Origin of the sequence: Variovorax sp. OK605 (genome assembly GCF_900115445.1) — a bacterium.
Lineage (GTDB): Bacteria > Pseudomonadota > Gammaproteobacteria > Burkholderiales > Burkholderiaceae_C > Variovorax.
Genome location: NZ_FOWL01000001.1, coordinates 221,887 through 336,073, shown reverse-complemented (window position 1 = coordinate 336,073; position 114,187 = coordinate 221,887). Strand labels below are relative to the sequence as shown.

Annotated in this window: 94 protein-coding genes (1 of these 94 cut by a window edge); 38 read left to right on the top strand and 56 right to left on the bottom strand. The window is 69.7% G+C overall.

From position 1 onward, the window contains the following. From BM013_RS01480 to BM013_RS01455, 6 genes are all read right to left on the bottom strand, one after another. A protein-coding gene (locus BM013_RS01480; protein ID WP_093121916.1) for a polysaccharide biosynthesis/export family protein crosses the window boundary here: on the bottom strand, positions 1-772 show its 5' portion. Its footprint begins 449 nt before the window's first position; the window shows 772 of its 1,221 coding nt (coding positions 1-772); the start codon lies at positions 770-772; its stop codon lies off the left edge, out of view. 89 nt (positions 773-861) lie between these two features. Beyond that, positions 862-1,788 carry an alpha/beta hydrolase family protein gene (locus BM013_RS01475; protein ID WP_093121913.1) on the bottom strand — a complete coding sequence of 309 codons (927 nt, stop codon included), beginning with the start codon at positions 1,786-1,788 and terminating at the stop codon, positions 862-864. Next, positions 1,781-2,599, bottom strand: coding sequence for a serine aminopeptidase domain-containing protein (locus BM013_RS01470; RefSeq protein ID WP_093121911.1), 819 nt, complete (start codon positions 2,597-2,599; stop codon positions 1,781-1,783). The genes BM013_RS01475 and BM013_RS01470 overlap by 8 nt, the downstream gene beginning before the upstream one ends. Then, a complete protein-coding gene (locus tag BM013_RS01465; protein ID WP_093121909.1) occupies positions 2,596-3,309 on the bottom strand; it encodes a 4'-phosphopantetheinyl transferase family protein in 714 nt (237 codons plus the stop codon). Before BM013_RS01465 ends, BM013_RS01470 begins: the two co-directional genes overlap by 4 nt. Positions 3,310-3,311: 2 nt before the next feature. Next, positions 3,312-8,306, bottom strand: coding sequence for a non-ribosomal peptide synthetase (locus BM013_RS01460; RefSeq protein ID WP_093121906.1), 4,995 nt, complete (start codon positions 8,304-8,306; stop codon positions 3,312-3,314). Continuing rightward, positions 8,303-15,700 (bottom strand): type I polyketide synthase, encoded by a 7,398-nt coding sequence (locus tag BM013_RS01455; protein WP_093121904.1) that lies wholly within the window; start codon positions 15,698-15,700, stop codon positions 8,303-8,305. Before BM013_RS01455 ends, BM013_RS01460 begins: the two co-directional genes overlap by 4 nt. A 557-nt stretch (positions 15,701-16,257) precedes the next feature. Here BM013_RS01455 and BM013_RS01450 point away from each other — a divergent pair. The 3 genes from BM013_RS01450 (at position 16,258) to BM013_RS01440 (ending at position 18,323) form a co-directional block, all read left to right on the top strand. Next, positions 16,258-17,145: a class I SAM-dependent methyltransferase gene (locus BM013_RS01450; RefSeq protein WP_093121901.1), complete on the top strand. Its 888-nt coding sequence runs from the start codon at positions 16,258-16,260 to the stop codon at positions 17,143-17,145. 188 nt (positions 17,146-17,333) lie between these two features. Beyond that, entirely contained in the window at positions 17,334-18,029 is a 696-nt protein-coding gene (locus BM013_RS01445) for a peptidoglycan DD-metalloendopeptidase family protein (protein WP_256221351.1), read from the top strand. 111 nt (positions 18,030-18,140) lie between these two features. Then, entirely contained in the window at positions 18,141-18,323 is a 183-nt protein-coding gene (locus BM013_RS01440) for a hypothetical protein (protein WP_093121899.1), read from the top strand. A gap of 4 nt (positions 18,324-18,327) precedes the next feature. On the opposite strand, the gene BM013_RS01435 is transcribed toward BM013_RS01440, so the two are convergent. The 4 genes from BM013_RS01435 to BM013_RS01420 form a co-directional block, all read right to left on the bottom strand. Continuing rightward, positions 18,328-19,164, bottom strand: a complete 837-nt coding sequence (locus tag BM013_RS01435; RefSeq protein WP_093121896.1) for an enoyl-CoA hydratase/isomerase family protein — start codon at positions 19,162-19,164, stop codon at positions 18,328-18,330. Continuing rightward, complete coding sequence (locus tag BM013_RS01430; protein ID WP_093121894.1) at positions 19,161-20,384, bottom strand: CaiB/BaiF CoA transferase family protein; 1,224 nt, start codon at positions 20,382-20,384, stop codon at positions 19,161-19,163. The genes BM013_RS01435 and BM013_RS01430 overlap by 4 nt, the downstream gene beginning before the upstream one ends. Positions 20,385-20,424: 40 nt before the next feature. Continuing rightward, the gene (locus tag BM013_RS01425; protein ID WP_093121891.1) at positions 20,425-21,423 is read right to left on the bottom strand and encodes a tripartite tricarboxylate transporter substrate binding protein; all 999 of its coding nucleotides are present in this window, start codon (positions 21,421-21,423) and stop codon (positions 20,425-20,427) included. A gap of 64 nt (positions 21,424-21,487) precedes the next feature. Beyond that, on the bottom strand, positions 21,488-22,411 hold the full coding sequence (locus BM013_RS01420) for a LysR family transcriptional regulator (RefSeq protein ID WP_093121889.1): 924 nt from the start codon (positions 22,409-22,411) through the stop codon (positions 21,488-21,490). 115 nt (positions 22,412-22,526) lie between these two features. Between BM013_RS01420 and BM013_RS01415 the strand changes: the two genes are divergently transcribed. Continuing rightward, positions 22,527-23,651, top strand: a complete 1,125-nt coding sequence (locus BM013_RS01415; protein WP_093121886.1) for a metallophosphoesterase family protein — start codon at positions 22,527-22,529, stop codon at positions 23,649-23,651. After that, complete coding sequence (locus tag BM013_RS01410; RefSeq protein ID WP_093121883.1) at positions 23,648-26,278, top strand: AAA family ATPase; 2,631 nt, start codon at positions 23,648-23,650, stop codon at positions 26,276-26,278. Before BM013_RS01415 ends, BM013_RS01410 begins: the two co-directional genes overlap by 4 nt. A gap of 119 nt (positions 26,279-26,397) precedes the next feature. Here BM013_RS01410 and BM013_RS01405 read toward each other — a convergent pair whose 3' ends face one another. From BM013_RS01405 to mltG, 6 genes are all read right to left on the bottom strand, one after another. Next, the gene (locus tag BM013_RS01405; protein WP_093121881.1) at positions 26,398-27,078 is read right to left on the bottom strand and encodes an ankyrin repeat domain-containing protein; all 681 of its coding nucleotides are present in this window, start codon (positions 27,076-27,078) and stop codon (positions 26,398-26,400) included. Then, on the bottom strand, positions 27,075-27,881 hold the full coding sequence (locus BM013_RS01400) for a TatD family hydrolase (RefSeq protein ID WP_093121877.1): 807 nt from the start codon (positions 27,879-27,881) through the stop codon (positions 27,075-27,077). Before BM013_RS01400 ends, BM013_RS01405 begins: the two co-directional genes overlap by 4 nt. A gap of 82 nt (positions 27,882-27,963) precedes the next feature. Next, complete coding sequence (locus BM013_RS01395; protein ID WP_093121875.1) at positions 27,964-28,344, bottom strand: PilZ domain-containing protein; 381 nt, start codon at positions 28,342-28,344, stop codon at positions 27,964-27,966. Next, entirely contained in the window at positions 28,341-29,354 is a 1,014-nt protein-coding gene (locus BM013_RS01390; protein ID WP_093121872.1) for a DNA polymerase III subunit delta', read from the bottom strand. The genes BM013_RS01395 and BM013_RS01390 overlap by 4 nt, the downstream gene beginning before the upstream one ends. Next, complete coding sequence (gene tmk / locus BM013_RS01385; RefSeq protein WP_093121870.1) at positions 29,351-30,022, bottom strand: dTMP kinase; 672 nt, start codon at positions 30,020-30,022, stop codon at positions 29,351-29,353. The genes BM013_RS01390 and tmk overlap by 4 nt, the downstream gene beginning before the upstream one ends. Continuing rightward, on the bottom strand, positions 30,019-31,041 hold the full coding sequence (gene mltG / locus BM013_RS01380) for an endolytic transglycosylase MltG (RefSeq protein WP_093121868.1): 1,023 nt from the start codon (positions 31,039-31,041) through the stop codon (positions 30,019-30,021). Before mltG ends, tmk begins: the two co-directional genes overlap by 4 nt. Before the next feature lie 147 nt (positions 31,042-31,188). On the opposite strand from mltG, the gene BM013_RS01375 reads away from it, so the two are divergent. Beyond that, positions 31,189-32,133, top strand: a complete 945-nt coding sequence (locus BM013_RS01375) for a CAF17-like 4Fe-4S cluster assembly/insertion protein YgfZ (RefSeq protein ID WP_093121865.1) — start codon at positions 31,189-31,191, stop codon at positions 32,131-32,133. Between the two features lie 148 nt (positions 32,134-32,281). Beyond that, positions 32,282-33,193: a hypothetical protein gene (locus tag BM013_RS01370; protein ID WP_093121863.1), complete on the top strand. Its 912-nt coding sequence runs from the start codon at positions 32,282-32,284 to the stop codon at positions 33,191-33,193. A gap of 10 nt (positions 33,194-33,203) precedes the next feature. On the opposite strand, the gene BM013_RS01365 is transcribed toward BM013_RS01370, so the two are convergent. Genes BM013_RS01365 through BM013_RS01350 form a run of 4 tightly spaced genes read right to left on the bottom strand, consistent with a single transcriptional unit; the run spans position 33,204 to position 39,221 of the window. Continuing rightward, complete coding sequence (locus BM013_RS01365; protein WP_093121860.1) at positions 33,204-34,067, bottom strand: YbgC/FadM family acyl-CoA thioesterase; 864 nt, start codon at positions 34,065-34,067, stop codon at positions 33,204-33,206. Positions 34,068-34,111: 44 nt separating this feature from the next. Further along, the gene (locus BM013_RS01360) at positions 34,112-36,916 is read right to left on the bottom strand and encodes a DUF6493 family protein (protein ID WP_093121857.1); all 2,805 of its coding nucleotides are present in this window, start codon (positions 36,914-36,916) and stop codon (positions 34,112-34,114) included. Then, positions 36,913-38,310: an SWIM zinc finger family protein gene (locus tag BM013_RS01355; protein ID WP_093121854.1), complete on the bottom strand. Its 1,398-nt coding sequence runs from the start codon at positions 38,308-38,310 to the stop codon at positions 36,913-36,915. The genes BM013_RS01360 and BM013_RS01355 overlap by 4 nt, the downstream gene beginning before the upstream one ends. After that, a complete protein-coding gene (locus BM013_RS01350; protein WP_256221379.1) occupies positions 38,307-39,221 on the bottom strand; it encodes an alpha/beta hydrolase in 915 nt (304 codons plus the stop codon). Before BM013_RS01350 ends, BM013_RS01355 begins: the two co-directional genes overlap by 4 nt. Positions 39,222-39,354: 133 nt before the next feature. On the opposite strand from BM013_RS01350, the gene BM013_RS01345 reads away from it, so the two are divergent. The 7 genes from BM013_RS01345 to BM013_RS01315 all read left to right on the top strand — a co-directional run bounded on the left by BM013_RS01345 (position 39,355) and on the right by BM013_RS01315 (position 48,412). Next, positions 39,355-40,491: an iron-containing alcohol dehydrogenase gene (locus BM013_RS01345; RefSeq protein WP_093121849.1), complete on the top strand. Its 1,137-nt coding sequence runs from the start codon at positions 39,355-39,357 to the stop codon at positions 40,489-40,491. A 139-nt stretch (positions 40,492-40,630) separates the two neighbouring features. Continuing rightward, positions 40,631-42,976 carry a type VI secretion system Vgr family protein gene (locus BM013_RS01340; RefSeq protein ID WP_093121847.1) on the top strand — a complete coding sequence of 782 codons (2,346 nt, stop codon included), beginning with the start codon at positions 40,631-40,633 and terminating at the stop codon, positions 42,974-42,976. 16 nt (positions 42,977-42,992) lie between these two features. Next, positions 42,993-43,424: a hypothetical protein gene (locus BM013_RS01335; protein WP_093121844.1), complete on the top strand. Its 432-nt coding sequence runs from the start codon at positions 42,993-42,995 to the stop codon at positions 43,422-43,424. Positions 43,425-43,437: 13 nt separating this feature from the next. Then, complete coding sequence (locus BM013_RS01330; protein ID WP_093121841.1) at positions 43,438-46,122, top strand: DUF2169 family type VI secretion system accessory protein; 2,685 nt, start codon at positions 43,438-43,440, stop codon at positions 46,120-46,122. Further along, positions 46,119-47,261 carry a pentapeptide repeat-containing protein gene (locus tag BM013_RS01325; RefSeq protein WP_093121839.1) on the top strand — a complete coding sequence of 381 codons (1,143 nt, stop codon included), beginning with the start codon at positions 46,119-46,121 and terminating at the stop codon, positions 47,259-47,261. Before BM013_RS01330 ends, BM013_RS01325 begins: the two co-directional genes overlap by 4 nt. Then, the gene (locus BM013_RS01320; RefSeq protein ID WP_093121836.1) at positions 47,258-47,989 is read left to right on the top strand and encodes a DUF3540 domain-containing protein; all 732 of its coding nucleotides are present in this window, start codon (positions 47,258-47,260) and stop codon (positions 47,987-47,989) included. The genes BM013_RS01325 and BM013_RS01320 overlap by 4 nt, the downstream gene beginning before the upstream one ends. Before the next feature lie 36 nt (positions 47,990-48,025). Next, entirely contained in the window at positions 48,026-48,412 is a 387-nt protein-coding gene (locus BM013_RS01315) for a DUF4150 domain-containing protein (protein ID WP_093121834.1), read from the top strand. Between the two features lie 37 nt (positions 48,413-48,449). Here the strand turns inward: BM013_RS01315 and BM013_RS01310 are convergent, their stop codons facing one another. The 5 genes from BM013_RS01310 to BM013_RS01290 all read right to left on the bottom strand — a co-directional run bounded on the left by BM013_RS01310 (position 48,450) and on the right by BM013_RS01290 (position 53,781). Continuing rightward, complete coding sequence (locus tag BM013_RS01310) at positions 48,450-49,919, bottom strand: methyl-accepting chemotaxis protein (protein WP_371279626.1); 1,470 nt, start codon at positions 49,917-49,919, stop codon at positions 48,450-48,452. 137 nt (positions 49,920-50,056) lie between these two features. Then, positions 50,057-50,356, bottom strand: coding sequence for a YciI family protein (locus BM013_RS01305; protein ID WP_093121829.1), 300 nt, complete (start codon positions 50,354-50,356; stop codon positions 50,057-50,059). A gap of 57 nt (positions 50,357-50,413) precedes the next feature. Then, the gene (locus BM013_RS01300; RefSeq protein ID WP_093121826.1) at positions 50,414-51,394 is read right to left on the bottom strand and encodes a tripartite tricarboxylate transporter substrate binding protein; all 981 of its coding nucleotides are present in this window, start codon (positions 51,392-51,394) and stop codon (positions 50,414-50,416) included. Between the two features lie 289 nt (positions 51,395-51,683). Then, positions 51,684-53,093 carry a sensor histidine kinase gene (locus BM013_RS01295; RefSeq protein ID WP_093121824.1) on the bottom strand — a complete coding sequence of 470 codons (1,410 nt, stop codon included), beginning with the start codon at positions 53,091-53,093 and terminating at the stop codon, positions 51,684-51,686. Next, entirely contained in the window at positions 53,086-53,781 is a 696-nt protein-coding gene (locus tag BM013_RS01290) for a response regulator transcription factor (protein WP_093121821.1), read from the bottom strand. Before BM013_RS01290 ends, BM013_RS01295 begins: the two co-directional genes overlap by 8 nt. A gap of 198 nt (positions 53,782-53,979) precedes the next feature. Between BM013_RS01290 and BM013_RS01285 the strand changes: the two genes are divergently transcribed. From BM013_RS01285 to BM013_RS01265, 5 genes are read left to right on the top strand one after another with little or no spacing between them, the layout of a single operon-like run. After that, complete coding sequence (locus BM013_RS01285; protein WP_093121819.1) at positions 53,980-55,137, top strand: efflux RND transporter periplasmic adaptor subunit; 1,158 nt, start codon at positions 53,980-53,982, stop codon at positions 55,135-55,137. After that, a complete protein-coding gene (locus BM013_RS01280) occupies positions 55,130-58,225 on the top strand; it encodes an efflux RND transporter permease subunit (RefSeq protein ID WP_093121817.1) in 3,096 nt (1,031 codons plus the stop codon). Before BM013_RS01285 ends, BM013_RS01280 begins: the two co-directional genes overlap by 8 nt. A 20-nt stretch (positions 58,226-58,245) precedes the next feature. Next, positions 58,246-59,772 (top strand): efflux transporter outer membrane subunit, encoded by a 1,527-nt coding sequence (locus tag BM013_RS01275; RefSeq protein WP_093121816.1) that lies wholly within the window; start codon positions 58,246-58,248, stop codon positions 59,770-59,772. Continuing rightward, a complete protein-coding gene (locus BM013_RS01270) occupies positions 59,769-60,140 on the top strand; it encodes a RidA family protein (RefSeq protein ID WP_093121813.1) in 372 nt (123 codons plus the stop codon). Before BM013_RS01275 ends, BM013_RS01270 begins: the two co-directional genes overlap by 4 nt. Beyond that, complete coding sequence (locus BM013_RS01265) at positions 60,137-60,487, top strand: hypothetical protein (protein ID WP_093121811.1); 351 nt, start codon at positions 60,137-60,139, stop codon at positions 60,485-60,487. The genes BM013_RS01270 and BM013_RS01265 overlap by 4 nt, the downstream gene beginning before the upstream one ends. 84 nt (positions 60,488-60,571) lie before the next feature. Here BM013_RS01265 and BM013_RS01260 read toward each other — a convergent pair whose 3' ends face one another. From BM013_RS01260 to BM013_RS01235, 6 genes are all read right to left on the bottom strand, one after another. Then, complete coding sequence (locus tag BM013_RS01260) at positions 60,572-61,645, bottom strand: patatin-like phospholipase domain-containing protein (protein WP_093121808.1); 1,074 nt, start codon at positions 61,643-61,645, stop codon at positions 60,572-60,574. Then, on the bottom strand, positions 61,642-62,055 hold the full coding sequence (locus BM013_RS01255; RefSeq protein ID WP_093121806.1) for a type II toxin-antitoxin system VapC family toxin: 414 nt from the start codon (positions 62,053-62,055) through the stop codon (positions 61,642-61,644). Before BM013_RS01255 ends, BM013_RS01260 begins: the two co-directional genes overlap by 4 nt. 13 nt (positions 62,056-62,068) lie before the next feature. Next, a complete protein-coding gene (locus BM013_RS01250; RefSeq protein WP_093123286.1) occupies positions 62,069-62,326 on the bottom strand; it encodes a type II toxin-antitoxin system Phd/YefM family antitoxin in 258 nt (85 codons plus the stop codon). A gap of 69 nt (positions 62,327-62,395) precedes the next feature. Beyond that, the gene (locus tag BM013_RS01245) at positions 62,396-64,771 is read right to left on the bottom strand and encodes a Tex family protein (RefSeq protein ID WP_093121804.1); all 2,376 of its coding nucleotides are present in this window, start codon (positions 64,769-64,771) and stop codon (positions 62,396-62,398) included. A gap of 79 nt (positions 64,772-64,850) precedes the next feature. Next, a complete protein-coding gene (locus BM013_RS01240) occupies positions 64,851-65,846 on the bottom strand; it encodes a sensor histidine kinase (RefSeq protein ID WP_093121801.1) in 996 nt (331 codons plus the stop codon). A gap of 8 nt (positions 65,847-65,854) precedes the next feature. Continuing rightward, entirely contained in the window at positions 65,855-66,649 is a 795-nt protein-coding gene (locus tag BM013_RS01235; RefSeq protein WP_093121798.1) for a LuxR C-terminal-related transcriptional regulator, read from the bottom strand. 381 nt (positions 66,650-67,030) lie between these two features. Between BM013_RS01235 and BM013_RS01230 the strand changes: the two genes are divergently transcribed. The 8 genes from BM013_RS01230 (at position 67,031) to BM013_RS01195 (ending at position 72,808) form a co-directional block, all read left to right on the top strand. Continuing rightward, positions 67,031-67,720: a hypothetical protein gene (locus BM013_RS01230; protein ID WP_093121796.1), complete on the top strand. Its 690-nt coding sequence runs from the start codon at positions 67,031-67,033 to the stop codon at positions 67,718-67,720. Between the two features lie 74 nt (positions 67,721-67,794). Next, complete coding sequence (locus BM013_RS41685; RefSeq protein WP_256221349.1) at positions 67,795-68,823, top strand: hypothetical protein; 1,029 nt, start codon at positions 67,795-67,797, stop codon at positions 68,821-68,823. Positions 68,824-68,839: 16 nt separating this feature from the next. Continuing rightward, positions 68,840-69,175: a hypothetical protein gene (locus tag BM013_RS01220; protein ID WP_093121793.1), complete on the top strand. Its 336-nt coding sequence runs from the start codon at positions 68,840-68,842 to the stop codon at positions 69,173-69,175. Between the two features lie 88 nt (positions 69,176-69,263). After that, the gene (locus BM013_RS01215) at positions 69,264-69,770 is read left to right on the top strand and encodes a hypothetical protein (protein WP_093123284.1); all 507 of its coding nucleotides are present in this window, start codon (positions 69,264-69,266) and stop codon (positions 69,768-69,770) included. 61 nt (positions 69,771-69,831) lie between these two features. Next, entirely contained in the window at positions 69,832-70,197 is a 366-nt protein-coding gene (locus BM013_RS01210) for a GIY-YIG nuclease family protein (RefSeq protein ID WP_093121790.1), read from the top strand. Beyond that, positions 70,194-70,652, top strand: coding sequence for a MarR family winged helix-turn-helix transcriptional regulator (locus tag BM013_RS01205; RefSeq protein ID WP_256221348.1), 459 nt, complete (start codon positions 70,194-70,196; stop codon positions 70,650-70,652). The genes BM013_RS01210 and BM013_RS01205 overlap by 4 nt, the downstream gene beginning before the upstream one ends. A gap of 84 nt (positions 70,653-70,736) precedes the next feature. Beyond that, a complete protein-coding gene (locus BM013_RS01200; RefSeq protein WP_093121787.1) occupies positions 70,737-71,366 on the top strand; it encodes a DUF2239 family protein in 630 nt (209 codons plus the stop codon). Then, positions 71,363-72,808 carry an MATE family efflux transporter gene (locus tag BM013_RS01195; protein WP_093121784.1) on the top strand — a complete coding sequence of 482 codons (1,446 nt, stop codon included), beginning with the start codon at positions 71,363-71,365 and terminating at the stop codon, positions 72,806-72,808. Before BM013_RS01200 ends, BM013_RS01195 begins: the two co-directional genes overlap by 4 nt. Positions 72,809-72,845: 37 nt before the next feature. On the opposite strand, the gene BM013_RS01190 is transcribed toward BM013_RS01195, so the two are convergent. From BM013_RS01190 to BM013_RS01180, 3 genes are all read right to left on the bottom strand, one after another. Next, positions 72,846-73,322: a VOC family protein gene (locus BM013_RS01190; RefSeq protein WP_093121782.1), complete on the bottom strand. Its 477-nt coding sequence runs from the start codon at positions 73,320-73,322 to the stop codon at positions 72,846-72,848. 112 nt (positions 73,323-73,434) lie between these two features. Continuing rightward, positions 73,435-74,826, bottom strand: a complete 1,392-nt coding sequence (locus tag BM013_RS01185; protein WP_093121779.1) for a sensor histidine kinase — start codon at positions 74,824-74,826, stop codon at positions 73,435-73,437. Between the two features lie 7 nt (positions 74,827-74,833). Then, the gene (locus BM013_RS01180) at positions 74,834-75,490 is read right to left on the bottom strand and encodes a response regulator (RefSeq protein ID WP_093121777.1); all 657 of its coding nucleotides are present in this window, start codon (positions 75,488-75,490) and stop codon (positions 74,834-74,836) included. Between the two features lie 87 nt (positions 75,491-75,577). Here BM013_RS01180 and BM013_RS01175 point away from each other — a divergent pair, with 87 nt between their 5' ends. Continuing rightward, the gene (locus BM013_RS01175; protein ID WP_093121775.1) at positions 75,578-77,650 is read left to right on the top strand and encodes an alpha/beta hydrolase family protein; all 2,073 of its coding nucleotides are present in this window, start codon (positions 75,578-75,580) and stop codon (positions 77,648-77,650) included. A 40-nt stretch (positions 77,651-77,690) separates the two neighbouring features. Here the strand turns inward: BM013_RS01175 and BM013_RS01170 are convergent, their stop codons facing one another. Continuing rightward, entirely contained in the window at positions 77,691-80,111 is a 2,421-nt protein-coding gene (locus BM013_RS01170) for a TonB-dependent siderophore receptor (protein ID WP_143098220.1), read from the bottom strand. Between the two features lie 277 nt (positions 80,112-80,388). Here BM013_RS01170 and BM013_RS01165 point away from each other — a divergent pair, with 277 nt between their 5' ends. Next, complete coding sequence (locus tag BM013_RS01165) at positions 80,389-83,145, top strand: UvrD-helicase domain-containing protein (RefSeq protein ID WP_093121772.1); 2,757 nt, start codon at positions 80,389-80,391, stop codon at positions 83,143-83,145. 58 nt (positions 83,146-83,203) lie between these two features. Here BM013_RS01165 and BM013_RS01160 read toward each other — a convergent pair whose 3' ends face one another. The 3 genes from BM013_RS01160 to BM013_RS01150 form a co-directional block, all read right to left on the bottom strand. Further along, positions 83,204-84,226 (bottom strand): FecR family protein, encoded by a 1,023-nt coding sequence (locus BM013_RS01160; protein ID WP_093121770.1) that lies wholly within the window; start codon positions 84,224-84,226, stop codon positions 83,204-83,206. 87 nt (positions 84,227-84,313) lie between these two features. After that, positions 84,314-84,835 (bottom strand): sigma-70 family RNA polymerase sigma factor, encoded by a 522-nt coding sequence (locus tag BM013_RS01155; protein WP_093121767.1) that lies wholly within the window; start codon positions 84,833-84,835, stop codon positions 84,314-84,316. Positions 84,836-85,004: 169 nt separating this feature from the next. Then, complete coding sequence (locus tag BM013_RS01150) at positions 85,005-85,349, bottom strand: antibiotic biosynthesis monooxygenase (RefSeq protein ID WP_093121765.1); 345 nt, start codon at positions 85,347-85,349, stop codon at positions 85,005-85,007. A 102-nt stretch (positions 85,350-85,451) separates the two neighbouring features. Here BM013_RS01150 and soxR point away from each other — a divergent pair, with 102 nt between their 5' ends. Continuing rightward, entirely contained in the window at positions 85,452-85,934 is a 483-nt protein-coding gene (gene soxR, locus BM013_RS01145; RefSeq protein WP_093121762.1) for a redox-sensitive transcriptional activator SoxR, read from the top strand. Here the strand turns inward: soxR and BM013_RS01140 are convergent. From BM013_RS01140 to BM013_RS01120, 5 genes are all read right to left on the bottom strand, one after another. Then, positions 85,931-86,752 carry an amidohydrolase family protein gene (locus tag BM013_RS01140; RefSeq protein WP_093121760.1) on the bottom strand — a complete coding sequence of 274 codons (822 nt, stop codon included), beginning with the start codon at positions 86,750-86,752 and terminating at the stop codon, positions 85,931-85,933. The two genes, soxR and BM013_RS01140, sit on opposite strands and share 4 nt — an antisense overlap. Positions 86,753-86,796: 44 nt before the next feature. Beyond that, on the bottom strand, positions 86,797-87,807 hold the full coding sequence (locus BM013_RS01135; RefSeq protein ID WP_093121758.1) for an NAD(P)-dependent oxidoreductase: 1,011 nt from the start codon (positions 87,805-87,807) through the stop codon (positions 86,797-86,799). A gap of 45 nt (positions 87,808-87,852) precedes the next feature. Continuing rightward, the gene (locus tag BM013_RS01130; protein ID WP_093121755.1) at positions 87,853-88,893 is read right to left on the bottom strand and encodes a LacI family DNA-binding transcriptional regulator; all 1,041 of its coding nucleotides are present in this window, start codon (positions 88,891-88,893) and stop codon (positions 87,853-87,855) included. Between the two features lie 42 nt (positions 88,894-88,935). Next, entirely contained in the window at positions 88,936-90,735 is a 1,800-nt protein-coding gene (locus BM013_RS01125) for a TRAP transporter large permease (protein ID WP_093123278.1), read from the bottom strand. A gap of 150 nt (positions 90,736-90,885) precedes the next feature. Further along, positions 90,886-91,956: a TRAP transporter substrate-binding protein gene (locus BM013_RS01120; protein ID WP_093121752.1), complete on the bottom strand. Its 1,071-nt coding sequence runs from the start codon at positions 91,954-91,956 to the stop codon at positions 90,886-90,888. 193 nt (positions 91,957-92,149) lie between these two features. Between BM013_RS01120 and BM013_RS01115 the strand changes: the two genes are divergently transcribed. After that, positions 92,150-92,665 (top strand): HD domain-containing protein, encoded by a 516-nt coding sequence (locus tag BM013_RS01115; RefSeq protein WP_093121749.1) that lies wholly within the window; start codon positions 92,150-92,152, stop codon positions 92,663-92,665. Positions 92,666-92,680: 15 nt separating this feature from the next. Here BM013_RS01115 and BM013_RS01110 read toward each other — a convergent pair whose 3' ends face one another. The 9 genes from BM013_RS01110 to BM013_RS01070 form a co-directional block, all read right to left on the bottom strand. Next, complete coding sequence (locus tag BM013_RS01110; RefSeq protein ID WP_093121747.1) at positions 92,681-94,168, bottom strand: flavin-containing monooxygenase; 1,488 nt, start codon at positions 94,166-94,168, stop codon at positions 92,681-92,683. Between the two features lie 9 nt (positions 94,169-94,177). After that, positions 94,178-95,797, bottom strand: a complete 1,620-nt coding sequence (locus BM013_RS01105) for an MFS transporter (protein ID WP_093121744.1) — start codon at positions 95,795-95,797, stop codon at positions 94,178-94,180. Between the two features lie 157 nt (positions 95,798-95,954). Next, a complete protein-coding gene (locus BM013_RS01100) occupies positions 95,955-96,602 on the bottom strand; it encodes a PqiC family protein (protein WP_093121741.1) in 648 nt (215 codons plus the stop codon). Further along, positions 96,599-98,266 (bottom strand): PqiB family protein, encoded by a 1,668-nt coding sequence (locus BM013_RS01095; RefSeq protein WP_093121739.1) that lies wholly within the window; start codon positions 98,264-98,266, stop codon positions 96,599-96,601. Before BM013_RS01095 ends, BM013_RS01100 begins: the two co-directional genes overlap by 4 nt. Next, the gene (locus BM013_RS01090; protein ID WP_093121736.1) at positions 98,263-99,018 is read right to left on the bottom strand and encodes a paraquat-inducible protein A; all 756 of its coding nucleotides are present in this window, start codon (positions 99,016-99,018) and stop codon (positions 98,263-98,265) included. The genes BM013_RS01095 and BM013_RS01090 overlap by 4 nt, the downstream gene beginning before the upstream one ends. Next, on the bottom strand, positions 99,015-99,674 hold the full coding sequence (locus BM013_RS01085; RefSeq protein WP_093121734.1) for a paraquat-inducible protein A: 660 nt from the start codon (positions 99,672-99,674) through the stop codon (positions 99,015-99,017). The genes BM013_RS01090 and BM013_RS01085 overlap by 4 nt, the downstream gene beginning before the upstream one ends. 20 nt (positions 99,675-99,694) lie before the next feature. Continuing rightward, complete coding sequence (locus BM013_RS01080; RefSeq protein ID WP_177225400.1) at positions 99,695-101,167, bottom strand: MFS transporter; 1,473 nt, start codon at positions 101,165-101,167, stop codon at positions 99,695-99,697. Further along, positions 101,167-102,390, bottom strand: coding sequence for a multidrug effflux MFS transporter (locus BM013_RS01075; protein WP_177225399.1), 1,224 nt, complete (start codon positions 102,388-102,390; stop codon positions 101,167-101,169). Before BM013_RS01075 ends, BM013_RS01080 begins: the two co-directional genes overlap by 1 nt. 179 nt (positions 102,391-102,569) lie before the next feature. Continuing rightward, positions 102,570-103,427 (bottom strand): CmcJ/NvfI family oxidoreductase, encoded by an 858-nt coding sequence (locus tag BM013_RS01070; RefSeq protein ID WP_093121731.1) that lies wholly within the window; start codon positions 103,425-103,427, stop codon positions 102,570-102,572. Positions 103,428-103,698: 271 nt separating this feature from the next. Here BM013_RS01070 and BM013_RS01065 point away from each other — a divergent pair, with 271 nt between their 5' ends. The 3 genes from BM013_RS01065 (at position 103,699) to BM013_RS41130 (ending at position 106,503) form a co-directional block, all read left to right on the top strand. Beyond that, positions 103,699-105,582, top strand: a complete 1,884-nt coding sequence (locus BM013_RS01065; protein WP_093121729.1) for a M48 family metallopeptidase — start codon at positions 103,699-103,701, stop codon at positions 105,580-105,582. 42 nt (positions 105,583-105,624) lie between these two features. Next, on the top strand, positions 105,625-105,987 hold the full coding sequence (locus BM013_RS01060; protein ID WP_093121726.1) for a VOC family protein: 363 nt from the start codon (positions 105,625-105,627) through the stop codon (positions 105,985-105,987). A gap of 357 nt (positions 105,988-106,344) precedes the next feature. Further along, entirely contained in the window at positions 106,345-106,503 is a 159-nt protein-coding gene (locus tag BM013_RS41130) for an HHHH-motif protein (RefSeq protein ID WP_177206496.1), read from the top strand. A 45-nt stretch (positions 106,504-106,548) separates the two neighbouring features. On the opposite strand, the gene BM013_RS01055 is transcribed toward BM013_RS41130, so the two are convergent. Next, positions 106,549-107,169: a pyridoxamine 5'-phosphate oxidase family protein gene (locus tag BM013_RS01055; protein WP_093121724.1), complete on the bottom strand. Its 621-nt coding sequence runs from the start codon at positions 107,167-107,169 to the stop codon at positions 106,549-106,551. A gap of 68 nt (positions 107,170-107,237) precedes the next feature. Then, positions 107,238-108,428 carry an MFS transporter gene (locus tag BM013_RS01050; RefSeq protein ID WP_256221347.1) on the bottom strand — a complete coding sequence of 397 codons (1,191 nt, stop codon included), beginning with the start codon at positions 108,426-108,428 and terminating at the stop codon, positions 107,238-107,240. A gap of 78 nt (positions 108,429-108,506) precedes the next feature. Here BM013_RS01050 and BM013_RS01045 point away from each other — a divergent pair, with 78 nt between their 5' ends. Beyond that, positions 108,507-109,403 carry a LysR substrate-binding domain-containing protein gene (locus BM013_RS01045; RefSeq protein WP_093121719.1) on the top strand — a complete coding sequence of 299 codons (897 nt, stop codon included), beginning with the start codon at positions 108,507-108,509 and terminating at the stop codon, positions 109,401-109,403. Positions 109,404-109,418: 15 nt separating this feature from the next. Here the strand turns inward: BM013_RS01045 and BM013_RS01040 are convergent, their stop codons facing one another. Continuing rightward, entirely contained in the window at positions 109,419-109,625 is a 207-nt protein-coding gene (locus tag BM013_RS01040; protein ID WP_371279623.1) for a hypothetical protein, read from the bottom strand. A gap of 33 nt (positions 109,626-109,658) precedes the next feature. Between BM013_RS01040 and BM013_RS01035 the strand changes: the two genes are divergently transcribed. Both BM013_RS01035 and BM013_RS01030 read left to right on the top strand, forming a co-directional pair. After that, on the top strand, positions 109,659-110,591 hold the full coding sequence (locus tag BM013_RS01035; RefSeq protein WP_256221346.1) for a LysR family transcriptional regulator: 933 nt from the start codon (positions 109,659-109,661) through the stop codon (positions 110,589-110,591). A gap of 125 nt (positions 110,592-110,716) precedes the next feature. Further along, positions 110,717-111,937, top strand: coding sequence for an MFS transporter (locus tag BM013_RS01030; RefSeq protein ID WP_093121714.1), 1,221 nt, complete (start codon positions 110,717-110,719; stop codon positions 111,935-111,937). Positions 111,938-111,949: 12 nt separating this feature from the next. On the opposite strand, the gene BM013_RS01025 is transcribed toward BM013_RS01030, so the two are convergent. After that, complete coding sequence (locus BM013_RS01025) at positions 111,950-113,263, bottom strand: YadA family autotransporter adhesin (RefSeq protein ID WP_256221344.1); 1,314 nt, start codon at positions 113,261-113,263, stop codon at positions 111,950-111,952. On the opposite strand from BM013_RS01025, the gene BM013_RS41680 reads away from it, so the two are divergent. Further along, the coding region (locus BM013_RS41680; RefSeq protein WP_256221343.1) for a hypothetical protein at positions 113,199-114,187 on the top strand (989 nt) is incomplete at its 3' end. The two genes, BM013_RS01025 and BM013_RS41680, sit on opposite strands and share 65 nt — an antisense overlap.

Below are 114,187 nucleotides of genomic sequence, written 5' to 3'. Positions count from 1 at the left end.
CCACCGTCGAGACGCCGCCGCGGGTGAGCGTGATGCGGGCGCGGTCGCCGGCCGTGGTGAAGCTGCCGGCGCGGCTGATGGCCTCCGACAGCGTCATCGGCACGTCGGTGAAGATCTGCAGCCCCGGCGTGCGCACTTCGCCCTGCACGTAGGCGCGCTGGCTGCGGAACGACTGGATGCGCACCGTGACCTGCGGGTCCTTGATGAACTTCTGGATGCGCCCGGCCACCAGCTCGGACGCGCCGCTTTCGGTCAGGCCCTGCAACTTGACGCGCCCGATGTACGGAAAGCTGATCTCGCCGTTGGCGCCGACGATGAAGCCCGGCGCCACGCTCACGCCGGTCGGGTCGGACTGCTGCGCGATCACCGCGCCGGCGTTGGGCAGCAGCTCGGGGTGGTCGTACACGATGATGCCGACCACGTCTCCCGGCCCGATGGTGTAGACCGGCGCGGTGGCGAACAGGCGCTTCACGCCGTCGGACACGGTCTTGGGTTTCTGCGCGGCCTGCGCGCGGATCAGGTCGGGCGTGATCGGAATGATCTTGTTGTTCTCGGCCGAGGCCGTGCTGTCACCCGTGGCGCTGGTGAAGCCCAGCGGCCCCACGCCGCCGAAGCCGGGCGCGCAGCCCGACAGCGCGACCAGGCCGAGCGACAGCAGCAGCGCCAGGCCCGCCCATCGCAACCGGCGCTCCATCTGGGCCTCTGCTGCCGCTGCCCTGGCGGGGAAGGGGCGCGAGCCGCGTGACTGCGGCGCTGGATCGTGGCGTTCCATGGTGATCTCCTTGATGGCCGTTTTGACGGTGGGTGACGTGGGTGAGGTGAGTGAGAGGACCGGTTGAGGATGGGCAACAGGGCTGCGCTTCAGGGCGCGGCCCAGGTGGTGGGCATGGCGTGTTCGGCGCTCGCGAGCGGGCGGGCCTGGCTGCGGCGTTCGGTGCTGGCGCCGAAGCAGCGGTCGGTCACCCAGTCGCCGACCGATTGCAGGAAGAGCTGCTGGCCCCTTTCCGTGCACACGGTGTGGTCGACCTCGGCCATGAACTCGTACTGCAGGTCCTGCGTGAAAGGCTGGCGGCCGAAGGCGCCGAGCTGGTCGCGGCCGCGGTCGCACACGTGCAGCGAGCCCGAATACAGCAGCTGCACCGCGACCTTGCGTTCGACCAGCTGCCGCAGCGTGGCGCCGAACCAGACCGCGTTGTCCTCGGGCGCGCGCTTCTCGGCGAAGAAGCCCGGCATCGGCGTGGTCGAGTGGCTGCGCAGGAAGTGGCGCTGCAGCCAGCGCTTGGCCTTGCCCGGGAACGACGGGTGCGCGGGCGCGGCGAGCGCGCGGCGCACGTTGCGCTCCCAGCGTGCGCGCCGCTCGGGGAAGGCGAAGCCGTCGAACAGCGAGACGGCCACCACGCGCGGATCGGCCGCGGCCGCGGCCATGGTGTGCTCCACGCCCGAGCACATGCCCACCACGGTGAACTGCCGCGCGCCCAGCATGCGTTCGCCCAGGTCCATGGCGGCCTGCAGGCTGTGCACGGCGCGGGTCTGCAGGTCGGGCGAGGTGTCGAGCGCGTCGCTGTCGCCGACGCCGCCCAGGTCGAAGCGCAGGCTGCTCACGCCGCGCGCGGCCAGCATGTGCGCCAGCTTCACGTTGATGCGGCGCGGCCCCACGCGGTGGTTGGCGCCCATGTTGAACATGAGGCAGGCCACGCCGGCCGGCGCCTGCTGCGCGGGGGCCGTGAGCATGCCCATCAGTGCGTCGCCGGGGCCGAAACGCACGGGCGTCTGTGTCGTGTCATTCATGGATCGCACCTTGGAGGCGGTTGAGCGCATCGGCCGGGACCATCGCGCTGTTGGGGTAGGGGTCGGAGGTCCAGTCGAGCTGGTGCTTGAAGTAGCCCAGGCGAACCGGCATGTGGCGCGACTGCTGGTCGGAGGCCCACTGCGCGGTGCGCTCGTCGTCGGGGCTGGCCAGCACCAGGGTGTCGTGCAGCGCGGTGAGCGGCAGCGACTCGGGCACCAGCGCCGCCAGCTGCGCGCGCAGCGCCGGCGAGAGCACGGTGCCCAGCGCTTCCTCGGGCAGGGCGTCGGGCTGCTGCACCAGGCTGCGGCGCCAGGCCACGTCGGGAATGCAGAAGGTGGTGTCGATGGCGCTCACGTGGTCCTCGCGCAGCACGCGGGCATAGCGCCTGCCGTCGATCACCGGCTCCCACAGCACCAGCCGCACCGGGTCGCAGCGCCCGCTGCGCGCGGCCAGCACGGCCAGCGTGGCCCCCAGGCGCGCACCGATCCACACGATGGAAGCACCCGGCGCGCGCCGGCGCAGCTCTTCGTGCGCGCAGCACAGGTCGCGGCGCCAGCCGTCGAACTCGCCTTCGCTCTCGTCGCCCGGCGAGTCGCCCGAGCCGTAGAAGTCGAAGCGCAGCGTGGCGATGCCGGTGCGCGACAGGCGCTCGGCCAGCACCTTGAAGAAGCGGTGCGTGCGCAGGCCCTCCTGCCCGAAGGGCGGGCAGATGAGCACGGCCGTGTCGTCGGCGCGGTCCTGGTCGGCGGCATGGAACACGCCGAAGACCTGGCGCGACGCCGGGCCGAACATGAGGGGCGTGGAGCTCATGCGTGCGCCTCCGCCAGGCGGCTCGCGTGACCGGCGCGGGCCTCGGTCTGGCGCCATTCGGCCAGCGAGCCCACGCAGTCCATGCGCGCGGGCGCCGGCCCGAGCACCAGCCACAGGATGCGCCCGGCCACCGACAGCTCGACACTGCGGCAGTCCGGCACCAAACCCACCTCGAAGCTCTGCGGCGACAGCAGCAGGCCCACGCCGATGGCTTTCAGGCAGGCCTCCTTGCGTGTCCAGCAGGTCAGGAAGGCCTTGTCGCGTTCCTGCGCGGGCAGGGCGGCCAGCGCCTCCTGTTCGCGCCGCGTGAAGTGCTCGGCCGCGAGCACGGCCGCGTCGGGCACCGCGCGCAGCAGCTCGACGTCCGCGCCCAGCGGGCCGCGCCCGCCGATGGCGATGAGCGCCAGGCCGTGGCTGTGGCTCAGCGAGAACTGCGTGCGCGTGTGGCCCGACAGCGACGGCTTGCCGAAGGAACCCGTGGCCAGCTGCAGCGCGGCGTGGTGCAGGCCGGTGTACTCGGCCAGCGCCTGGCGCAGCGCGATGTGCGAGGCCACGTAGCGCTGCCGGTCGGCGGGGAACCGGAAGTTCGCGGCGCGCGCGCACTCTTCGTCCGACAGGACCTGCGCGGGCAGGAGGTCGGTGAAGCTGTCCAGGTCGACGTACCGGCACACCGGCGCGTCGATGGACAGGGCGTAGGCAGAGCTGTTCATGTTCACCCCTTGCGCAGCCAGCCGCCGAAGGCGCGGCTGAGCAGGCCGCCGCGCTGCGCGTTGGCGGCGGTGCCGGCGGCCAGCTCGACCAGGTCCGAGGGCACGCCCTCGGGCACGGTGCGCGGCGACGATGCGATCTGCCCGAGGTTCTCGAACAGGTAGCGCCGCGGCTCCACGCGATGGCCCAGCATCTGCGCGGCCTGCTGCACGGCGCGCAGCACCAGCAGCGAGTCGCCGCCCAGGTCGAAGAAGTTGTCGCTGGCGCGGATGTCCTCCACATCGATGCCGATCACGCCGGCCCAGATCTGCGCGAGCTGCGCATGCTCCGGGTTGAGCAGGGCCTGCCGCGCCTTGCGCTCCTCGCCGGCGGCGGCCGCCGGGGCGCCCTTGCCGGGCTCCTCGGCCGCGAGCTTGCGCAGGTAGGCGGCGCTGGTGGAGTCCTCGGTGCTCGCGATGTCGGCCAGCGTGGCGTTCGGGTCTTCGGCGACGCGGCGCAGCACCTCGAGGTAGCGCTCGCGCAGCTGCGCACCGGTCTCGCGCAGGTACACGTCGGCGTTGTAGATCAGCGCGCCTTCCAGGCCGTGCGGCTTGTCCATCAGCCACACGCCGATGTCGTCGGTGGCGCCGTGCTGCATCACGTGCATCTGGCGGGTTTGCAGGCTGCCCACCGAGCGCGCGCGTTCGCGGGCGTCCTGGAAGGAGAACATCGACTGGTACGGGCCCGAGGTCTTGATCTGGCTCGCGTAGCCCGGCTCGGCCATCAGGCGCTCGAACGGCACCTGCTGGTTGTTCATCATCGACAGCAGTTCCTGCTTCACGTAGTGCATGAACTCGGGCAGCGTCTGCTTCAGGTCGACCGCCAGCGACACCGGCAGCACGTTGTTGAAGAAGCCCATGATGTCTTCGGTCTCGGCCTGCTGGCGCCCGCGCACCGGGTTGGCGAGCACGATGAAGTCGCTGCCGATCACGCGGGCCATGGTCAGCGCGTAGACGCCGAAGGTCAGCATGCTGAGCGTCACGTCCATGTCGCGTGCGATCTCGCGCAGGCGCTGCGTGCTCTGCAGGTCGATGTTGATCCAGTGCGCGCCGCCCTGGCCGCTCTTGCCCGCGCGGCGCGGCATGTCGGTGCGCGGCGGGCGGGCCGCCCTGGCGCCTTCGAGCCGGCGGCGCCAGAATTCCAGCTGCTCCTCGCAGGCGGGCTCGGTCATCCACTTCTGCAGCCACTCGGCGTAGTCGCCGTGGGTGGTGGCGAGGGCGGGCAGGTTGTGCGGGCGGCCGCGCTCGGCCGCGTCGTAGAGCGCGCCCAGTTCGTTCTGCAGCAGGTCGAAAGACCAGCCGTCCCAGATCAGGTGGTGCGGCACGAACAGGAAGACGTGCTCGTTGTCGTCGATCTGGAACAGCGTGGCGTTGGCCATCGGCGCCTTGTGGATGTCGATGGGCCGGTCCGCGAGCTCCTGCATGCGCTCGGCCAGTTCGGCGTCGCGCTGGTCGGCCGGCAGGCCGCGCAGGTCGACCTGCGGCAGCGCGAATTCCACAGACTCCGCGATCAGTTGCAGTGGCTCGCCGGTCTGCGGATCGCTGCCGATGCGGGTGCGCAGCGAGGGCTGGCGGCGGATCATTTCGCGCAGCACGCCTTCGAAGCGCGCCGCGTCGAGCTTGCCCAGCAGGCGCTGCGCCGACGGCGCGTTGTAGACCGAGCGGCCCGGGTGCAGCTCTTCCATGAAGCGGATGCGCTCCTGCGCCAGGGTGAGCGGCGCGGCGCGGCGCTCGGCGCGCAGCGCAATGGGCGCCTGCAGGCCGACGCCCGCGCCCTGCAGCGCCTGGATGGCCCCGGCCAGCTTCTCGGCCGTGGGCGCCTCGAACAGGGTGCGCAGCGGCAGCGTCACCTGGAACTCGCGGCTCAGCAGCGTGGTCAGGCGCGCGGCCAGCAGCGAATGGCCGCCCATGGTGAAGAAGTCGTCGTGCATGTCCAGGCCCGGCAGGCTCAACACCTTCTCCATGGCCGCGTGCACCTTGCGCTCGTGGTCGTTGCGCGGGCCGGCGCCGCGGCGCACCTCGTCGCGTGCCGCGGCTTGCGGCGGCGGCAGCGAGATGCGGTCGACCTTGCCGTTCTGCATGGTGGGCAGCGCGTCGAGCGTCACCACGTGCTGCGGCAGCATGAAGGCCGGCAGGTGCTTGCGCAGGTGCACCATGAGCGCGTCGAGGTCGAAGGTGGCGCCCGGGGTCAGGCCCAGGTAGGCGACCAGGCGCACGTCGCCGGGGTTGTCCTCGCGGGCCACGACCACGCTGCGCGAGACGCCGGGCACCTCGCAGCAGCGCACCTCGATCTCGCCGGGCTCGATGCGGTAGCCGCGCACCTTCACCTGGAAGTCGAGCCGGCCGAGGTGGTCGAGCAGGCCGTCGTTGCGCCAGCGGCCACGGTCGCCCGAGCGGTATACGGTCTTGGGCACGCCGAAGATGCGCACGGTGACGAAGCGCTCGGCCGTCAGCTCGGCGCGGTCGAGGTAGCCGAGCGACACGCCTTCGCCGGCGATGCAGATTTCACCGGGCACGCCGACGGGGCAGGGCTGCAGGTCGGCGTCGAGGATCCAGATCTCGGTGTTGTCCACGGGCTTGCCGATGGACACGCCGCGCGAGGCGATTTCCTCGGGGCGCACGTGCCAGGCGGTGGAGTACACGGTGGTCTCGGTCGGGCCGTAGCCGTTCCACAGGCCTTCCATGCGCTCGCACAGCGCGAGCGCCAGGCTGGGGCGCAGCGCCTCGCCGCCGGTCCAGCCGCGAAAGCCAGGGGCGCCTTGCCATTGCGCGTCGAGCAGCACCTGCCACATGCCGGGCGTGGCCTGCAGCAGGGTGATCTGCTCTTCGTCGAGCATCCGCGACAGGCGGTTGCCGTCCATGGCCACGTCGCGCTGCACCATCACCAGTTCGGCGCCGGCGGCCAGCGGCAGCAGCAGGTCGGGCACGGCCATGTCGAACGACAGCGTGGTGACCGCCGCGATGCGGTCGGCCGGGCTGATGCCCGACTCGCGCTGCATCCACTGCAGCAGGTGGGCCACGCCGCGGTGGTGCGCGATGACGCCCTTGGGCAGGCCGGTGGAGCCCGAGGTGTAGATGACGTAGGAGGCGTCGTCGGGGCCGGCGTCGTCGGCGCTCGGCGGCAGGGCTTCTGCGGAGAGTTGGCGCCAGGCGGTGTCGCGGTCGATCTCGAAGACGCGCTGGCCGGCGTCGGCGCGCCAGTCGCGCGGGGTGGCCGCGATGTCCGACGTGGTCAGCATCAGGCTGAGCTTGGCGTCGCTGGCGTAGTGGTCCAGGCGCGCTTGCGGGAAGGCCGGGTCCAGCGGCACGTACGAGGCACCCGCTTTCAGGATGCCCAGCATCGAGACCACCATTTCCAGGCTGCGGTTCAGGCACAGGCCCACGCGCTGGCCGCGCGCGACGCCGCGTGCGCGCAGGGCATGCGCCATGCGGTTGGAGAGCGCGTCGAGCTCGCTGTAGCTGCAACTGCGCGCGCCGTCGCGCACGGCCGGGTGGTGGGGCTGCTGCGGCACGCGCGCCAGGAAGCCGGCATGCGCCAGCGGCGCGCCGACCAGCGGCACGCGCGCCGGCTGCAGCGCGAGCAGCGCACGCGCGCCGTCGCCCGAGAGCACCTCGAGGCGGCCGACGGTTTCGTCCGGCTTGTGCGTGGCCGACTGCAGCACGCACTCGAACATGTCGAGCCAGCGCTGCACGCTGACGTCGTCGAACAGGTCGGTGTTGTATTGCGCCTCGATCACCAGGCCGCCGTCGAGCGGGCGCAGGTTGAGGAAGAGCTCGAAGTTCTCGTACTGGCGCGCGATGGTGTCCTGCACCACGTCGATGCCGGTGAAGGCCTGCGCGCTGCTGGCCACGTCGGGGTCGACGTTGAAGGCCACGCTCACCAGCGGCAGCCGGCTCGGGTCACGCTCGAGCGAAAGTTGCCCCAGCAGCGCGCCGTAGGTCAGCGCCTGGTGGTCGAAGGCGTCGAGCACGGCGGTATTGCATTCGTCCATCAGCGCGTCGAAGCGCATGCCGGTGTTGGCGGCCAGGCGCAGCGGCAGCAGGTTCACGCAGTGGCCGACCAGGCCGGGCATGTCGTGCGCGAGCTGTCCCGACGCCGGAATGCCGACCACGATGTCTTCCTGCCCCGTGAGGCGGTGCAGCGTGGCCACGAAGCCGCTGAGCAGGCCGGTGAACAGGCTCACGCCGGCCTTGGTGCTGGTGGTGCGCACGGCGCTCACCAGGCGCTTGTCGAGCAGCCGCTCGGCGCGCAGCGAGTTGAAGGTGCGCGTGGCCGGGCGCGGGCGGTCCAGCGGCAGGTCGAGCACCGGCAGCGTGCTGCCCGAGAAGCGGCCCAGCCAGTAGTCGACGTGCGCCTGCATGTCGGGGTGCGCGGCGTCGTCGGCTTCCTGCGCGGCAAAGTCGGCGAAGAGCGGCGCGGGCTTGAGCTTCAGGCCCACGCCGGTCTGCTCGGCATACAGGTGGCCCAGCTGCTCGGTGATGACGGCCCACGACCAGCCGTCGCAGACCACGTGGTGCGCCGACATCACGAGCTCGTGCTCGGCCTCGCCCAGGCGGTACAGCACGGCGCGGAACAGCGGGCCGTGCTCGAGCGAAAAGGGCGTGCACACGGCCTCGTTGTGGGCGGCGCGCAGGGCCCGCGTGCGGGCTTCGGGTTCGAGGCCGCTCAGGTCTTGCTGCAGCAGGTGGTTGTCGCCGGGCTGGCTCACCAGCATGCAGGTGCCGTCGGGCGAGATGGTGGCGCGCAGGGCCTGGTGGCGTTCGAGCAGCAGCGCCATCGACTGCGCCAGGGCTTCGCTGTCCAGCGTGCCGCGCATGCGCAGCAGCACCGATTCGTTGTAGGCCAGGGAGGCCTCGGTGCTCAGCGTTGCGCCGAGCCAGACTTCACGTTGCGATTGCGTCGTCGCAACGATGCATTCGATGGCGCCACCGCTGGCGGTGGGCTTGAGAACGGCGTTCATGCTGCGGCCTTTCCATTGATGAGGTGATGACTGGGGCTGGCCGTGTCGGGCACGTACCAGAAGGGCTGGCCGTCGACGTCGCGCGCCAGCACCGAGCCTTCTTCGGCGGGCTTGCGCAGGTCGAAGCCGGTGACGACCGCGGCGCGGCGCGGCAGGAAGCCGGATTCCTGCATCTCGGCGACCGACTCCTTGAAGGCGCGCTGGATGAAGGCGATGTCCTCGGCGCTGTGCGCGCTCGTGAGGAAGCAGGGGAAGTTGTCCAGGATGTGGATGCCGCGGCTGCGCATCATGGCGAACAGCAGGTCCTGCAGCGGGTGGTCCTCGAGCCAGCTCACGCGCCACAGCGAGGCGAAGTGGCGGATCTCGATGGGCGCGCCCACCTCCTTGCACCAGCCCGAGAGTTCCGCGGCCATGGCCGAGGTGTTGCCCGTGAGGCCGGCCTGCAGCGCGGGCCCGGCTTCCTTCAGGTGGGTGAGCGAGGCCTTGGCCGCGGCCAGCGCGAGCGGGTGGCGCACGAAGGTGCCGGCGAAGTAGGTCACGCCCACGCCCGGGATCGAGTCGTCGCCGTACTGCCAGGGGCCGCCGTCGAGCGCGTCCATGAACTCGCGCTTGCCGGCGATCACGCCCACCGGAAAGCCGCCGCCGATCACCTTGCCGTAGGTGGCCAGGTCGGCGCGCACGCCGAACAGCTCCTGCGCGCCGCCCAGCGCGGTACGAAAGCCCGTGATGACCTCGTCGAAGATCAGGCAGCAGCCGCTCTTGGCGGTGATGTCGCGCACTTCGTGCAGGAACTCGCGCGGCTGGAAGTCGGGCCGGCGGCTTTGCACCGGCTCGGCCAGCACGGCGGCCAGGTCGTCGGCGTTCTCGCGGATGAAGGCCAGTGCCTCGGGCGTGCCGTAGTCGAGCACGCGGATGTCGCCGAACATGCCGCTCATGACGCCCGGCGCGGCCGACAGGCCCTTGCCCGCCTTGCCGGCGCGCACCAGCACTTCGTCGAAGGTGCCGTGGTAGGAGCCGGTGAACACCACCACCGTGCTGCGGCCGGTGACGGTGCGCGCGATGCGCAGCGCCGCCATCACGGCCTCGGAGCCGGTGTTGCACAGGCCGGCGCGGTCGCTGCCGGTGAGCTCGCAGATCAGCGCCGTGACCTCGGCGGCCAGCGGGTGCTGCGGGCCGATCTCGTAGCCTTCGTCGAGCTGCTTGCGCACGGCGTCCTGCACGAAGTCGGGCTGCCAGCCGAACATGTTCATGCCGAAACCGTTGAGCACGTCGACGTACTCGTTGCCATCGAGGTCCCACATCTTCGAGCCCTTGGAGCGCTCGATGACGATCTGGTAGGTGATCTCCTTGGTGATCGGGCGAAAGCCGTTGACCACGCGCGGGTCGGCCATGTGGGGGCGGTTGGACTCGGTGAACTGCTTGCTCTTCTGCGTGCGTTCCACGTAGCGCCGCATGAAGGCCGCGAGCCGCGCCTTCTGCCGGCCGCTGGGCTCGGCGGTGCGCTGCGTGTGGATGCGGGCGATGGCGCCGAAGGCCTTGGCCACGTCGTAGCGCACGGGCTGGTGGGTGGCGGGTTCGTCGGCAGCGGGCGTGGCGGAGACCGCGGTTGCGGCTGGTGCGGTGGGTTCAGCCACCGGTTGCGCGGCCTGCGTGACCTGTGCGACCTGTGCGACAGGCATGGCCTGCAGCGTCATGAGCGGCGCGGCCTGCGCGGCGCCCGACAGCAGGGCCAGTTGCTGGCGCATCAATTCCATCTGCTGCGAAATGAGCTGCGGTAGCGGGTCGCCGCCGCCGATGCCGCCTTGCATCGGCGCATACACCGGCATGGGCATGGCCACGGGCTGGTAGGCGGCGACGGCCTGCACGGGTGCGGGCATGGCCGCCGCGGTCACCGGCGCCGCGGCAGGTGCTGCAACCGGCGCGGCTTCAGGCGGCAGGCTTTCCCGCAGGAAGCCCGACAGCGCGTCGAAGCTGCGGTAGTTCTCCATCAGCTGGCGGAAGCTGAGGTTGACCTTGAAGTGCTTCTTGATCTGCGTGGCGGCCTGCGTGAGCGTGAGCGAGTCGAGTCCCAGCTCGCCGAAGGCGGCGTGTCCTTCCGCCTGCGCCATGTCGAGGCCGGAGATGTCCTCGAACAGGGTGCGCAGGCGCGCATCCACGTTGGAGGCGGGGGGAGGAAGAGGCGAGGGCGTTGCAGCGGTCACGGTCGGCTCCAGGGCGGTAGGTGAAACAAGGAAGACAGGTGAAGGGGCCGGGGCTGCGACGGGCGCGGTCTCGGTGGCGATGGGGGGGACGGCGGCGATGTCGACCCAGAAGCGCTTGCGCTCGAACGGCGTGGTGGGCAGCTGCACGCGTTGCGCGCCGGTGCGCGACACGAGCCGCGAGAGCTCGACGTCGGCGCCGCAGGTCCAGAGGCGGCCCAGCGCCAGGTGCAGGGTGCGGGCCTCGTCGGCGGGGTCGCCCTGCAGCAGCGGCACCACACCGGTTGCGCCGTGCTGGCGCACCAGCGTCGAGAGCATGTTGCGGGGGCCGGCCTCGACGAACAGCGGGTTGGCCACCTGCGCCATCGCGCAGCGCACGGCCGGCGAGAAGTGCACGGTGCCGCGCAGGTGCTGGGCCCAGTAGGTGGCGCTGGTGGCCTCGGCGCCTTCGAGCAGGCGGCCGGTCATGGTCGAGAAGATGGGCGTGTACGGTGCGTGCAGTTCGACCTGCCGCACCAGCGCCTCGAAGGGCGCGACGGCGCCGTCCATCATGGCGGAGTGGAAGGCGTGCGAGGTCTGCAGCGCGCGCGCCGGAATGCCGTCGGCCTCGAGCGCGGCCTGCAGCGCGGCAATGGCGTCGAAGGGGCCGGCGGCCACGCAGGCGGTGGGGCCGTTCTCGGCGGCCAGCGACAGCTGCGGGCCGACGCGGTCGAGCCTGTCCAGCAGTTCGGCCGCGCCCAGGCGCACCGACAGCATGGCGCCGGCCGGCTGGGCCTGCATGAGCGCGCCGCGCCGGGCGACGAGCCTGGCGGCGTCCTCCAGGCGCATCACGCCGGCCAGCACGGCCGCCACGAACTCGCCCACGCTGTGGCCGATCAGTGCCTGCGGGCGCGCACCGAGCGACAGCACGCGGCGGGCCAGCGCGTACTCGAGCGCGAAGATGGCCAGCTGCGTGGCGGCGGTGGGCGCCAGCGATTGCGGGTCGTCCGAGAACATGCGCGCGCGCAGGTCGAAGTCGACCGCGCCTTCGAACGCGTTCATGCAGTCGTCGAAGGCGGCGGCGAACACCGGGTCGGCGGCGTGCAGGTGCTTGCCCATGCCCGCGTACTGCGCGCCCTGGCCCGGGAACATCAGCACCATCTGCGGTGCGCGTGCGGCGATGCGGCCGCTGGCGCGCCAGGGCGAGTCGGCATTGCGCAGCGCGGCCGAGGCATCGGCCGCGCTGCCGGCGACCACCACGCGGCGGAAGGCGTGCGCCTTGCGCCCCACGGCCAGCGTGTGGGCCACGTCGGCCAGCGGCAGGCCGGCTTGCGCGTCGAGGTGCGCGGCGAGCTGCTCGCAGGCCACGGCCAGCGCAGCCTCCGAGCGGCCCGACAGCGACAGCACCTGTTCGCCGGCCGCGAGGGGCGAGGCCGGCCGAGGCGGTGCCTCCTCGACGATGACATGCGCGTTGGTGCCGCCCACGCCGAACGAGCTCACGCCCGCGCGGCGCGGCAGGTCGGCGCGCGGCCAGGGTTGCAGTTCGCTGTTGACGTGGAACGGCGTGCGCGCGAAGTCGATCGACGGGTTCGGCGAGCTGAAGTGCACCGTCGGCGGAATCACTTCGTGGTGCAGCGCCAGTGCCGTCTTGATGAGCCCGGCCGCGCCCGCGGCGGTGACCATGTGGCCCACGTTGCTCTTGAGCGAGCCGAGCGTGCAGTAGTCGAGCGCGTCGGTGTGCTCGGCATAGGCCACGGCCAGCGCCTCGACCTCGATGGGGTCGCCCATGGGCGTGGCCGTGCCGTGCGCTTCCACGTAGGAGATGCTGCGCGCGTCGACGCCGGCCGCCGCCAGCGCGGCGCGGATCACCGCGGCCTGGCCGTCGACGCTGGGCGCGGTGAAGCTGGCCTTGGCGCCGCCGTCGTTGTTCACCGCGGCGCTGCGCAGCACGGCGTAGATGGTGTCGCCGTCGGCCTGCGCGTCGGCCAGGCGCTTGAGCAGCACCACGGCCGCGCCGTCGCTGAACACGGTGCCCTGCGCATTCGCGTCGAAGCTGCGCGTGTGGCCGTCGGGCGAGAGCATCGAGCCCTCGTTGTAGAGATAGCCGCTGCGCGGCGGGCAGGTGACCGAGGCGCCGCCGGCCAGCGCCATGTAGCACTGGCCCGTGCGCAGCGCATGGAAGGCGTGGGCCACGGCCACCAGCGAGGTCGAGCAGGCGGTGTGCACGCTGACGGCGGGGCCGGTCAGGTTGAGCCGGTTGGCCACGCGCGTGGTGATGTAGTCCTTCTCGTTGGCCAGCATCACCTGGAACTCGCCCACGGGCTCCACCAGGTCGGGCCGGGTGCTCACGTGGCGCTGGAAGTAGGTGGCGTTGTACATGCCGGCGTACACGCCGACCGGGCCCGGCGCGGCGTCGGGCACGTAGCCCGCGCGTTCGAGGCACTCCCAGCAGATCTCCAGGAACACGCGCTGCTGAGGGTCCATGAGCTGCGCCTCTTTCGGGCCGATGCCGAAGAAGGCGGCGTCGAAGTCTTCGATGCCGTCGATCACGCCGCGTGCGCGCACGTACGACGGGTCGCTGCGCAGCGCCTGGCTGACGCCCGCGTCGAGCGTGGCGTCGTCGAAGAAGGTGATGGTGTCGCGCCCGGCGACGAGGTTGCGCCAGAACTGCTCGACATCGGCGGCGCCCGGAAAGCGGCCGGCGGTGCCGACCAGGGCCACGGCATCGTCATCGATGCCGGACCTTGGCGAAGAGGGGGCCGCCGCGACCGGTCGTGCTTGCGTACCGGTCGCAGCGGCCGTGGCGGGCAGATCGCCCGCCGGCTGCATCCGCGCACCCATTGCTTTTGGCGTGGGATTGCGGAAAAAAAGATTGGTCGACAGCTGCAGCCCGGTGCCGCGCTGCAGCTCGGCGAGCACCTGCAGCACCAGCAGCGAGTCGCCGCCGAGGTCGAAGAAGTTGTCGTTGCGCCCGACCTTGTCGATGCGCAGCGCATGCGCGAAGGCGTCGCACACCTGCTGCTCGAGGGCGTCGTGCGCTTCCTCGAAAGGCTGGGCCAGTTCGGGGCGTTCGCCGGCCGGTTCGGGCAGCGCCTTGCGGTCGAGCTTGCCGTTGGGCGTGACCGGCAGCTGGGCGAGCCACACCTGCGCGGTCGGCACCAGGGCTGCGGGCAGGCGCGTGGCAAGGTGCGCGCGCAGGGCGTCCCACGCGACCTGCTGCGTGCGTGCGACGAGGTACGCCACCAGGCGCAGCTGGCCGCTGGCGTCGGGCCGCGCGAGCACGGCGCACGACTGCACCGCGGGGTGCGCCAGGATGGCGGCCTCGACCTCGCCGGTCTCGATGCGATGGCCGTGGATCTTGACCTGGCCGTCGCGCCGTCCGATGAACTCGAGCGTGCCGTCGGGCAGCCAGCGCGCGAGGTCGCCGGTGCGGTAGAGCCGGTCGTCCGGACCGCCGAAGGGGTCGGGCACGAAGCGTTCGGCGCTCAGCGCGGGTTGGCGCAGGTAGCCGCGCGCCAGGCCGTGGCCGCCGATGCAGAGCTCGCCGACGAAACCGGCCGGCAGCAGCGCCATCGACGGGCTCAGCACGCGCAGCACGGTGTCCTTGATGGGGCGGCCCAGCGGCACCGAACGCAGGTCGTCGGGCAGGGGAGAAGGAATGCGGTGCGTGGCCGCGAAGGTGGTGCACTCGGTCGGGCCGTAGCCGTTGCTGAGCGTGAGCTTCGGCAGTGCCGCCTGCGCGCGCCGCACATGCGGCACCGACAGCGCCTCGCCGCCGGTGAACAGGTGGCGCAGGCCGGCCAGGTGGGCCGGGTCGTCGTCGACCACGGCGTTGAAGAGCGCGGCCGTGAGCCATGCGGTGTGCACGTCGTGGCGCGCGATGGTGCGGGCCAGGCCGGCGCCGGTGGGCACGCGCTCGTCGTGGATCACGCAGCAGCCGCCGTTGAGCAGCGGGCCCCAGACCTCGAGCGTGGCCGCGTCGAAGGCGAGCGGCGCCGCATGCAGCACCGCGCGGCCCGCGGCGAGTTCGACATAGTCCACGCCGGCCACGAGCCGAAGGATCGACCGGTGGCAGATCTCGATGCCCTTGGGCGTGCCCGTGGAGCCCGAGGTGTACATCACATAGGCGACCGATTCGCCGTCGACGGACGGCGGATTCCAAGAACTGCGATCTGCCTTGTCGGCATATTCGTCGAGCAGCAATACCGCGTGTTTCGGCGGCACGAGATGGTGGTGCGCCTGCTCGGTCAGCACGTGGTGCGCATGCGTTTCGCCGAGCATGTAGGCGATGCGCTCGGACGGGAAATCGGTCGGCACCGGCACGTAGGCGGCGCCCGCTTTCAGGATGCCGAGCATCGCGACGACGGCGGCCATCGAGCGGTCGAGCAGCAGGCCGACACTGTCGCCGCCGCGAACGCCCAGGCGCTGCAGGCGGTGTGCGAGTTCGTCGGAGCGCTGGTCGAGCTCCGCGTAGCTCATGCACAGTTCGCCTTCGGCGACGGCGGTGGCTTCCGGCGCGGACTGCGCCTGCTGGCGGAACAGGCCGGTGACGGTGAGCGAACGGTCCAGCGGCGACACGGCGGTGTTCCATGCGGTGAGCTGGGTGTCGCTGTCGGCGCGGGGCAGGGTGCGGATGTCGCCGAGCGCGGCATCGGGGCGCGCGAGCAGGTCGGCGGCGGTGTCGGCGATGGCGGCGAGCAGGGCACCGAGCGCGGCGGCGTCCAGCAGGCTGACCGCACTGTCTATATGCAGGCATGCGCTGGGGGCGTCGAAGCGCAGGCGCAGGGCGGCGTCGGTGCCGTAGGCGGTGTCGATGTCCTGGCGCAGCCAGAGCACGTCGGGGCGCTGCGCGGACAGAGGCGCTTCCGCCGACACGCGGCGGGCCTGGTCCAGTTCCGCGAGCCAGTCACCGGCGGCCCGGGTCGCGTCGTAGGCGGCGGTGGTCGACAGGCGCTGCGTGCGGCCATGAGATGCGTTCGGGCTGAGCGAGGCTTCTTCCAACGTCGGCCAGAGGGTTCCGAGCCAGCGCGACTGCAGCAGCAGCCACGCGCCGGCGAAGGGGGTGTCGGGCAGCAGGTGGGCGGCGGCAAGCGCCGTGGGCAGGTTGCTCGTGTGCCGGGCGTTCGGCGAATCCGGGTTGGCGCGCGGCACGAACAGGTCTCCCAGGAGCAGGTCGGGGGCTGAAACGCGCGACGGCAAAACAGTTTGAATTTCCATGTAAATACCCGGATACGCAATACGATGGAATTAATTGAATGCGCGAAGATATCGCCCAATCAATTGGCGTTCTGAAACGGTCTTCTTTCTTTTTCTTGACTCGATCCTAGGAGGTTTGAGACGGCCAAAGTGTGGTCTTAAGGCCTAGGTTACATTCAGACAAGGTTATTTCGAAAACGTACTACCCGAACTGTCCAGTTCGAGGTAACTGATGCGTGGTTTGGAGGTTCCGAGGGGCTGCGCCAACTGTCCAGAGGCGCCGGAATGCGCTCCCGAACCGGGGTACTCATGGGGAGATGCACAGGGGAGACCGCGGGAAAACCAGCGCACCAGATGGTTCGCGCGGATAACCGGATCGGTGCATACATTTCACTGGGGAGCGATGCGTAAAACGCACCGCTGCGGCGCTCGCATCAGGAAACATTGACCGGATTTGGTGCTGTTATCAATTCGCCGGTTCTGTAACTGAATAAAAAATCGCTGTACAAAATCGGAAAATAGCCAAAACTCCGAATTCATTCAAAGCAATCGAGAATCAATCTTCATGAGGGCTAAAAATGTTAAGCGACATCCTATTACCAGGTGTAGTTCTCAGGCCCCGTGATCTCTACTTCGAGGCGGAAATACCGAATATCTCGAAAGGGCTGGAGGCCAATGCCACGTATTTCGGCAATGCCGGGTGGGCCCAGGAGTACCTGGACTTCTGCCACCGCGACGCGCACTTCCGAAGCCGGTGGCTCGCCGCGGGCGGCGACTGGACCGGCAAGGTCGTCATCGACCTGGGCTGTGGCCCCGGCAATGTGTTCGCCACGCTGGGCGGCAAGCCCGAGCTGCTGGTGGGTGTCGACGTGGCCGCGGGGTCGCTGGAGCTGGCTTCGCGGCTCGGCTACACGGCGGTGCTGGCCGACGCGGCGCACACGCCGTTCAACTCGGGCGTGGCCGACATCGTGGTGATCAATGCCTCGCTGCACCACTGCGACGACATGGACGCGGTGCTGCGGGAGGGCGCGCGGCTGGTGAAGCCCTACGGCGTGCTCATCACCGACCACGACCCGCAGCTCACGGCCTGGGACTACAAGGGCCTGGCCAAATTCCTCTGGGATGCGCGGCTGTGGGTCTACCGCATGACGCGGCACGGCTTCCACAAGTCGGGCAGCCAGCAGTCGTGGGGCCTGCGCACCGAGATTCACCACCGGCCCGGCGACGGCGTGACGAAGGAGTTCTTCCAGCACACGCTGGAACCGCTGGGCTTCGAGGTCAGCGTGCATCCGCACAACCACCAGATCGGCGCCGATGCGCTGCGAGGCCACGTCGGCCCGGCGCAATGGAAGTACCGCATGGGCAACGCGCTGTCGGGCCGCGACCCGGCGGCGCCCGCCAGCGCGCTGTCGCTGATGTGCATCGCCCGGCGCGGGCCGCAAGAAAGAGCCGCCGCGATGATGTGAGGTTTCGGCGGGCCGGCGACTGCTGGTAGCCTCTGCGGATTATTCGAACGCGCCCCGGCGACTGGGACGCGCCATCAGGTAATCCAGGAAGGACTCCCGCAGTGGTTGTGACAGTCAGGACAGGCCGAGCAGGCCCAGAAGGCAGGGCAGGCAGGGCAGGCAGAGGTTGGCGCGCGTGCATCGCGCTCGTGGCGGCAGTGATGATGGCGGCGTGCTCGACCTCGCCGAAGATGCCCGTGGCGGGCCCCGGCGAGTACGTGGTGCAGCCCGGCGACACGCTCTACCGCATCGCATCGAAGACCGGCCGCTCGACCGGCGACATCGCCCGCTGGAGCAACCTGCAGGACCCCGACAAGCTCGAGGCGGGGCAGGTGCTTCGCATTGCGCCGCCGGGCGGCGCCACGGCCTCGGCGCCACCCGATGTTTCGCCGCCGCCCCGGAGCGCAAGCGCCGAGCGCGCAAGGCCGCCGAGGAACCGCGAGGCCCGCGACCCCGAGCCGGCCACGCCGCCCGCATCGCGCCGCAGCGACTGGGGCTGGCCCGCGCCGGGCCAGGTGATCGCGGGCTTCAACGGCGGCAGCAACAAGGGCGTCGACATCGCGGCCAATCCGGGCGACCCGGTGGTGTCGATGGGCGCGGGCAAGGTGGCCGTGACCGAGATGCTGCGCGGCTACGGCAGCGTGGTCATGATCGACCACGGCGGCTCGTACATGTCGGTCTACACCAATCTGCACACGGTGCAGGTCAAGCAGGGGCAGCGCGTGGAGCGCGGCCAGAAGATCGCCGACCTTGGCGGCGGCGACAGCGGGCGCAGCAAGCTGCACTTCGAGATCCGCTACCGCGGCAACGCGGTCGACCCGCGCCAGTACCTGACCGCGCGCTGACTTTCTCGGCCGATCGGCGCTCTATCTGGCGAAAGGCATCCCCCGAATTGGTGATATCGCCGCGCCCTCGAAATGCGCAGACTCGCCCCCTGTTCTCAGGAAGGGGCGTTCATGGAACTCATGGATTGGATGTTGGTTGCGGTCGGCATCGCCTTGGCGCTGGCGACGCAATGGTTTCTGCTGGCGCAGTTCAGCCGCGACTGGAAGCCGATGCGCGACCAGATCGCCGAACAGGTGACGCAATCGGCCGCCCTGGTCGAAGAGTGCGCGTCGGGCTTCGTTCCGAAAGCCTAGTCGCTCAGCGCCCCTGCCACGCAGGCGGGCGCCCGGCCTCGAAGGCGTCGACGCCTTCCCTGAAATCGCTGCTGCCGTAGCACCGCCGCACCAGGTCGTCGGTGTCGGGCGCGCCCTGGGCCGTGCCGCGGCGCAGCGCCTCCTTGGCAGCGGCCTGCGTCACCGGTGCCAGCGCACCCAGCCGCGCGCACAGCGCGCTCACCGCCGCATCGAGTTCTTCTGCCGCGCAGACCTGTTCGAGGAAGCCGCAGGCGAGCGCTTCGTCCGCGCCGATGATCTGCGCGAGCAGCAGCATGCGCCGCACCGGCTGCAGCCCCCACGCGGCGCGCAGCCGCGCGAAGTTCAGCGACGACAGCGTGTTGCCCAGCGTGCGCGCAATCGGCACGCCGAAACGCGCACCCGGCGTGGCGATGCGAAAGTCGCAGGCCGTCGCAATGGCCAGCCCGCCGCCCACGGCCCAGCCGTCGACGACCGCCAGCGTGGGCATCGGCAGTTGCTCGACGAGGCCGATGCCTGCGTCGATGCGCCGCTCGTAGGCCACGCCGTCATCGCCGCCTTCGAAGTGCTTGAACTGCGCGATGTCCGTGCCCGCGACGAAGGCCTGGCCGCCCGCGCCGCGCATCACCACCACGCGCACCTCGGCGGCGCGCGAGGCGAGCGCCTCGCAGTGCGCCGCCAGCTGCTCGTACATCGCCCAGGTCATCGCGTTGCGCGCGGCGGGGCGATCGAAGGTCAGCGTGGCGATGGGGCCCGCGACGGCGAGTGAAACGGTTCCTTCGGCACTCGCCGGCGAAGTGCGTCCTTCGCCGCGTGCCGGTGAATTGCGTGCTTCGCCGCTCATGCGCCGAACGCTCCCGCCGCAGCCAGCTCGCGCTGTTCCTGCGCCGCAATGCCGAACTCCGCCAGCACCTCGGCCGTGTGCTCGCCGAGCAGCGGCGGCGGGCGGCGCACCTGCTGCGGCGTGCCGCCCATCTTCACTGCGAAGCCGATGTTCGGCACCTTGCCCTCGACGGGGTGGTCGATCTCGATGCGCATCTGGCGGTGCTTGCCGTGCGCGCTCTCGAAGGCCTGCGGGTAGGTGAGGATCGGGCCGGCCGGAATGCCGACGGCCAGCAGCCGCTCGATCCAGTTCTCGCTGGTGTCCTGCGCGAAGCTGCGCTCCAGCGACTCGACCAGCGCGAGGCGGTTGGCCAGGCGCAGCGACACGGTGGAAAAACGCTCTTCGTCGAGCAGGTCGGGCCGCTCGATGACCTTGCACAGCGTCTGCCACAGCTTCTGGTTGGTTGCGCCCATCACGAAGTGCCCGTCGGCCGCCTTCATGGCCTGGTAGGGCGCGCTCATGCGGTTGGCCGTGCCCAGCGGCTCGGGCTCGCGGCCGGTGCCCCAGTACTCGGAGATGTCCCAGACGGAGAACGCCAGCGCCGAGTCGAACAGCGAGGCGTCGACGTACTGGCCGCGCCCCGTGGCCTTGGCACCGATGTACGCGGCGAGCATGCCGTAGGTGGCGAACAGCGCGCAGCCGATGTCGGCCACCGGCACCCCGGCCTTCACCGGCGGGCCGTCGGGGTAGCCGGTGACGCTCATGATCCCGGACATGGCCTGCGCCATCAGGTCGAAGCCAGGGCGCGCCGCCCATGGCCCGGTCTGGCCGAAGCCCGAGATGCTCACGTACACCAGCTTCGGGTTGATGGCGCTCAGCGTCTCGTAGTCGGTGCCCAGCCGTTTCATGACGCCGGGGCGGTAGTTCTCCACCAGGATGTCGGCCTCCTTCACCATGCGGTAGAGCACCTGGCGGCCGCTCTCCGATTTCAGGTCGAGCGTGATGCTGCGCTTGTTGCGGTTCATGTTGAGGAAGCCCATGCTGTCCGAGCCCTTGAGCTTGAAGCCCATGGCGCCGCGCGTCTGGTCGCCGCCTTGCGGCGGCTCGACCTTGACGACGTCCGCGCCCAGGTCGGCCAGCAGCATGCAGGCATAGGGGCCGGCCATGACCTGGCTCACGTCGAGTACGCGAACGCCGGCCAGCGGCAGGGGGCGGGAGGAGGGGGTGTCGCTGTCGCTCATCTGTTCGATCTTTCGGGAGGGGAATTCAAAAAAAATGGCTTCAGGCGTCCGCGCGCACACCCGCGTCCTTGACCACCTTGGCCCACTTCGCGTGTTCGGAGACGATGAAGGCCGCGAACTTCTGCGGACTGCCGCCGGCGTCTTCGGCGCCGAACTCGTCGAGCCGCTGCGCGATGTCGGGCATGGCCAGCACGCGGTTGATGTCCTCGCTCATGCGTTGCACCAGCGGCGCCGGCATGCCGCGCGGACCCACCAGGCCGTACCACGAGGCCGCGTCCAGCCCCGGAAAGCCCGACTCCGCCAGCGTGGGCACGGTGGGGTGGCTGCGCGCGCGCTGCAGCCGCGTCTGCGCGATGGCGATGACCTTGCCCTGCTTCACGAAAGGCGTGGCGGCCGTCATGGTGTCGAAGGCGAAGTCGATCTGGCCGCCGAGCAGGTCGACGATCAGCGCGCTCGAACCCTTGTAGGGCACGTGCACCGCGTCGACCTTGGCCTGCAGCTTGAACATCTCGAAGGCCAGGTGCTGCGCCGAGCCGATGCCCGACGAACCGAAGGACACGCGACCCGGCCGCTGGCGGCACAGCGCCACGATGTCGGGCAGCGTGCGCACCTTCTGCTCGGGGCTGCAGGTGAGCATGTTCGGCGTGACGCCCACCAGCGTGAGCGGCGTGAAGTCCTTGCGCGGGTCGTACCTCACGCCCTGCAGCAGCGCGGGCGCGATGGCATGGCTGTTGACGTGCGCCATCAGCAGCGTGGTGCCGTCGGGCGGTTGCTTGGTCACGTAGTCGGCCGCAATCACGCCGGTGGCGCCGGGCTTGTTCTCGACGATGACGGTGGTGTTCCACAGCACGCCCAGCTTCTGGCCGATGACACGCGCCAGCACGTCGGTGCCGCCGCCGGGCGCGAAGCCCACCACGATCTTCACGGGGCCGGTGGGTGCGCTGGATGCGCCGGATTCGTTGGCGGCGCGCACGAGGGCTGGCGTGGCCAGGGCGGCAAGGGCGCTCGTCGCCGCCAGGGTGAAGCTTCTGCGTTGCATCGGTTGTCTCCGTCGTTGTTTGAGTCCGACGGATGGTGCGCAATGCCCGCACCGGGCGCCATCGCTATTTGGGCGAAGCAGGATTCGCGGTTTGCGTATCCGCGAGCACCCGGGCCACGCCGGCGGCCGCGCGCGAGAGCGTTTCCGGCGCGCGATGGCACAGCACGAACTGCCGGCGCGCCCAGTCGCCGCGAATCGGCAGCCGCGCGAACCGGGCACCGCCGGCCACGTGGCGCGCAATGGCCGCGGGCATCACGCCGATGCCCAGGTTCTGCGCCACCAGCGCGGCAATGCTGTCGAAGCCGCCCACGCGCATGCGCATGCGCAGCAGTTGCCCGGCCTCGTCGGCCAGGCGCTCCAGCATGATCGAGATGGCAGAGCCTTCGCCGAGCGCAATGAGGTCGCAGGCCAGCACGTCGTCCAGCGTCACGTGCCTGCTGCCGGCCAGCGCATGGGCGCGCGCGGTGACCGCCACCAGCTCGTCGCTGCGGTAGGGCAGCGTGGGCAGGTCGATGGCGCCGAGGCTGGCCTCGTAGATGCCGATGTCCACCACGCCGCGGCGCAACGCCTGCTGCACCACCTGGCTGTTCATTTCCTGCAGGTCGATGCGCACGCCGGGGCAGGCCGCGGCGCAGCGCTCGATGTCCGAAGGCATGAACTGGATCACCGCCGACTTCGGTGCCGCCACCCGCACCACGCCCTGCTCGCCGCCGAGGTAGGAGGCCGCGTCGTCCTGCATGCGCAGCACGGTGTGCGTGATGCTGCGGGCATGCGCCAGCATGGCCCGGCCGGCGTCGGTGAGCACCATGCCGTGCGGGCGGCGCTCGAACAGGGCCACGCCGAATTGCGATTCCAGTTCGAGAATGCGGCGCGAGGCCGCGGCCGGCGCCATGTGCAGGCGCTCGGCGCCGCGCGTGACCCCGCCGAGCTCGGCGGTCGCGATGAACAGCTGGACGGTGGTGAGGTCGAAGTGGAGGCGGGAGGTCATGGGCGCCGCCGAGGATATCGGGAGATCCGCGCTTCCCGATACTGCGAGCCCTCTAAGATGCTCGCTGTTTTGAGATGACGTGCAGAAGACGCGAGAGGCAAAGGGAGGGCCACGCATGATTTCTTTGCTCCACACCGCGGACTGGCAGATCGGCCGCGTGTTCTCGCAGTTCGAGCCCGACGACGCCGCGGCGCTGTTCGAGGCGCGCTTCAAGGTGGTCGAGCGGCTGGCCGGCATTGCGGCCGAACGCAAGGTCGATGCCGTGCTGGTCGCGGGCGATGTGTTCGACCTGCAGACCGTGTCCGACAAGACCATCCGGCGCATGTTCAACGCGATGCAGGGCTTTGCCGGCCCGTGGCTGCTGATTCCGGGCAACCACGATTCGGCCTTGAGCGAATCGGTATGGAGCCGGGCCGAACGCCTGGGCGCGATCGCGCCGAACGTGGTCTGCTGCCTCGCGCCGAAGCCGCACACCGTCGCGGGCAAGTTCGTGCTGCTGCCGGCGCCGCTGACGCAGCGCCACACCTACGGCGACCTCACCGACTGGTTTGCCGCGGCCCCCGACGACGCCGGCTTGCCGCGCATCGGCCTGGCGCACGGGTGCGTGCAGGGCATCCTGTCGGAAGACATCGACTCGGCCAATCCCATTGCGGCGGGGCGGGCAGGGGAGGCGAGGCTGGATTACCTGGCGCTGGGCGACTGGCACGGCACGCGGCAGATCGACGAGCGCACCTGGTACGCGGGCACGCCCGAGACCGATCGCTTCCGGGCCAACGATTCGGGGCAGGCGTTGCTGGTGTCCATTGCGGGCGCCGGCGCGCTGCCTGAAGTCGAGACTGTCCGCACGGGGCAGTTCGCGTGGCAGCAACTGGAGCCACGGCTTTCCGTGCTGTCCGACGTCGATGAGCTGGTGGAACGGCTCGATCGAATCGACGGCAACGACGTGCTGCAACTGCGCGCGCATGGCAGCTGCGACCTGGGCGCACATCGCAAGCTGGGCACGGCACTCGAAGCCGCGCGGGCCCGCGCCCGCGCGCTGGTGTGGGACGGCGAGGCACTGCGGCTGGAGCCGACCGAAGAAGACATCCAGGCCCTGCATGCCGACGGCTTCGTCGGCGAGGCCTTGCAGGAACTGCGCGCGCAGCAAGCCGATGCCGATGCGGAACTGGCCCGCGACGCGCTTCTGACGCTGGCCCGCATCCTCGACGCGCAAGGTTCGCGCACGGGAGTCGGCGCATGAAGCTGCAGCGTCTTCGCATCGAGAACTTCAAGCTGTTCCGCGCACCGCTCGAAATTGGCGGCTTCACGGACGGGCTGAACCTGTTCGCGGCGCCCAACGAGTCGGGCAAGTCGACCATCGCGGAGGCGATTCGCGCCGCGTTCTTCGAGCGGCATCGCTCGAGCGCGGTCGAGCATCTGAGGCCGTGGGGCGAAAGCGCGGTCACGCCCACGGTCGAGCTCGATTTCGAACTCGACGGCAAGCCCGTCAAGCTCACCAAGGCCTTCCTCGGCAAGAAGCGCTGCGAGCTCGTCATCGACGGCAAGGCGATGGACGGCGCCGTGGCCGAAGACCACCTGGCGGCGCTGCTGGGTTTTCGCTTTCCGGGCAAGGGCGCGAGCACGCCGGAGCACATGGGCATTCCGGGGCTGCTGTGGATCAAGCAGGGCACTTCGCACGACATTTCGAACGCCGTCGGCTTTGCCAGCGACCATCTGCGCAATGCGCTCGGTGAATCGCTGGGCGAGTTGGCTTCGAGCCAGGGCGATGCGGTGCTGAAGGCGGTCGAGAGCGAACGCAATGAGTTGCTCACGCCGGCGAGCGGCGCGCCGCGCGGCGCCTTTGCGGATGCGCTCAAGCTGCGGACCGAACTCGAGGCCGAGCTGGCGCGGCTGCATGCCGACATCGAGGCGTATCGGTCGGGCGTCGACCGGCTTTCGGGGCTGCGGCGCGAGCATCAGCGTGACGACGCGGCGCGGCCTTGGGTGGCGCTGCGCGAGCAGCTTGTCGTCGCGCAGCAGCGGCTGAGCGACGGCAAGGGGCTGGCCGAGCGGAAGACCGCGCAGGACGCGGCACTCAAGCAGGTCGTGGCGCAGGTCGGCTCCTGGCGCACGCAGCTCCAGGCGATGGAGCGCGAAGAGGCCACGGTCGTGCAGCGCGAGAAGAACCTGCTGACGGTGAAGGACGGGCTGGAGAAGGCGCTGGGCGAGCTGCAAGCCTGGGAGCCGCGCCATGCGGCCGCGGCGCAAGCGGATGCGCGAGCGCGCGACACCTTGCGGCTGGCGCGTCAGGCCGCGTCGCGGATCGCGCAGGAAAAGACCGTCGAAAGCCTGGCCGAGCAGCTTTCTGCATTGGCGCAGAACCTGGCGAAAGCCAAGGGCGAACAGGAGAAAGTCACACGCCTGCAGGCCGACGCGCAATCGCTGGCCGTGCCCGACGGCGAGCTCAAGCGGCTGCAGCGCGGTGCCGACATGCTGCGCACGGCGCAGGCGCGGCTCGATGCGGTGTCGACCGCACTGGCCTTCGAACTGCAACCCGGGGCGCGGGTTCGGGTGGGCGGCGCCGACGTCACCGGCTCGGCGCGGCAGACCGTCATTGCGCGGACCGAGATCGAGATCGAAGGCGTCGGCCGCATCACGGTGCTGCCGGGCGGCGCCGACCTCGAGAGCCTCGGCGTCGAACGCGACCGCGCCCGTGACGAACTGGCTGCGCTGCTGCAAGCGCTGCGCGCGGACAACGTGGCCGCCGTCGAGGAACGTGTGCGGCTGCATGCGCTGCGCAAAGGCGAAGCCAGTGCGGCGGAGGCCGTGCTGTCGGCGCTGGCGCCCAAGGGTCTTGGCGCGCTGGCCGCGGACGTGGCGTTGCGCGAAGCCCGCCTGGCCGAGGCGAAGGAAGTCCTGCAGGCGATGGCTCCGGCGAGCGGCGCGGCCGTGCCATCGGCCGCGCAGGCCGAATCGGAGGAGGGCGCTGCCCGCGGGGCGCTGGAAGCGGCCTCCTCGGCGCTCAACGACGCGAAGGTGCAGGTCGGCCACGCACGCGAACAGGTCAAGGCCGCCGAGGACGAACTCGCCGCGGTGCAGGCGACGCTGGCCGACCCGATGCGCGCCGGCCGCAAGCGCGAAGCCAGCGAAGCACTCACCGATGCACTGGCGCAGCAGTCGGCCATCGAGCAAAAGGTCGGCGAACTCGCGCAGCAGCTGCAGACGGTCAACCTGCCGGTGCTTGCGCAGGACGTCGAGCGGCTCGAACGCAGCGCGCGGCAGGCCGAATCTGCGCACGGCCAGCGGGCCAACGAGATCACGCGGCTCGAAGTCGAACTCGAGACCAAGGGCGCGCTGGGCCAGGAAGAAACCGCGTCGGAGAAGCAACGCGAACTCGAACACGCCGCGCGGCGATGCACGGAGCTCGATCGGCGTGCCAAGGCGCTGGACCACTTGCTGAAGCTGCTGCGCGAAAAGCGCTCGGCACTGGCGCGCCGGCTGCGAGCGCCCTTGCAGAAGCATCTGGACCACTACCTGCAGATTCTTTTCCCGGGCGCGCAGGTCGAGGTCGGCGATGACCTGTCACCGGGGCGCATCACGCGGCAAGGCGTGCGCGGCGTTCAAAGCGGCGCGTTCGAGGAGCTGAGCGTGGGCGCGCGGGAACAAATGGGCGTCGTGGCGCGGCTGGCCTATGCCGACTTGCTGAAGGAAGCCAACAAGCCGACGCTGCTGATCCTGGACGATGCGCTTGTGCACACCGACGAAGAACGACTGGGCCAGATGAAGCGCGTGCTGTACGACGCAGCGACTCGCCACCAGATTCTGATCTTCAGCTGCCACCCGGAAGCCTGGCGCGACCTGGGCGTGGTGGCGCGAAGCATCGCCTGAAACAACACGGCCTTCCATGGGGAAGGCCGGTTTCGGTCATTGCCTTCGGCTCGGCAATCCTTTATTTAACATAATCACCATTGTGTGATTTATCCAGAGTTCCAGCAGGAGCCCCGGACTCACCACTTGCCATCCTTCGGCACAGCCTTTGGCGCATTCGCCCTCGAAGCCGCGGCCGCCGTGATCAACGATGCCGCTTCCGGCCGGTTCGCCTTGTTCGCGAAGTCCACGGCCGTCATGCCCAGCTGGTTCTTCATCGTCGTGTCCGCACCTTCGGCCAGCAGCAGCTTCACGGCTTCGCCCGATCCGTACATCGCGGCCATCATCAGCGGCGTCGAGCCGTTGGGCGATTGCGCGTCGATGAAGGCGTAGTTGTCGAGCAGCACCTTCATGATGGTCAGTTGCCCGCTGGTCGCCGCGTAATGCAGCGGCGTCCAGCCGGTCTTGTTGACGGCCGCATCGCGCTTCAGCAACTGGTTGACCAGCTCCTGCTGGCCCTTGATCGCGGCCAGCATCAGCGGCGTTTCGTCCTTGGCGTTGGCGATGTCGACGTTGGTCTGCGGCGACTCCATCAACACCTGGATGACCTTCGGCGACGGCTCGCGCAGTGCGATCAGCAGGCCGGTCTGGCCGTGTTCGTCGCGCGTGTTCGGATCGAAACCACGCTGCAGCAAGGTGCGCACGCCACTCGCGTTGTCGCCGCGCACGGCACGGAAAAAGTCTTCGAACGAACCCGCATGCGCTGCAAAAGATGCAGCCATGACAACAAGATATATCGATTTCTTAAAGTAGTTTTTCATGATTTGACTTCCCTGAACAGCGTTTCGAAGTTGTCGCTCGTGGCCTTCGCAATGGCTTCCACCGGCATCTTTCTGAGTTCGGCGATCTGCTGTGCCACGAACGGCACATAGGACGGGTTGTTGGTCTTGCCGCGGTACGGCACGGGCGCCAGGTACGGGCTGTCGGTCTCGATCAGCATGCGGTCCAGCGGCACGAAAGCGGCCACGTCGCGCAGGTCCTGGGCCTTCTTGAAGGTCAGGATGCCCGAAAACGAGATGTAGAAACCCAGGTCGAGCGCCGCGCGCGCCACCTCGGCGGTCTCGGTGAAGCAATGGAAAACGCCGCCGGCCGCGCCAGGGGAGCCGTCCTCGCCCTCCTCCTTCAGGATCGCCAGCGTGTCCGCCGACGCCTCGCGCGTATGGATGATCAGCGGCTTGCCCGTCTGCTGCGCCGCGCGAATGTGCACCCGGAAGCGGTCGCGCTGCCACTCCATGTCGGAGATGCTGCGCCCGCCCTTGCGTTCTTCCATCTGGTAGTAGTCGAGGCCGGTTTCACCGATGGCCACCACGCGGGGCCGAGCGGCAAGCCGTACGAGTTCTTCAACGCTCGGTTCGGCGATGTCCTCGTTGTCGGGGTGCACGCCCACGCTGGCCCAGAAGTTGTCGTAGCTGGCGGCCAGCGCCTGGACGTCGTCGAACTCCTCGAGCTTGGTGCAGATGCAAAGGGCCCGGTCGACCTGCGCGGCGGCCATGGCGGCGCGGATCTGCGGCATCTGGTCTGCGAATTCGGGAAACGTGAGGTGGCAGTGGGAGTCTGTGAACATCGGAAATGGCGAGCTGCGACGCTCGCTCCTGTGGGAGATGGCGCCGTCCGCAGAGTTCCGCGTCACCAGGACGGCGGAAAACTCAGATGGTCTGCGTGGGCCGGTCGGAAGCCATCGAGCCGCCCAATGCGGCCTCGATGCGCGCCTTCAACTGGCGCGATTTTTCATCCGACGGAAAGCGGATGCCGACGCCCGGCGCCCGGTTGCCCGCCGCGCGCGCCGGGGTGATCCAGGCGACCTTGCCGGCCACCGGGTAGCGCTGCGGGTCTTCGGGCAGCGTGAGCAGCACGTAGACGTCGTCGCCGAGCCGGTACTCGCGCGAGGTCGGAATGAAGATGCCGCCTTCGGCGAACAGCGGGATGTACGCCGCGTACAGCGCGCCCTTTTCCTTGATGGCGAGCTGGATGACGCTGGGCCGGGCCGGTGTGGCGGCGGCAGGTGAAGGGGCGGCGGGTTGGTTCATGGGCGACGAGCGGCAGAGTTTAGGGTGGTTCGCGCTTCGCTCACAAGCGCTTCCAGCATCAGGCCCGCGTTGAACGGGTGTTCGGCGGTTCTCGCGGCACTCGCGAGCGACTTCGACCAGCGCGCCAGCGCCAGCCGCGACGGGGCCGCCGGCAGGTCGTTGGCCTCGAAAAACCGGGGTTCGGCACCGTTGCCGACCGCCATCAGGTCATGGCAGAGCTTCTGCAGCGCGCTGACGGCCTGGGCCGGCGCGTGGTCCGACAGGGCGCCCACCTCGCCGCGCGTCATGGCCTTGGGCAGCAAGGCCCATGCCTTGGGCGACTGGCCCGAGCGCGCGAGCCGCAAGGCATCGCTCGGCCGGCCGCCCGCGGCGCGCAGCAAGGCCGCGGCATCGGCGGCGGGCACGTCCTGCGCGGCCAGCCAGGCCTCGGCCTCGGCGGTTTCGGGCCACGGCAGCGTGAAACCCAGGCAGCGGCTGCGGATGGTCGGCAGCAGTTGCCACGCGGCCTCGCTGGCCAGCACGAAACGCACGTCGCCGACCGGCTCCTCGAGCGTCTTCAGCAGCGCGTTCGCGGTGATCGTGTTCATGCGCTCGGCGGGGTACACCAGCACCACCTTGCCGCGGCCGCGCGCGCTGGTGCGCTGGGCGAAGCCGACCGCGTCGCGCATCGCCTCGACGCGGATCTCGCGGCTGGCCTTGCGCTTCTTGTCGTCGATGTCGGACTGGGCCTTTTCGTCGAGCGGCCAGCCGAGTTCCTGCATGGCGACCTCCGGCATCAGCACGCACAGGTCGGCATGGGTGCGAACCTCGATGGCGTGGCAGCTCGCGCAATGGCCGCAGGCCGTGCCTTCGGCCGTCGGCTGCTCGCACAGCCAGGCGGAGGCCAGCGCCAGTGCCAGTTCGTACTGGCCGATGCCCGACGGCCCCTGCAGCAGCCACGCATGGCCGCGCTGGCGCAGCAGTTCGGCGAGCGGCTGATGCAGCCAGGGCGACAAGGTCGAAGCGCTCATCGGGCGGCTCCTGCGAAGACGCCGCGCGCCACCAGTGCCGCCTCGACCTGTTGCCAGACCTGGTCGCGTGCCTGGCTCGCATCGATGCGCACGAAGCGCCGTGCATCGGCCGATGCGCGGTCCGCGTAGCCCTGGGCAACGCGCCGGAAGAACTCGACCGGCTGCGCCTCGAACTTGTCGGGCACGCGCGCGCCTGCCAGCCGTTGCGCCGCGATCTCGGGCGCCAGGTCGAACCACAGCGTGACGTCAGGCTGCAGCAGTTGCGAAGCAGGGCGCCCCGCCCTGCCCGCCCTCCCCGCCTGAACCCATTGCTCCAGGGTCGACAGCACGGCGTCGTCGAAACCGCGCCCCGCGCCCTGGTAGGCGAAGGTCGCGTCGGTGAAACGGTCGCACAGCACCACGTCGCCGCGCGCCAGTGCCGGCTCGATGACCTGCACCACATGGTCGCGCCGCGCCGCGAACACCAGCAGCGATTCGGTCAGCGGGTCCATCGGTTGCTCGAGGATCAGCCCGCGCAGCGTCTCGGCCAACGCCGTGCCGCCGGGTTCGCGCGTGCGAACCACCGTGCGGCCCTGGGCCTGGAACAGCGCCTCCAGCGCGTCGAGGTGGCTCGACTTGCCGGCGCCGTCGATGCCTTCCAGCGTCAGGAACAAACCGTTGTCACTCATTGGGTCGCCTTGGGTTTGGTATCTCCACCGCCGCGCTGGAAACGGTTGACCGCGCGGTTGTGGTCGTCGAGCGAGCTGCTGAACTGGCTGGTGCCGTCGCCGCGCGACACAAAGTACAGCGATTTGCTTTGCGCCGGCTGCACCGCCGCCAGCAGCGCGGCCTTGCCGGGCATGGAAATGGGCGTGGGCGGCAGGCCGCCGCGCGTGTAGGTGTTCCAGGGCGTGTCGGCCTGCAGGTCTTTCTTGCGCAGGTTGCCGTCGAAGGCCGTGCCCATGCCGTAGATCACCGTCGGGTCGGTCTGCAGCGGCATGCCGATGCGCAGGCGATTGGTGAACACGGACGCGATTTCCGCGCGGTCGTTGGCCTTGCCTGTCTCCTTTTCGACAATGCTGGCCAAGATAAGCGCCTCATCGGCTGATTTCAGCGGCAAGTCGGAGGCGCGGGCGGCCCAGGCGGCCTCCAGCTTCTTGTCCATGGCCCGCATTGCGCGCTGCAGCAGCGCCACGTCGGTCGAGCCCTTCGAATAGGTGTAGGTGTCCGGGAAGAAGCGCCCTTCCGGGTGCAGCCCGGGCTTGCCGAGCTTGGCCATCAGCGCGTCGTCGGTCATGCCCACGCTGTCGGGCTTGAGCTGGTCGGCCTTGGCGAGCGCGGCGCGCACCTGGCGGATGTTCCAGCCCTCGACCAGCACCAGGCTGCGCGTGGCTTCCTCGCCACGCACCAGCACGTTGAGCAGCATCTTGGGCGTGACGCCGCGTTCCAGCTCGTAGCTGCCGGCGCGCATCTGGCGGTCTTGCCCCGACACGCGGAACCACAGGTAGAGCAGCTGCGGCTGCACGTCGACACCGGTGTCGGCCACGGCCTGGGCGATGCCGCGCGGCGTGGTGCCGGGCTCGACCGACAGGTCGACGCTGGGCGCGGGCAGCTTGAGCGGCTGGTGCACCCACCAGAGACCGCCGGCGCCGAGCGCGAGCGCAACCAGGGCGGCGAGCAGGAAGAGCGTGAGGAAGAAGCTGCGCACGGGGCCGATGTGGGGAAACGAGGGAAGACGAGGGAAGAACGGAAAGGGAAAACGCCGCGGACGGTGAAAAAAACGGTGGCCCCGGGGGCTGCAAGGACGGAGTCCCTGCCGCCCCGAAGGAACAGGCCCGGCCATGATAATTCAGCGATGACCACTGTCGTTCTCAATGGCGTCACCGCGCCCTCCCTGTCCGCCCCGTCCGGCCACCTCGGCGTGATTCGTGCCGAGGGCCCCGACGCCGCGAGCTTCCTGCACGGGCAGCTCACGCAGGACTTCTCGCTGATGGGCGACACCGACGCCCGGCTTGCCGCGCTGTGCACCGCCAAGGGCCGTGTGATCGCAAGTTTCATCGGCATCAAGCCGCAACCCGAGCTGATTTTGCTGGTCTGCAGCCGCGACATCCTGGCCTCGACGCTCAAGCGGCTGCAGATGTATGTGCTGCGCGCCAAGGTCAAGCTGACCGACGCCACCGAGCAGTTCGCGCTGTACGGCCTGGCCGGCACCGCCCTCACCGCCAACGGCCTCGACGCCGCCACCCCGCCCGGCAAGCGCACGGCCGCAGGCAGCGACGTGAGCGTGGTGTCGCTCTACCCGGCCGACGGCGTGCCCCGCGCGCTGTGGATCGCCCCCGCCGACCAGCCCGCCCCCGTGGGCACTGCGCTCGACGCGGGCCTGTGGCAATGGAGCGAGGTGCGCAGCGGCATCGTCACGCTGACCACGCCCGTCATCGACGCCTTCGTGCCGCAGATGATCAACTTCGAGTCGGTCGGCGGCGTGAACTTCAAGAAGGGCTGCTACCCCGGCCAGGAAGTGGTGGCGCGCAGCCAGTTCCGCGGCACGCTCAAGCGTCGCACCTACCTCGTGCAGGCCGACGCACCCGTCTCCGCCGGCCAGGAAGTCTTTGCCGCCAGCGACGCCGAGCAACCCGTGGGCACCGTGGCGCAGGCCGCCTCCGCGCCCGGTGGCGGCTGGGCCGCCCTCATCTCGATGCAGATTTCCGCGCTCGAAGCCGGCGGGCTGCATGCCGGCGCGGCCGACGGGCCGGCGCTCACCGTCGAGCCGCTGCCCTACGCGCTGCTCGAAGACATCTGAGCTGAAACCGTTGCCCCCAAGACGCCCGTTCATCGGGCGTTTGGCGCTATCGAACAGATAGCGCCATTTTTTCGCGTGTCGTTTAACCCTGCTGCCGCTGCTGCGCCGTAGAAGCCTGCACCGATCAACTCCCGGCAAGGAAGACACCATGAAGCGCAGATTCTTTTCAACCGCCCTGGCCCTGGGCGCCATGGCCTCTTCGTTGGCCGTGCCGGCCTGGGCGCAAAGCCAGCCGTCCGGGCGCGTCGGCTCGCTGATGCAGATCAGCGTGGTCGACCGCAGCACCGGCGCCGAACTGCCGGTCTACCGCCACCGCGGCGAATACTGGGTGGCGGGCCGCCCCGGCACGCGCTATTCCATTCGCGCACGCAACGCGATGGGCGAACGCATCATGGCCGTGATGTCGGTGGACGGCGTGAACGTCGTCACCGGCGAAACCGCCGGCGTCGGCCAGAACGGCTATGTGTTCGGCGCGCGCGAGCGCAGCGACATCACGGGTTGGCGCAAGAGCGATTCGCAGATCGCGGCCTTCGAGTTCGCCGCCGCCGGCAACTCCTACGCGAGCCGCACCGGCCGCCCCGACGACGTGGGCGTGATCGGCGTCGCCATGTTCCGCGAGCGCATGCCCGAGCCGCCACCGCCGCCCATCACGCCGTACCCGCGCCGCGACGAATACGGCGATCGCGAACGCCGCAGCGAGTCGTCGCCGATGGGCGATGCGCGCGCCAAGGCGGCCCCGGCCAGCCCGGCCGACAACGGCATGGCGGCCGAATCCGCCGCGTCCCCTTCGGGCAGCATGGCCCGCCAGTCCGCACCGAGCCCGAGCCTGGGCACCGCGCATGGCCGCCGCGAGACCTCGTACATCGGCAAGACCACCTTCGACCGCGCGCAGTCTTCGCCCGACGAGGTCGTGCGCATCCGCTACGACAGCCGCGAGAACCTCGTGGCCGCGGGCGTGATCCCGGTTTCGCCGCCGCCGCGCTGGCCGCGTCCGGCCGGCCCGTCGCCGTTCCCGGGCTCGGAGCCGGGCTACGTGCCCGACCCGCCGCCGCGCTACTGAGCTCTTCGCGCTACGGCTGCAGCGGCCGGCGCATCTCGATGTGCGGGATGCCGGCTTCCTCGAAGCCCTCGCCGTGCACCGCGTAGCCGAGCCGCGCATAGAAGCGCTCGGCGCTGCGCTGCGCGTTCAGCGCCACCTCGCGGTCGCCGCGCGCCTTCGCGGCCTCCTCGAGCACGCGCACCACCGCCGCGCCGTGCCCGCCGCTGCGCAGGTTGCGGTGCACCGCCATGCGGCCGATGTGCGACACGCCGTCTTCGGCGTGCAGCAGGCGTCCGGTCGCGATGACCTGGCCCAGCCGGTTGCGCGCCACGGCGTGCAGCACCATCGCGTCGTTCTCGTCCCACTCCAGCGACTCGGGAATGTTCTGCTCCTCGATGAACACCGCGCGCCGCAGGGCGCCGGCGCCCTCGCCCAGCGCGGCCCAGTCGCCCGTTTCCACGGTGCGCATCGGCTCGCCGGCTTCGTAGCCGGTCAGCACGTCGCGCAGCACCTGGGGCACCGCCTTCGACGTCTGCGTGGCCGGATCGGCGAACACATAGACCAGCTCGCAGCCGACCAGGAACTGGTCCTGCCGGAACAGCCCGCCCTCGAACACCATCGACGAATTGCCGATGCGCGCGCAGCGCATGCCCACGTCGAGCATGTCGTCCATGCGCGCCGAGGCGCGGAAATCGATCGTTGCCTTGCGCACGTACAGGTCGCCGCCCAGCGCATGCATCGCCTCTTCGTACGGCAGCGCCAGCGCGCGCCAGTAGTCCGAGATGGCGGTGTCGAAGTACATCAGGTAGTGCGCGTTGAACACGATCTTCTGCATGTCGACTTCGGCCCAGCGCACGCGCAGCCGATGGAAAAAACGGAAATCGCTACGTTGCATTCTTGTCTCCGGAAAATTGAGAAATCGCAGGAATCGAAACAGGTTCAGCCCAGGGCCAGCAGGTTCTTTTGCGCCGCACGGCCCTTGCCGCCGAGCTTGAGCGCCGACAGCAGCTCCCGCGCCGGCGCGGGCAGCGCACGCTGGGAACTCAAGGCGATCTCGAGCAGCAGCTCCATCAGCGCGGCCAGATCCTTCGGCGGATTGTCGACATCGGCGGCCAGCATGTCGCAGAGCAGGTCGAACACCGGCGCGGCCAGCCGTGCGTCGGCGCGCACCGCCGCCTGCAGGCTCCTGGCATAACGCTTGGCCATCACGATCGGCGAGGCCAGCAGCGCGCGCAGTTGCGCGCCCAGCGCCGGCACGTCGAGCCGCCCTTCGGTGAAGGACTGCACCAGGGCGTCCACGGCCATCGCGGTCTGGCCGGGCTCCTTGCCGGCCAGTGCCAACGCCAGCAGCAGCACGGCCATGGGCTGCGCGGCGGTCACGGGAACGGTCGGGTCGAGCAGCAGCGCGAGGTAGGCGCGGTCTTGCCATTCGACTTCCCACCAGTCGAGGTTGTTGCCGACCTGGCGGCTGCCGTCCGCAAAAAAGGCTTCGAGCGACGACGGCAGCACCGTGGCCATGTGGCGCAGCAGCGCCTCGTCGAAAGCGCTCTTCACGCCGGCACGCCGCACGGCCGCCAAGGTCTTGGGCGTGCTCGGGGGCACCTGCGCGGCGGCCAGCACCAGGTCGTGGTGCACGCAGGTCTTGCCGTCGTAGGTCGAGCTGCGGGCCGTCACCGACCAGCTGTAGCGCGCGGCGCTCGCACCGTCAGGCCCCAGCTCGCCCAGTACGGCCAGCACATGCGCATCGTCCCCGCCGGGGTGGCGGATGCGGGCGGCCGCGGCGAACAGCGCCTGCTCGTCACCGTTCTTGGCGGCGATGGCGATGCCGTCTTCCCCTAGCGCATGGCGTAGCGCACGCACCAGCGGCGCGTCGGCCAGTCGCCGTGCCTTGTCGAGCAACGCCGCCGAGCGTTCACCCGGCGGTGCCAGCCGCAGCAGGCCACGCACCTGTTCGCCCAAAGGCGGCAGCACGCCACGCGCCTGGTACGCCGCGATGCGCTCGATGAAGACCGCCGGGTCGATGAAGCCGCGCCCGTGCGTGGCCGACGCCAGCGGCGCCAGGCCCCAGCCCTGTGCGGCCTGGTCGATCAGGTCCTTCACCCGAAGCTCGAGGAATTCGCCGGCCTCCGGCTTCTTTTCTTCTCTTTTTTCTTTTTGTTCTTTTTCTTCTTCCGCCTCGCCGGTGCGCTCACCGGCGACGACGAAGGCCAGCAGGTGGGCGAGCCGGCCTTGCACCTCGGCTTGCGCCAGCTTGCGCGCACGCTTCATCACCGGTGCGAACTGCTTGAGCAAGGGCTGCGGCAGCGGCGCCATGCGCACCAGCGCCTCGAGCACGCGCTCCAGCTCGTCGATGTCCTTGGGGTTCTCCAGCACGAAGGCGATGCGGTCGACCAGGTCGGCCGCATCGCTGATCGGCAACAGCGCCCGGCGCGCATCGAGCGGATCGAGCGGCCCGGCGCCCACAGACGCCGGGTCGACCACCGCGGCATCCGCCGCATTCGCGACATCCGCGGGCGCGTCCACTGCCGCCTCGCCCACCAAGGCCAGCAGCGCCGGCCGGTTGACGGTCGCCACGCCCTGCGCGTGCGCCGCCAGTTCCGTGCGCGCCGCGTCGTCCATGCCCCAGGCCTTGAGCCGCTCGATGATCTTCTTCTGCAGGTCGGCCGCCTCGTGCACCAGCCCGTGCAAGGCCACGGCCGAGGCCTCGTGCGCCAGTGCGGGCTCGCGCTTGACGGCCGCTTCGGCCAGCTTCAGTGCCGCATCGACCTGCGACTTGGCGCTCGCATAGAACGCGGGCTGCAATGCGCCCAGCAGCGATGCGCCGTCGACATTCCCCGCCGCGTGAAGCGCTTTCAGCGCGCCGAGCGCCAGCGCCACCGTGGGCGGAATGCGGCTCTGGCACAGGCCGAGGTAGCGCGGCGCAAAGGGCGCCATCTCGTCCGCCGTGAGCGCCAGCGTTTCATGGAAACGCGAGAACCAGCCCGCGCGGAACTGCGGCCAGTCGCGCTCCAGCGTCCCGAGGGTCTTGTCGAGCAACTGCGCCCGCGTGAATTCGCCGCGCGCAATACCGGCAATGAAGATGTGCGACCACGCGTTCTGCGGCGAATGGTTGTACTTGTCGACCGCCGACAGGTTGTGCTCGCCGGTGCCCTCCAAGTCGAACAGCCGCAGCGCCGCCTGATACAGGCCGGGGTCGCTGTCGAACTTCTCGCCGATGGTGTCCGTGCGGCGCAAGGCGCGCGGCAGGGCCATCAGGCCGATGAGGTAGTCGTCTCCTTGCGGCCGGTCGATCAGTCCCGCGGCCACCAGGTCCTGCAGCGGGAGGATGTGCCCCGGAAAAGCCTTGACCGCCGCTTCGGCCGCGTGCTGCAGCGCGCTGCGCCAGGCTGCGGAGTCGACGCCGAACTGCTTGCACAGCGCCGCCACCGTGTCACGGTCGAGTGCCAACTTCGGATGGGCATGGTCGAGAAAGTCGCTCGGCGCCATGCACACGGCGGCGGCCTGCAAGGCGCGGTACTGCGCCGTGTGCGCCTCGCCGCCCCACTGCCGCGCATACGGGCTGCCTTGCCAATGGCTGGACCGCATCATCCGGCCCATCCGCTCCAGCGACTCACCGCACGCCTTGCGCTGCGCGGCCGGCATGGCCTTCAGCAGGGCCAGCGTCGCATCAAGATCCCCCTGGTGCACCGCGCGCTCCAGCGCATCGGCCGGCACGAACGCCGGCAGTTCCTCTTCATTGCTCATCGATCGCCTTCTGTCGCGTTGGTGGATGCGGCCGTGGCTTCCACCGCCAGCACGTGTTTGCAGGGCCCGCGCTCGCCCTGGTATTTGGCGAACCAGGGGCAGGTGCAGCGCAGCTCGCCGTCGGTCTCGCGCACGCTGTGCACGGTGCCGCCGCTGGTCACCTGCGCATCGATCGGACTGGCCTTGGCGATGTGCACGGCGCCGCGCGCCATGAGCTCGCGCGCATCGGCCAGCCGCGGGTGCATGTCCTCGACCGACGACAGGTCGAACGGCAGCACGCGGTGAAAGTAGCGTCCCTCTGCTCCTTCGCTCCTTGCGGCCAGATCGAATCCCACCAGGCCCGACGCACCGAGGATGCGCAGGCTGTCCTCCACGCTCGACGCGGCCACGCCCAGCTTGGCCGCCAGTTCGGCGGTGTCGATCACGGCCTGCCAGTTCAGCTGCGCGCGCACCTGGGCCACGGCGCGCTCGTCGTCCATGCGCATCAGCGCGCGCAGCGCCTGCCCTTCGCCCGAAAAGCCGCGCCACGGTTCGGCGCTCAGCGCCAGCGTGAGCCGTGCGCCCGGAAAGCTCAGCACCCAGGCGCTGGCCTGCTGTGCCTCGTCGGCATGCACCGCGAGGCTCTGCGCCTTGGGCAGCAGCGCCTCGAGCACGCGCAGCCGGCTGGTGTCGGTCACGCGCACGCCTTGCGGGTGCGGGCGCGTGGTGGTGAAGGGCCCCTTGGGCGACGGCACCACCCACAGCGGCGTGCGGCTGGTCGAGGCCTTGGGCAGCGTGCGGAAAAAGCGCAACGCCTCCAGCCCCTTGAGCTCGAAGCGGTGCCGCATGCCGGCCAGGTACGACTGCACCTCGACCATGCCGCGCAGCCAGCGCAGCGGCAGCGCCACCTTGCGCTCGACCACCTCGTGGCCGCCCGATTGCAGCGCGAGCGCGTCGCGCCCGACCGACAGCGAGAGCCCGTCGGCGTCGCGCAGCCGTGCCAGCGCGGCGCGCATCGGTGCATTGAAGTCGACGTTGGTCGTGCCCTTGCCGACCACCTGCCCGTCGTACGACGCGGGCAGCAGGTCGACGCGCACATAGCAGCTGCAGCACGCCGAGAACCCCTCGAAGCGCAGCAGCTCGCCACCGGCCGTGACCACCGGGTCGGCCAGCGCAATGGCGCGCGCCACGCTGTTGGCCGGCGTGAAGAAGCGCGAGCCGACCACCAGGTGCACGGCACTCAGCATCTCCGCGCACAGCCGGGGCTGCAGCAGCCGCCCCTCGAAGAAGTGCGGATGCGCCGCGCCGCCGTCGGCCTGCGGGCTCGACGTGGCCAGGCTCAACCGCGGCCCTGCGGGTTCGGCCAGCGTGGCCGAGGCGTGCGCGTAGCGGTAGGCGTGGGCGACCGCGCTCAAGGCTGCAGGGCCTCGCGCAGCGCCTTGGCCGCATCGGCCTGCGCCTGCAGCGCCTCGGGAATCGCGCGGCCCATCTTGATGAACTCGTGGATCACGCCGCGGTAGATCTCCAGGTCGACCGGCACGCCCGCCGCGCGCAGCTTGTCCGCATAGGCAATGCCTTCGTCGACCACCGGGTCGCATTCGGCCAGGCAGATCCACGCGGGCGCCACGCCGTCGACGTCGTCGGCCAGCAGCGGCGCAAAGCGCCAGTCGTCACGGTCGGCCGGTGTGCGAACGTACTGCGCGAAGAAGAAATCGATCATCGACTTCGTCAGCAGCGGCCCGTCGGCATGGCGCAGGTGCGAGGCCGTGTCCTGGTGCGCCGTGGTGCCGGGGTAGATGAGCATCTGCAGCGCCAGCGGCAGGCCCGCGTCGCGCGCCAGAACGGCGCACACGGCCGCGAGCGTGCCGCCCGCGCTGTCGCCGCCCACCGCCAGCCTGGACGGGTCGAGGCCCATGCCGGCGCCCTCTTTCGCGATGAATTCGAAAGCGTCCCACGCGTCGTTCGACGCGGTCGGAAACTTGTGCGCGGGCGCGAGCCGGTAGTCCACCGACACCACCGCGCAACCGCTCCTGCTGCTCAGCACGCGGCACAGCGTGTCGTGCGTGCGGATGTTGCCCACCGTGAAGCCGCCGCCGTGAAAGTACACCAGCACCGGCAGTACCGCGGCAGACGGCGCGTACAGCCGCGCCGGCAGGGCGTGGCCGTCGCGCGCGGCAATGTCGAAGTCCTCGATGCGGGCAAGCTCGGGCTTGGGCACCTCGAGCACGCCGGCACCCTTCTCGTAGGAGGCCTTGGCCTCCTCGGGTGTCATGCGGTCCAGCGGCGGGTGGCCGGCGCGCGCCATGCGCTCGACGACGCTGGCCATCTTCGCGGTCAGCCGTGCGGCGTGGGGTGTTCCGGGCGCGACACCGGCAAGGGTTTCTTTCGTGTGCAAGACTGATCGCTCTTGTTAGATTTGGCTGGTCGGCAATCGTACTGCCCCGAGCACTCCCACACCCATGGCACTCATCCAATACCTCACCCAGATCCAGTTCGAATTCGGCGCCATCAAGCTGCTGTCCAGCGAGTGCGCGCGCATCGGCATCAACCGCCCGCTGATCGTGACCGACGCCGGCGTGCGCGCGGCCGGCGTGCTGCAGAAGGCACTCGACGCCATCGCGGATCTCGAGGTGTCGGTGTTCGACCAGACCCCCTCCAACCCGACCGAAGCCGCGGTGCGCGCGGCCGTCGAGCTGTACCGCGGCGGACGCTGCGACGGGCTCATCGCGGTGGGCGGCGGTTCGGCCATCGACTGCGCCAAGGGCGTGGCCATCGCAGCCACGCACGAAGGCCCGCTGAAGACCTACGCCACCATCGAAGGCGGCTCGCCCAGGATCACCGAGCGCGCGGTGCCGCTGATTGCGGTGCCCACCACCAGCGGCACCGGCAGCGAGGTGGCGCGCGGCGCCATCGTCATCGTGGACGACCACCGCAAGCTGGGCTTCCACAGCTGGTTCCTGATGCCCAAGGCCGCCATCTGCGACCCCGAACTCACGCTCGGCCTGCCGCCCAGGCTCACGGCCGCCACCGGCATGGACGCCATTGCGCACTGCATGGAAACCTTCATGTCGGCCGCGTTCAACCCGCCGGCCGACGGCATCGGCCTCGACGGCCTGGAGCGTGCCTGGGGCCACATCGAGCGCGCGACCAAGGACGGCAGCGACCGCGAGGCGCGCCTGAACCTCATGAGCGCCTCGATGCAGGGCGCCATGGCCTTCCAGAAGGGCCTGGGTTGCGTGCACTCGCTGAGCCACAGCCTGGGCGGGGTCGATCCGCGCCTGCACCACGGCACGCTCAACGCCCTCTTCCTGCCCGCGGTGATCCACTTCAACGCGGGTGCCGAATCGGTACAGAAGGAACAGCGCCTGCAGCGCATGGCGCAGGCCATGCACCTCGATTCGGCCGGCGACCTGGGCGATGCCATCCGCGACATGAACGCGCGCCTGGGCCTGCCCACGGGCCTGGCCGAGGTGGGCGTGACGCCCGCCATGTTCGACAGGATCATCGACGGCGCCATGGCCGACCACTGCCACAAGACCAACCCGCGCCTGGCCACGCGCGACGACTACAAGGCCATGCTCGAAGCCTCGATGTGAACCGGCGCGAAGGCCTTGCACCTTCTGTGTAAGCGCTTTTTCTACAGGCTTCGCGTCATTGGTATGACATGAGGAATTTCTAGACTGGCCCCAGAAGGCTTCGCACCCGCGAAAGTCCCAGAGGTCAGGGAAGTTCCGCATGCCACGTACCGTCCAAGTCCACACCGTCCTGAGCACCGAGCAGCTCAAGTTCCGCGCGATGCGGGGACGCGAAGGGCTCTCGCAACTCTTCGAGTTCGAGGTGGACATGGTCAGCACCAGCTTCAGCCTCGAACTGAAGCAGTTGCTCGGCACCTCGCTCACGCTGGAGCTGGCCGACGAAGCCGGCGCGCGCTTCCTCAACGGCACCGTGGTGCGCTTCGAGCTGGTGGGCCGCGCCAACGAAACCGGCCGCCACTACATCTACCGCGCACTGGTGCAGCCGTGGCTGTGGTACCTCACGCGCACCACCGACTGCCGCATCTTCCAGAACAAGAGCGTGCCCGAGGTGCTCGACGAGGTGCTGGGCAAGTACGGCTTCCAGTTCGAAAAGCGCCTTACCGGCAGCTACCCCGCCTGGGAGTACTGCGTGCAGTACCAGGAAAGCGACTTCGCCTTCGTGAGCCGCCTCATGGAGCACGAAGGCATTGCCTACCACTTCGAGCACGGCAACGGCACGCACCTGCTGGTGCTGGCCGACGACAGCGGCAGCTACACGCCCCTGCCCGGCCACGCCAGCATTCCCTACCGCCCGCGCGACCGCGTGCTGAACGCGCTGGAGCCCTGCATCGACCAGTGGCGCGTGAGCGAGCAGATCACCTCGGGCCGCGTGATGCTCGACGACTTCGACTTCAAGAAGTCGCGCGCCTCGCTGCAAAGCGTGCAGCAGGACCCCAAGCCGCACGAGCACTCGACCTACGAGGTCTACGAATGGCTCGGCGGCTACACCGAGCACCAGCAGGGCGACAGCTACGCGCGCATCCGCCTGCAGGAGCTGCAGGGCGCGCACGAGCTGGCCGCGGGCCACACCAACGTCGTCGGCATGGCGCCGGGCTACCTGTTCCAGATGACGCACTGCCCGCGCGAATCGGACAACCGCGAGTACCTGGTCACCGAGACGCGCTACGACCTGCAGGAGCCCGAGTACTCCACCGGCGGCAGCAGCGAGTCGGTGTGCGAGTTCGACTTCACCGTGCTGCCTTCGAGCGTGCCCTTTCGCCCCGCGCGAAAGACGCCGCGCCCGCGCACCAACGGCCCGCAGACCGCCACGGTGGTCGGCCCCGAGGAGATCTGGACCGACCGCTTCGGCCGCGTGAAGCTGCAGTTCCGCTGGGACCGCTACGGCCAGTCGGACGAGAACAGCTCGTGCTGGGTGCGCGTGTCGAGCAACTGGGCCGGCGCCAACTACGGCACCATGCACATGCCGCGCGTGGGCCAGGAGGTGATCGTCGACTTCATCGGCGGCGAGCCCGACCGCCCCATCATCACCGGCCGCGTCTACAACAGCGACCAGATGCCGCCATGGGAGCTGCCGGCCAACGCCACGGCCAGCGGCATCCTCACGCGCTCCAGCACCGGCGGCGCGGCCAACCAGGCCAACATGCTGCGCTTCGAGGACCGCGCGGGCGCCGAGCAGATCCTGCTGCACGCCGAGCGCAACCTCGACGTGGAGGTGGAGGCCGACGAGACGCACACCACCGACGGCACCCGCACCACGCTCATCAAGGGCCACGAGTCGGCCACCTACCAGGACGGCGAGACGCGCGACATCACGGCCGGCGCCAAGGAAAGCATCACCGGCGGCGACACCCGCGACGTGACCGGCGGCTTCACCGAGACCGTGACCGGCGGCGTGAACCAGACCATTTCGGGCGGCAAGACGCGCATGCTCAGCGGCGGGCTCGACGACACCATCACCGGCGGCGTGAAGCTGGCGATCACGGGCGGGCTCCACGGCACCATCGACGGCCAGGAAATCCGCTTCGTGAGCGACGGGCGCAACGACACCATCAACACCTCGAACGATGTGCTGGTCAACGGCCCCTCGACCACCACGGTGACCGGGCCCACGGTGCACACCTCGCCGGACGTCACGTTCAACACCACCAACCACATCCACAACACGACACAGCACGTCATCAACACCAACGTCTACAACACGACGTCGAACACCTACAACAACATCACCAACGACTACACCAACAACTCCGTCACGTACAACAACAACTATGCCAAGAGCAGCGACTGGCGGCTGTTCCGTGCGGGCGGGGTGGGCTTTCGCATCAGCCTGGTGGGCACGTCGCTGGACGTGTGGGGCGCGCGGCTGCAGTACTACGCCGCGCTCAATGCGCAGATTGCCACGGTGAAGATCGACACGGCCGTGTTCTCGCTGAAGAACAAGCCGCTCGAAGTCAGCACCAAGGGGATGGCCATTGCGAACAAGGGCATGCTCATCGCCACCGGCGGGCTGGCGGCCAAGTTCAAGGTGCTGACGCTGGTGGCCTGAGCAGGAAAAGAGATCGATGGAAATCCTGATGTGGATCGTGTTCGCGGTGCTGATGGGGTCGATCCTGGTGGTCGCGCTGTCGGTGGTGATCGTGGCTTCGCGCGAGAACCGCGTCTATTCGGCCGAAGCCAGGACGTGGCAGCGCCTGGCCCAGAGCGGCATCCCGACCCAGGCCGAGGTCGAGTCGCTCAAGCGCTCCGAGCACGAGCTGTCGCGCGGCGGCAGCCAGGGGCAGACGGTGTACGCCTGCGAACTCGCGCTGAAGGTGTTCGACGGCGAAGGCGGCTCGCGGCCCGCCGTGGTGCGCACGCTGATCGACGAGGGCCTGGTGCCGCAGTTCGCGGTGGCCGGCACCCGCGTGCACCTGCTGCGCGACCCGGGCAACGCGGCGGTGCTGGCGGTCGACCGCACGCGCACGCCGCTCGAGATTCCGCGCGCCACCGCCTGAGCGCCCCGCCCCCGTGAAAACAGTCAAACCCTTGCGGCTGAGCGTGATCACGCGCCCTTTCCTGCGCGCCGGCCACCAGCGGCTGGGCCTGACGGTCATGGGCATGCTGTCGATGGAAGACGCCGGCGGCGCAGGTGAAAGTTCAGGCGGCGTGCTGCTGCCCGAGACCGAGTTCTGGAAGACCGTGTCCGAAGAGCTCGGCCCCACCGGCGTGCTCGACCTCGGCATGCCCAAGCCCTGCGCGGAGTTCCTCGCCACCGGCCACGCCTACACCCGCCACCAGCAGGACAAGACGGCCTGCGCCGTCGAGCTGCGCGTGGGCGCGCTGGCCCGGCAGTTCATCGTGTTCGGCGACCGCTACTGGCTCGACGGCCGCGCCACCGCGCCGCAGCCCTTCGATGCGATGCGGCTCGACTGGAGCCGCGCCTACGGCGGCCCGGGCTTCGCGGACAACCCGCTGGGCATGGGCCACGCGCCGGTGCCCGCCGCCGACGGCACACAGGTGCACCCGCTGCCCAACGTCGAGCACCCGCATCGCCGCATCGACCATCCGTCGCGGCAGGCGGCGCCGGCCTGCCTGGGCGCCATCGACGTGAGCTGGCCCGCGCGCATGCAGCTCATCGGCCGGCACTACGACAGCCATTGGCGCGAGCACCTGTACCCCGGCTTCGCGCAGGACATGGACTGGCGCCTGTTCAACGCCGCGGCGCCCGAACAGCGCTGGGCCGACAGCGACCGCATCCCGGGCGGCACGCCGTACGAGATCTGGAACATGCACCCGTCGCAGCCGGTGCAGCGCGGCCGCCTGCCGGACTGGCGCGCGCGCGGCTTCATCGCCCGCAAGACGGCGTCGGGCCGCGCCGAGCCCGAGCGCTTCGAGGAGGTCGACCTGCGGCTGACCACCGCATGGTTCTTCCCGCACCTGGCGCAGGTCGCGCTGATCTTCCATGGCGAGACCGCCATCGCGCAAGACGATGCCGCCGACGTCACGCACGTGATGCCGGCCATCGAGGCTGCGGCCGACGCGCCGCGCCCGCTCGAACACTACTTCGCGATCCTGCAGCGCCGCAGCGACCCCGAGACCGGCGCGCTCTACATGTTCCGCGACGACGAACTGCTGCCGGACGGCACCATCGGCCCGTGGCTGGACCAGATGGAGGACGAAGAATCCCCGCTCGTGCGCAACATGCGCGAGCGCGGCCGCACGCTGCGCGAAGAGCTCGCCGGGCAGGCTTCGGACATCGGCCACAAGCCGCGCCATTTCAAGGAGCGCGCGGTGCCCGCGCCCTTCACCCGAATGCCGACCCTGGCCGAGCTGCCCGAGTTCATCGCGCAGACCAAGGTCTACGAGCGCGAGCAGCAGCGCAAGCTCGAAGACGGCCGCCGCGAGCTCGCGCAGCTGGCCCAAGCCAACGCCGGCGAGTCGCGCAAGGTGGGCTTCGACACCGGCGAGCTCGTGAACGACGCCACACGCACCCAGGCCAAGGGCCCTCCCACCTTCGACGCGCAGGGCGTGATGCGGGGCCTGCTCGGCATCGCCGGCGCCACGCGCACCGCACCGATGCCGCCGGCACAACAGATGGAACTCGAACACACCGCCGAAAAAGGCCGCCGCGGCCTGATCGACATGTACCGCCTTGCGGCCCAGCACCAGTGCGCCGCCGACGCCATGGGCAGCGAGCAGGCCGGCGCGGCGCGCCAGCGCGTGCAGCAGGCCATGGCCGGCACCCGCGACCTGTCGGACATGGACCTGACGGGCGCCGACCTCTCGGGCATGGACCTGCGCGGCGCCCGCCTGCACCGCACGCTGCTCGAAAGCGCCAACCTCGCCGGCGCCCTGCTCGACGACGCGGACGCCACCGAGGCCGTGCTGGTGCGCGCGAAGCTCGAGGGCGCCTCGCTCGCGGGCTGCGTGCTGCACCGTGCCAACCTGAGCCTGGCGCACTGCGCGCGCACCTCGTTCGCCCGCGCGCGGTTCCATGAAACGGTGATCGAGAAGACGCGCTTCGACGACTGCGACTTCACGCAGGCCCGCCTCGAGCACCTGAACCTGATGGGCATGCACTTCGAGCGCTGCTGCTTCGACGGCGCGCGTTTCGACTACGTCACGCTGCTCGAGCAAAGCCGGCTGCACGACTGCAGCTTCCACGCGGCCACGCTGCACAAGTTCGGCCTGATCTCGTGCGTGGTCTCGCGGCTGGACTTCTCGCAGGCCAGCCTCGAAGCCAGCGCCTGGGTCCACACGCCGGGCGACGAAGGCATCGTGTTCAGCGGCGCCACGCTGCGCACCACCTGCTTCGTGGGCACCAGCAGCCTGCGCACCGCCGGCTTCGAGGACGCCACGCTCGTCCAGTGCAGCCTGCGCGACATGCCGCTGAACGGCGCGCGCTTCGCCCGGGCCACGCTGGACACCTGCGACCTCTCGGCCTGCAGCCTGGTCGGCGCCAACCTGAGCGCCATCGACGCGCCTGAAAGCCTGTTCATCCGCGCCGATTTCACCCATGCCTCGCTGCGCGGCGCCAACCTCATGCACGCCAGCCTCCAGAAGGCCACGCTGGTCGGCACCGACCTGCGCGAGGCCAACCTGTTCCGCGCCGACGTGTCGCAGGCGCTGATCGACACCGTCACCGAAACGCGCGGCGCCTACCTCGAGCAGGCCAAGACCGTCCCGCGCCGCGCGGCGGACCCGGTGCAATGAGGCCGGACGAACTGGCGCAGAAGATTCGCGGCGGCGAGCACATCAAGGGCCAGGACTTCAAGGGCATGCGCTTCGACGGCCTCGACCTGAGCGGCGGCGTCTTCGGCGAATGCGACTTCTCGGGCGCGAGCCTGCGCGGCGCGCGGCTGACCGAGTCGATGCTCGACAGCTGCCGCTTCGACGACGCGGCATTCGACGGCGCCGACCTGCAGCGCGCGGCCTTCCACAAATGCGCCCTGCCGCGCGCCAGCCTGCGGCAGGCGGCGATGACGCGCACCGTCTTCAGCGCATCGCAATTGCAGGACGCGCAGCTGAACGGCGCGCAACTCGACCTTGCGGCCTTTCATCAAAGCGAACTGGGCCGGGTGCATTTCGGCGGCGCGGACCTCACCAAGGCCGTGTTCGGCGAATGCGCGCTCGAGGACGCGCGCTTCGACGACGTGGCGCTGCACACCACCGTGTTCTACCGCGCCGCACTGCGCGGCACCGGCTTCCAGGGCGCGAGCTTTCACAACGTGATCTTCAGCGAGGCCGACCTGGCCGGGCAGGACTTCTCTGAACAGGCCTTTCACTTGTGCCAGTTCATCGACGCGGACCTCACGGGCTGCAACTTCGACCGCGCACGGCTGAGCCAGTGCAACTTCAAGGGCGCGACGCTCGAGCGCGCGGTGCTCACCGGCGTGCACGCGCCGCAATGCCTTTTTCCGGAGGCCGACCTGCGCCAGGCCGACTGCCGCGGCGGCCACTTCGCGCAGAGCCTGTGGGTCGATGCGCACCTGGCCGATGCCGACCTGTCCGGCGCGCAGCTGACGCAGTGCATCTTTCATCGCGCGCGCTGCAACCGCACCTCGTTCGCGCGCAGCGACCTCGTGTACGCCGATTTCTCCTACGCCGACCTGGCCGACGCCGACATGCGCGGCGCCACCTTCCAGCGCACGCAACTGCACCGCGCCATGCAGGACGGCACGCGCTGGAGCGACCGCCTCGGCGTGCTCGACAACGACCCCGCGCTGTTCGAGGCCGAGCGCGTGGCCGCCGCGCGCACCAGCCGGCCGCAACGCGCGGGGCGCGACGCCTACGGCCGCCCGCTGCGCACACCTCGCATGTCCACCCCGCTGCCCGAGGAGCCAGGCTCATGACCCACCGCGCCATCCGCGAGCAACCGAACGCCGTGCACACCCAGGCGTGCGCCGGCGAGAGCCATGACGAGATGCAGGCCTTGCTGCACAAGCCCTTGCCGCCCTCCTCGACGCCCTCCCCGCCCTGGACCGGCAGCGCACTGGGCCATGTCGTGCAGGTGCTGGACGACGGCCGCTGCCTCGTCGAGGCCCAGGCCGGCGGCGACCGCTGGCACAGCCCGCGCGCCGCGAGCTGCCTGCTCGCACCGGGCGTGGGCGACACGGTGCTCGTGGCCGGACCGCAGCGCGACCATGTCTACCTGATCGCCGTCATCACGCAGGCCGATGCCAGCCGGTCGGAGCTGGTGGTGGACGGCGACGTCACGCTGCGCTCGCGCCACGGCGGCATTGCGCTGCAGGCGCAGACGCAGATCGCCCTGGCGTCGCCGGAACTGACCCTGCACGCGCAGAAGGCCAGGCTCGAGGTCGACGACATGGCCTACCGCGGCGGCGAAGTGCGCGTCACCACGCTGGTCGCGCGCTTCATCGGGCGCACCTGCGAAACCGTGCTCGACCGCCTCAGCGTGCTCACGCGCTCCAGCTTCCGGCTGACCGAAGAAGTCGATCAGGTGCGCGCCGGCCAGATCGACTACCAGGCGCGCGAGACGCTGCGCCTGCACGCGAAGAACACGCTCGTGACCAGCAAGGCGCTGGTCAAGGTCGATGCCGACCAGATCCACATGGGCTGAACCCGGCCCGACGCAACCAGGAAGGAATCCAGCCGCATGTTCGCCAACAGCCAGATGATGGGCGTGGACCTCGCGTTTCCCGACGTCTGCAAGACGCCGCCCGCCATTCCCATTCCCTACCCCAACTTCGCGCTGGGCCCCACGGCCATTCCCAATGCCTGGAACATCCTGTACGGCGGCACGCCGGCACACAACATGGCCACCGTCACGCCCATCACCAACGGCGACAACGCGGGCGTGCTGATGGGCGTGGTGTCGCAGACCGTGATGGGGCCGTCGCGCCACATCACCGGCGCCTTCACCGTGCTGCTGAAGGGCACGCCGTGCACGCGCATGACCAGCCTCGCGGTGCAGAACCGCTGCAACATCGTCGGCATGCGGATCGTGCCGAGCCAGTTCAAGGTGCTGGTGCTGGCGGCTTGAACCGCGCGGGGGCCTGGTCCCGGCGCTTCTGCTTCTGTCAGACCTTGAACACGCTCACCGCCTGAACCAGGCTGCCGGCCTGTTCCTGCAGCGAGCCGGCCGCCGCCGCGGCCTGCTCCACCAGCGCGGCGTTCTGCTGCGTGGCCTGGTCCATCTGCGAGATGGCCTGGTTGATCTGCTCGATGCCCGAGGTCTGTTCCTGGCTCGCGGCCATGATCTCGCCCATGATGTCGGTCACGCGGCGCACGCTGGCGACGATCTCTTCCATCGTGCGGCCCGCCTCGGCCACCTGGTCGCTGCCGGCGCCGACCTTGTCCACCGAGTCGTCGATCAGCAGCTTGATCTCCTTGGCCGCGCCCGCCGAGCGCTGCGCGAGGTTGCGCACTTCCGCGGCCACCACCGCAAAGCCCCGGCCCTGCTCGCCCGCACGCGCGGCTTCCACGGCCGCGTTGAGCGCCAGGATGTTGGTCTGGAACGCGATGCCGTCGATCACGCCGATGATGTCGACGATCTTCTTCGACGACGCATTGATCGAGCCCATGGTGTCCACCACCTGCCCGACCACGTTGCCGCCGCGCACCGCCACTGCCGAGGCGGAGACGGCCAGCTGGTTGGCCTGGCGCGCGTTGTCGGCGTTCTGCTTCACGGTGGAGGTGAGTTCTTCCATCGACGCGGCGGTCTGCTCCAGCGAGCTGGCCTGTTCCTCGGTGCGCGACGACAGGTCGAGGTTGCCCGAGGCGATCTGGCCGCTGGCGGTGGCGATGGTGTCGGTGGAGCCGCGAATCTCGCTCACCGTGCCGGCCAGGCTTTGCTGCATCTGCTGCATGGCGTGCAGCAGGCTGGCGCTGTCGCCCGGCTGCAGTTGCACCTGCACGCCCAGATCGCCCGCGCCGATGCGGCGCACCACCTCGGCGGCATAGCCGGGCTCGCCGCCCAACTGGCGGTACAGGTTGCGCGCCATGGCCCAGGCCATGCCGCCCACCACCACCATCAGCGCGCCGCCGATCGCCAGCAGGATCACCGTGTTGCGCCAGAAGGCGGTGTCGATGTCGTCGATGTAGTCGCCGAAGCCGACGATCCAGTCCCACGGCTCGAACTTGACGATGGCATAGAGCTTCTGCACTTCCTGCTTGGCGCCGGGGCGCGTGCCGTAGGCCGTGAGCGTGGCCACGGTGTGGGCCGCCAGCGCGGCGCGGTAGCGCTCGCCGGCTTCCTTGCCGCCCTTGGCGTCCACGATGCCCACGCGCTTGGGGTTCGGGTGCACGTAGTTCACGTCATTCGTGTAGCCGCGAACGAAGAAGTAGAGCTCGTCCTTGCGCAGGCTGCCGATGAGTTTCTTCGCCTCTTTCTGCGCCTGCTCGCGCGTGAGCTCGCCCGACTTCTCCTGCTCGTACAGGCGCTCGAGCGAGGCGTTGGCCAGCACCACCAGCGTGGAGAGTTGCGCGGTGCGCTCGTTCATCATCGATTGGCGCAGCGTCGACAGCGAGACGGAGGCAAGCACGACCATCCCGATCAGGGCGGCGGCACACAGGAGAAGGATTCGGGTTCGCAGTTTCATGGAAGGCGGTCGACAGCAGGAAGTTGGGTACTTCCGGCTTATCGGCAGCGCCGCCGAAATCTTGAGCCCAAGGGGCCCTTCTTCTGTCAGGGTTCGCTGAACCAGGCCTCGGCCCAGCCCTGGCGCTTGACCGGGTTGAATTCGCTGAACTTGAAGCTGGCGAGCTGTTCCGTGCTGAACGGGTCTTCCGCAAAGAAGGCCTGCAGTGCCTCGAGCGACGCGGCACGCGCCAGCATGAAGCCGCCGGTCGCCGGCACCTTCGGGCCGGAACACAGCAGCAGGCCGGCGTCATAGCCCTGTTGAAGGTAGGCGCGGTGGGCGGGCACGCAGGGCTGGATCTGTTCCAAGGGCACGAGGTAGTTGATTTCGACGATGAAGTGCTTCATGCCCCATGCCAAGCACCGGCCGTGCCAGCCTGGCCGGCCGCAGGCGATCTATTCCGCCTATTCCGCCTTTACCCCGGCCGTGCGGATCACCTTGCCCCACTTGGCCGTCTCCGCCGTGATGAAGGCGTCGAACTCCTCCGGCGTGCTGCCCGCCGGAATGGTGCCCATGGCATCGAGCTTGGCGCGCGTGTCGTCGCTCCTGACGATGCGCGCCACCTCTTCGGACATGCGCTTGACGATGTCGCGCGGCGTGCCCGCCGGCGCCAGCATGCCGGCCCAGGTGCTGCCGGTGAAGCCCGCGAACCCCTGTTCGATGAACGTGGGCACCTCGGGTGCCGCGGCCAGCCGCTTGTCGCCCGCCACGCCGATCAGCCGCACCTTGCCGGCCTTGGCCTGGTTGATGAGGCCGGTGGGCGCATCGAAGAACAGCTGGATCTGCCCGCCCATCAAATCGGTCAGCGCGGGCACCGCGCCGCGGTACGGGATGTGGATCATGTAGGTCTGCGTCAGCGACTTCCACAGCTCGGTGGTGAGGTGCGCGGCCGAGCCGTTGCCCGACGAACCGAAGCTCACCTTGCCGGGGTTGGCGCGCGCGAAGTCGATCAGGTCGCGCGCGGTCTTGAACGGCGCATCGACATTCACCGCCGCCAGCAGCGGCGACACGCCCATCAACGACACGCCGGTGAGGTCCTTGCGCGGGTCGTACGGCAGCTTGGGGTACAGCGTGGTGTTGGCCGCGTAGGCCGCGATGACGACGCCGAAGGTGCTGCCGTCGGCCGGTGCCTTGGCGATGGCGTCGACGCCGATCAGGCTGTTGGCACCGGGCTTGTTGTCGATCAGCACGGGCTGGCCCAGCCGTGTCTGCAAGCCGATCTGCACCAGCCGCGCCATCTGGTCGGTGAAGCCCCCGGGCGTGTAGGGCACGACGATGCGAATCGGCTTGCTGGGCCATGCGGTCTGCGCAAAGGAGGGCAAGGCGAGGCTTGCTGCGGCGGTGGCGAGCGTGAACCTGCGGCGGGACAGCGTGGCGTGAGACATGTGGCGAGAACCCCTCTTCGTTGTTGCAGTACGGACTGGGGCATTCTCGAAGTGGGGCATGCGAAGGATGGTCAGGGTTTGCCCGGCGCTGGGTCTTGGGTGTTTCTTTCAGGGCGCGCTCACGCCGACGGGGTACCTTGCTCCGCGAATGTCCCCCGGGCTTCGCCCTCCTCCTTTATTTCGCTGCGCAAGGCACCCCGTCGGCGTGAGCGTTATCAGAGCCGTGGTTGACCGGCGAGCACCAGCGGCCTGTGCACTCGCCCCGGACATCGGGCCCGGCTGCGCAGACTCAACGCGCCAATGGAAAGCGCATGTCGAAACGCGCACCGCCACCGCTTTCGTTCGCCGCCTCGATGCGTCCGCCATGCGCATGCACGATGGCCTGCGACAGCGCCAGGCCCAACCCGAGGCCCGGTGTCTTCTCGTTCGAGCGTGCCGTCGCGCCGCGGTAGAAGCGCTCGAACAGGTGCGGCAGCTCGTCGCCGCGAATGCCGGGCCCGCGGTCCGACACGCTGATGACGGCTTCGTTCGCCTGGGCGTCCGCGCGCAGGCGAACGTGCACCGTGGTGCCGGCCGGCGAGAACTTCAGCGCGTTGTCCAGCAGGTTGGCCAGCGCCAGGCTCGCCGCGCCGCGGGCCACGCGCGCGGCCACGGGTGGCGCGGGTTCCAGCAGCAGTTGCAGCTGCCGCTCGCGAGCCATCGGTTCCACGCGCCGCACCGCTTCTTCCGCGAGCAGGTTCAAGGACACGGTCTCCACCGCATCGCGTTCCTGCCCTGCATCGAGCCGCGCGAGTACCAGCAGTTCCTCGACCAGCAGCGTGAGCGACTCGACTTCTTCGAGCGACGAATGCAGCGTCTCCACATAGGCCGCCGGCTCGCGCGGCCTGCGCAACGCCAGCTCGAGTTCGGTGCGCAGCCGCGACAACGGCGAACGCAGCTCGTGCGAGGCATCGGACGTGAACCGCCGCTGCGCCTCCATGCCGTGCTCGATGCGCGCCAGCATCGCGTTGAGCGTGTCCACGAGCCGCCCGATCTCGTCGTTCGTTCCCGGGTGCGGCAGCCGTTCGCCCAGGTTGGCGTCGCCGATGCGGTGCGCCTGCTGCACCACGTCGTCGATGGCGCCGAACGCCCGCCGCGTGATCAGCGCGCCCGCCGCGCCCAGCGCCAGCAGCAGCGCCCCGCCAAGAATGAGGAACAGCACGCTGGCCATGGCCACGGTGCGGTTCACGTCGTCGAGCGAGCCCGCCACCTGCACCGCCAGCAGCGCGTGGCGGCCCGGCACGGGCACCGACACCATGCGCGTCGGCTCCTCGCCGAAGCCGTTGAGCGTCTCGAACACGGTCTCGCCCGCGGCAAGCTGCTCTCGCAGCACCGGCGGAATGGGCAACTGCGCCTCGCCGAGGTTGGCGCTGCGCGCCAGCACGCGGCCGTCGGCATCGACGATCTGCACCAGCCGGTCGAGCCGCACGAACGACGGCGCGCCGGGGCCGGGCGGGGCCTCGTGCACGATCACGGTGTCGCCGTCTCCGGCGGACAGCAGCATGCCCATCTCGGTTTCGGCCAGCGCCAGCAGCGCGGCGTCGAGTTCGCGGTGCACGCTGCCCGAGAACACCAGGTACGCGCCGAAGGCCGCGATGGTCATCACCACCACGATCACGCTGACGTGGGCCAGCGCCAGCCGCTTGCGAAAACTAAGCATGCGCGCTCGAGGTGTCGCCGGCCAGCGCCAGCCGGAAGCCGCGCCCGCGCACCGTGTGGATCAACGGCACCGCCGGCGGCGCGTCGACCTTGCGGCGCAGGTTGCTGATGTGCACGTCGATCAGGTTGTCGATGGCGATCAGGTCGTCCTTCCACACCTGCTCGGCCAGGCGCGAGCGGCTCACCACCTCGCCCACGTGGCGCAGCAGGATCTGCAGGATGGCGAACTCCTTGTGCGTCAGCTCCAGCACCATGCCGCCGCGCAGCACGCGCTGGCTCATCGGGTCCAGGCTCAGGTCGGCCAGCGACAGCACCACGGGCCGCATGATCTCCGAGCGCCGCAGCAAGGCGCGCACGCGCGCCAGCAGTTCGTCGAAGGCGAAGGGCTTGGTCAGGTAGTCGTCGGCGCCGGTGTTCAGGCCGGCCACGCGGTCGCTCAGCGCGTCGCGCGCGGTGAGCATCAGCACGGGCGTCTTGCAGCCGCGCTGGCGCAGGTCGCGGCACAGGGTCAGGCCGTCCTTGCCGGGCAGCATCCAGTCGAGCACGATCAGGTCGTAAGCGATCACGAAGGCTTCTTCGTCGCCCTCTTCCGCGGTGTGCACCGTGTCGACGACGAAGCCCTCCTCCTGCAGCCCGCGCGCGAGCAGGCGCGCCGCCTTGCGGTCGTCTTCGATCAACAGGATTCTCATGGGGGCGGATCATGCCGCGCCTTCCTGACCGCTGGCCGTCGGGCACGGATCCTGAAGAAAACTTCAGGCTTTCTTGAGGGCTTCTTCAGCCGGTTTTTCCTACCCTCCTGCGCAGGAAGCGGGAGCGAATCGAGGGCATGGGGCGGCACCCCGTGCGCGGCGCGCCCGCTCGAACGAGGCCCGAGCCGGACGCCCGAGATGAAGAAGAAATCCCTGTACCAAGTCACCAATGCCCGCATCTTTTTCGGGGTGCTGACCTGCGCGGCCCTGTGTTTCGACTCGTTCGACAACACAGCCCATGCCGCCACCCCCGCAGCCGAAGCAGCAGCCGCCGCCCCCGCGCCGATGCTCGTGCGCCAGGGCAACCGCCTGAGCGTGCCCTCCGGCTCGCCGCTGCGCGACCGCCTGCTGGTGGCCACGGTCGGCGAGCAGAACTCGCCGCACGAGGTGAGCCTGCCCGCCACGGTGGAAGCCAACCCGGCGAACACCGTCAACATCCTGCCGCCGCTGACCGGCAAGCTGCTGGAGTTGAAGGTGCGCCTGGGCGACAGCGTGAAGCGCGGGCAGGTGCTGGCCACCATGAGCTCGCCCGACCTCGCGCAGGCCGTGTCCGACGCGCAGAAGGCGCGCGACGCGCTCGAGCTGGCGCAGCGTGCGCTGGTGCGCGCACGCGGCGTGAACGAGGCCGGCTCCAATGCGGCCAAGGACGTGGAAGCGGCCCAGAGCAGCGTGGCGCAGCAGAGCGCCGAACTGCGCCGCAGCGAGGCGCGCCTGCGCAGCGTGGGGGCGGAGGGCACCGGCGGGCAGGTGCTGAAGATCGTCGCGCCCGTCACCGGCACCGTGACGGCCCTGAACGCCGCCGCGGGCGCCAACCTCAACGACGCCAACGCGGCGCTGATGACGGTGTCGAACCTCGACGCGGTGTGGGTCACGGTGAACGTGCCCGAGAACGTGGTGGGCGCGGTGGCGCCGGGGCAGAACGCGGTGGTCACGCTGGCGGCCTACCCGGGGCGCAGCTTCAGCGGCAAGGTGGGCTTCGTGAGCGCGGTGCTCGACGCCGACACGCGCCGCGCCCGCGCGCGCATCGTGTTCGCCAACCCCGACGGGCTGTTCAAGCCCAACATGTACGCCACCGCCGTGCTCGGCGTGCCGCAGGCGGCGCAGGCACAGGTGCCGGCGTCGGCGCTGCTGATGAACAACGACAGCGTGAGCGTGTTCGTCGAGGCCGAACCCTGGACCTTCGTGCGCCGCCGGGTCGAGCTGGGCCGCGAGGACGGCGACAGCGTGCGCATCCGCAGCGGCCTGGCCGCGGGCGAGCGCGTGGTGGTGCGTGGCGGTGTGCTGCTGAATGATTAATCTCATCATCACCCAGTTCTTTCGCCGCAGGCACCTGGCTTGGGCGATGTCGATCGCGCTGGTGCTGTTCGGCGCGTGGTCGTGGACGCAGATGACGGTGGAGGCCTACCCCGACCTGGGCGACGTGACGGTGCAGGTCACCACGCAGGTCAACGGCCTGGCCGCGGAGGAAATCGAGCAGCAGATCACCACGCCGCTGGAGCGCGCGCTGAGCAACACGCCGGGGCTGGCGTCGATCCGCTCGAGCAGCACCTTCGGGCTGTCGCTGATCAACCTGAGCTTCAAGGACGGCACCGACGACTACTTCGCGCGCCAGCGCGTGACCGAGCGCATCGGGCAGGTCAGCCTGCCTTCGGGCGCGCAGCCGGGGCTGGGCCCGGTGGCGGGGCCGGCCGGCGAGATCTACCGCTACACGCTGGAGTCGGACACGAAGAACCTGATGGCGCTGTCGGAGCTTCAGCGCTGGAAGGTGATTCCCGCGCTCAAGCAGGTGGCGGGCGTGGTCGACATCAACAACTTCGGCGGCTTCACCAAGGAGTTCCAGCTGGAGCTGGACCCGGCGCGGCTGCAGAAGTACGGCCTGGTGCTCAACGACGTGGTGACGGCCATCAACACCAACAGCGCCAACGCGGGCGGCGGGCGCATCGCGCGCGGCGACCAGAGCTACGTGGTGCGCGGCATCGGGCAGATCCACACGCTGGACGACCTGGGCACGGTGGTGGTGGCGCAGAACGGCGGCTCGCCGGTGCTGGTGCGCGACCTGGGGCGGCTGCAGTTCGGCCACCAGGAACGCGGCGGCATCCTGGGCAAGGACACCAACCCCGACACCGTCGAGGGCATCGTGCTGATGCTCAAGTACGAGAACCCCTCGCGCGTGCTCGAAGGCGTGCACAAGAAGATCGACGCGCTGCAGGCGGAGCTGGCGCCCCTGGGCGTGAAGATCGTGCCCTACATCGACCGCGACGACCTGGTGAAGCTCACGGTCGACAAGGTGACGCACACGGTGCTCGAAGGCATGGCGCTGGTGTGCTTCGTGCTCATTCTTTTTCTGGGCAGCCCGCGCAGCGCGGTGGTGGCGGCGGTGGCCATCCCGATGTCGCTGGTCACGGTGTTCATCGTGATGCACTTCACCCGCATGCCGGCCAACCTGTTCTCGCTGGGCGCGATCGACTTCGGCATCATCGTGGACGGCGCCATCGTGGTGATGGAGGCCATCCTGCGGCGGCGCGAGGAAGAGCCCGAGGCCACGCTCACCGAAGGCAACATCCTCGAAACCGTGAGCCATGTGTCGGGGCCGATCTTCTTCGCCACGCTGATCATCATCACGGCGTACTTTCCGCTCTTCGCCTTCGAGCGCGCCGAGGGCAAGCTGTTCAAGCCGATGGCCTTCACGGTCGGCTACGCGCTGGTGGGCGCCCTGCTCTGCGCGCTCACGCTCATTCCCAGCCTGGCCTACGTGGCGCTGCGCAAGCCCAGCAAGCCCTTCGTCAACAAGCCGCTGGTGTGGCTCACGGGCGCCTACCGGCGCGTGCTGGCCAGGCTGCTCGACGTGCCCGCCATTGCCTACGGCCTGAGCGCGCTGGCATTGGCCGCGGTGGTGGTGCTGGGCGCCACGGCCGGGCGCGAGTTCCTGCCCGACATCGACGAAGGCGCGCTGTGGCTGCAGGTGCAGCTGCCCTCGGGCCTGTCGCTGGACAAGGCCAGCGAGATGGCCACCGAGATGCGCCACGTGCTGCTGGAGTACCCGGAGGTGTCGTACGTGGTGACGCAACTGGGCCGCAACGACGACGGCACCGACCCTTGGACGCCTTCGCACATGGAAGTGCCCGTGGGCCTGAAGCCCTACGGCGAGTGGCCGGCCGGTGTGAACAAGGCGGCCTTCGTGCGCACGCTGACCGAGCGCTTCGCGCGCATGCCGGGCTTCGACGTGGGCATCAGCCAGCCGATCATCGACGGTGTGAACGACGCCGTGGGCGGCGCGCACAGCCCGCTGGTGCTGCGCATCTACGGCGACGACCTGAAGGAAAGCCGGCGCATCGGCAACCAGATCGTCGAGCTGCTGGGCACGGTGCGCGGCACGGCCTCGGCCTCGCTGTTCCAGGAGCCGCCCATTCCCCAGGTGGTGATCGAGCTGAACCGCGAGGCCGCGGCGCGCTTCGGCGTGAACGCGAACGACGTGGCCAGCCTGGTGCAGACCGGCATCGGCGGCGCACCGGTGATCACCGTGTACGCGGGCAACCGCACCTACAACGTGTCGGTGAAGATGCCCCCGAGCGCCAAGGGCAACACCGAGGCCATCGGGGCGCTGCTGCTCAACAGCTCCAGCGGCGCCAAGGTGCCGCTCGCGCAGGTGGCCGACATCCGGCTGCAGACCGGCGAAAGCACCATCTCGCACGAGATGAACGAGCGGCAGATCACGGTGCGCGTGGACAACCGCGACCGCGACCTGGCCTCCTACCTCGACGAGGCGCGCGAGCGCATTGCGAAGGAAGTGAAGTTCGACCCCGCGAAGTTCCGCCTGCAGTGGGCCGGCCAGTTCGAGAACCAGCAGCGCGCGCAGTCGCGCCTGGGCATCTCGCTGGCGGTCGTGGTGAGCATCATGGCGGTGCTGCTGTTCTTCCAGTTCGGCAAGATCCGCCAGGTCGCGCTGATCCTGGGCGTGGTGCCGATGGCCACATTGGGCGGGCTGATCGCGGTGCACGTGGCGGGCGAAACGCTGAACGTGGCGACGGCGGTGGGCTTCATCGCGCTGTTCGGCGTGTCGATACAGAACGGGATCATCATGGTCGCGAACTTCCGCCGCGTGCGCGGCGAAGGGCTGGCGCTTCAGGAATCGGTGCTCGAAGGCGCGGCCGAGCGCTTGCGCCCGGTGCTGATGACGGCCACGGTGGCCTCCGTGGGCATGCTGCCGGCCGCGCTGGCCACCGGCGTGGGCACCGACGTGCAGCGCGGGCTGGCGACGGTGGTGGTCGGCGGGCTGGTGGTGTCGACGCTGCTGACGCTGTTCATTCTGCCGACGCTGTTTTTCGCGATGGAACGCTTCTTCGAGCGCAAGGGCTGGGGCACGCGCTCCCGCCGCGACCGTTGAGCAGGCAGGAGACAAGACACATGAAGAAGACAAGCCTTGCAACGCCCGTGGCCGCCGGCATTGCGCTGCTGCTGGGCGGCTGCGCGGTCGGGCCCGACTATGCGCGGCCGGCGCTGAACCTGCCGGCCGGGTACACGGCCGCGCCACCTGTGTCCACAGAGGCCGAGGGCGTGCCCTTGCCGCGCATGTCGAGCGAACTCGACGTGCCGGCGCAGTGGTGGCAGGCCTTTCGCTCGGAGCCGCTGAACGCGCTGGTCGTGCAGAGCCTGGCGGGCAACCCGAACATCGAGGCCGCCGACGCCGCGCTGCGCGTGGCGCAGGAGAACGAGGCGGCCGACCGCGCGGCCTTCTGGCCCAGCGTGGCGGTGGGCTACACGCCCACGCGGCAACGCGTGGCCGGGGCGGTGGCGAGCCCGGTGGCGTCGAACGCGAACCTGTACACGCTGCACACGGCGCAGGTGAGCGTGTCGTACACGCCCGACGTGTTCGGTGCCACGCGCCGCACGGTGGAAGGTGCGCAGGCGCAGACCGAGCAGCAACGCTTCCAGGCGCTGGCCGCCAGGCTCTCGCTGAGCAGCAACGTGGTGGCCGCCGCGATCACCGAGGCCTCGCTGCGCGCGCAGCAGCGCGCCACGCTGGCGATCGTCGCGGACCAGAAGGAAGTGCTGCGGGCCTACCGCCGGCAGCAGGCGCTGGGCCAGGTGTCGCTGGCCGATGTCGACGCGCAAGAGGCCTCGCTCGCCGCCACCGAGGCCACGCTGCCGCCGCTGGACAAGCAACTGGCCCAGCAGCGCAACCTGCTCGCCACGCTGGCGGGCCGCTACCCGAGCCAAGGCGTGGCGGCGCAGTTCGACCTGGAAGCCTTGCAACTGCCCGCCGAGCTGCCGCTCGCGTTGCCGTCCACGCTGGTCGAGCACCGGCCGGACGTGCGCGCGGCCGAGGCGCAGTTGCAGGCCGCGAGCGCGGCCATCGGCGTGGCGGTGGCCGCGCGCCTGCCCAACGTGACGCTGGGCGCCAACTACGGGTCTTCCGCGTACACGCTGTCGCAGCTGTTCAAGTCGTCGTCGCTGTTCTGGACTTTGGCGGGCAGCGTGACGCAGCCGGTGTTCGACGGCGGCGCGCTCAGGCACAAGGAAGCCGCGGCCCGCGCCGCGTTCGACCAGGCCGGCGCGCAGTACCGCGCCACGGTGCTCGGCGCGTTCCAGGACGTGGCCAACACGCTCGAGGCCATCGACGCCGACACCCGCACGCTGCAGGCGGCCCTGAAGGCGGAGCGCACCGCCTCGCAGAGCTTGGCGCGCACGCGCACGCAGGTGCGCCTGGGCGATGCCAGCGCGCTTGCGCTGCGCGTGGCGCAGCAGGCCCAGCAGCAGGCCCAGCTCAACCTGGTGCAGGCGCGCGCGCTGCGGCTGACGGACGCGGCCGCCCTCTTCCAGGCGCTGGGCGGCGGGTGGTGGAACGCCCCGCCGGCGCAGCTTGCGGACGCTTCCGTTTCAGTCCCAGCCTCCCTTTCTTCATCTTCCACCGCACCGACCGCAAAGCCATGAACATCCTTCGCCACGAGATGGGCCCCCGCTTCAGCGAGATGGTGACCGTCGACCTGGGCACCGCCCGCCTGCTCTACCTGTCGGGCCAGGTGGCGGAGAACCCGTCGCTCGACATCACCGGGCAGACGCGCGAGATCCTGCATCACATCGACAGGATGCTCGCCACCCAGGGCGCGAGCAAGAACGACCTGGTGAGCGTGACCATCTACCTGCGCACCGTGGGCGACTACGCGGCCATGAACTCGGTGTGGGACGAATGGGTGCCGCCGGGCCACACGCCCGCGCGCGCCACGGTCGGCGCGAAGCTGATCGACTCGGAATACCGTGTCGAGATCCAGGCCATCGCGGCCGTGGGCGCCGCGGCATGACATCGCTGCGGCGCGCCGGCCTGCTGTGGGCGCTGGCGCTCGGCGGCTGTGCGTCCTTCGATGCGCATTCCCTGGACCGCGCGGCCGGCTGGCACGCGGCGCAGGTGGTGGCCGTGGGGCGTGCCGACGCGCTGGGGCGCTCGGCCGACCGGGACTGCGGCGGCTCGGGCGCGGAGGCCTACGTGGTCGTGCGCTACCGCAACGGCGGGGTGCACTCGCGCTCGCTGGGTACCTCGCGGTTGCCGCCGGGCGTGCCGCTCAGCGTTGGCGACGCCGTGTATGTGAACCTGCCCGAATGCAAGGTGACGCTGGCGCTGCCCGCCGAGGTGAGCCGCACACCGCGCTGAAGGCGGCGCGGGCGCCTGTGCCCCACCAGCCTCGCCAGCCCCACCAGCCTCGCCAGCCTCGCCAGCCTCGCCAGCCCGCTGCTGCTAGAGCGGCAGCAGCTCCACGGGCTGGCCCTTGCCCAGCCATTCCTCGAACTCGTCGGACAGCCGCTGCGCCTCGCGCGTCGCCTGGCCCCAGGCCGCGATGCGGGCCTGCGCATCGTTGGCGAAGCGGATGAAGTCCTTGCGGTCGGGCAGCTTGCCGTTGGGCAGCGAGCGCACCCAGTCGCGGTCGGGCGCCAGCACCACCATGCGGTCGAGGAAGCCGGTCGACTTGTGGCGCCAGCGCAGCCCCTTGTCGAGCCAGCCCGGCACCACCGCCTGCTGGAAGTGCGGGTACAGCACGATGCCGTCGTCGGCCGGCTGGTAGTCCAGGTGCAGGTGGTAGTCGGTGATGCCGCCGTCCCAGTAGGCGCCGCGCGGCGCGCCCGGAATGTCGTGCACCGCCGCCAGCAGGAACGGAATGGAACACGACGCCTGCAGCACCATGTTGAAGTTGGCCTCGCTCAGCGCATGCTGGCGGGTGCGGAGGTCGCGCGTGCCGAAGGGCAAGGCCGCGCCGGGCGTGGAGAACACGCAGCGCTCCAGCCACGCGCCCAGGCTCTTGCGGTGCAGGCTGTTGGTGGCAAACGCCCCCAGGTAGCCGACCGGCGTGCGCGCCCGGCCCTCGCGCCCGAGGATGTGGCGCCCGCGCGAGGTCACCACGTGCAGCCGGTAGCGCGCGTGGTCCAGCACCTCGGCAATGCGACCGCCGTAGAACGCGTCGAGGCTTTCGGCGAAGCGCTCGCTGAGCTGGTGCGGGCTGAGCCGCTTCTGGCCCGGCGGCACTTCGAACTGCTGGTGCACGTAGTCGTGCTCGAAGCGCCCGAAGGCGGCGTCGGGGTCCGACAGGCAGGCCGTGGCCAGCCGCCACGCGCCGATCGACGCGCCCACCAGGTGCACCTGCTGGTTCGACTGCGTGAGCCAGCGCCCGAAGATGAAACGGTCGAGTGGCCCGAGGATCAGTCCCTTGGGCCCGCCGGCCGCACCGGGGATGGTGCGCACGTCCTGCGGGCGCAGGCCGTTCTGCTCGATGTGCTTGCGGGCCGCGGGGCCGGCGTAGATGCGCAGGGCTTTCATGCCTTGGCGGTCTCGAAGGGATTGATGACTGGCACCCCGAAACCGGCAAAGTCGGCCACGTTGCGCGTCACCACGGTGAGTTGGTGCTGCTTTGCGGTCGCCGCGATCATGGCGTCTTCATAAAGAGTGTCCGAACTGCGGTGCATGAGCCTGGCCCAGAGCCTGAAAGTGGCCGCGTCCATCGGCAGCACGTTGTAGGAAGCGGCGACCAGCGCCAGCCAGCGTTCGATCTCGTCGGCTTTCGCCGGGTCCTGGTCGCGGGTGATTTCGATGCCGATCTGGATCTCGCCGAGCGTCACCGCCGACAGATTCAGCTCGTTGTCGGCGATGGGAGCGAACCATGCGAGAACCGCGCCATGGGGGCGCGGCCGGCGCAGTTCCGAAATGACGTTGGTGTCGAGCAGATACATGCGGATGCGCGCCTCAGCCCATCGGCTCGATGCGGCGCCTGCGCGCGCCGCCGCGCTGGGGCACGAGGAACTCGGTGCGCGCGTCGTCGGACAGCAGCAATTCCTTGAAGGATGGTTGCGCCGCGCTGTGCAGTCGCCGCCACTCGGCGGCGGGCACCAGCACAGCCGCTTCGGCGCCGCGCTTGGTCACCATTTGCGGCCCGTCGCTGAGACAGGCCTCGAGAAATTCGCTGAAACGCGCTTTCGCGTCTTGGACAGGCCAGGTTTTCATGGCGATCACCCCATCAGACTAGTTGACTGACTAGTTTAATGCGATGACCGCCGCGCTGCGCGAAGCAGGTTACTTGCGCAGCCCCTGCAGCTTGGCAAACGCACTCGCCATCTGCCCCGCGGGCTGCGGCGCGTTGTCGCGGCGGCCCTGCTGCTGCTGGCCGCGCCCGGCGCCTTCGAAGCGGTTGTCGCGCGGGCCGTCGCGGCGCGCGGGCGCCGCGTCGAGCTTCATCGACAGGCCGATGCGCTTGCGCGCCACGTCCACTTCCATCACCTTGACCTTGACGATGTCGCCGGTCTTCACCACTTCGCGCGCGTCGTTCACGAACTTGTGGCTCAGCTGGCTCACGTGGACCAGGCCGTCCTGGTGCACGCCGAGGTCGATGAAGGCGCCGAACTGGGCCACGTTGCTCACGGTGCCCTCGAGGATCATGCCCTCGACCAGGTCCTTGATGTCGTCCACACCGTCGTTGAAGCGCGCCACCTTGAAGTCGGGGCGCGGGTCGCGGCCCGGCTTCTCGAGTTCGCCCAGGATGTCCTTGACCGTGATGACGCCGAACTTCTCGTTGGCGAACAGCTCGGGCTTGAGCGTCTTGAGCATGTCGGCGCGGCCCATGAGCTCGGCGATGGGCTTGCCGGTCTTCACGATGATCTGCTCGACCAGCGGATAGGTCTCCGGGTGCACGCCGGTGATGTCCAGCGGGTCGGCGCCGTCGCGGATGCGCAGGAAACCCGCGCTCTGCTCGAAGGCCTTGGGGCCGAAGCCGGTCACGTCGAGCAGCTGCTTGCGGGTGGAGAACGCGCCGTTGGCTTCGCGCCAGCGCACCACGGCCTTGGCCACGCTGCCCGACAGGCCCGAAACCCGCGACAGCAGCGGCACGCTGGCGGTGTTCAGGTCCACGCCCACGGAGTTCACGCAGTCTTCGACCACGGCTTGCAGGGTGCGCGCGAGTTCGCTCTGGTTCACGTCGTGCTGGTACTGGCCCACGCCGATGCTCTTGGGGTCGATCTTCACGAGCTCGGCCAGCGGGTCCTGCAGGCGGCGCGCGATGGAGGCGGCGCCGCGCAGGCTCACGTCCACGTCGGGCATTTCCTGCGAGGCGAATTCGCTGGCGGAATACACGGAAGCACCCGCCTCGCTCACCACGACCTTGTCGACCTTCATCTCGGGCGCGCCGGCCTGCACGGCCATTTTCTCGAGCAGCTTGATGAGGTCGGCGGCCAGCTTGTCGGTCTCGCGGCTGGCGGTGCCGTTGCCGATGGCGATCAGGTTCACGCCGTGCTTGGCGCACAGCTTGCCCAGGGTGTGCAGCGAGCCTTCCCAGTCCTTGCGCGGCTCGTGCGGGAACACGGTGGCGGTCTCGACCAGCTTGCCGGTGGAGTCGACCACGGCCACCTTCACGCCGGTGCGGATGCCCGGGTCCAGGCCCATCACGACGCGCGGGCCGGCGGGTGCCGCCAGCAGCAGGTCGCGCAGGTTGTCGGCGAACACCTTGATGGCGACCTTTTCCGCGTCTTCGCGCAGGCGGGTGAACAGGTCGCGCTCGGTCGACAGCGCCAGTTTCACGCGCCAGGTCCAGGCCACGCACTTGCGCAGCAGGTCGTCCGAGGGACGGGCCGCGTGGCTCCAGCCCAGGTGCAGCGCGATGCGGCCTTCGGCGATGCTGGGCTTGCCCGGCTCGGGCTCCACCGGCAGCACCAGCTTGGCGTCCAGGACGTCGAGCGCGCGGCCTCGGAAAACGGCCAGCGCACGGTGCGAGGGCACGCGGCCGATGGGCTCGTCGTATTCGAAGTAGTCGCGGAACTTGGCCACGTCGGCGTTGTTCTCGTCCTTGCCGGCCATCAGGCTGGACTTGAGCAGGCCTTCGCTCCAGAGCCATTCGCGCAGACCCTGCACCAGGGCGGCGTCCTCGGCCCAGCGTTCGGAAAGAATGTCGCGCACGCCGTCGAGCACAAGCGGCACGGTCGAGAAATCGGGGCCCGGCTTGCCGTCGTCCAGCGTGGTGGCGGGCTGCAGGAAGGCCTTGGCTTCCACGGCGGGGTCGAGTTTGGGGTCGGCCAGCAGCTTGTCGGCCAGCGGCTCGATGCCGAATTCGCGGGCGATCTGGCCCTTGGTGCGGCGTTTCTGCTTGAACGGCAGGTACAAGTCCTCGAGTTCCTGCTTGGTGGGCGCGAATTCGATCGCGGCGCGCAGTTCGGGGGTGAGCTTGCCCTGCTCGTCGATGGCCTTGAGCACGGCGCCGCGGCGGTCTTCGAGTTCGCGCAGGTAGGAAAGGCGGGCTTCCAGCTCGCGCAGCTGCACGTCGTCGAGGCCGTCGGTGACCTCCTTGCGGTAGCGGGCGATGAATGGAACCGTGGCGCCTCCGTCGAGCAGTTCGACGGCGGCCTTCACCTGGTTCTCGCCGACCTTGATTTCGGCGGCGAGCTGGCGAATGATTTTCTGCATGCTTGAGCGCGTCCCTGGCAAAGCGCGGGAGTTTGCCATAGGCGCGGACGGCCTCCGCCCGCGCGCCCCGCCGGGGGTGTTACAGCATGCTTTCGGCTTCGGGCCGGGTGCTCGGCGGCTCGGGCGCGACGGCCTTGCACGGCACCACCAGCCGCACGCACAGCCCGTACGGCGCCAAGCGCATGATGTCGAGCTCGCCGCCGATGGCCTCGGCGCGCGAATGCATGCTGCGCAGGCCCTTGCCCAGGTGGCCCGGCACCGCCAGGTCGGGCGATCCGCCGGCCTGTGCCTGCATGCCGCGGCCGTCGTCGCGCACCTCGACGGCCAGCGCCCGCCCCCGGTCCAGCGCGGCAATGCGCAGCTCCACGCGCTTGGCGCGGGAATGGCGCAGTGCGTTGGACAAGGCCTCCTGCGCCACGCGGCAGACCTGCGTGGCGGTCTCGGGCGGCAGGTCCAGCGCCTGGGCCTCGGGCGCGATGTTCCATTCCAGGACGATGCCCATGCGCTCGAAGGCCGGGCGCAGGCGGTAGCGCAGGTGGCCCAGCCGTTCGAGCACGGTGGCGTTGCTCTGGTCGTCCAGGTCGTCGACCGTCATCTGGAGTTCGAGCAGGCAGGCCTGCAGCGCCATGGCCAGGCTGTCGGGACCGCTGGACCTGGGGTCCTGGCTTGCCAGCAAGGCCACCAGGCGGGAGCCGACGCCGTCGTGCAGGTCGTTGGCGATGCGGCGGCGCTCGTCCATCACGGCGCGCACCTGCCGCAGCCGCGCGCCGCGGCGCTGGGCGAGGTACCAGATGCTGAGGATCATGCCCAGCACCAGCACGTTGATCACCTGCAGGGCCCAGAAAGTGAACGGCATGTCATCCGCCATGACGCTGAAGGCGGAGGTGGCCCGGATCACCTGCGCCGCCACCGGCGTCAGGTGGAGTGCCCCGGCCAGCCCGGCCCACATGAGCACGCGCCGGCGCGAGATCCGCGTGCGCAGCCACATCAGCAGCAGTCCCCAGGTTCCGACCGACAGCCACACGAACTGGTCTTCCAGGAGGTGCGGTAGGTGAAGGACCTGCGGCGACAGCATGTGACGGCCTATAAAAGACCCCGGTGAGACGCAAAGCTCACCGCCTGCGCACGTGTGTGGGCGTGCAGTTTCCTGTAAATATTCTTGACGTGGGCGTTGACGGTCTGGGCGCTGATGGTGAGCTGCAGCGCGATCTCCTCTGTAACGTACCCCGTCGCTACAAGTCGCAACACTTCTCGCTCACGCGCGGATAACGTCGCCTTGCTTTCCGGCGGGCGCACCGGGTTCACATTGGTGCGCTTGTGATCGAGGTGCACCAGCAGCCGGCGCGCCAGCCGCGGCGTGATGGCCGCGCCGCCGTTGACGACCTGCAGCACGGCCTGCGCATAGCTCTGGAACCACGCGTTCTTGACCAGGTAGCCGGAGGCGCCGAGCTCGAAGGCGTGCAGCACCTGGGGTTCGTCCTCGAGCGCGGAGATGACGATGATCTCGGCCGCGCTGCGGTGGCGCTTGGCCTCCTCGATCAGCTCGAATCCGCTGCCGTCGCCCAGGCGGATGTCCACCATGAGCACGTCGAATTCATGCTGCATCAGCAGGCGCCGGCCTTCGCGCAAGGTACCGGCCTGCCCTTCGAGCTGGATGCGCAGGTCGCCCAGCAGTTCCTGGGCAATGACGCGGCGCACGAAGGGGTCGTCGTCCACCAAGAGAACGCGTACCGGTTTGGTTTCCTGCCCGGTCAGGAAATCCGGCCAGGGAAGAGTGTCGGCGGACGGTGAGAGCAACCCACCGAACTGCCCGGGGTTGGAGTATTTCCTAGCCCCGGTACCAACGTCTGTCAACGAAATGTCGAGATCGCTTTCCATTCCAACCCCTTTGTGACAATTAAAGCTCCGTGTTCGTGTCCAAAAGTTAATTCATTTCTACTCAGATTTCGGACTTCGGTTTTTTTGATTACTTCGGTTGCATTTTGTTGCCGATGGCCGGGTATGTCCAACGAAAGTTGTAGTTTTTACATCTTTCTTCGGATGGTGAATCGGTTTCTTGTGACCACACGCAACCTCGTCTTCCATGCCTTTCGCCATAGCCTCGCACTACCCAGAGCAGGGCATTTTTCATTCGCGACTCGACGCAGAAACTGCACCTCGGTCGTCGCAGAAACATTCGATTCGGCGTCAAAGACCGCGAACTGAGGGCCGGAGGGGCCGGTCCTCGGATGTGTTCCACAAATCCTTAGAGGCAGCATCATGAAGAAGACTCTCATCGCGATCGCAGTGGTTCTGGTTGGCGGCGTTGCTTCGGCAACCGGCAGCTCGGCCATCGCAGCCACGTCCACCACGACGGGCTCGTCCAGCTCGGCCGGCTCCACGGCCGCCAGCTCCGGAACGGGCAGTGCACTGAGCTACAACGCCGCGAACTCCAGCTCGTCGGCCAACGCCAGCGCAGCAGGCAGCGCATTCGCCGTTCCGGGCTTCGCCATCGGTGGCGCCTCGACCCACGGCGCCGCCACCACCACGGGCGGCGTGACCAGCATCGCTGTCACGACGGGCAACGGCCTGGCCATCGGCGGCGCGAACGCGTCGGCCAATGCGACCTCGGCCGGGGCCGCCAACTATTCCGCCGGCGGCTCGACCCATGTGGCCGGCAGCGTTGGCGGTGCTTCTGCCTCGACCACCAACAACACGGCCGCAACGGCCGCCGGCCCTGGCGGCGGTCTCGCCGTGGTGACGCGCACCTCGACCACGACCGCGGGCTACAACGCCACGTCGGGCGCCATCAACGGCCCGATCAACGGCACCAGCACCACGGCAAACGCAGGCTCGACCGGCGGCTCCTTCGGTGTCAGCAACTTCGCCTTCGGCAATGCAGCGGGCTTCACCAACGGTGGCGGCACCGCCGGCGCCGGCACCGCGACCTCGACCGCATCGGCTCCCTGAACGCCTGCACGCACCGGTTGTTGCACTCATGGGGAGGGGCCCAGCCCCTCCCCGGTCATCAAAGGAGACGAAAAATGAAGAAGCTGCTTTTCAGTGTGTTGCTGACCGCATCCGTGGCGGCAATGGCCCAAACGACCAACAACGGCGGTAGCGCCAATGCATCGAGCAGTTCGGCGACCACGTCGGCCCAGGGCAACAACCAGGCCGTGACCTTCTCCAGCCCGGCCAACGTGACCAGCACGATGACCAGCAACCAGAACGTCAACAATTCCGGAGCCACCACGAACACGGTGGACTACCAGGGGAGCTACACGATCAAGAACGTGCCGTCCGTCAACGGGCCGAACCTCACCACCAGCAACGACACCTGCATGGGCAGCACGAGCGCCAGCGCGAACGGTCCTGGCGTCGGGCTCAGCTTCGGCACTACCTGGACGGACGAGCACTGCAAGCGGCTCAAGATGAGCCGCGAACTCTGGAACAAGGGCATGAAGGCGGCTTCGCTCGCCATGGACTGCATGGACGCCGCGGCCCAGGCCGCGCTGGAAATGACCGGCACCAAGTGCCCGCAGTCGATGACCGGCGACGAACGCGTGACGGCGTACGGCCCGCAGGCCTCCGCCAGCGGTGCGGCACCGCCGCGCCCGGTGGCAGCCGCGGCACCCGTGGCGCCCGTTGCCCCCATCGCGCCGGCCCCTGCCGCACCGGTCCAGCCCGTGGCGGTCATCGCACCCGCGGTTCCCGCGCCGGTCCCGGCCCAGGCACCCGCCGCCGCCACGCCCTTGCCGCCCACGGCACCGCTGCCGCCGCCACCCGCGCCGATGGTGCAGGCCGCCCCCGTCGCACCGGCCCCGCAAGCCGTCGCCGCGGTGCCGCCGGTGACGACGACGCAACCGGTCGCGGCAGTGACCGTGGAGGCTGCGGCCCCGGCGGCCCCGGTCGCGGCAACGAAGCCCGCCGCCGTTGAAATGACGCCGGTCGCCAGCGCCACGGTCACGGTCATCGATCCGGCCGATGTCGCCGCCATCCGGGCCGCCCGCCTGATGAGCGAGCCGACCGCCGACGTCGCGGTGGCGCGCCGGTCGACCGACTTCCCGCAATGAGCACCGGGAGTCCGAGATGACAAGGACCCTGCTCTTCTGGACCGCGGCCTGTTGCCTGGCAACGGCGGCGGTTTCGGCGGCCGCCGCGCCACCGCCGAACAACCTGCTGCGCATCGAGCGCGTGAACATGGGCAGCGGCGTGCAGAACGCCAGCGGCACGGACGTCGCCGAGCCGGTCGGCGACCTGGGCGTCTGGCACGTGCCGCAGTACATGCCGGGCTTTCCGACGGCCGCGACGATCTGGCCGCGCGTGGTGATCGTGCCGTGCAGCACCGACCTGTGCAGCGGCTACGAGCTCACGCCGGAACTCGGCCGCGGCGAGTACCTGTACTTCGCTCCGGCACGGAGATAAGGCTCGGACAAGGCCTCGTGCCTGCCGCGCACAACGCACAACGCACAACGCGCGCCACCCGGCGCGCGTTGTGCCGTACCCTTCGCGCATGACATCGCTTGCGCGCTTCCTGCGTGCCCTCCTCCGCGCCTTCGGCATCGCACTCGTCGTTCCGCTGCTGCTGTTCGAGGAATGGGGCTGGGAGCCGCTGGCCGCGCTCATGGCACGGCTGGCCCGCCTTCCGTTCTGGGCCGCGCTCGAAGACCGCCTGCGCCGGCTGCCGCCCTGGGGCGCGCTGCTGGCCTTTTTCATTCCCGTGGTGCTGTTGCTGCCGGTGAAGGTGCTGGCGCTCTTCCTGTTCAGCCGCGGCCATGCCGCCACCGCGCTCACCGTGCTGCTGCTGGCCAAGCTGGCCGGCACCGCCATCGTGGCGCGGATCTTCCAGCTGGTCGAAGGCCCGCTCATGCGCATTCCGTGGTTCGCCCGCTGGTACCCGCGCTGGAAGGCCTGGAAAGACCGTGTGTTCGCCATCGTCCGGCAGACCCGGCCGTGGCGGCTGGCGCGGGCGATCAACCGGCTCGTTTCGCGCAGTTGGCGCCGGTTCAGGGAAAGCTGATTGGGTTATTTTTACCCGGGTCATATTGCCAATTCAATTTCACCCGGGTAATATTTGCGGCATGAACCTGCCGCCTGAAACCAAACGCGCCCTCACCCGGCAATACAAGGAAAGCGTGCGCCCCGCTGGCGTCTTCGCGGTCCGAAACCAACTGAGCGGCCGCGTCTACGTGTCCGGCAGCCTCGACGTCGAAGGCGCCATGAACCGCGCGCGCTTCGAGCTCAACCTGCGCTCGCACCGCAACAAGGCGTTGCAGCAGGACTGGCTTGCGGACGGCGCCGCGCAATTCAGCTTCGAGGTGGTCGACCGCGTCAAGGAACGCCAAGACGACCCGGCCTTCGACCGCGCGGGCGAACTCAAAAAACTGCTGGCGCTGTGGCAGGAAGAACTGCAGTGCTTCGGCGAGCGCGGCTACAACACGCCATGAACCCGATGAACCCCACCGGCCCCGACGCGCTGGGCTTCTGCCTGGCCCTGGGCCGCGCCCAGGCGAGCCTCACGCTGCGGCTCGACGCGGACCTCGGCGCCTTCCACGGGTTGAACTTCGGCGACTTCACCCTCCTCTACCTGCTGATGCGCGCGGACCACGGCCGCCTGCCCATGGCGAGCCTTGCGCGCACCTTGGGCTTGCCGATGTCGGCGCTGATGCGCAAGATGGTCCAGCTCGAAAAAACTGGCCTCGCCGAGCGCGTGGCCGGCCCCGAAACCGATCCGCGGCGCCATGCGGCGCTGCGTGCCGGCGGAAGGCAACTGGCGCAGGGCGCCGTTGCCACCGTCGAAGCCCATTGCAAGGAAGCCGTGCATCCGATCGACCCGCAAGCCCTGTGCGCCACGCATGCCGCGCTGCTCGCAATGAGCGGTGACAACGTGCCGCACGCCTGAGCGCATCAGCGGGTAGATTACGCACCTCGTTCTCTCCGCCTCCCCTGATCTGCACGATCTCCGGGAGACAAGACACACACCCGAATGTCACCAGACAACCCACCAACCACCCTGACAGTGTTCTTCGGTTTCCAGCGCGTCGCACAGGGCACCAAGGCCGAAGTGCTCGACCAGCTGCGCCGCCGCGACGATCCCGGTCCGTACCTGGTGTTCGACGACCAGACCGGCGCGCAGTTCGACCTGGACCCGCGCGACCTGCACGCCCTGCCCCCTTCACCGGCCTCGCCTGCCTCGGGCCTCAAGGCCGGCGAAGCGGGTGCCCTGCGTGAACACCGCGAAAACCGCGAACATCGCGACGACGCGCCGCGCGGCGTCGGCCGGCCCAAGCTGGGCGTGGTCGCGCGCGAGGTCACGCTGCTGCCGCGCCACTGGGACTGGCTCGGCCGCCAGCCCGGCGGCGCATCGGTCGCGCTGCGCAAGCTGGTCGACGACGCGCGCCACGTGCACGCCGACCGCGACACCGTGCGCGCCGCGCGCGAAGCCACCTACCGTTTCATGACCGCCATCGCCGGCGACCTGCCCGGCTTCGAGGAAGCCACCCGCGCGCTGTTCGCGGGTGAAGAGCAACGTTTCGGCCACCTGATCGAACCCTGGCACGCGGACCTGCGCGCCCATCTGAAAAAACTGTCCGCCGCGAGCTGGACTCCCCGATGAGAACAACAACAGAGACATCCGCGGGCGGCAGCGTCGGCGGCACCGGCAGCGCCACTGGCCAGAGCGGCCTGCAGGGCGTGCCCGTGGCGCCCGTCAACGCCCCGCGCCCGCTGTGGAAGGTGTTCCTTTTCTTCCTCGCGCCGATGCTGCTCAGCAACATCCTGCAGTCGCTGTCGGGCACGCTGAACAACATCTACGTCGGGCAGATGCTCGGCGTGCGCGCGCTGGCGGCCGTGTCGAGCTTCTTCCCGGTGATGTTCTTCTTCATCGCCTTCGTCATCGGCCTGGGCGCCGGCGCCTCGGTGCTCATCGGCCAGGCCTGGGGCGCGCGCGACGTCGCCAAGGTCAAGGCCGTGGCCGGCACCACGCTGTCGGTGGGCATCCTGATGGGCCTGCTGGTCGCGGTGTTCGGCGGGATCTTCACCACGCCGATGCTGGCCTCGCTGGGCACGCCGCCCGACGTGCTGGCCGACTCCACGCGCTACGCCCGCATCATGCTGATCGCCATGCCGGGGCTGTTCGTGTTCCTGATGTCCACCGCCATGCTGCGCGGCGTGGGCGACACCATCACGCCGCTGTTCACGCTGGTCATCTCTACGCTGGTCGGCCTGATGGTCACGCCCGCGCTCATTCGCGGCTGGGGCGGCCTGCCTCAGCTGGGCGTGGCCAGCGGCGCCTGGGCCACGGTGCTGGCCTTCGTGGTGGCGACCATCTGGCTGGGCTTTCGGCTGCGCCAGCGCAAGAGCCCGCTCGCGCCCGACGCCGAGTTCTTCCGCCACCTGCGCATCCAGCCGCAGCTGCTGAAGGCCGTGTTGAAGATCGGCGTGCCCACGGGCGTGCAGATGATCGTGGTGGCGCTGGCCGAAGTGGTGCTGCTGTCGATGGTCAATGCCTACGGCTCCAACGCCACCGCGGCCTACGGCGCGGTGAACCAGGTGGTGGCCTACGTGCAGTTCCCGGCCATCTCGATCGCCATCACCACCTCGATCCTGGGCGCGCAGGCCATCGGCGCGGGCCGCGCCAACCGGCTGGGCGCCATCGCCAGGACGGCGCTGCTGATGAACCTGGTGCTGACCGGCGGCCTGGTGCTGCTGGGCTACCTGTTCTCGCGCCACCTGATGGGCTTCTTCATCACCAGCGCGCCGGTCATCGAGATCGCCCAGACACTGCTGCACATCATGCTGTGGAGCCTGGTGATGTTCGGCATGGCCTCGGCGCTGTCGGGGATCATGCGCGCCAGCGGCTCGGTGCTGGTGCCCACGCTGATCTCCATCGTCTGCATCCTGGGGGTGGAGGTGCCGGTGGCCTACGTGATGGGCCACCGCATGGGGCTGGACGGTATCTGGATCGCCTACCCCGCCACCTTCGGCGCGATGCTGCTGCTGCAGACCGGCTACTACCAGCTGGTGTGGCGCAAGAAGGCGATCCACCGGCTGGTGTAGCGCCCTCCTCGGCGGGGACCCGGGGGCCCGCGGCGGATCACATTCCGTCGTAGGCCTTCTTCACCTCGGCGATGTCGAGCTTGACCATCTTCATCATCGCCTGCATCGCGCGGGCCGCCTTGGCCGGGTCCTTGTCCTGGAACATCCTGATCACGGCGGTGGGCGCGACCTGCCACGACACGCCGAAGCGGTCGGTGAGCCAGCCGCACTGCACCGGCTGGCCGCCGCCTTCGAGCAGCTTCTCCCAGTAGTTGTCGACCTCGGCCTGCGTCTCGCACTTCACGTACATCGAGATGGCCGGCGTGAACTTGTACTCCGGCCCGCCGTTGAGCACCATGAACTCCTGCCCTTCGAGCTCGAAGGTCGAGGTGAGCAGCTTGCCTTTCTTGGCGGGGTTCACGTCGCCCCACAGCAGCGTGTCGGTGACGCGGGAGTTCGCAAAGATGGCGGAGTAGAACTTCAGCGCGTCTTCGCCGTTGCCGTCGAACCAGAGGCAGGGAACGATCTTTTGCATGGGGGTCTCCTTGGTTGAAAGATGAACCTGAGAGTTCAGTATCCAAGCGATGGGCGCGCCCTGTCAACCCGTGCGGGGCCGGTCAGCAAGAAGTTCCCATGCCGCGCAGCGGTCAGCCTGGATGCGCAAGCTGCACGCGAAACCCCACGCCCCTGCAGGGCGACAGGCCTTCGACGATCGCCACCTGCCCGCCCATGCGGTGCGCGGCCTGCATCACGATCGCCAGGCCCAGCCCCGAGCCGCTCGCCTCCTGCCCGAGCCCGCGATAGAAGCGCTCGAACACGCGCGGTTGTTCCGCGGCGGGAATACCGGGGCCGTCGTCCGCCACCGAGAGCATCAGGCCTTCGTCGCCGGCGCGCAGCGTGACGACCACCTGCGCGCCGTCGTGCACATAGCGGATGGCGTTGTGCAGCAGGTTCTCCAGAATCGACTGGAACGCCGGCATGTCGATGTCCGCCTCCAGGCTGTCGGGCGCCTCGAAGGTCAGCTCGATGCCGCGTGCCATCGCCCGCGGCACGGCCTGCGCGATGAGCTGCCGCGCGAACTGCGCCGCGTCGATGCGCTGAGGCACCGCAGGCTGGGCGTCGTCGAGCAAGGCCAGCTCGAGCAGTTGCTGCGTCAGGTGCGACGCGCGCGCAATCGCCTGCTCCAGGTGGTGCTGCGCGCTTTCGCGCTCCTGCGCGTTGCCGGCACCCGCGAGCGCATGCGCCTGCGCGGCGATCACGGCCATCGGCGTGCGCAGTTCGTGCGCCGCGTCGTGCACGAACGCGCGCTCCTGCGCCACCTTGTCGCGCAGCTGCTGCAGCATGCGTTCGAGCGCGGCGGTGAGCGGCTTGAGTTCCGCATAGGGCGGATCGAAGCCGATGGGCGACAGGTCGGTCCTGCCGCGGCGCGCGATGCGGTCGGCCAGCTTCTGCAGCGGCCGCAGCCCGTGGCGCACCGCCAGCCACACCGGCAGCAGCACCAGCGGAAACGCCAGCAGCAGGTGCGGCAGCACGCGCCCCGCGTTACGCTCCACCACCCACGAGCCGGTGATCGGCGGCTCCGCGAGGTGCAAGGTCCACCGGCCGGCGTCGCTGCCGTAGACCCAGTACGGGGAGCCGCCCAGGTCGGCTTCGATCACCTGCGCGAGCGGGCCTTCGAGCTGCCGGCTCCCCAGGTTCGGCGATGCGTAGACCCAGCGGCCATCGTGCCGGTCGCGCAACTGCATCAGCGTGCTGCCGCCCGGATTGCCGCTGATGCGCAAGGTGTCGAACTGCGTGGCTGCCGCCTTCATGACGGTCACGGCCTCGCCCTCGTCCTTCACCTCGAGCAGCGACGCGGTGAGCGCGCGGCCGAACTTCTTCAGGCCCTGGTCGACGGCCAGCGCCTGGCGGAACTGGATGTAGAAGTACAGCAGCAGCATCGCCCACACCAGGAAGAACGCCGCCAGCAGCGCCAGCAGCACGCGCTGCCCGATGGTGGGCCGCAGCCAGCGGCGAAGCATTGCGATTGCAGCAGTCATCCGGCGCTCATGCGGCCAGCATGTAGCCCACGCCGCGCACCGTGTGCACCAGCGTGCTGCCGATCTTGCGCCGCAGGTTCGACACGTGCACCTCCACGGCCGCGAAGTCCACGGGCTCGCCCAGCGGTTCCAGCTTCTGCGCCAGCACGCCCTTGGCCACCACCGCGCCGGGCTCGCGCGCCAGCTCCAGCAGCAGCCTGAATTCGCGCGGCGACAGGTCCAGCGGCTTGCCGTGCAGCGAGGCCGTGTGCCGGCGCGGCTCGATGGTGAGCGGGCCCAGCGCCCAGGCCTCGCTGGCCTGGCGGGCCGAGCGGCGCAGCACGGCGCGGATGCGCGAGATGAGTTCCGCCGTGGCAAAGGGCTTGATGACGAAGTCGTCGGCGCCGCCGTCGAGCCCGGCCAGCCGGTCTTCCACGGCCGAACGCGCCGTGATGACGATCACCGGCAGCGCGCTGCCCTCGCGGCGCCAGCGTGCCAGCAGGTCGAAGCCGCTGCCGTCGGGCAGCGACAGGTCGAGCAGCACGCAGTCGAACAACGCGGCGTCGGGCACGCGCGGCGCGTCGGCGGCGCGGCGGCGCCACTCGCTGCTCAGGCCGTCGACCTTCAGCGCGGCCTGCAAGGCGCGGCCAAGGTCGAGGTCGTCTTCGATCAGCAGGATGTGCACGAGGGCGATTGTGCGGGAGCCGACCTTTGGCTTTGCCAAAGGTTCGGCCGCACAGAATCCGGGGACACAAGAAAGGGACACGAAGACATGGGAACCACGCAACGACCACTTCGCCGCCGCATCGCCGCCCTGGCCCTCGCCGGCGGTTCGCTTGCGCTGCTCGGCGCCTGCGGCACCGCACCCACGCACCCGGCGCTGGTGTCGGCCGAGCAGAACAACACGCTGCCGCCGCTCGTGCCCATGCGCCGCTTCGTCGCGAACGTCGATGCCGTCAACGGCCACGTGCTCTCGCCCGACGGGCAGCAGCTGGTGTCGGTGCAGACCGTGGGCACCGACGTGGGCCTGGGCGTGCGCAAGACCGCCGATGCCGCCGAGCCGGGCGGCGCCGGCACGCGCACCTTCACCACCGGCACGCTGGCGCGGCCTTTCGTCTCGGGCCCGACCTACACCTGGCTGCGCAACAGCCGCCACATCGCCTACCTGAAGGACTTCACCGGCGACGAGAACACGCAGATCTTCGTGCTCGACACGCAGTTGCCCGACGCCAAGCCGTGGGCCGTCACGCCCGGGGCCGGCATCCGCTCGGCCTACGTGGGCGCGGGTGCGCCGGGCAGCGCGAGCTTCTTCTTCTCGAACAACCGGCGCGACCGCTCCAGCATGGACCTGTTCGAGGCCGATGCGCTCACCCGCGCCGTGCGCGAGGTGGCGCGCAGCGAGCCCGGCAGCCGCGTGGTCGGCTGGTTCATCGACACGCAGCGCGAGCTCGCCGGGCGCATGCGGCAGCTCGGCGACGACGACGGCTCCGACCTGGTGCTGGAACTGCGGCAGCCCGACGGCAGCTGGCGCGCCTTCAGGACCGTGCAGGCCTTCGACAGCTACTGGCCCCAGCGCATCGACCGCGCCGCGGGCAAGCTCTGGGCATTCACGAACGTGGGCCGCGACAAGCTCGTGCTGGTCGAGACCGACCTGGCGACCGGCAACGAGAAGGTGCTGGCCGAGAACGCTGAGGTCGACCTCGACTACGGCGTGTTTCCGCCGCAGCAGGGCGGCCCCCTCGCCTACGTCTACGAACCCGACAGGCCGCGCATCGCCTACCTCGACGCCGCGCTCGAACGCGACGTGCGCACGGCGGTGAAGCAGGCACGCGAGCGCGGATGGCTCGACGCCGAGCCCGTCATCGCCCGGCCGTGGAGCATGTCGGAAGACCGCCAACGCCTCGTGGTGAGTGCCGTGACCGAAAACGAGGGCACGGAGCTGCTGTGGGACCGCGGCACGCAGCAGGTGCAGCGCCTCACGCCGCCGCGCCCGCCCACCAACGCCCTCTTCTCGCCGATGGAGCCCTTCTCGTTCAAGGCGTCCGACGGCCTCGTGGTGCACGGCTACCTCGTGCGCCCGCGCGGTGTGCAGGGCCCGGCGCCGCTGGTGGTCGACATCCACGGCGGCCCCTGGGTGCGCGACCGCTGGCGGGCAGCCAGCTACAACGGCACGCAGATGCTGGCCAACCGCGGCTATGCCGTGCTCAACGTGAACTACCGCGGCTCGACGGGCTATGGCCGCGCCTTCATGATGGCCGGCGCCAACGAAACCAACGGCCGGCTGCAGCGCGACATCGCCGAGGCGGTGCAATGGGCCATCGACCGGGGCGTGGCCGACCCGCAGCGCATGGCGGTGCTCGGCGCGAGCTTCGGCGGCTATTCGGTGCTCACGCAGCTGATCCAGAAGCCGCACGACTACCGCTGCGGCGTCGATTTGGTCGGCGTGGCCAACTGGCCGCGCGTGATCGAGAACTGGCCGCCGTTCTGGCGCAACCGCCACTACTTCGCGGCGTTCTACGGCGACGTGAACAAGCCCGAAGAGCGCGCGCGGATGCTGAAGAACTCGCCCATCTCGCAGATCGACCGCATCACCGCGCCGCTGCTGGTGATCCATGGCGGCAACGACGTGCGCGTGCTGCGGCAGGACTCCGACGACGTGGTCGCCGAGCTGCGCAAGCTGGGCCGGCCGGTCGAGTTCATGACCTTTCCCGACGAAGGCCACAGCGTGCGCAAGTGGCGCAACCGGCTCGCCCAGTCGCGCAAGATCGAAGACGCGCTGGCCACCTGCCTGGGCGGGCGCAGCAACGGCTTCGACTTCTACGAGCTGATGCCGCGCCAGCAGTGACGCCCGCCGCGGCGGCAACGAAGCGTGCCGCCGCCGTGCGCTACCAGCGGTACGTGGCCGTGGCCACCGCCGTGCGCGGGTAGCCGTAGTAGCAGTTGCCGTAGCCGCAATTGGCGATGTAGGTCTTGTTGGTCAGGTTGCGCAGGTTCAGCGCCAGGCTCCAGCGGTCGATGTCGTAGCCCACCATCGCGTCGAACACGGTCGATGCCGGCACGCGGTTCGGTGCCACCGATTCGCCGTCGCCGTAGTTCGAGCCCGTGTAGCGCGCGCCCAGGCCCACCTTCACGCCGTTGGCGAAGCGGTAGTCCGCCCACACCGACAGCCGGTGGCGCGGCACGGCCGTGGCCTGCTTGCCGATTTCGCCCGGGTTGGCGCTGGCCGTGACGATGGCGCGCGGCGTGTAGCTGTAGGAGGCCGTGAGGTTCAGGCGCGCCATCAGCTCGGTGGTGGCCTCCAGCTCGAGCCCGCGCACCGAGATCTCGCCGGTCTGCTTGGGCAGGAAGTTGCCGTCGTAGCTGATGTAGTTCTTGCGGCGCAGGTCGAACACCGCGGCGCTGTACATCTCCTTGCGGCCCGGCGGCTGGTAGCGGATGCCGGCCTCGTACTGCTTGCCGCTTTCGGGCTTGAACGGGTCGCCCGAGACCGGGTCGATGACGCCCGTCGGCGCGAACGATTCCGAGTAGCTCAGGTACGGCGCCCAGCCGCTAGGGTGCAGGTAGACCAGCCCCGCGCGGCTGGTGAACTTGTGGTCGCGAATGCGCTGGCGCGAGCCGTCCAGGCGGCTGTCGATGGTGCTCTCGGCGCTGTCGTAGCGCCCGCCCAGCGTCAGCGTCCAGCGGTCGTCCCACTTGATCTGGTCCTGCAGGTACACGCCGGTCTGCGTCAGGCGCGTGATGCCGTTGAAGTACGGCTGCGGCACCTCGATGGGGCCGCCGTACACCGGCGCGTAGGCGTTCAGCAGCGACGCGCTGCCGCCGCTGAAGGTGAACTGGTCGATGCGGGTGCGCTGGTAGTCCAGCCCCACCAGCACCTTGTGCTGCGCGCCGCCCACGCGGAAGTCGGCCTGCGCCTGGTTGTCGAGCGCCACCGCGCCGATGTTCTCGCGGCTGCCGAACACGCTGCGCGCGAGCAGCTGGAAGTTGGCCGGGTCGGCCGAGAAACCGGGGTTCACCGTGGCGAAGCCCGACAGCTGCGTTCCCTGGTAGTCGAGCTTCTGGTGCGCATAGCGTGCGTTCTGGCGCACCGTCCAGGTGTCGTCGATGCGGTGCTCGAATTGGTAGCCGACCATCTCCTGGTCCTGGTTGAAGCGGTCGAAGCCGGGCTCGCCCACCGACAGCCGCGACGGGATGTAGGTGCCGATGGCGGTCGGCTCCAGCGAACCGATCTTGGGCCGCGCGCGGGTGTACACGCCGCTGCGCGTGCGGGTGAACTGCGACAGCAGCGTGAGCGTGGTGTCGCCGGACGGCTTCCAGGTGAGCGACGGCGCAATGTAGGTGTGGTCGTCGGCCTCCTTCAGCGCGGGCAGTTGCGCGTCGCGCAGCACGCCGGTGATGCGGTAGAGCACCTTGCCGTCGGCGTCCAGCGCGCCCGAGAAGTCGCCCGCCACCTGCTTGCGGTTGTGGTCGCCCAGTTGCAGCTGCAGCTCGCGCACCGGCTCGGCCGTGGGGCGCTTGCTGACCACGTTCACCACGCCGCCCGGCCCGCTCATGCCGTACAGCACCGACGACGGCCCGCGCAGCAGCTCGATGCGCTCGGCGCCGTAGTTCTCGGTGCGCCACACGCCCCAGGTGCTGTTGTTGCGCAGCGGCAGGCCGTCCAGGTAGAAGCCCGGCGAATAGGCGTCGAAGCCGCGCAGCGAGACCCAGTCGTAGCGCGAATCGGCGCCGTAGGTGGTGGTCGACACGCCCGGCGTGTAGCCCAGCGCGTCTTTCAGGTTGGCGGCGCCGATGGCTTCGATGCGGTCGGCCGTGATGACCGAGATCGACTGCGGCGTCTCCACGATCGGCGTGTCGGTCTTGGTGCCGGTGGCGCTGCGCCTGGCCACGTAGCCCTGCACGCGGCCGGTCGCGTTTTCGTCGCCGTCGGCCACAACAGTCACGGCCGGCAGCGTGGAGGAACCCGAGGCCGGCGCGGTCTTGATGACGGCCGCGTTGCCTTCCATGCTGGCCGCCAGCCCGCTGCCGGCCAGCAGCCGGTCGAGCGCCTGGCGCGGCGTGAGCTTGCCCGAGATGGCGGCCGCGCTCTTGCCGGCGACCAGGCTCTGCTGCACGACCAGCTGGAGCCGGGTCTGGCGGGCCCAGTCGTTCAGCGCCTCGGCCAGCGGTTGCGCGGCGATGCTGATCTGCTGCGGCGCGCCCTGCGCCAGGGTCTGCGTCTGAGCCTGCGCCCACAGCGGCGTGCTCGCCAGGGCAAGCGCGATGGCCAGGGCAAGCGGCGCCGGCGTCGTCTTCAAGCGGTTCATGAAAAAGCGTCCTCCAGTTGGTGAATACAAATAGTTCTTATCTGGGTTGACGCACGACCCGCTGCAAATCCCGTAGGCGCGGCGAAAAAATTTTCACCCCCACTTGTTGCTGCTGCTGTCCATGCCGCTCGCTTCGGTCGCCACGCGAGCGGCCTCCTTTGTTCACGGTTGTCACAACAGGTGACAATGTCGGTCCTCGTCTTCGCCGGACGCACCGCTCGGTGCGGCCAAGCCTCCGTCCGGCCTGAAGCACGCGAGCAGCTCTACGGGAAAGCGGATGACGCAAGAATGGGCCCCCTCGGCATGGGGCCGACTGATCACCAGGTCGCCGCTGTGGCGGTTGCGCCTGGTCAACGAAGGCCTCGAGCTTTCCATCGACGGACAGGCGCATGTCGCGCCCATTGGCGGCAGCTCCCCACTGCACGCGGCGCGCGGTGTGTTCTGGAGCGCGCTGGTGCTCGACCTGTCGCACGCCGGCGCGGTGCGGGTCGACGGCCTGCCCAACCTCGAACTCCAGTCGCTCGAAGACGCCATTGCGTCCGTTCTCGCCGAGCAGCGCCGGCGCAGGCGCCGCGAGACCTTCGGCAAGGCCCACGGCCAGATCCGCAATTGGCTGGGCAAGACCTTCGGCCACATGAAATGGGCGACGCAGGAGCGGCGCTGGATCACGCACGAGCAACAGCAGGCGATGCTGCGCGACCGCCCCACCCTGTCGGTCAGCGAAGAGCAGCTGTGGGAACTGTTCCGCGATGCGGATGCCCGCGCCGCGGAGCCCGAGCCGGTCGAACGCATCGAAGAGCACCTGAAGGCATGGCGGGGTGACTGGCCGGCCGCCTGGGCTCGCATGAACGAGCAGCACGTCGAGCAGGAGCTGATCGCCTCCAACGACCTGTTCGACCATGTGGAAAGCAAGCCGCTCACCCAGGAACAGGCCCGCGCGGTGATCTGCTTCGACAACCGCGTGCAGGTCGTGGCGTCGGCTGGATCGGGCAAGACCTCGACCATGGTCGCCAAGGCGGCCTATGCAATCCAACGCGGCTTCATGGCGCCCGAGCGCATCGTGCTGCTGGCGTTCAACAAGAAAGCCGCCGAGGAGCTGCAGCAGCGCGCCGAGCTGGCCTTCCAGCGCCTGGGCATGGAAGGCGTGACCGTGGCGGCGCGCACCTTCCACGCGCTGGGGCTGGGCATCGTCGGCAAGGCCACGGGCCGGAAACCCGACGTTCCCGGCTGGGCCGTCGACACCCTGGCGGGGCTCGAAAAACTCAACGGCATCGTCGACCGGCTCAAGGACCAGTCCGACGATTTCCGCACCCGCTGGGACATGTTCCGCCTGGTGTTCGGACGCGACCTGCCCCGCTTCGGCGCCGAGACGAGCGGCGACGAGTGGGACAAGGAGGGCAACGTCTGCGTGCGCACCCTGCGCGGCGACCGCGTGCGCAGCGACCAGGAGCGCCTGATTGCCGACTGGCTGTTCTACAACGGCGTCGACTACGAATACGAACGCAGCTACGAGTTCGACACGGCCACGGCCGACCACCGGCAGTACCGCCCCGACTTCTACTACCCCGCCATTGCGCTCTATCACGAGCACCTGGCGCTGAACGCCGAAGGCCAGGCCCCGCCGCAGTTCGCCGGCTACCTCGACGGCGTGGCGTGGAAGCGCGAAGAGCACGAGCGCCGCGGCACGGCGCTGGTCGAGACGACCTCGCACCAGGCGTACACCGGCCAGCTGTTCGCCCATCTCGGCGCGGCCCTGACCGCGCGCGGCGTCGTGCTCGACCCGAACCCCGACCGCCCGATTCCCGAGTTCGGCCAGATCCCGCTCGACAACGCCGACCTGGTGAAACTGGTGCGTACCTTCATCAGCCACGCCAAGAGCAACAGCCTGGGCATCGACGCGATGACCGAGCGGCTCGAAAAGATGCCCGGCGACAGCTTCAAGCACCGCCACCGCATGTTCCTCGGGCTGGTTGCGCCCATCCTCCAGGCCTGGGACGCAGCCCTGGCGGCGGAAGGCGGCGTCGACTTCGAGGACATGCTCAACCAGGCCGCGGAATACCTCGAACAGGGCCGCTGCGAGCTGCCGTACGACCTGGTGATGGCCGACGAATTCCAGGACGCGTCGCGCGCCCGCGCCCGTCTGTGCCGTGCGCTGGTGCAGAAGCCCGGGCGCCACCTGTTCGCCGTGGGCGACGACTGGCAGTCGATCAACCGCTTCGCGGGCGCCGATGTGTCGGTGATGACCGGCTTTCGCGAGTGGTTCGGCCACGGCCAGTTGCTGCGGTTGGAGCAGACCTTTCGTTGCCCGCAGGAGCTGTGCGACGCGTCGAGCCGCTTCGTTTCCAGGAACCCGGCGCAGATCGAGAAAGCCGTGCGTTCCGTCGCGCCGGCGCGCGGGCCTGTGCTGCAGGCCTTCCAGGTCCCCGATCGCAACCGCCTGCAGAACGCCGTCGACGGCCACCTGGCCCGGCTCTACCAGGACCTGGTCGACGGCACGGCACTCCCCGGGCGCGGCGGCAAGGTGTCGGTGTTCATCCTCGGGCGCTACAACGCGGACCGGAGCTACCTTCCGGTCCACTGGAAGGCGCGCTACGGCGACCGCATGGACATTTCCTTCCTCTCAGCGCACCGCTCCAAGGGGGCGGAGGCCGACTACGTGATCCTGCCCGGCATGGTCCGAAAGGGTTTTCCCAACCTGCGTCCGGACGACCCCGTGCTGGCCTTGGCCATGCCGAACGGCGACACCTACCCGCTCGGCGAGGAACGGCGCCTGTTCTACGTGGCGCTGACCCGCGCACGCCGCTGCGTGACCATGTTCACCGTGCGCGGGCAGGCATCGCCGTTCCTGGACGAACTGGTGAAAGACGGGGCCGTGACGGTCGTGAGCACGGACGGCGAGCCTGTCGAAGAGGAGCGGTGCCCGGTGTGCAAGCACGGCGTGATCGTGCCGCGCAACGGGCCTTATGGCCCGTTCCGCTCGTGTTCCAGCTACCCGAAATGCGAGCACAGGCCGAGGAAAAAGCCGGCACGGTAGGCGCCGGCCCGTGCCGCGCCTCGTGCCGCGCCCCGTGCCGCGGACAGGACCGATGTGCCTACTGCGCCAGCACGACCTCGGCGGCCGAGCCGGCTTCCTTCAGCCGCACCGGCAAGGCACTCGGCAGCGCGCGCCGCAGCGTGCGCGCGTCGCGCGGGTCGAAGGTGCCGCTCAGGCGCAGCGCGGCCACGGCCGGGTCGTTCACCACCAGCCCCGTGCTGCCGTAGCGCTCGAGTTCGGCCAGCGCGCGCGACAGCGGCGTGTCTACAAAGCTCAGCCGGTGCGCCTGCCAGGGCGCGATGCCTTCGCCCGGCACGGCCGACACCGCCGCAAGCACGCCGCGCGCGTCGCTTTCCACCTGCTGGCCGGCCGTGAGGAAGACGGCGTTCTTCGCGTCGCCGTCCCGGCGCAGCACGCACACCTTGCCCTCTTCCACCGACACCCGCGCCCCGTCGGCGCCCGCGATGCCCGGCGTGTGCCGCACGGCAAAGCGCGTGCCGACCACGCGCACCTGCAGCGGCCCGGCCAGCACGTCGAACGGCCGGCTCGCGTCGGACTGCACCAGGAAGACGGCCTGTCCGTCGATCAGCGTCACCTCGCGGCGGTCGCGGAACAGCCGCACCTCCATGTGGGTGGCGGTGTCCAGGCGCAGCCGCGTGCCGTCGGGCAGCGGCACTTCGAGCTGCTGCCCGCGGCGCGTGGCAAAGGCCTGCTCGAACACCGGCTGCGCTTGAATTTCGCGCCAGCCGAGGTAGCCGGCGCCCACGGCCATGCCGGTGATGCCGAATGCGAGCGCCGGTTTCAGGAAGCCCCGGCGCGTGGGGGTGGCTGCAGCCTGCTGCCCCGTGAAGCCGCGGCGCCAGCCGGCGACCGTCTCGGGCGAGATCGCGTCGAGCGATTCCCAGCGCGACTCCCACTGCGCGTAGGCCGTGCCGTGCCGCGCATCGGCGCCGAGCCAGGCCTGGAACTCGCGTTCGTCCGGCGCGCGCCAGTCCTCGCGGTGGCGGCGCACGAACCACTCGAGCACGTCCTGTCGAAGGCGCGATGCGTCCTGGTCGTGTGGCTGTGACAGCGGTGGCATGGGGGGCGTCATGGCTCGGCGAGCTCTCCTATGGATGTAGACGCACGAGCGGCTTCCAACCCGGTAACGCGCGTCCTCGCTTCTTGTTCATCGTGGGCGCTCTTCGTCACCGTTCGTGCGCTCCAGGCAGGCCCAGCAGGCGTCCATGGCAATGCGCAGCTGCATCTCCACCGTACGCACCGAAATGCCCATGCGCGCGGCCACCTCGGCATACGACAGGCCGTCGAACTTGAACAGCACGAAGGCCTCGCGGCAGCGCGGGGGCAGCCTGTCGATGGTCTCGACCATGGCCGCCAGGCCCTGCCCGGAAGACAGGATGGTGTCGGGCTCGAAGGTCTCCGGGCCCATGACGTCGTCGAGCTCGCGCGGCTCCTCGTGCGTCGCGGCCCCGTCGTTCCCCGCGCGCACGCTGGTGCGGCGGTGATGGTCGGTGACCAGGTTGCGCGCGGTGCGGTACAGCAGCGCGCGCGGGTCGCGCACCACGCTGCCGGTGCGCTGCGCCTCGTAGACCCGGGCATAGCTCTCCTGCGCCAGGTCGGCCGCGGTGGCGCGGTCGGACACCTTTCGGGAGAGAAAGCTCAGCAGCTCGCGGTAATAGCGTTCGAACACAGGCGCACCACAGCCGGAATGGAGAAGTCGAAGTCCAGGGGCAGGTTGGCTTCGACACGACGTGGCTGACCTGAGGCGATTCAGAAAACGGGAAGCGGCGATTATCAGCGGCTTCGCGACCGCTGGCGGTCGCGAAGCCGCCTGACGTTGCCTGAAGTTGCCGACAGCCTCAGGCGAGGCCGTAAAAACCCAGGTCCGAGCGCACCCCCGCGTTCTTCGTGAACGCCACGGGATCGAAGCCTTCCTGCGCGAACCTGGCCTTCACCAGCACGGCGGCCGAGGCCACGGCCTGCTCGCTGGCCCACTCGACCACGGTCACCACGTTGAACTCCCCGGTGCCGCCGGTCTGGTTCAGCACATGCGCGCGCAGGCAGCCCGGCAAGCTGCGCAGCGTGTGCTGGATGCGCTGCATCTGCGCGATGAATGCCGGGCGCACCTCGGCGGGCACGACGAACTTGTCGATGCGGAAAACAGGCGCGGGCCCAAGCGGACGGGCAACGGAATGGTTCGGCATGGCGGGGTTCCTTGGAATGTGCACACAGGGCCTGTGCGCTGGCGTGAATTCTCAAACCTCAAGTAAAGTTGAGGTCAAGAGCTTTCTGGATTTTTTCTTCCAATGAACGACGCACTGCAAAAAGCCGGCATCTCCCCCACGCTCACCGTCGGCGAGGTCGCGCGCCGCAGCGGCGTCACCGTGTCCACGCTGCACTTCTACGAAACCCAGGGACTGGTCAGCAGCACGCGCACGGCCGGCAACCAGCGCCGCTATGCACGCACGATGCTGCGCCGCGTGGCCTTCGTGCGGGTGGCGCAGCGCGTGGGCATCTCGCTGGCCGACATCGGCCAGGCCCTGGCCACCCTGCCCTCGGGTGCCGCGCCGAGCCGCGAAGACTGGGCCCGGCTGTCGGCCGCGTGGCGGGCCGAGCTGGACGAGCGCATGGCGCAGCTGCAGAAGCTGCGCGACACGCTCGACGACTGCATCGGCTGCGGCTGCCTGTCGATCGACCGGTGCAAGCTGCGCAACCCGGCGGACCGGCTCGCCGCCGAAGGCCCGGGGCCGCAGCGGCTGCTGGTCAGGGGCGCGAAGCCCGCCGCCTAGAAGTTGTAGAGCGCGGCCGGGTTGTCCACCAGGATGCGCCGGCGCGTGTCGTCGCTGCTGGCCCACGAAAACAACAGGTCGTACAGCGGCGCGCTTTCGGGCCGCGGGCTGCGCCCCGGGTGCGGCCAGTTGCTGGCCCACAGGCAGCGCTCGGGAAAGGTCTCGGCCAGCGTGCGCGCCAGCAGGCTCACGTCGTCGTAGCCGGGCGCGCCGGTCTTCGAGGTTTCGTAGGGCGCCGAAAGCTTGATCCACACGCGCCCCGAATCGATCACGCGCAACAGCGACTGGAACGACGGGTGGCTCGGTGCCACCGGCTCGAGAAACTTGCCGTTGTGGTCCAGCACCAGCCGGCACGGCAGGCGCTTGAGCACCTCCTCGTGCGCGGGCATGGTGCGGCCGTCGAGTTGCAGGTTGACCATCCAGTCGGCGTTGGCCATGCGCGCGGCCATCGGCTCGAGCGACTCCCAGCCCAGCACGCCGCCGATCATCATGTAGCGCACGCCGCGCATGCCGCCCGCGTGCAGGCGCGCGATCTCTTCGTCGGCCACGTCGGGCGCCACCAGTGCAATGCCGCGCGCCGCATCGCCGAACTGGGCCAGCGCGTCGAGCGTGCAGCTGTTGTCGAAGCCGTAGCCGGTCGGCTGCACCACCACCGCGCGGTCGATGCCCAGTGGCACCTGCACCTGCTCGCGGTAGAGCGACACCGGCGAATGCGGCGGCACCCACGCGACGTTCGGGAGCAGCGCGAAGCGGTCTTCGTAGATGTGCACGTGGCAGTCGCAGGCGCCGGGGTAGCGCGTGTTCCGGGTGGGTTCCATGGGGCGTCTCGAAGGGAGTGGATCGAAGGGAGTGGATCGAAAGGTCAGGTGCGCACGCCGAAGGCCTGCTGCCAGCGGTAGGCCTCGGCCGCGTTCACCGCGCCCTTCGGCGCCCTGCCCTGGAAGATCTCGGCGAGCTGCGACACGGTTTCCATTGCCTGGTGCTCCACGGCCGGCGGCGTGAGGCCGCCGATGTGCGGCGTGGCGATCACGCGCGGGTGCGCCGCCACGCGCGGCGACGGCATCTGGTCGGGCGCGCGGCCCACGTCGAGCGCGCAACCGGCGATGGTGCCGGCGTCGAGCGCGGCGAGCAGCGCGTCTTCGTCCACCAGGTTGCCGCGCGCGGCATTGACGAAGAACGCGTGCCGCTGCATGGCGGCGAAGGCCCTGGCGTCCATGAGGTTCTCGGTGGCTTCGGTGGCGGCGGCCAGGCACACGACGAAGTCCGAGCGCGCCAGCAGCGCGTCGAAGCCCACCTGTTCCAGCCCGGCGCGCTCGATGCGCGCGAACGGGTCGTGCACCACGGTGCGCATGCCCAGTGCCAGCGCGACGTCGCACAGGTAGCGGCTGATCTGTCCGTAGCCGATCACGCCCAGCGTGCTGCCGCGCAGCTCGCGCCCCATGGCCGGCGCCACCGGCCGGCCCGCGTGGTAGCCCTCGGCCGAAGCGCTCACGTGCCGGCCCAGGTCGATCATCACGCCCACGATCCACTCCGACACCGAGGCGATGAACCCGGCGCTGGCCTGCGTCACCAGCACGCCGTGGCGGCTGGCCGAGGCCACGTCGATGTTGCGGATGTCGATGGCGCAGCGCACGAAGGCCTTCAGCTTCGGCAGCGCGGCGAACAGGGCCTCGTCGCCCACCGTCTGGCGGTAGGAAATGAGTGCGTCGCAGTCCTTGGCGAGCTCGGCGATCTCCGCCGATGAAAGATCCGTGTCCGTGGGGTTGAAACGCACCTGCGTCACCTGGGCAATGTCCCGCAACGCGGCGGTGGCGCGGTCGCCGAAATAGTGGGCGAGCTTGCTCTGCGGGTGGCTGACGAAAACCGTGGTCATGAAGAGAAAGAAGAAGAGAGAAAAAGGCTCTTGCTCGAATGAAGGCTAGCCGCGCGGCGGCGCGACCGAATCGCGCGCCACCAGCGTGGGCGCGAAGACGAATTCCTGCGTGGCCATCGACGGGTCGGCCAGGCGGCTCATCACCCGCTCGACCATCACCTGCGCCATCTCGGGCACGGGCACGCGCACCGAGGTCATGGCCGGGTGCATGAGCGTGGAGAGAAACACGTTGTCGATGCCGATCACCGACACGTCCTGCGGCACCGACAGCCCCGCATCGCGAAAACCCGCCATCAGGCCGAAGGCCAGCAGGTCGTTCACGCCGATCACGCCGGTCGGGCGCTTCCTGGCGCGCGCCAGCTCGCCCGCCTGCATGCGGCCGAGCTCGCTCATCATCGAGTCGCCGTACTCGTCGACCGGCAGGCCCTCGATGACCTGCGCACTGTCTTCGAGGCCCGCCGTCTTCGCGGCGGCCAGAAAGCCGTTGATCTTCTCGCCGCGGCTCATGGTGCGGCCCGACGGCGTGACGAAGGCCAGCCGGCGGTGACCCTGCGCGATGAGGTGCTGCGTGGCGATGCGCGACGACTCGAAGCTGTCGACCGTCACGTGGTCGATCACCGAGGCCATGCCCGGCGTGGCGCGCCGGTCGTAGCTCACCACCACCAGCCCGCGCTCGGCCGCGGCCTCCACGTGCTGCTCGTCGACCAGCGACGAGATGATGATCACGCCGCGCACGCCGTGGGCCATCAGGTCCTCGAAGAAATGCGCCTCCTTGGCGGCGTCGCGGTAGGTGTTGCCGATCATGATGCGAAAGCCGTAGCGCTCCTGCGCCAGCGTCTCGACCTCGCGGGCGATGAAGCCGTACATCGGGTTGGCCATCGACGGCACCAGCAGCCCGATGAGCGGCGTATGGCCCGTCTTGAGCTGCCGCGCCGAGGTGTTGGGCCGGTACTTCAGCTCGCGGATGGCGGTTTCCACGCGCGCCAGCGTCTCCTTGGCCATGCGGTCGCTGCGACCGTTCAACACGTTCGACACGGTGCTGGTCGACACCCCCGCCCGCTGGGCGACATCGCTGATTCTGCTCACGGCTTCCTTCCTGTTGTCTCTTGTCCCGGCCTCATGCAGCCGCTACATCCCCATGCGCGTCGGCAGCCACGTGGAAAACGCCGGCACCAATACCAGCACCACGAGGGTAACGAACAAAACGGCCAGGTATTTCATCATCGGCCTGGCCACGTCCTTCACCTGCGTGCCGGTGATGGCGCAGGTGGCGAACAGGCCCAGCCCGACCGGCGGCGCGAACAGCCCGAAGCCCATGGCAATGACCATCACCGTGCCGAAGTGCAGCGGGTTCACGCCCAGCTGCGAGGCGATGGGCGTGAGCAGCGGCCCGAAGATGATGAGCGCCGGCGCGCCTTCCAGGATGGCGCCGAACACGATCATGATGAGCACCGACAGCATCACGAACATGGTGCTGCCGTACGAGTGCGCAAAGCCGACCATGAACTCCGACAGGTACTGCGGGATCTGCTGGATCGTGAGCGCGAACGACAGGCTCGACGCCGCCGCCACGATGAAGAGAATGCCGCCCGCCATCGACGCCGAGCGCACGAACAGCCGCGCCACCGACTTCACCGTGAGCTCGCGAAACGCCAGCCAGCCCACCACCAGCGCATAGACCACCGCGAAGGACGACACCTCGGTGGAAGTGGCCACGCCCGAGGTCACGCCCTTGCCGATCATGGCCACCATCACCAGCGCCACCAGCGCGCCGCCCAGCAGGCGGAACATGGGCGTGCGCACGTCGAAGGCCTCGTCGGGGTCGATGCGCGTGCCCACGTAGATCGTCACCGCCGCCAGCGACACCGCGAGCACCACCGCCGGAACCAGCCCCGCCATGAACAGCCCGGCAATCGAGATGTTGGCCACGAAGCCCATGATGATCATGTTGATGCACGGCGGAATGGTCTCGGCCATGACCGCGGTGCAGGCCAGCAGGCCGGCCGTTTCGTTCGGGTCCTGCCGGGTCTTGCGCACGGCCGGCATGATGATGCCGCCCACCGCCGCGATGTCCGCCAGCTTGGAGCCCGACACGCCCGAGAAGAACGCCGTGGCGGTGATGGTGATGAGGCCCAGCCCGCCGCGCAGCCGTCCGAACATGCGCAGCAGCAGCTCGATGAGGCGCGACGACATGCCGTTGGCCTCCATCAGCAAGCCGGCCAGCACGAAGAACGGAATGGCCAGCAGCACGTAGTGGTCGGTGCCCGCCATCACCTGCTGCGAATACACCAGCATGGGCAGCGACGGGTCGGCCATGAAGAACACCAGCGACGACAGCGCGAGCACGAAGGCAATGGGCATGCCCAGCGCCATGCCGCCCAGAAAGCCCGCGGTGAGCAGCGCCCACGGCGGGATGGCGTGCTCGCTCACGAGCATGTTCCAGCCCGCCACCGCGGCCGCCAGCGCCAGCACCGCGCCCAGCGTGGCCCACACCCTGCGCCGCGGCCCGTTCACCGCGTTGGCCAGGCCGAACAGCGTCATGAACAGGCTGCCGATGGCCACCGGGTACACGTAGATCCACTGCGGCAGGCCGATGGAGGTGGTCATGTTGTACGAGTCGGCCAGCAGCTCGCACGACGAGGCGAAGAGGCTGGCCGACACGCCCACGACGATCCAGCTGCCGAGCTGGATCAGCGCCGGCTGCCAGCTCGCCGGCAGCATGCCGCGGAACAGGTCCACGCCCACGTGCTGGCTGCGCGCGAGCACCGTGGCCGCGCCGAAGAACACCTGGATCACCATCAGCGCGCGCGCCACCTCCTCGGCCCAGTCGAAGGGGTCGTGCAGGAAGTAGCGGAACACCACCGAGATGAACACCACCACCACGTCGATGGCCAGCACCGCGCCGGCCGCGTACTCGGTCATGCGCATGAGCCAGGCGAGCCAGCGGCCCGCGGCGTGGCTGGCGTCGAAGCCCACGGTCTGCAGGGCACCGTGACCTGTGGGCCCTGTGTGCTCTGTGTTCGCCGGCTGCGTGGCTTGCGTGGCTTGCATCGGCAATGAAATGCTCGACATGGCCGCTCAGGCCCGCGCGGCGTTGATGGCGGCGAACAGCGGCCCGGTCTCCGGGTACTGCCTGGCGAAGCCGGCCCAGAGCTTGGTTTCCATTTCCTTGCGCACCTGGTCGCGCTCGTTCCTGGCCATGGGCGTGAAGCTGATGCCGAGCTTCTTGAGCTCTTCCACCACCTGCTGCGTGCGCTCGCTGCCGATCTGGCGCTGCTGCAGCGTGGCGTCGGCCGCGGCCTTCAGGAAGGCCGGGCGCAGCGCGGCGGGCACGCGGTCCATCGCGCGCTTGCCGGCCACGCAGACCATGGGGCTGAACAGGTGCTCGGTCATCCAGCAGTGCTTGACCACCTCGTTGAGCTTGTTGGCCAGCACCGTGCCCGCGTCGTGCTCGAAGCCGTCGACCACGCCGGTCTGCGCCGCCATGTAGAGCTCGCCGAACGAGATGGGCGTGGGGATCGCGCCCATGATCTTGAAGGTCTCGATGAAGGCCGGCGTGGGCAGCACGCGCAGCTTCACGTTCTTCACGTCGGCCAGGCCCTTCACCGGCTGCTTGGTGTAGACGTTGCGCGCGCCGTAGTGCGCGCCCCAGGTGATGATCTGGCAGCCGGTGCTCTTCACCAGCATGTCGTTGAGCCTGGGGCCCACGCCCGCCTCCACCGCGCGCGACACGTGCTCGTAGCTGTCGAACAGGTAGCCCAGGTCGAGCATGCCGAGCTGCGGCGTCACCGTGGCCCAGATCGACGAGCCCGTGAGCATCATGTCGATCGAGCCCACCTTCACCTGCTGCACCACGTCGCTTTCCTTGCCGAGCTGGTTGTTCGGAAAGTAGTCGATGCGGATCTGCTCGCCCACCGCCTTCTTCAGGTTGGCCTGCATCAGCTGCGCCCACGCGAAGTGCGAGGAGTTGAGGTCGGCCACGTGGGACGACGACAGCCGCAGCGCCACGGCTTTCTCCTGCGCGAAACCGTACGGCGAGAAGCCCGCCGTGGCCGCGGCGAGCGACAGGGCGGACGATGCCTGGACGAAGCGGCGGCGTGAGAACGGGGTCGAAGGCGAAGCGGAAAGTGAAGTCGATGGCGAGGTCATTTCTTGTCTCCTGAGGATGGTCGGGTCGAGCGCCCGTCATGGCTGGGATGCTGGCTGAGCTGACTTGGTGGAACGATTTACTGTATCGATACACAAGAACCCCGGCAATGCGCTTCCGATAGGTGTTTTCCTTCGTAAACGAGGTAAAGCCCGCGGCGTGCAAAGGCAGAATGGAAAAACCACAGGACGACGCATGACCCATCCCACACCCGAAGACGCGCGCAGCTACGCCATCGCGATGCACGGCGAGCAGAAGTACGGCGCGCACCCCTACGTGCACCACCTCGACGCAGTCGTCGCCCTCCTCCAGCCCTACGGCCGGACGGCGCGGGTCATCGGCTACCTGCACGACGTGGTGGAAGACACCGACGCCACGGTCTCGCAGGTGCAGGAGCGCTTCGGCGACCTCGTCGCACGCTGCGTGGCGCTGCTAACCGACGCGCCCGGCGCCAACCGCAAGGAGCGCAAGGCCAAGACCTATGCGGCGCTGGCCCTGGTCACGGGCGACGAGGAACTGGCGCTGGTGGTGAAGGCCGCCGACCGTCTCGCCAACGTGCGCGCCTGCGTGGCCGACGGCCACCGCACGCTGTGGGAGACGTACCGCGGCGAGCACCCGACCTTTCGCGCCGCCGCGTACCGCCCGGGGCAATGCGATCCGCTGTGGGCGGAGCTCGACACCCTGCTCTCTGCCTCGCACGCGCCGGCATAGGCCGCGCGCGCCGGGTCAGGCGGTGTGCGTGTTCAACGGGTTGCGCGAGAACTTCATCACCCCGTCGTCCACCGGCCCGAAGCGCAGGCTCAACAGGTCGCGCGCGTAGTTCTGGTGCGCCCGCCACGGCGAGCGCGCGCCCTGCTTCGGAAACCGGGCCATCGCGCGCAGCACGTAGCCCGAAGTGAAGTCGAGCCACGGCTGCGGCTTCAGCGCGGGGTCGGTGTTGCGCGGCGTGCATTGAGTCCAGCCGCTGCGCTCCATGTGGTTCAGCAGCCGGCAGACGTAGGCCGCGGTCAGGTCGCTCTTCAGCGTCCATGAGGCGTTGGTGTAGCCGAACGACGAGGCCAGGTTGGGCACGTCGCTGAACATCATTCCCTTGTAGTTGAAGATGCTCGCCGGGTCCACGCGGATGCCGTCCACGCCGAGCTGCACGCCGCCCAGCACCTGCAGCTCGAGCCCGGTGGCCGTCACGACCAGGTCGGCCTCCAGCTCGCGGCCCGACTTCAGCCGGATGCCGCGCGCAGTGAAGGTGTCGACGTGGTCCGTCACCATCGACGCGGTGCCCGCCTTGAGCGCGGCGAACAGGTCGCCGTCGGGCACCACGCACACGCGCTGGTCCCAGGGTTTGTAGCGCGGCGTGAAATGCGTGGCCACGTCGTAGCCCGGCCCCAGCGCCTGGCGCACCCCGCCCAGGATGAGCCGCTTCACGCGCTCGGGCCGGCTGCGCGCGAGCTTGAAGAAGAACATGCTCAGCAGCACGTTCTTCCAGCGCGTGAGGCCGTAGGCGAGCTTCGCGGGCAGCAGGCGGCGCAGCCGGTTGGCGATCGGGTCTTCGGCCGGACGCGCCACCACGTACGTGGGCGAGCGCTGCAGCAGCGTGACGTGCGCGGCCGTCTTCGCCAGCGCCGGCACCAGCGTCACGGCGGTGGCGCCGCTGCCGATGACCACCACGCGCTGGCCGCTCACGTCGAGCCCTTCGGGCCAGTGTTGCGGATGCACGATGCGACCGGTGTAGGCGGCGGTGCCCGCGAACTCCGGCGTGTAGCCCGCGTCGTAGCGGTAGTAGCCGCTGCACAGGAAGAGGAAGTTGCAGCGCAGCCGCACCGGCTGCCGGTCGCGGCCGTGCTCGGCGTCCACGGTCCAGCAGGCCTCGGGCGTCGACCACGAGGCGCGCAGCACGCGGTGGTTGAAGCGGATCTTCGCGTCGACGCCGTGCTGCGCGGCCGTCTCGCGCAGATAGCCGAGGATGGTGTGCCCGTCGGCGATCGACTTCGGCTGCGTCCACGGGCGAAACGCGTAGCCCAGCGTGTACATGTCGGAATCGGAGCGAACGCCCGGGTAGCGGAACAGGTCCCAGGTGCCGCCGCTGCGCTCGCGCCCCTCGAAGATGAGGTAGCTGCGGCCCGGACAGCTGGCCTGCAGGTGGCAGGCGGCGCCGATGCCGGAGAGACCGGCGCCGACGATCAGCACATCGACGTGTTGTTCTTCCTGCATCGACATGTCGTCTCCTTATGTCTTGCCCGGGCCTCCCGCCTTCGTCGGCTCCCTGGCGGCGGGAGCGCCGCGAATCATCCACCATGCGCTGGCCGCGCTCAATGCCGCCAGAGCGGCGCCCAGCAGCATCACCCACCGGAAGCCCGCCACGAACGACTCCGCCACCGCGCGCTTGAGCGCCGTGGCGGTGGCGGCGTCCACGCCCGGCGGCACCGCCGCGCCGGCCAGCTTGCTGCGCTCGCCCTCCAGGAACGCCGTCACCTGCGCCGAGGCGCCCATGCCGCGCAGGTGCTCCGCCAGCGCCGTGTCGAAGGCCCAGGCCATGATCGCGCCGAACACCGCGATCGCCAAGACCGCCGCCGCGCGCGACACCGCGTTGTTCACGCCCGAGGCCACGCCGGCCTGCTCGGGCCCCACCGCGTTCATGACCGTGGTGGTGAGCGGCGCGATGGTCACCGCCATGCCCAGGCCCAGCACCACCACCGCGGGCAGGAAGCCGCTCCAGTAGCTGGCTCCCACGCCCGGCACCGCGAACAGCGCGAAGCCCGCGGCCGCGATCGACGGCCCCACCACCAGCGGCAGGCGCGGCCCGAAGCGGTCGACCAGCTGCCCGGCCCAGCGCGAGAGCACGAACAGGATCAGCACGAACGGCAGCAGCGCCGCGCCCGCCACCGTGGCCGAGTAGCCCTGCACCTGGATCAGGTTGAGCGGAAAAAAGTACAGCCCGCCGCCCAGCGCCGCGTACAGCAGCAGCGTCAGCAGGTTGGCGCCGCTGAAGTTGCCGATGCGCAGCAGCGCGAGCGGCAGCATCGGCGCGCGCACCCGGCGCTCGGCCGCCACGAAGCCCAGGCTGCCGGCCACGCCGATGACCAGCGCCGCGATCACCGCGGGCGAAGCCCAGCCCTGCGTCGGCGCCTCGATGAAGGCATAGACGATGCCGCCCAGCCCGGCCGTCGCCAGCAGCGCGCCCCACAGGTCGAGCCCGCCGCTCGCCGAGGCGCCGCGGCTTTCGGGCACATGGCGCCAGACGATCCACAGCACCAGCAGCGCCATCGGGATGTTGATGAGGAAGGCCCAGGTCCAGGAGAAGTGATCGACCAGGAAGCCGCCAAGCACCGGCCCGACCGCCGCGGTGATGCCGCTGAAGCCCGACCACGTGCCGATCGCCTTGCCGCGTTCCTTCTCGGGGAAGGAGGCGCTGATGAGCGCCAGGCTGCCCGGCACCAGCAGCGCGCCGCCGACGCCCTGCACCGCCCGCGCCGCAATCAGCTGGTGCACCGTGCCCGCGAGCGCGCAGCCCACGGAAGACAGAGCGAAGACGCCCACGCCGATCGCGAAGATGCGCCGCCGCCCGAAATGGTCGCCCAGCGCGCCGCCCACGAGCAGCAGCGCGGCCAGCAGCAAGGCGTACGACTCGACCACCCACTGGGCCTGGAAGGCGGTGGCCTTCAGGTCGGCCTGGATGGCGGGCAGCGCCACGTTGACCACCGTGCCGTCGATGAAGGCCATGCTCGAGCCCACGATGGCCGCGGCCAGCACCCAGGGCTTGGAGGCCTCGGGGCAAATGCCCTCTTCGGGCCTGGCACCGTGCAGGATCAGCGTGTCATCGCAGGGCGCCTTGCCGATCTGTGCCATGAAAGGTCTCCTTGGTCTCCCCGCTACGGATTCCGGTGCTGCTCCTTCCCCTTCTGGGGGAAGGTTGGCACGGGGGCTGCCCCGCACGATACGCCTTGCCTGTGCCAGCGCCGTCGTGCCCCCATCCCTGCCCTCCCCCAGCGGGGAAGGGAGAAAGTCAAAGCGTGCAGGCGGTCGCCGACGGGTTCGCGCGCGCCGCGCTCACGCTGCGCGCCATCGCGGCGGCGGCCGCGGAGGTCACGCGCTGCGCGCCCTGCGCCACCGCGTCCATGCCGCTGCCCACGGCCTCGCCCAGGTTCAGCTGGCACACCACGGTGCGCGCGTCGTCCGAGCGGCGCAGCGTCCAGCTGAAGCTGGCGTCGACGCGTGCGCCGTCGACCGCGTCGAACTGCCGCAGCTGCACCGCGATGCGCCACACCGGCTGCGAGGTCTGCCGCCCGCCCTTGGTCACGTCGAGCGCGCCCAGGCGCCCGGCGATGCCGGCGGAGAGCGCGTCGCGCAGCTCGTTCTCGAACGACGAGGCCCAGCGGTGCTGCTCCAGCACCTCGACCTGCACGCTGCCGTTGGGCTGGCGCACCACCATCTGCGGGCGCGCGAAGCGCTCGGGCACGGCCACCGGCGCGAGCTCGATGTACAGCGGCGGCGCGCTGCCGCCGAGCGTGGACGGCGCGGCGTCGGCCGCGGCCACCGGGCTGGCGAGCGTGTAGTAGCTGTCGGGCTTGCTGGCGCAGCCCGCGAGCACGGCGAGCACGGCCAGCACGGCCGCCAGTCCGATGGGCGCGAGGAATGCAGGAGTCGTCTTCATTTCTTGTCGTCCGGTTTGCCGCGCAGCAGCGACTCGGGATGCCGCTCCAGGTAGTCGGTCAGCACGCGCACCGAGCCCGCGGCGCGCGTCAGTTCCTGCAGGGTCTGGCGCATGTCCTGCTGCAGCGGCGAGTCGTCGGCCAGCGTGCGCTCGGCCGTGTTCACGGTCTTGCGCACGTCCTTCATGGCCGCGGCCAGCTCGGGCGTGACGTCGCTGTTGATGCGGTTCACCGTCTGCTCGGCGGCCGCGAGCGTCTTGTTGAGCGAGGCCAGCGTGGTGCGCAGGTCGCCCGCGATCTGCTCGTAGGGAATCTTGTTGAGCTTGGTCGCGATTTCCTGCACCTGCGACTGGATCTCGTCGAGGCTGTTGGGCACGGTCGGCAGCTCGATCGGGTTCTTCGTCAGGTCGATCTTCGCGACCGCCGCCTTCGGGAAGAAGTCGAGCGCCACGTAGACCTGCCCGGTCAGCAGGTTGCCGTTGCGCAGCTGGGCGCGCAGGCCCTTCTCGGTCAGGAAGCGCAGGCGCTCCTGCTGGGTGAAGCGCGACTCGGGGGTGGCTGTGTTGCCGCTGCCTTCGCGGCGGCGCAGCCGGTCGGGGTAGACCTGCACCAGCACGGGCATGCGGAACTCGCGCTCGGCGCGGTCGAACTCCACGCCGATCGACTTGACCTCGCCGATCACCACGCCGCGGAAGTCGACCGGCGCGCCTGGTGTCAGGCCGCGCAGCGACTGGTTGAAGTACATCAGCAGGGTTTGCGAAGGGCCGTCGGGCTCCTTCATGGCGCCGGCCTCGTCCTGCGCCAGCGCGAAGGCGGCGTTCTCCTTGGCGACCGGCCCCATCACGTCGTCGGGCGCCCGGAAGGCGATGCCGCCCAGCAGGATGGTGGCCAGCGACTGCGTGCGCAGCGTGAAGCCGCTGGCGCTGAGCTGCGCGTCGATGCCGCTGGCCTGCCAGAAGCGCGTGTTCATGCCCACGAACTTGTCGTACGGCGCGTTGACGAACACGCGCATGGTCACGCCGCGCCCGTCGCCGTCGAGTTCGTAGGCGGCCACCTGGCCGACCTTGACGCGGCGGAAGTACACGGGCGAGCCCACGTCGAGCGAGCCGACGTCGGTGGCACGCAGCAGAAACTGCTTGCCCGAGTCGTCGCGCGTGACGGTGGGCGGCGTCTCCAGCCCGGTGAACTCGCCGGCCGTGTCCTTCGACACGCCCGGGTCGGCGCCGATGTAGGCGCCCGACAGCAAGGTGTTCAGCCCCGAGATGCCCGAGGTGTCCAGGCGCGGGCGCACCACCCAGAAGCGCGAGTCGGACGCGGTGAAGCTCTCGGCTTCCTTGTTGAACTGCACCAGCACGCGCACGTGCGAACGGTCGCGCGCCAGCCGCAGGTGGGTGACCAGGCCGATCTGCACGTCCTTGTACTTCACCGCGGTCTTGCCGGCCTCCAGGCCCTCGGCGGTCTTGAAGGTCAGCACCACCTCGGGGCCGCGCTCCAGGATGATGCGGGCCACCAGCGTGATGCCGACCAGCGCCGCCACGATGGGAATCAGCCAGATCAGCGAGGGCAGCCACTCGCGCCGGCGCACCACGCGCGGCTTGGGCAGCGCGGGCGGCGCCTGGGGTGCGGGCTGCGCCGCCGGGTCCTGGGGATGCTCGTCGTCACTCATGCTGGTTTCTCGTCCCTGTTTTCATGTCCCTGCCGCGAATTTTCCTGGCCCTGCCCCTGCGCCATGTCGTGCGCGAGGGCTTGGGCCTCCTTGCTGTCCCAGGTGAGCTTCGGGTCGAAGCTCAGCGAGGCCAGCATGGTCAGCACCACCACCGAGCCGAAGGCCGCGATGCCCACGCCCGCGGTGATCACCGCGAAGCCCTGGATCTGCACCAGCCCGGTCAGCAGCGACACCACGAACACGTCGAGCATCGACCAGCGGCCGATGATCTCGATGATGTGATACAGCTTCGCGCGCTCCCGCTGGCGCCAGGTGCTGCCGCGCTGCGCCAGCACCACCAGCAGGAAGAGCACCGCCAGCTTGAACAGCGGCACCAGGAAGCTCGCGATGAAGACGATGGCCGCCAGGCCCCAGGCGCCCGACACCCAGAAATAGATCACCCCGCTCAGGATGGTGTCGTACTGCGCGCCGAACAGCGTGCGCGTGATCATCACCGGCAGCATGTTGGCCGGGATGTACATCATGCAGGCCGCGATCAGGAAGGCCCAGGTGCGCGCCAGGCTCTGCGGCTTGCGCACGTGCAGGTGCGTGCCGCAGCGCCCGCAGGCGTCGCCCTCGCGCGCGTCCTTCCACACCGCGGCGCAATGCCGGCAGGCCATGAGGCCGAGCGAGGCCGAGGTGGCAACGGGGGCCTCCTCGTCGTCCTCATGGTCGTGGTGGCCGCGCAGGCGCAGGGCGTCGAACAGCTTCATGCCGCGGCCTTGCCGTCGCGGTCCGCGTCGTCTCCGTGGTCTCCATCATGCTGCTCGCGGAACTTCATCTCCCAGAACGCGCCCGGGTTGAACGACAGCACCGCCGTGAGCAGCACCGTGAGCGCCACGAAGGCCCAGAGCGCCGGCCCCGGCACCACCGTGGCCATGCTGCTGAGCTTGACGATGGCCACCAGCACCCCGAGCAGGAACACCTCGATCATTCCCCAGGGCCGCAGCGACTGCATGGCCCGCACCAGCAGCGCGAAGCCCACCGGGCGGTGCTCGCGGCTCAGCGGCACCAGCAGGTAGGCCAGGATGCACAGCTGCAGCAGCGGAAACAGGATGGTCGTGGCCAGCACCAGCAGCGCCACCAGCGACATGCCCTCGGCGCTCAGCGCCATCACCGCGCCGGCCAGCGTGGTCTGGCTGGTGAGGCCGCGCAGCTCGATCTCGACGATGGGAAACAGGTTCGCGATGGCGAACATGATCAGGCTGGCCACCGTCAGCGGAAGGATGCGGCGCTCCTGCTCGCCCGGGTGCCGGTCGAGCTCCGTGCCGCAGCGCGGGCAGCGCGCCACGTCGCGCGGGCGCAGCGGCGTGCGGCCGTAGACCGCATCGCACCCCGGGCAGACCACGGTGTCAGGTACTTCCTTCATAGGTGAGTACCCTAACTCATTCAGGCGCCGCGGCTTGTCGTCTTTAGACGCAGAGTACTGAAAACGGCTGCCACCGCGGCGCAGCTGGCGGCCAGCACCAGCGCCACCACCGGGCCGTGGCCGCCGTGCGGGCTCCAGAAGCTGAAGACGCCCGCCAGCACCACCGCGCCCAGCGTCTGGCCTGTGAGCCGGGCGGTGCCCAGCATGCCGCTGGCCGCACCGCTGCGGTGCGCCGGCGGCGAGGTCACGATGGTGTGGTTGTTCGGCGACTGGAACAGCCCGAAGCCCAGCCCGCACAACGCCATGCGCCAGGCGATGTCGGCATTGCCCGGGTCCGCGGGCAGCGCCGCCAGCAGCGCCAGGCCGGCGGCCAGCAGGCCCAGGCCGATGCCGCCCAGCAGCCCGTCGGGGTAGCGGCCGATGAGCCGCCCGGCGATGGGCGCCATCACCACGATGGCCAGCGGCCAGGCCGTGATGAGCAGGCCGGCCTCGATGTGGCTGCGGCCGTACACGTCCAGCAACAGGAACGGCAAGGCGATGTAGGCCAGCATCTGCGCGCAGAACGCGGCCACCGAGGTGCTCATCGACAGCGCGAACACCGGAATGCGCAGCAGGTCGATCGGAAACAGCGGCACCGCCTGCTTGCGCTGGCGCAGCAGGTAGACGACGCCGACGGCCACGCCCGCCAGCAGGATGCCCCAGGCCGAGGCCTGCGAGCCGCCGGCGCCCTGCACCGGCCCTTCACGCACGCCCAGGCGGTCGACGCCCAGGAACACCAGCGAGAACATCAGGATGTTGAGCGTCACGTCGACCGGCGAGAACCGCAGCCCCGCCGCCGGCGCCACGCGGTTGAACGGCAGCGCCCGCATGCCCAGCGCGAAGGTGATGATGCCCAGCGGCACGTTGATGGCGAAGAGCCACGGCCACGAGGCCACCGACAGGATGGCCGCCGCCACCGACGGCCCGGCCACCGAGGAAGTGGCCACCACCAGCGAGTTGATGGCCATGCCCTTGCCCAGCTGCGACGACGGGTACGTGAGCCGCACCAGCGCCGCGTTCACGCTCATGATGCCGGCCGCGCCTAGGCCCTGGAACGCGCGCGCCGCGATCAGCGTGCCCAGCGAATTGGCGAAGGTGGCGGCCAGCGAGGACAGCGTGAACACCGCCATGCCCACCAGGTACACGCGCCGGTAGCCCACCAGGTCGCCCAGCGAGGCCAGCGGCAGCAGCATCACCAGCGTGGCGATCTGGTAGGCGTTGACCACCCAGATCGACTGCGACGCGCTGGCCTGCAGCTCGCGCGCGATGCCCGGCAGCGCCAGGTTGACGATGGTGCCGTCCAGCACCGCCACGATCAGCCCGAGGATGATGACCAGCATGGCCCATCCGCGCTCCGGCTGCGCGAGCCCGTCGATCGGCTTGGGCGGGTTGTTCTTGTTGCTGTCGTTGTCTTCGGCCGCCGGGAGCGTGGCGCCTGCGCGTAGCGTGTTCATCAGGCTTGCTGTGTCCTTCCTGCCTTGCGTGTGGGTTCGGAGCGCACGCGGCCCAGCGTGAGCCAGGTCAGCACGAGCGCGATCAGCGCGCCGGCGGCCATGCCGGCCACCATCGGCAGCGGGCGGCCGTCGGTGAAGAAGCCCACCACCGCCATGGCCAGCGCGCCGGTGAGCATCTGCAGCGTGCCCAGCAGCGCCGAGGCCGTGCCGGCAATGGCGCCGTGCATCTCCAGCGCCAGCACGCCGGTGGTCGGGATCACCAGGCCCATGAAGCCGGAGGCGATGAAGTACAGGACGATCAGCACCCAGATGCTGTCGCCGCCCATCGCGAAGTACACGAACATCGCGACCATGGCCACGCCGCAGCACACCACGCCGAACTTGACCAGGTTGACCAGCCCGTAGCGCTCGCCCAGCGCGCCGGTGAACTGCGAGGCCGCGATGAAGGCGGCCGCGTTCACGCCGAAGGCCACGCTGTACATGGCGGGCGACAGGCCGTAGTGGTCGATCATCACGAACGACGAATTCGCCAAGTAGGTGAAGAAGCCCGCCATCGCGAAGCTGCCGATGAACACCAGCCCGAGGTAGTGCGAGTCGCGCAGCAGCAGCCAGTAGGCCGCGAGCGCACTGCCCAGGCTGCTCTCCACGCGCTCGGAGGCCGGGCGCGTCTCCTCGAGCAGCTTGACCATCATGGCCAGTCCCGCCACGGCCGCGATGGTCACGGCCCAGAACACGCCGCGCCAGCCCGCGAAGGCGATCACCGCGCTGCCCGCGAGCGGCGCCAGAATGGGCGACACGCTGAACACCAGCATCAGCAGCGACATCAGCCGCGCCGCGTCGGTGCCGGTGTGCAGGTCGCGCACCACGGCGCGCGGAATGGCCATGCCGGCCGCGGCGCCCAGGCCCTGCACGAAGCGCAGCACGATCAGCGTCTGGATGTCGGTGGCCATCGCGCAGCCCACGCTGGCCAGCGCGAACAGCACCAGGCCCGCATACAGCGGCGGCTTGCGCCCGACCATGTCGGACACCGGGCCGTAGAGCAGCTGGCCCGCGCCCAGCGACAGGAAGAACGCCGTGAGGCTCAGCTGCACCGCGCCGATGTCGGCGTGCAGGTTCTGTCCGATGGCCGGCAGCGCCGGCAGGTACATGTCGATGGCGAAAGGCCCGATGGCCGAGAGCAGGCCCAGCAGCAGGGCCATCTTGAAGAAGGGGGAAGAACGCATTGGCCCGATTGTCGCCAAGGGCGGCGATCGGTGCAGGCGTGGGGTCTGCCCCGCTCCCGCTGCTCCCGCCGCTTCACACGATGAGCCGCGCGCTAATTCTGTTCGAAGAATTGCGCCGCGCGAGGCGGTAGAGCGCTGGCGCGAGCCAGGACGGCGCCGGCGCGATGCGTAGCTTCGACCTACTTTCCGGCCGGCCAGAACACCAGCGCGCGCAGCTCGATGCTGCGGCGTGCCGGTGCCTCGCGCGCGCCGGTGGGGTCTTCGAACGCGGTGTGGGCCGACCAGTGGGCAACGTCCTCGCGCGAATCGAAGACCTTCAGCAGCAGCGCCTCGTCGGGCCGCAGCCGCGGGAACCAGTACCAGCGGTGCTCCGGGTTCCAGGTGAACGAACAGGTCTCGCCCACCCGGTCGGGGTAGACCAGGTCGCTGGGCACCAGGTCTGCAGGGGCGATGGAGCGCGCGTCGCACAGCGCCAGCGGCAGCCGCTCGACCGTGGCCAGCGGGCGCCACAGGTTGACGATCGCCCAGCGGTGCTTCAGCCGCTCCTCGGCCTCCTCGGGCGGCAGGTGGGCGTGCACGCGGCGCGGCGCGGAGACGGCGGTCTGGTCGTTGTGCACGCGGCGCACCGGCTCGCGCAGCTCGGCGGTGCGGCGCGAGCCCTGCGCGCTGTCGCGCAGCGTGTGGTCGAACACCACGATCTTCTCGGCGCCGGTCACGTCGCGCAGCAGCGCCTCGGCCTCGCGGTAGTAGATGTCGCGGATCGTGCCGTCGTGCGAGAAGTCGGCCACCACGCTGCGGTGCGAAATCTGCGTGAAGCCGCTGCGGTCGAGCGTCAGCTCGTTCAGCGCCACCAGCGGGCGCCCGTCGCGGATGGTCACGCGGCGCGCCTCGAGTTCGCCCGTGACCCAGGGCGTGCCCGGCGGCGGCTCGAAGGTGTAGCTCACGGGCCTGCCCTGCCCCGGCTTCAGGTAGTTGAGCTCCGCCTCCACGGACGGCAGCGTCGCGGCCAGCATGTGGCCATTCGATCCGGCGCTCATGCGGCGCGCCCCCTCGAGATTCCCTGCAATGCGCTCACGGTCAAGACAGCTCCTTGAGTTGAATACGAAGGCTATACCTGCGCCCCGCGCGGCGGAACTGCGCGAAAGCGATAACCTTATTCGGCGCAGGTCGGTGCCCGGCGCCGCTTGACGCCGCGGCGCGCTTCACTCCAATCCGCTCCACTCGCCGCGCGCCACCCGCGCTACGCTATCGCCTTCCCGGACCGCCCGACAACAACACACAGCAGCCGCTTTCCAGGAGAAGCACTTCATGGCCATCGCCCGCACCACGGTCCATCGCGACCTCTTGCGCGTCTTCGTTCTCACGCTCGTCTCGCTGTTCGCCATTCCGGCGGCCACGCTCGCCTTCACCGAATACGCATTGCGTTCGCAGGACGCGGACTTCCTGCAATCGGTGGAAAAGCGCATTGCCGCCAACACCCGCATGTCGGCCGAAGACAAGGCCGGCACGCTCGAGTTCTACCGCGGCCACCCGCTCTCCAAGGCCTGCGACGCCACCGCGCCGGAAGACAGGGACTTCCACGACAAGGTGTGCAGCCCGTACGCGATGCAGTGGCAGTTCCACTGGGCCGACCGCGCCGCCATCTGGACCATCGGCCTCGGCGCGGCGCTGCTCGCGGCGGCGCTGGTGCTGGGCGCGCTGGCCTTTGCCAACCGCGGCTTGCGCTACGCCAGCTTCGTGGCCGGCTGGCGGCTCATGACCGTATCGAGCGCGGTCGAGGTCGTTTTGCAGAGCGCGATGCTGGTGTGGCTGTCGTTCTGGCTCACCGCGTTCTTCTGGCACAGCTACTACATCAAGCTCATCGCGCTGGCCGGCATCGCGGCCGGCGCGGCGGTGTTCTACGCCATCTACACGCTGTTCAAGAAGCTGCCCTCGGGCAACGAGATCGAGGGCGAGCTCATCGCGCAGGCCGACGCGCCGCGCCTGTGGGAACGCATCCGCCAGCTGGCCGGCCGCGTGAAGACCGCGCCGCCCGACCAGATCGTGGCCGGCATCGACACCAACTTCTTCGTGACCGAGGCCCCGTGCGAGGTGCGCGGCCAGGCGCTGCACGGCCGCACGCTGTTCGTGAGCATTCCGCTGCTGCGCGTGCTCGACCAGACCGAGGCCGACGCGGTGCTCGCGCACGAGCTGGCCCACCTGGGCGGCGGCGACACGCGCAGCAGCGCGGCGCTCGGCCCCAAGCTGCTGCAGTTCGACCAGTACACCTGGAAGATGCGCGGCGGCGGCCTCACCATCGTCGCGCACTACCTGCTGCGGCTGTACCGCATGATCTTCGCCTTCGCACTGGCGCGCGACAGCCGCGAGCGCGAATACAAGGCCGACCGCGTGGCCGCCGGCCTCACCGCGCCGCATGCCATCGTGCAGTCGCTCATCAAGATCTCGGCCTATGCCAGCTACCGCAACGACGTGGAGCGCCAGCTGTTCGCGCAGAACCGCGAGCACGACGGCGCGCTCGGCATCGCCGGTTTCGTGGCCGACGGCCTGCCGCCCTATGCGCGCTCCGCGGCGTTCATCGAGGCCATGAAGACCGCCGACGTGCCGCACCCTTACGACACCCACCCGCCGCTGCTGGAGCGCATGCGCAACGTCGGCCACCATGTGGCCGAGAGCGGCTACGGCGCCATCGTCGCGACCGCGCCGCAGGCTTCGTGGGCCGACGAGATCGAGACCGCCCGCGCCATCGAAGGCCGCCTGTGGAGCGACTACGAGCAGCGCTTCGTGCAGAACCACGAGCTGAGCCTGGCCTACCGCTACGAGCCGGCCACCGAGGAAGAGCGCGCGGTGGTGCTGCGGCACTTCCCGCCGGTCGGCTTCGCACTGAAGAACGGCAACCGCATCGACGTGAGCTACGCCGGGCTGCACCCGAGCGCGGACGGCAGCTCGACCATTGCCTGGGACGAGGTCAAGGGCCTGGCCTACAAGGACAGCAGCTTCGGCGACACCCTCGTCGTGACCCACCACGACAAGGGCATGCTGGGCGCGCGCACCACCAAGGTGAAGCTCGCGGGCCTCGGCAAGCAGAAGGAGAACTTCAAGGCCGCCGCCGGGCACTACTGGCAGCGCCACCAGATCATGCGGGCGCAGCAACGGCAACCGCCGGCCGCGCCCGACGATGCGTCTTCCGATTAGAGAACCCCCGCGTTGACTCAAGAGAAAAATCCGCCCTCCCCGATGCCCCAGGCGCTGCACACGCTCATCCTCTACGCGCGCGACATGCGCGCCACCGCCGAGTTCTATTGCGCGCACTTCGGTTTCATGTCGAGCCTGGCGGTGGTCGAGGGCCTGATCGAGCTCGAGCCGACGGGCGGCGGCACCCACCTGCTGATCCACCAGGCCGCCAAGAGCGTGAAGCTCGGCCAGGTCGGCGTGAAGCTGATGTTCGACGTCCAGGACATCGAGGGCTTCAGGCAGAAGGCCGCGGCGCAGGGGCTGGCGTTCGGGCCCACGCACCAGGCCAACGGCTATGCGTTCGCCAATGCGAAGGATCCGGACGGGAACCCGGTGGCCATCTCGAGCCGCGCGTTTCGGCAGTGAACCTGCCCCTGTCCGCCGGCGTGCCGAAGGCAGTGCCGGCATTGGCCAAGAAGATGTCCAGCCCGCCCCGGGACGGCTCGGCCAGCGGTGACGAGGGCGGTTTTTCCTGCGAGCGAGAACATGGGAATCCGGGCTGGAAGTGAAGAGGCCGCCATGACCGAGGCGGCCCGCCGCGGGCGCCAGGCAGATAACTTGGGGCGGCCGGGAAGAAATTCTTTGCCGTCTCGAAGCCTGTGAACTATTTCACGCGAAAAGCGTAAGCAGTCGTCATCTGAATGTGTCCCAGGCTCGTTTTACGAGGGCGCCCGTTGAAAGACGCACTCCTCAACCTCGATGCCATTGCTTAGAAAGAATCACATGAAGACCAAGCAGCTCATCCTCTCGACCGTTCTCGCTTTCGCCGGCCTCGCCGTGCTGGCCCCCAGCATTGCCTCGGCAGCGCCCAACCACCGTTCGCACAAGGTGTGCAAGTGGGACGCGCGCCACCACCACCGCGTGTGCCACTGGGTGCGTTGATCGCCCCGGCAGCCGCCACCACAAAGCCCGCGCCAGCGGGCTTTTTCAATACAGGGTCGCGCGCTGGCGCGCGGCCAGTTCGCGGTCGTAAGTGGTTCCGTCGAAGGCCGATTCGGTCAGCGCGGACAGGATCGCCCCCGGCGTCGGTACCTCGCGTTTCGCGTCCGCCGGCAGCGGCGCCCACAGCTTGGAACGCTGGATCGCGCGGGCGCACTGGAAGAACACCGTCTCCACCTCGATGCGGATCACGCACTGCGGCGGCTTGCCGTCCATCGCGAAGCGCGCCAGCAACTCCGGCTCTGCGGTGATCCGCGCCCTGCCGTTCACACGCAAGGTTTCGCCCACGCCCGGAATCAGGAACAGCAGCGCCACGCGCGGGTCGGCCACGATGTTGCGCAGGCTGTCGATGCGGTTGTTGCCGCGGCGCTCGGGCATCAGCAGCGTCTTCTCGTCCTGCACCGCCACGAAGCCCGGCGGGTCGCCGCGCGGCGACACGTCGAGCCCGCCGGGGCCGAGCGTGGCCAGCGCCGCGAAGGGCGACGCGGCAATCAGCGCCTGGTACGACGGGTGCAGGTACGGCACTTCCTTCTTCAACGAAGCGTCGCCGGGCTGGCCGAACAGGGCTTCGAGCTGGGCGACGGTGTCGATGGCGTAAGGCGTGGTCATGGTGGTGGCAGCGGTGGCGGTGGCTTCTGGATGGCGATGGGAATGTAGTCGGCGGGTCAGTCTGAAGGTCAGTTGGCCGTGCGTGGCGCGTCCGTGGCGGGCGCCGCATTCCAGCCGCAGGCCAGCGCGCTCGCGGCCAGCAGCAGCGCGGCCACGCCGTAGATCCACGGCGGCGACGCCACGGGCAGCAACAGGCCGGCCATCAACGGCCCGGTGCCCGCGCCGATGTCGCGCCACACCGAGCGCGCGGCCAGCGCCTGCACCCGCTCGGGGCCGGGCGTGCGGCGCGCCACGATGGGCGGCAGCAAGGGCAGCTGCAAGGCGCGCAGCACCACGATCAGCGCCGCGCAACTCCACAGCCAGCCAAGGCCGAAGCCCACCAGCGCGACGGCCGTGACCAGCGACAGGCCCACCAGCAGCCGCTCCGCGCCGAAGCGCTCCGCCATGTGCCCGCCGGCCGGGCTCAGCAGGATCTCCGCGAGGTAGCGCAGCGCCATCAGCACGCCGGCCACGATCACCGCGCCGCCGGGCATCAGGTCCTTGCCCAGGTACGACAGGCCGACGATGAAGAGCCCGTCGAGCGCCAGCCCTTCCATGAACGACCAGCTGTCCAGGCTGTTGGGCCACTTGAAACGCCGCGTGGGCTTGCCCACCGGGTGCGGCGCCGCGGGCAGGCGCCGCGTGACGAACCACGCGAGCAGCGAGAACACCGCGAGGATGCCGAAGATGGCGCGCGGCCCGCTCCAGTGCGCCAGCAGCGCGCCCAGCGGCAGCGCCAGCACCGGCCCCATCGCGATGAAGGCGCGCGAACGGCCGTTGCGCCGCGCGGCGCCCACGGGGTCGGCCGTGGCCAGTGCCTGCGTCGACAGGTTCAGCGCCGCGAAGCACAGGCCCCATGTGAGCCGCAGTGGCAGCAGCGCCCAGAAGCCGGAGAGCGTGGCGTAGCCGAGACCGCAGGCGGCCGCCGCCAGCACGGCGATCGTGCAGGTCAGCCGGTCGCCGTGGCGTGCGTAGAAACGCGCCACATGGCCGTAGCCCGCAATGCGCACCAGCCGGTTGGCCGCGAGCAGCATGCCGGCCTCGGCCAGCGTCACGCCGAACTGGCTCGCATACATCGGCAACAGCAGGTAGAGCACCACGTCGGCCGGCAGCGAGAGGCCGAGGGCCATCGCCGCGTGGCGGGAATTCAGGTCGGTGCGATCTGCGAGATCGGTGAGATTGGCCGCCGAGGCGGCCGGAGGGGAAGAGGTGCGTGACATCGAGCGCCGATGGTGCGCCGCGCCCTGCCCCGCCGACAAACGACATTAACGTGCGTCATGCGTGAGAAAATTGCACGCATGCCGTCCAGAGAACCGCCCCTGAACGCCGTGCGCGCCTTTGCCGCCGCGGCCCGCCACCTGAGCTTCACGCGCGCCGCGCTCGAGTTGCATGTGACGCACAGCGCGGTGAGCCGGCAGATCAAGAGCCTCGAAGAGTTCCTGGGCGTGGCGCTGTTCGAGCGGCGCGTACGGCAGGTCTCGCTGACGGCCGAGGGGCAGCAGTTTTTCGCCGAAGTGGAGCCCGCGCTTTCGCAGATCAACGCGGCGGCGCAGGCGCTCCAGGCGCAGGGGCCGGCCCGCGCGGTGCGGATCAACGTGCGGCCTTCGTTCGCGGTGCGCTGGCTCATTCCGCGCCTGCCCTCCTTCGTCGAGCGCTTTCCGGACATCGAGCCGCAGGTTGTGACAAGCACCGTGATGCCCGAGCAGGCTATCGGCGGCTTCGACAGCTTCGACATCGCGGTGCGCCGCGGGCTCGACGGCTGGCCGCCTTCCATCAAGGTGCGGCCATTCCTGAAAGACGAAGTGCTCGTGGTCGGCGCGCCGGCGCTCTTCAGGACGCACCCGCTCGCGGACCTTCGCGCGCTCGCCTCGCACGTGCTGCTGTCGGCCCGGACGCGCAAGGACGACTGGGACGCGTGGAAGAAGCAGTTCGGCGCGCCGCGCACCCGGCCCGCCGGCCGACTGCAGTTCGACCACCTGCACTTCGTGCTGCAGGCCGCGGTCGACGGACTGGGCATCGCGCTGGCGCCGACCTCGCTGGTGGCGCACGACCTGGCCTCGGGCCGCCTGCAGTCGCCGCTGCCCACGCTGCGCATGACGCTCGATCGCTACTACTACGGCCTGGCGCCCGGCGCCGCCCCGGAGGCCGCGTACGTGGCGGAGTGGTTCGAGCAGATGCGTGCAGAGAGCGTTTGAAGAGCGACCCGCCGCTCAATCGAGCAGCGACCGGATCACCTCCGCCACGCCCACCCTGCCCTTGCGCACGCTCGCATCGGCGCCCTCGAAGCGGATCCACCCTTCGTTGAACCCGTCGAGCATCTGGATGCGCGGCACCGGGTCGCGCATGCCCTGCGCGCGAAAGATGGCGCCCCAGGTCTCGCGCGGCACCGCCTCGGCGCGCACCGGCCGGCCCAGCACCTGCGCGACGGACGCCTTCTCTCCAACGTCAGCGTGCTGGCCGCCGTGGTCGAAGGCGGCAGCTTCGCCAGCGCCGCCACCGCGCTCGGCCTCACACCTTCCGGCGTGAGCCGCGCCATCGCACGGCTCGAGGGCCGCATCGGCGTGAGGCTGTTCGACCGCACGACGCGTTCGCTCAACCTCACCGACGAAGGCCGGCTGCTCTACGCCAACATCAACCCGCTGGTGCTCGGCATCGAGGACGCGGTGACCATCGCCTCGGGCTCGTCCGGCGCGGTGCGCGGCCGGTTGCGCGTGAACACCGACGCCTTCACGTCACGCTTGCTGCTGGCACAGCACCTGCCGCGCTTTCTTGCGCAGCACCCCGAGCTCACGCTCGAGCTGATTGCGCGCGAACAGCTCGGCGACCTGGTGGCCGAGGGCTTCGACATTGCCGTGCGCTTCGGCGAGCCGCCGTCGTCGTCGCTGGTGGCACGCAAGCTGATGGACTCGCGCGTGGTCACCGTGGCCACGCCTGCCTATGTCGCGCGGCACGGGCGGCCCGCGAAACCGGCCGACCTTGCCGGCCATGCCTGCCTGCAGGTGCGCAACCCCGTCACGGGCCAGCCCTTTGGCTGGGAGTTCCAGCGCGGGCGCAAGCTGCTCAAGGTGCCCACCGCGGGGCGGCTGCTGTTGAGCGACCCCGGCACCATTCTCGAGACCACGCTGGCGGGCATCTGCGTGGCGCAGATCAAGGCGGTGGGCATCCAGCCGTTGCTCGACCGCGGCGCGCTGATGGATCTTTTTCCGGACTGGCCCGGCGAGCGGATTCCGCTGTATGCGCTCTATCCATCGCGGCACCTGCCGGCCGCGAAGGTGCGCGCGTTCATCGACTTCGTGAGGGAGGTCGTCGCTCCCGCCCCTGCACCGGCCCCTGTTCCCGCCCCTTCTCCCGCTCCCGCCGCAAAGTCGAAGCCACGGCGCTGACGGCGCTGACGGCGCAGTTGCGGTCGCTTGCGCGTCCGGAAACGGCCAGCGCCGAAGCGCGTGCGCCCGCACGATGAGGTTTTCGCCTGAAGCCCATCCGCCCATCTGCTCATCCGTCCCTCCGTATGTCCGCCCCCCTGCCCCGCCCCTTCCTGAACCTGGCCTGGTCCAACCTCGCCGCCCAGTCCGCCGAACAGCTGAGCCTCGCGGCCGTGCCGCTGATCGCAGTGCTCGCGCTCGGCGCCGGCCCCGGCGAGATCGGCTTTCTCGCGGCGGTGCAAACGCTGCCCTTCCTGCTCGTGTCGATGCCCATGGGCCTGCTGGCTGATCGCATGTCGCGCCGGCGCCTGATGGTGGGGTCCGAAGCGTTGCGGGCCGTGTCGCTGCTCGCGCTGCTCGGCCTGCTGCTGGCGTCGAAGCTGGGCATCGCGTGGCTCGCGGTGCTGGGCTTTCTGGGCGCCGTCGGCACCGTGGGCTTCAGCGTGGCGGCGCCCGCACTGGTGCCGTCGCTGGTGCCGCGCGAGGCATTGGCCCAAGCCAACGGCCGGCTCGAACTCGCACGCAGCGCGGCCTTCACCGCCGGCCCCGCACTGGCGGGCGCGCTGGTCGCATGGGCGGGAGCGTCGGCGGCGTTCGTGCTGGCCGCCGTGCTGTCGGCCGCGGCCGTGGGCCTGCTGCTGCGGCTGACGGAGGCACCGCGCGCGCCGGCCTCCGGCAGGCACCCGTTGCTGGAGGTGCGCGACGGCGCGCGCTTCGTCTGGCAAAGCGAGCTGCTGCGCCCGATGCTGATGACCGGCGCGGTCTTCAACATCTCGTGGTTCGTGCTGCAGGCCGGGTACGTGCCCTTTGCGGTGCGCGTGCTGGGCCTTGGCGCGCAAGCGGTCGGCATGACGCTGGCGATGTACGGCGCGGGCATGGTGGTCGGCGCGCTGCTGACCCCGCGCGTGGTGGCGCGGCTGCCGTTCGGCCGCGCGATCCAGGTCGGGCCGGCGGTTGCGGTGCTTGCCGCGGCGGCGATGGCGGCCACGCTCGCCGTGCCGGCCGCGTGGCTGGCCGCGCTGTCGTTCTTCCTGTTCGGCGCTGGGCCGATGGTCTGGGTCATCACCTCGACCACATTGCGCCAGAGCGTGACGGCCGCGACCATGCTGGGCCGCGTGTCGGCCGTGTTCCTCACGATCAACGCGGGTGCGCGGCCCATCGGCGCGGCGCTGGGCGGCGTGGTGGGCGCGGCATGGGGCGAGCCGGCCTGCCTGCTGCTGGCGCTGGCCGGCTTCGTGCTGCAGGCCGCGATCATCTTCGCCTCGCGCATCGCCACGCTGCACCGGCTGCCGGTGGCAGCCGTGTGATGTACCCCAGGCTCAGAACTCGTAGCCGACCCCCAGCCCGAGGTTGAAACGCTGCGCGCTGACGCCGCCGTTGAGCTTGTAGACCCACTTGCCGTTTTCCGAGCGCTGCGAGAACCCGATGGCCAGTGCGCTGTAGCCCGAGTAGTAGCCCACGCCCACCGACATCAGGCTCTTGCCGGGCGTCATGGATTGCGGCAGCGAGCTCATGGCGGTGGCCATTGCCACGCCCGAGTACGCGATGCGCGCCACGTCGCCGATCTGGCCCTGCAAGCGGTTCTGGATGCCCTGCACCTGGCCGACGGTGGCGGCGTCGTTCGGCAGGATGCCCGGCGCCACGTTGCCGATGCGCGTGCCGTTCGGCGCCTGGCCGTTGCCCAGCGTGACCTGGTTGTAGTTGATGGAACCGTCGGGGTTGGTGGCGTACTGCACGCCGCCCGCGGCCACCGCGTTGGCCGTGGCCTTCAGCTGCGAGATGTTGGCGGCGTCGCTGTCGGCCGTGCCGCCCGCCACGCCGGTGATCTGGCGGAACTGCCCGCTTGCCGGGTCGCCCACCGACACCGCGGCCTGCGTGCTGTTGGTCGCCCGGATGGCCGCGGCCTGCTGCGGCGTGGCGCTGGCCGGCACATAGGCCGCCACGCCCGCCGCGGTCGATGCCACCGAGTTCGCGCCCAGCGCCACGCCGCCGGTCTGCTGCACCACCGCGCCGAAGCCGATGGCCGTGCCCTGCGCAATGCCCGCCGCCTTGCTCAGCGGCGTGCCGCCCGCGTCCGCGTTGTCGCCCACGGCCACGCCGCCGCCGCCCGCGCGCGCATTGGCGCCGATGGCCTGCGAGCCCGTGGCCAGTGCGCCCGAGCCGATGGCGATCGCGTTGGCGCCGGTCGCCTGCGCGCCGAAGCCCACCGCCACGGCACCGTCCGCCATGGCCTTCGCGCCGTTGCCCGCGGCGAAGGCATTGGCCCCGCTGGCCACCGCCTGCGGCCCGATCGCCACCGCCTCCTGCCCGGTGGCCGACGCGTCGCCCGCGGCCGAATTGGCGTGGAAGTACTTGGTGCCCGTGTTGTTGATGTTGGTGATGCTGGTGCTGAGGTTGCCGACATTGCTGTTGGCCGTGCTCAGCCCGGTCGACAGGCTGTTGAACCCGGTCGTCGCGCCGATCACGCTGGTGGAGAGGCTGCTGAGGCCGCTGTTGGTGGTGCTGAGTCCGCTGGACAGACTGCCGACGTTGCTGTTGGTCGTGCTCACGCCGGTGGACAGGCTGGAGATGCCGCTGGTCGCCGTGCTCAGCCCCGTCGAGAGGCTCGAGACGCCGCTGGTGGTGGTGCTCACCGCCGTCGACAGGCTGCCCACGTTGCTGTTCGTCGTGCTCAGGCCTGTAGACAAGCTGGAGATGCCGCTCGTGGCGGTGCTCAGTCCGGTGGAGAGGCTGCCGACATTGCTGTTGGTGGTGCTCAAGCCGGTCGACAGGCTGCCGACATTGCTGTTGGTCGTGCTCAAGCCGGTCGACAGGCTTCCGACATTGCTGTTGGTGGTGCTCAGGCCCGTCGACAGGCTGCCGACATTGCTGTTGGTCGTGCTCAAGCCGGTCGACAGGCTGCCGACGTTGCTGTTCGTCGTGCTCAGGCCCGTCGACAGACTTCCCACGTTGCTGTTCGTGGTGCTCAAGCCGGTCGACAGGCTGCCGACGTTGCTGTTGGTGGTGCTCAGGCCCGTCGACAGGCTGCCCACATTGCTGTTCGTGGTGCTCAGGCCCGTCGACAGGCTGCCCACATTGCTGTTCGTGGTGCTCAGGCCCGTCGACAGACTTCCCACGTTGCTGTTCGTGGTGCTCAAGCCGGTCGACAAGCTGCCCACATTGCTGTTCGTCGTGCTGAGTCCCGTGGACAAACTGGAGATGCCGCTTGTCGCCGTGCTGAGCCCGGTCGAAAGACTGCTCACATTGCTGTTGGTCGTGCTCAAGCCCGTCGACAAGCTCCCCACGCTGCTGTTCGTCGTGCTCAGTCCGGTGGACAGGCTGAAGATGCCGCTGTTGGCTGTGCTCAGGCCTGTGGAGAGGCTCGAGATCCCGCTTGTCGCGGTGCTCAGACCGGTGGACGTCGAGGTCGACAAGCTGTCGATGCCGCTGGTCGCGGTGCTGAGACCGGTGGACAGGCTTTCGATGCCGCTGGTTGCGGTGCTCAGGCCCGTCGAAGTCGAGGTCGACAAGCTGCTCACGTTGCTGTTCGTCGTGCTCAGCCCCGTGGACAAGCTCGC

Bases quoted from the DNA above. Each gene is read 5' to 3' on its own strand.
- BM013_RS01440 (WP_093121899.1), top strand. From the start codon at position 18,141: ATGGAACTCATGGATTGGATGTTGGTTGCGGTCGGCATCGCCTTGGCG.
- BM013_RS01395 (WP_093121875.1), bottom strand. From the start codon at position 28,344: ATGAACCAACCCGCCGCCCCTTCACCTGCCGCCGCCACACCGGCCCGG.
- BM013_RS01460 (WP_093121906.1), bottom strand. From the start codon at position 8,306: ATGAACGCCGTTCTCAAGCCCACCGCCAGCGGTGGCGCCATCGAATGC.
- BM013_RS01285 (WP_093121819.1), top strand. From the start codon at position 53,980: ATGAAGAAGAAATCCCTGTACCAAGTCACCAATGCCCGCATCTTTTTC.
- BM013_RS01465 (WP_093121909.1), bottom strand. From the start codon at position 3,309: ATGAACAGCTCTGCCTACGCCCTGTCCATCGACGCGCCGGTGTGCCGG.
- BM013_RS01370 (WP_093121863.1), top strand. From the start codon at position 32,282: ATGAAGCGCAGATTCTTTTCAACCGCCCTGGCCCTGGGCGCCATGGCC.
- BM013_RS01455 (WP_093121904.1), bottom strand. From the start codon at position 15,700: ATGGAAATTCAAACTGTTTTGCCGTCGCGCGTTTCAGCCCCCGACCTG.
- BM013_RS01250 (WP_093123286.1), bottom strand. From the start codon at position 62,326: ATGAAAACCTGGCCTGTCCAAGACGCGAAAGCGCGTTTCAGCGAATTT.
- BM013_RS01115 (WP_093121749.1), top strand. From the start codon at position 92,150: ATGACCCATCCCACACCCGAAGACGCGCGCAGCTACGCCATCGCGATG.
- BM013_RS01120 (WP_093121752.1), bottom strand. From the start codon at position 91,956: ATGACCTCGCCATCGACTTCACTTTCCGCTTCGCCTTCGACCCCGTTC.
- BM013_RS01125 (WP_093123278.1), bottom strand. From the start codon at position 90,735: ATGCGCATGACCGAGTACGCGGCCGGCGCGGTGCTGGCCATCGACGTG.
- BM013_RS01220 (WP_093121793.1), top strand. From the start codon at position 68,840: ATGACAAGGACCCTGCTCTTCTGGACCGCGGCCTGTTGCCTGGCAACG.
- BM013_RS01080 (WP_177225400.1), bottom strand. From the start codon at position 101,167: ATGAACACGCTACGCGCAGGCGCCACGCTCCCGGCGGCCGAAGACAAC.
- BM013_RS01270 (WP_093121813.1), top strand. From the start codon at position 59,769: ATGAACATCCTTCGCCACGAGATGGGCCCCCGCTTCAGCGAGATGGTG.
- BM013_RS01265 (WP_093121811.1), top strand. From the start codon at position 60,137: ATGACATCGCTGCGGCGCGCCGGCCTGCTGTGGGCGCTGGCGCTCGGC.
- BM013_RS01170 (WP_143098220.1), bottom strand. From the start codon at position 80,111: ATGAACCGCTTGAAGACGACGCCGGCGCCGCTTGCCCTGGCCATCGCG.
- BM013_RS01205 (WP_256221348.1), top strand. From the start codon at position 70,194: ATGAACCCGATGAACCCCACCGGCCCCGACGCGCTGGGCTTCTGCCTG.
- soxR (WP_093121762.1), top strand. From the start codon at position 85,452: ATGAACGACGCACTGCAAAAAGCCGGCATCTCCCCCACGCTCACCGTC.
- tmk (WP_093121870.1), bottom strand. From the start codon at position 30,022: ATGAGTGACAACGGTTTGTTCCTGACGCTGGAAGGCATCGACGGCGCC.
- BM013_RS01310 (WP_371279626.1), bottom strand. From the start codon at position 49,919: ATGGTCGTGCTTGCCTCCGTCTCGCTGTCGACGCTGCGCCAATCGATG.
- BM013_RS01300 (WP_093121826.1), bottom strand. From the start codon at position 51,394: ATGTCTCACGCCACGCTGTCCCGCCGCAGGTTCACGCTCGCCACCGCC.
- BM013_RS01185 (WP_093121779.1), bottom strand. From the start codon at position 74,826: ATGACTGCTGCAATCGCAATGCTTCGCCGCTGGCTGCGGCCCACCATC.
- BM013_RS01090 (WP_093121736.1), bottom strand. From the start codon at position 99,018: ATGAAGCTGTTCGACGCCCTGCGCCTGCGCGGCCACCACGACCATGAG.
- BM013_RS01085 (WP_093121734.1), bottom strand. From the start codon at position 99,674: ATGAAGGAAGTACCTGACACCGTGGTCTGCCCGGGGTGCGATGCGGTC.
- BM013_RS01210 (WP_093121790.1), top strand. From the start codon at position 69,832: ATGAACCTGCCGCCTGAAACCAAACGCGCCCTCACCCGGCAATACAAG.
- BM013_RS41685 (WP_256221349.1), top strand. From the start codon at position 67,795: ATGAAGAAGCTGCTTTTCAGTGTGTTGCTGACCGCATCCGTGGCGGCA.
- BM013_RS01060 (WP_093121726.1), top strand. From the start codon at position 105,625: ATGCCCCAGGCGCTGCACACGCTCATCCTCTACGCGCGCGACATGCGC.
- BM013_RS01315 (WP_093121834.1), top strand. From the start codon at position 48,026: ATGTTCGCCAACAGCCAGATGATGGGCGTGGACCTCGCGTTTCCCGAC.
- BM013_RS01095 (WP_093121739.1), bottom strand. From the start codon at position 98,266: ATGAGTGACGACGAGCATCCCCAGGACCCGGCGGCGCAGCCCGCACCC.
- BM013_RS01165 (WP_093121772.1), top strand. From the start codon at position 80,389: ATGACGCAAGAATGGGCCCCCTCGGCATGGGGCCGACTGATCACCAGG.
- BM013_RS01420 (WP_093121889.1), bottom strand. From the start codon at position 22,411: ATGACCTCCCGCCTCCACTTCGACCTCACCACCGTCCAGCTGTTCATC.
- BM013_RS01320 (WP_093121836.1), top strand. From the start codon at position 47,258: ATGACCCACCGCGCCATCCGCGAGCAACCGAACGCCGTGCACACCCAG.
- BM013_RS01050 (WP_256221347.1), bottom strand. From the start codon at position 108,428: ATGTCACGCACCTCTTCCCCTCCGGCCGCCTCGGCGGCCAATCTCACC.
- BM013_RS01065 (WP_093121729.1), top strand. From the start codon at position 103,699: ATGGCCATCGCCCGCACCACGGTCCATCGCGACCTCTTGCGCGTCTTC.
- BM013_RS01045 (WP_093121719.1), top strand. From the start codon at position 108,507: ATGCCGTCCAGAGAACCGCCCCTGAACGCCGTGCGCGCCTTTGCCGCC.
- BM013_RS01200 (WP_093121787.1), top strand. From the start codon at position 70,737: ATGTCACCAGACAACCCACCAACCACCCTGACAGTGTTCTTCGGTTTC.
- BM013_RS01230 (WP_093121796.1), top strand. From the start codon at position 67,031: ATGAAGAAGACTCTCATCGCGATCGCAGTGGTTCTGGTTGGCGGCGTT.
- BM013_RS01405 (WP_093121881.1), bottom strand. From the start codon at position 27,078: ATGAAAAACTACTTTAAGAAATCGATATATCTTGTTGTCATGGCTGCA.
- BM013_RS01290 (WP_093121821.1), bottom strand. From the start codon at position 53,781: ATGAGAATCCTGTTGATCGAAGACGACCGCAAGGCGGCGCGCCTGCTC.
- BM013_RS01100 (WP_093121741.1), bottom strand. From the start codon at position 96,602: ATGAAGACGACTCCTGCATTCCTCGCGCCCATCGGACTGGCGGCCGTG.
- BM013_RS01360 (WP_093121857.1), bottom strand. From the start codon at position 36,916: ATGAGCAATGAAGAGGAACTGCCGGCGTTCGTGCCGGCCGATGCGCTG.
- BM013_RS01450 (WP_093121901.1), top strand. From the start codon at position 16,258: ATGTTAAGCGACATCCTATTACCAGGTGTAGTTCTCAGGCCCCGTGAT.
- BM013_RS01430 (WP_093121894.1), bottom strand. From the start codon at position 20,384: ATGAGCGACAGCGACACCCCCTCCTCCCGCCCCCTGCCGCTGGCCGGC.
- BM013_RS01435 (WP_093121896.1), bottom strand. From the start codon at position 19,164: ATGAGCGGCGAAGCACGCAATTCACCGGCACGCGGCGAAGGACGCACT.
- BM013_RS01350 (WP_256221379.1), bottom strand. From the start codon at position 39,221: ATGGCCAGCGTCGTCGAGCGCATGGCGCGCGCCGGCCACCCGCCGCTG.
- BM013_RS01470 (WP_093121911.1), bottom strand. From the start codon at position 2,599: ATGAGCTCCACGCCCCTCATGTTCGGCCCGGCGTCGCGCCAGGTCTTC.
- BM013_RS01260 (WP_093121808.1), bottom strand. From the start codon at position 61,645: ATGAAAGCCCTGCGCATCTACGCCGGCCCCGCGGCCCGCAAGCACATC.
- BM013_RS01415 (WP_093121886.1), top strand. From the start codon at position 22,527: ATGATTTCTTTGCTCCACACCGCGGACTGGCAGATCGGCCGCGTGTTC.
- BM013_RS01390 (WP_093121872.1), bottom strand. From the start codon at position 29,354: ATGAGCGCTTCGACCTTGTCGCCCTGGCTGCATCAGCCGCTCGCCGAA.
- BM013_RS01375 (WP_093121865.1), top strand. From the start codon at position 31,189: ATGACCACTGTCGTTCTCAATGGCGTCACCGCGCCCTCCCTGTCCGCC.
- BM013_RS01105 (WP_093121744.1), bottom strand. From the start codon at position 95,797: ATGGCACAGATCGGCAAGGCGCCCTGCGATGACACGCTGATCCTGCAC.
- BM013_RS01255 (WP_093121806.1), bottom strand. From the start codon at position 62,055: ATGTATCTGCTCGACACCAACGTCATTTCGGAACTGCGCCGGCCGCGC.
- BM013_RS01110 (WP_093121747.1), bottom strand. From the start codon at position 94,168: ATGTCGATGCAGGAAGAACAACACGTCGATGTGCTGATCGTCGGCGCC.
- BM013_RS41130 (WP_177206496.1), top strand. From the start codon at position 106,345: ATGAAGACCAAGCAGCTCATCCTCTCGACCGTTCTCGCTTTCGCCGGC.
- BM013_RS01160 (WP_093121770.1), bottom strand. From the start codon at position 84,226: ATGCCACCGCTGTCACAGCCACACGACCAGGACGCATCGCGCCTTCGA.
- BM013_RS01195 (WP_093121784.1), top strand. From the start codon at position 71,363: ATGAGAACAACAACAGAGACATCCGCGGGCGGCAGCGTCGGCGGCACC.
- BM013_RS01030 (WP_093121714.1), top strand. From the start codon at position 110,717: ATGTCCGCCCCCCTGCCCCGCCCCTTCCTGAACCTGGCCTGGTCCAAC.
- BM013_RS01325 (WP_093121839.1), top strand. From the start codon at position 46,119: ATGAGGCCGGACGAACTGGCGCAGAAGATTCGCGGCGGCGAGCACATC.
- BM013_RS01275 (WP_093121816.1), top strand. From the start codon at position 58,246: ATGAAGAAGACAAGCCTTGCAACGCCCGTGGCCGCCGGCATTGCGCTG.
- BM013_RS01070 (WP_093121731.1), bottom strand. From the start codon at position 103,427: ATGAGCGCCGGATCGAATGGCCACATGCTGGCCGCGACGCTGCCGTCC.
- BM013_RS01190 (WP_093121782.1), bottom strand. From the start codon at position 73,322: ATGCAAAAGATCGTTCCCTGCCTCTGGTTCGACGGCAACGGCGAAGAC.
- BM013_RS01365 (WP_093121860.1), bottom strand. From the start codon at position 34,067: ATGCAACGTAGCGATTTCCGTTTTTTCCATCGGCTGCGCGTGCGCTGG.
- BM013_RS01425 (WP_093121891.1), bottom strand. From the start codon at position 21,423: ATGCAACGCAGAAGCTTCACCCTGGCGGCGACGAGCGCCCTTGCCGCC.
- BM013_RS01305 (WP_093121829.1), bottom strand. From the start codon at position 50,356: ATGAAGCACTTCATCGTCGAAATCAACTACCTCGTGCCCTTGGAACAG.
- BM013_RS01240 (WP_093121801.1), bottom strand. From the start codon at position 65,846: ATGCTGTCGCCGCAGGTCCTTCACCTACCGCACCTCCTGGAAGACCAG.
- BM013_RS01280 (WP_093121817.1), top strand. From the start codon at position 55,130: ATGATTAATCTCATCATCACCCAGTTCTTTCGCCGCAGGCACCTGGCT.
- BM013_RS01340 (WP_093121847.1), top strand. From the start codon at position 40,631: ATGCCACGTACCGTCCAAGTCCACACCGTCCTGAGCACCGAGCAGCTC.
- BM013_RS01175 (WP_093121775.1), top strand. From the start codon at position 75,578: ATGGGAACCACGCAACGACCACTTCGCCGCCGCATCGCCGCCCTGGCC.
- BM013_RS01235 (WP_093121798.1), bottom strand. From the start codon at position 66,649: ATGGAAAGCGATCTCGACATTTCGTTGACAGACGTTGGTACCGGGGCT.
- BM013_RS01075 (WP_177225399.1), bottom strand. From the start codon at position 102,390: ATGCGTTCTTCCCCCTTCTTCAAGATGGCCCTGCTGCTGGGCCTGCTC.
- BM013_RS01055 (WP_093121724.1), bottom strand. From the start codon at position 107,169: ATGACCACGCCTTACGCCATCGACACCGTCGCCCAGCTCGAAGCCCTG.
- BM013_RS01475 (WP_093121913.1), bottom strand. From the start codon at position 1,788: ATGAATGACACGACACAGACGCCCGTGCGTTTCGGCCCCGGCGACGCA.
- BM013_RS01245 (WP_093121804.1), bottom strand. From the start codon at position 64,771: ATGCAGAAAATCATTCGCCAGCTCGCCGCCGAAATCAAGGTCGGCGAG.
- BM013_RS01345 (WP_093121849.1), top strand. From the start codon at position 39,355: ATGGCACTCATCCAATACCTCACCCAGATCCAGTTCGAATTCGGCGCC.
- BM013_RS01295 (WP_093121824.1), bottom strand. From the start codon at position 53,093: ATGCTTAGTTTTCGCAAGCGGCTGGCGCTGGCCCACGTCAGCGTGATC.
- BM013_RS01150 (WP_093121765.1), bottom strand. From the start codon at position 85,349: ATGCCGAACCATTCCGTTGCCCGTCCGCTTGGGCCCGCGCCTGTTTTC.
- BM013_RS01215 (WP_093123284.1), top strand. From the start codon at position 69,264: ATGACATCGCTTGCGCGCTTCCTGCGTGCCCTCCTCCGCGCCTTCGGC.
- BM013_RS01140 (WP_093121760.1), bottom strand. From the start codon at position 86,752: ATGGAACCCACCCGGAACACGCGCTACCCCGGCGCCTGCGACTGCCAC.
- BM013_RS01410 (WP_093121883.1), top strand. From the start codon at position 23,648: ATGAAGCTGCAGCGTCTTCGCATCGAGAACTTCAAGCTGTTCCGCGCA.
- BM013_RS01400 (WP_093121877.1), bottom strand. From the start codon at position 27,881: ATGTTCACAGACTCCCACTGCCACCTCACGTTTCCCGAATTCGCAGAC.
- BM013_RS01135 (WP_093121758.1), bottom strand. From the start codon at position 87,807: ATGACCACGGTTTTCGTCAGCCACCCGCAGAGCAAGCTCGCCCACTAT.
- BM013_RS01335 (WP_093121844.1), top strand. From the start codon at position 42,993: ATGGAAATCCTGATGTGGATCGTGTTCGCGGTGCTGATGGGGTCGATC.